116 protein-coding genes, 1 tRNA gene and 4 pseudogenes (1 of these 121 cut by a window edge) are annotated in these 111,695 nt (G+C 65.0%); 55 read left to right on the top strand and 66 right to left on the bottom strand.

Annotated features, from left to right (window positions below):
- Positions 1–56: the final stretch of a hypothetical protein gene (locus tag MYCSM_RS35705; RefSeq protein ID WP_015304814.1), read on the top strand. The gene continues 355 nt to the left of window position 1, outside the view; only the last 56 of its 411 coding nucleotides appear in the window; its start codon lies beyond the left edge, outside the window; it ends in the stop codon at positions 54–56.
- 122 nt (positions 57–178) lie between these two features.
- Here the strand turns inward: MYCSM_RS35705 and MYCSM_RS03775 are convergent, their stop codons facing one another.
- From MYCSM_RS03775 to MYCSM_RS03755, 5 genes are read right to left on the bottom strand one after another with little or no spacing between them, the layout of a single operon-like run.
- Positions 179–1,042, bottom strand: a complete 864-nt coding sequence (locus MYCSM_RS03775) for a polysaccharide deacetylase family protein (RefSeq protein WP_015304813.1) — start codon at positions 1,040–1,042, stop codon at positions 179–181.
- A complete protein-coding gene (speB, locus tag MYCSM_RS03770) occupies positions 1,039–1,989 on the bottom strand; it encodes an agmatinase (protein WP_041311267.1) in 951 nt (316 codons plus the stop codon). The genes MYCSM_RS03775 and speB overlap by 4 nt, the downstream gene beginning before the upstream one ends.
- On the bottom strand, positions 1,986–2,741 hold the full coding sequence (locus tag MYCSM_RS03765; protein ID WP_015304811.1) for an SDR family NAD(P)-dependent oxidoreductase: 756 nt from the start codon (positions 2,739–2,741) through the stop codon (positions 1,986–1,988). Before MYCSM_RS03765 ends, speB begins: the two co-directional genes overlap by 4 nt.
- Before the next feature lies 1 nt (position 2,742).
- A complete protein-coding gene (locus tag MYCSM_RS03760) occupies positions 2,743–3,405 on the bottom strand; it encodes an SDR family NAD(P)-dependent oxidoreductase (protein WP_015304810.1) in 663 nt (220 codons plus the stop codon).
- A complete protein-coding gene (locus tag MYCSM_RS03755; protein ID WP_015304809.1) occupies positions 3,402–4,862 on the bottom strand; it encodes an APC family permease in 1,461 nt (486 codons plus the stop codon). The genes MYCSM_RS03760 and MYCSM_RS03755 overlap by 4 nt, the downstream gene beginning before the upstream one ends.
- Before the next feature lie 198 nt (positions 4,863–5,060).
- Here MYCSM_RS03755 and MYCSM_RS03750 point away from each other — a divergent pair, with 198 nt between their 5' ends.
- Positions 5,061–6,548: a PucR family transcriptional regulator gene (locus MYCSM_RS03750; protein WP_015304808.1), complete on the top strand. Its 1,488-nt coding sequence runs from the start codon at positions 5,061–5,063 to the stop codon at positions 6,546–6,548.
- Positions 6,549–6,564: 16 nt separating this feature from the next.
- On the opposite strand, the gene MYCSM_RS03745 is transcribed toward MYCSM_RS03750, so the two are convergent.
- The gene (locus MYCSM_RS03745) at positions 6,565–6,894 is read right to left on the bottom strand and encodes a hypothetical protein (RefSeq protein WP_015304807.1); all 330 of its coding nucleotides are present in this window, start codon (positions 6,892–6,894) and stop codon (positions 6,565–6,567) included.
- A 200-nt stretch (positions 6,895–7,094) separates the two neighbouring features.
- Positions 7,095–8,678: a PucR family transcriptional regulator gene (locus tag MYCSM_RS03740; protein ID WP_041311266.1), complete on the bottom strand. Its 1,584-nt coding sequence runs from the start codon at positions 8,676–8,678 to the stop codon at positions 7,095–7,097.
- An 80-nt stretch (positions 8,679–8,758) separates the two neighbouring features.
- On the opposite strand from MYCSM_RS03740, the pseudogene MYCSM_RS36850 reads away from it, so the two are divergent.
- Positions 8,759–8,923, top strand: a pseudogene (locus MYCSM_RS36850) (methylmalonate-semialdehyde dehydrogenase (CoA acylating)); the annotation flags it as partial.
- 91 nt (positions 8,924–9,014) lie between these two features.
- A complete protein-coding gene (locus MYCSM_RS03730) occupies positions 9,015–10,391 on the top strand; it encodes an aspartate aminotransferase family protein (protein WP_015304804.1) in 1,377 nt (458 codons plus the stop codon).
- Positions 10,392–10,457: 66 nt separating this feature from the next.
- Here the strand turns inward: MYCSM_RS03730 and MYCSM_RS03725 are convergent, their stop codons facing one another.
- The 3 genes from MYCSM_RS03725 to MYCSM_RS36985 all read right to left on the bottom strand — a co-directional run bounded on the left by MYCSM_RS03725 (position 10,458) and on the right by MYCSM_RS36985 (position 12,289).
- Entirely contained in the window at positions 10,458–10,976 is a 519-nt protein-coding gene (locus tag MYCSM_RS03725; protein WP_015304803.1) for a DUF5994 family protein, read from the bottom strand.
- Between the two features lie 102 nt (positions 10,977–11,078).
- Positions 11,079–11,837 (bottom strand): TetR/AcrR family transcriptional regulator, encoded by a 759-nt coding sequence (locus MYCSM_RS03720; RefSeq protein WP_041311264.1) that lies wholly within the window; start codon positions 11,835–11,837, stop codon positions 11,079–11,081.
- A gap of 302 nt (positions 11,838–12,139) precedes the next feature.
- Positions 12,140–12,289, bottom strand: a complete 150-nt coding sequence (locus MYCSM_RS36985; RefSeq protein ID WP_157681269.1) for a hypothetical protein — start codon at positions 12,287–12,289, stop codon at positions 12,140–12,142.
- Positions 12,290–12,378: 89 nt separating this feature from the next.
- Here MYCSM_RS36985 and MYCSM_RS03715 point away from each other — a divergent pair, with 89 nt between their 5' ends.
- A complete protein-coding gene (locus MYCSM_RS03715; RefSeq protein ID WP_015304801.1) occupies positions 12,379–12,684 on the top strand; it encodes a hypothetical protein in 306 nt (101 codons plus the stop codon).
- Between the two features lie 13 nt (positions 12,685–12,697).
- Here MYCSM_RS03715 and MYCSM_RS03710 read toward each other — a convergent pair whose 3' ends face one another.
- The gene (locus tag MYCSM_RS03710) at positions 12,698–13,912 is read right to left on the bottom strand and encodes a fatty acid desaturase family protein (RefSeq protein ID WP_015304800.1); all 1,215 of its coding nucleotides are present in this window, start codon (positions 13,910–13,912) and stop codon (positions 12,698–12,700) included.
- Between the two features lie 217 nt (positions 13,913–14,129).
- Between MYCSM_RS03710 and MYCSM_RS37710 the strand changes: the two genes are divergently transcribed.
- Both MYCSM_RS37710 and MYCSM_RS03705 read left to right on the top strand, forming a co-directional pair.
- On the top strand, positions 14,130–14,267 hold the full coding sequence (locus tag MYCSM_RS37710) for a hypothetical protein (protein WP_198344991.1): 138 nt from the start codon (positions 14,130–14,132) through the stop codon (positions 14,265–14,267).
- Positions 14,251–15,438, top strand: coding sequence for a N(5)-(carboxyethyl)ornithine synthase (locus MYCSM_RS03705; RefSeq protein ID WP_015304798.1), 1,188 nt, complete (start codon positions 14,251–14,253; stop codon positions 15,436–15,438). The genes MYCSM_RS37710 and MYCSM_RS03705 overlap by 17 nt, the downstream gene beginning before the upstream one ends.
- Before the next feature lie 24 nt (positions 15,439–15,462).
- On the opposite strand, the gene MYCSM_RS38015 is transcribed toward MYCSM_RS03705, so the two are convergent.
- From MYCSM_RS38015 to MYCSM_RS03680, 4 genes are all read right to left on the bottom strand, one after another.
- Positions 15,463–15,939, bottom strand: coding sequence for a hypothetical protein (locus MYCSM_RS38015; protein ID WP_232425717.1), 477 nt, complete (start codon positions 15,937–15,939; stop codon positions 15,463–15,465).
- 274 nt (positions 15,940–16,213) lie between these two features.
- Entirely contained in the window at positions 16,214–16,408 is a 195-nt protein-coding gene (locus MYCSM_RS03690; RefSeq protein ID WP_015304795.1) for a hypothetical protein, read from the bottom strand.
- Positions 16,405–16,926: a DUF5994 family protein gene (locus MYCSM_RS03685; RefSeq protein WP_015304794.1), complete on the bottom strand. Its 522-nt coding sequence runs from the start codon at positions 16,924–16,926 to the stop codon at positions 16,405–16,407. Before MYCSM_RS03685 ends, MYCSM_RS03690 begins: the two co-directional genes overlap by 4 nt.
- Before the next feature lie 423 nt (positions 16,927–17,349).
- Complete coding sequence (locus MYCSM_RS03680; protein WP_015304792.1) at positions 17,350–17,553, bottom strand: cold-shock protein; 204 nt, start codon at positions 17,551–17,553, stop codon at positions 17,350–17,352.
- A 337-nt stretch (positions 17,554–17,890) separates the two neighbouring features.
- Between MYCSM_RS03680 and MYCSM_RS03675 the strand changes: the two genes are divergently transcribed.
- Together MYCSM_RS03675 and MYCSM_RS03670 are read left to right on the top strand one after the other, a co-directional pair.
- Positions 17,891–18,394: a DUF5994 family protein gene (locus tag MYCSM_RS03675; RefSeq protein WP_015304791.1), complete on the top strand. Its 504-nt coding sequence runs from the start codon at positions 17,891–17,893 to the stop codon at positions 18,392–18,394.
- A 163-nt stretch (positions 18,395–18,557) separates the two neighbouring features.
- Complete coding sequence (locus MYCSM_RS03670) at positions 18,558–19,274, top strand: M15 family metallopeptidase (protein WP_015304790.1); 717 nt, start codon at positions 18,558–18,560, stop codon at positions 19,272–19,274.
- 106 nt (positions 19,275–19,380) lie between these two features.
- Here the strand turns inward: MYCSM_RS03670 and MYCSM_RS03665 are convergent, their stop codons facing one another.
- From MYCSM_RS03665 to MYCSM_RS03650, 4 genes are all read right to left on the bottom strand, one after another.
- The gene (locus MYCSM_RS03665) at positions 19,381–20,922 is read right to left on the bottom strand and encodes a serine hydrolase domain-containing protein (RefSeq protein WP_015304789.1); all 1,542 of its coding nucleotides are present in this window, start codon (positions 20,920–20,922) and stop codon (positions 19,381–19,383) included.
- Between the two features lie 226 nt (positions 20,923–21,148).
- Positions 21,149–22,369, bottom strand: a complete 1,221-nt coding sequence (locus MYCSM_RS03660; RefSeq protein WP_015304788.1) for a cytochrome P450 — start codon at positions 22,367–22,369, stop codon at positions 21,149–21,151.
- On the bottom strand, positions 22,366–24,087 hold the full coding sequence (locus MYCSM_RS03655; RefSeq protein ID WP_015304787.1) for an N-acyl-D-amino-acid deacylase family protein: 1,722 nt from the start codon (positions 24,085–24,087) through the stop codon (positions 22,366–22,368). Before MYCSM_RS03655 ends, MYCSM_RS03660 begins: the two co-directional genes overlap by 4 nt.
- Positions 24,072–25,268: an amidohydrolase family protein gene (locus MYCSM_RS03650; protein ID WP_015304786.1), complete on the bottom strand. Its 1,197-nt coding sequence runs from the start codon at positions 25,266–25,268 to the stop codon at positions 24,072–24,074. Before MYCSM_RS03650 ends, MYCSM_RS03655 begins: the two co-directional genes overlap by 16 nt.
- Before the next feature lie 223 nt (positions 25,269–25,491).
- Between MYCSM_RS03650 and MYCSM_RS03645 the strand changes: the two genes are divergently transcribed.
- On the top strand, positions 25,492–25,986 hold the full coding sequence (locus MYCSM_RS03645; RefSeq protein WP_015304785.1) for a hypothetical protein: 495 nt from the start codon (positions 25,492–25,494) through the stop codon (positions 25,984–25,986).
- Between the two features lie 321 nt (positions 25,987–26,307).
- Positions 26,308–26,484: a hypothetical protein gene (locus MYCSM_RS36975; protein ID WP_157681267.1), complete on the top strand. Its 177-nt coding sequence runs from the start codon at positions 26,308–26,310 to the stop codon at positions 26,482–26,484.
- An 80-nt stretch (positions 26,485–26,564) separates the two neighbouring features.
- Here the strand turns inward: MYCSM_RS36975 and MYCSM_RS35150 are convergent, their stop codons facing one another.
- Positions 26,565–27,788 carry a septum formation family protein gene (locus MYCSM_RS35150; RefSeq protein WP_015304783.1) on the bottom strand — a complete coding sequence of 408 codons (1,224 nt, stop codon included), beginning with the start codon at positions 27,786–27,788 and terminating at the stop codon, positions 26,565–26,567.
- A 270-nt stretch (positions 27,789–28,058) separates the two neighbouring features.
- Here MYCSM_RS35150 and MYCSM_RS03635 point away from each other — a divergent pair, with 270 nt between their 5' ends.
- Positions 28,059–29,471, top strand: coding sequence for a DUF4185 domain-containing protein (locus tag MYCSM_RS03635; protein ID WP_015304782.1), 1,413 nt, complete (start codon positions 28,059–28,061; stop codon positions 29,469–29,471).
- Between the two features lie 4 nt (positions 29,472–29,475).
- On the opposite strand, the gene MYCSM_RS03630 is transcribed toward MYCSM_RS03635, so the two are convergent.
- A complete protein-coding gene (locus MYCSM_RS03630) occupies positions 29,476–29,706 on the bottom strand; it encodes a hypothetical protein (protein WP_015304781.1) in 231 nt (76 codons plus the stop codon).
- 102 nt (positions 29,707–29,808) lie between these two features.
- Entirely contained in the window at positions 29,809–30,432 is a 624-nt protein-coding gene (locus tag MYCSM_RS03625; protein ID WP_015304780.1) for a rhomboid-like protein, read from the bottom strand.
- 241 nt (positions 30,433–30,673) lie between these two features.
- On the opposite strand from MYCSM_RS03625, the gene MYCSM_RS03620 reads away from it, so the two are divergent.
- The gene (locus tag MYCSM_RS03620) at positions 30,674–31,960 is read left to right on the top strand and encodes a DEAD/DEAH box helicase (protein WP_015304779.1); all 1,287 of its coding nucleotides are present in this window, start codon (positions 30,674–30,676) and stop codon (positions 31,958–31,960) included.
- Between the two features lie 74 nt (positions 31,961–32,034).
- Complete coding sequence (gene cspE / locus MYCSM_RS03615) at positions 32,035–32,238, top strand: transcription antiterminator/RNA stability regulator CspE (protein WP_015304778.1); 204 nt, start codon at positions 32,035–32,037, stop codon at positions 32,236–32,238.
- 70 nt (positions 32,239–32,308) lie between these two features.
- Here the strand turns inward: cspE and MYCSM_RS03610 are convergent, their stop codons facing one another.
- Positions 32,309–32,815, bottom strand: a complete 507-nt coding sequence (locus MYCSM_RS03610; RefSeq protein ID WP_232425716.1) for a DUF5994 family protein — start codon at positions 32,813–32,815, stop codon at positions 32,309–32,311.
- A gap of 679 nt (positions 32,816–33,494) precedes the next feature.
- The gene (locus MYCSM_RS03605; RefSeq protein ID WP_015304775.1) at positions 33,495–35,288 is read right to left on the bottom strand and encodes a bifunctional serine/threonine-protein kinase/transporter substrate-binding domain-containing protein; all 1,794 of its coding nucleotides are present in this window, start codon (positions 35,286–35,288) and stop codon (positions 33,495–33,497) included.
- 216 nt (positions 35,289–35,504) lie between these two features.
- Between MYCSM_RS03605 and MYCSM_RS35145 the strand changes: the two genes are divergently transcribed.
- Genes MYCSM_RS35145 through MYCSM_RS03590 form a run of 3 tightly spaced genes read left to right on the top strand, consistent with a single transcriptional unit; the run spans position 35,505 to position 37,031 of the window.
- Positions 35,505–36,119 carry an Rv1733c family protein gene (locus MYCSM_RS35145; protein WP_015304774.1) on the top strand — a complete coding sequence of 205 codons (615 nt, stop codon included), beginning with the start codon at positions 35,505–35,507 and terminating at the stop codon, positions 36,117–36,119.
- Between the two features lie 40 nt (positions 36,120–36,159).
- Positions 36,160–36,645 (top strand): hypothetical protein, encoded by a 486-nt coding sequence (locus tag MYCSM_RS03595; protein ID WP_015304773.1) that lies wholly within the window; start codon positions 36,160–36,162, stop codon positions 36,643–36,645.
- Positions 36,645–37,031 (top strand): DUF2237 family protein, encoded by a 387-nt coding sequence (locus tag MYCSM_RS03590; RefSeq protein ID WP_015304772.1) that lies wholly within the window; start codon positions 36,645–36,647, stop codon positions 37,029–37,031. The genes MYCSM_RS03595 and MYCSM_RS03590 overlap by 1 nt, the downstream gene beginning before the upstream one ends.
- On the opposite strand, the gene MYCSM_RS03585 is transcribed toward MYCSM_RS03590, so the two are convergent.
- On the bottom strand, positions 37,032–38,051 hold the full coding sequence (locus MYCSM_RS03585; RefSeq protein ID WP_232425715.1) for an LLM class flavin-dependent oxidoreductase: 1,020 nt from the start codon (positions 38,049–38,051) through the stop codon (positions 37,032–37,034).
- 37 nt (positions 38,052–38,088) lie between these two features.
- Between MYCSM_RS03585 and MYCSM_RS03580 the strand changes: the two genes are divergently transcribed.
- On the top strand, positions 38,089–38,580 hold the full coding sequence (locus tag MYCSM_RS03580; protein ID WP_015304770.1) for an SRPBCC family protein: 492 nt from the start codon (positions 38,089–38,091) through the stop codon (positions 38,578–38,580).
- On the opposite strand, the gene MYCSM_RS03575 is transcribed toward MYCSM_RS03580, so the two are convergent.
- On the bottom strand, positions 38,577–39,035 hold the full coding sequence (locus MYCSM_RS03575) for a cyclic nucleotide-binding domain-containing protein (protein WP_015304769.1): 459 nt from the start codon (positions 39,033–39,035) through the stop codon (positions 38,577–38,579). The two genes, MYCSM_RS03580 and MYCSM_RS03575, sit on opposite strands and share 4 nt — an antisense overlap.
- 108 nt (positions 39,036–39,143) lie before the next feature.
- On the opposite strand from MYCSM_RS03575, the gene MYCSM_RS03570 reads away from it, so the two are divergent.
- The 3 genes from MYCSM_RS03570 to MYCSM_RS03560 all read left to right on the top strand — a co-directional run bounded on the left by MYCSM_RS03570 (position 39,144) and on the right by MYCSM_RS03560 (position 41,907).
- Positions 39,144–39,944 carry an aminoglycoside phosphotransferase family protein gene (locus MYCSM_RS03570; RefSeq protein ID WP_015304768.1) on the top strand — a complete coding sequence of 267 codons (801 nt, stop codon included), beginning with the start codon at positions 39,144–39,146 and terminating at the stop codon, positions 39,942–39,944.
- Between the two features lie 3 nt (positions 39,945–39,947).
- Positions 39,948–40,931, top strand: coding sequence for a cyclopropane mycolic acid synthase family methyltransferase (locus MYCSM_RS03565; protein ID WP_015304767.1), 984 nt, complete (start codon positions 39,948–39,950; stop codon positions 40,929–40,931).
- Between the two features lie 121 nt (positions 40,932–41,052).
- On the top strand, positions 41,053–41,907 hold the full coding sequence (locus MYCSM_RS03560; protein WP_041311260.1) for a cyclopropane mycolic acid synthase family methyltransferase: 855 nt from the start codon (positions 41,053–41,055) through the stop codon (positions 41,905–41,907).
- Positions 41,908–41,981: 74 nt separating this feature from the next.
- Here MYCSM_RS03560 and MYCSM_RS03555 read toward each other — a convergent pair whose 3' ends face one another.
- Positions 41,982–43,232, bottom strand: a complete 1,251-nt coding sequence (locus MYCSM_RS03555) for a KasA/KasB family beta-ketoacyl-ACP synthase (protein ID WP_015304765.1) — start codon at positions 43,230–43,232, stop codon at positions 41,982–41,984.
- Between the two features lie 346 nt (positions 43,233–43,578).
- On the opposite strand from MYCSM_RS03555, the pseudogene MYCSM_RS03550 reads away from it, so the two are divergent.
- Positions 43,579–43,812 (top strand): annotated as a pseudogene (locus MYCSM_RS03550) (LysR substrate-binding domain-containing protein); the annotation flags it as partial.
- Positions 43,813–43,912: 100 nt separating this feature from the next.
- Positions 43,913–44,245, top strand: a complete 333-nt coding sequence (locus MYCSM_RS03545) for a hemophore-related protein (protein WP_041311256.1) — start codon at positions 43,913–43,915, stop codon at positions 44,243–44,245.
- Positions 44,246–44,256: 11 nt separating this feature from the next.
- Here the strand turns inward: MYCSM_RS03545 and MYCSM_RS03540 are convergent, their stop codons facing one another.
- The gene (locus MYCSM_RS03540) at positions 44,257–45,237 is read right to left on the bottom strand and encodes a 2-hydroxyacid dehydrogenase (protein ID WP_015304762.1); all 981 of its coding nucleotides are present in this window, start codon (positions 45,235–45,237) and stop codon (positions 44,257–44,259) included.
- 186 nt (positions 45,238–45,423) lie between these two features.
- Positions 45,424–47,019 (bottom strand): serine/threonine-protein kinase, encoded by a 1,596-nt coding sequence (locus tag MYCSM_RS03535; RefSeq protein ID WP_015304761.1) that lies wholly within the window; start codon positions 47,017–47,019, stop codon positions 45,424–45,426.
- A gap of 247 nt (positions 47,020–47,266) precedes the next feature.
- Here MYCSM_RS03535 and MYCSM_RS03530 point away from each other — a divergent pair, with 247 nt between their 5' ends.
- The 4 genes from MYCSM_RS03530 to MYCSM_RS03515 are packed head-to-tail and all read left to right on the top strand — an operon-like array spanning position 47,267 to position 52,154.
- Complete coding sequence (locus MYCSM_RS03530) at positions 47,267–49,573, top strand: MMPL family transporter (RefSeq protein ID WP_041311254.1); 2,307 nt, start codon at positions 47,267–47,269, stop codon at positions 49,571–49,573.
- A 3-nt stretch (positions 49,574–49,576) separates the two neighbouring features.
- On the top strand, positions 49,577–50,638 hold the full coding sequence (locus MYCSM_RS03525) for a type III polyketide synthase (RefSeq protein ID WP_015304759.1): 1,062 nt from the start codon (positions 49,577–49,579) through the stop codon (positions 50,636–50,638).
- A gap of 2 nt (positions 50,639–50,640) precedes the next feature.
- A complete protein-coding gene (locus MYCSM_RS03520) occupies positions 50,641–51,144 on the top strand; it encodes an isoprenylcysteine carboxyl methyltransferase family protein (protein ID WP_015304758.1) in 504 nt (167 codons plus the stop codon).
- Entirely contained in the window at positions 51,141–52,154 is a 1,014-nt protein-coding gene (locus MYCSM_RS03515) for an NAD(P)/FAD-dependent oxidoreductase (RefSeq protein WP_015304757.1), read from the top strand. Before MYCSM_RS03520 ends, MYCSM_RS03515 begins: the two co-directional genes overlap by 4 nt.
- Before the next feature lie 66 nt (positions 52,155–52,220).
- Here MYCSM_RS03515 and MYCSM_RS03510 read toward each other — a convergent pair whose 3' ends face one another.
- A complete protein-coding gene (locus MYCSM_RS03510) occupies positions 52,221–53,576 on the bottom strand; it encodes a cytochrome P450 (RefSeq protein ID WP_015304756.1) in 1,356 nt (451 codons plus the stop codon).
- Between the two features lie 105 nt (positions 53,577–53,681).
- Positions 53,682–55,109, bottom strand: a complete 1,428-nt coding sequence (locus tag MYCSM_RS03505) for a DUF4407 domain-containing protein (protein WP_232425714.1) — start codon at positions 55,107–55,109, stop codon at positions 53,682–53,684.
- 351 nt (positions 55,110–55,460) lie between these two features.
- Between MYCSM_RS03505 and MYCSM_RS38845 the strand changes: the two genes are divergently transcribed.
- Together MYCSM_RS38845 and MYCSM_RS36970 are read left to right on the top strand one after the other, a co-directional pair.
- A complete protein-coding gene (locus MYCSM_RS38845; protein ID WP_269465205.1) occupies positions 55,461–56,345 on the top strand; it encodes a cutinase family protein in 885 nt (294 codons plus the stop codon).
- 85 nt (positions 56,346–56,430) lie between these two features.
- The gene (locus tag MYCSM_RS36970; protein WP_015304753.1) at positions 56,431–56,604 is read left to right on the top strand and encodes a hypothetical protein; all 174 of its coding nucleotides are present in this window, start codon (positions 56,431–56,433) and stop codon (positions 56,602–56,604) included.
- A gap of 104 nt (positions 56,605–56,708) precedes the next feature.
- On the opposite strand, the gene MYCSM_RS03495 is transcribed toward MYCSM_RS36970, so the two are convergent.
- The 7 genes from MYCSM_RS03495 to MYCSM_RS03465 all read right to left on the bottom strand — a co-directional run bounded on the left by MYCSM_RS03495 (position 56,709) and on the right by MYCSM_RS03465 (position 63,708).
- Positions 56,709–58,298: an AMP-binding protein gene (locus MYCSM_RS03495; RefSeq protein WP_015304752.1), complete on the bottom strand. Its 1,590-nt coding sequence runs from the start codon at positions 58,296–58,298 to the stop codon at positions 56,709–56,711.
- The gene (locus MYCSM_RS03490) at positions 58,295–59,155 is read right to left on the bottom strand and encodes an SDR family NAD(P)-dependent oxidoreductase (RefSeq protein WP_015304751.1); all 861 of its coding nucleotides are present in this window, start codon (positions 59,153–59,155) and stop codon (positions 58,295–58,297) included. Before MYCSM_RS03490 ends, MYCSM_RS03495 begins: the two co-directional genes overlap by 4 nt.
- 49 nt (positions 59,156–59,204) lie before the next feature.
- The gene (locus MYCSM_RS03485; protein ID WP_015304750.1) at positions 59,205–60,599 is read right to left on the bottom strand and encodes an FAD-binding oxidoreductase; all 1,395 of its coding nucleotides are present in this window, start codon (positions 60,597–60,599) and stop codon (positions 59,205–59,207) included.
- Positions 60,583–62,049, bottom strand: coding sequence for an APC family permease (locus tag MYCSM_RS03480; protein WP_015304749.1), 1,467 nt, complete (start codon positions 62,047–62,049; stop codon positions 60,583–60,585). The genes MYCSM_RS03485 and MYCSM_RS03480 overlap by 17 nt, the downstream gene beginning before the upstream one ends.
- Positions 62,050–62,135: 86 nt before the next feature.
- Positions 62,136–62,540 (bottom strand): arsenate reductase ArsC, encoded by a 405-nt coding sequence (locus MYCSM_RS03475; RefSeq protein ID WP_015304748.1) that lies wholly within the window; start codon positions 62,538–62,540, stop codon positions 62,136–62,138.
- Positions 62,537–63,307, bottom strand: a complete 771-nt coding sequence (locus tag MYCSM_RS03470) for an MIP/aquaporin family protein (RefSeq protein WP_015304747.1) — start codon at positions 63,305–63,307, stop codon at positions 62,537–62,539. The genes MYCSM_RS03475 and MYCSM_RS03470 overlap by 4 nt, the downstream gene beginning before the upstream one ends.
- A gap of 5 nt (positions 63,308–63,312) precedes the next feature.
- Positions 63,313–63,708, bottom strand: coding sequence for an ArsI/CadI family heavy metal resistance metalloenzyme (locus tag MYCSM_RS03465; protein ID WP_051073699.1), 396 nt, complete (start codon positions 63,706–63,708; stop codon positions 63,313–63,315).
- Positions 63,709–63,810: 102 nt separating this feature from the next.
- Between MYCSM_RS03465 and MYCSM_RS03460 the strand changes: the two genes are divergently transcribed.
- The 3 genes from MYCSM_RS03460 to MYCSM_RS36965 all read left to right on the top strand — a co-directional run bounded on the left by MYCSM_RS03460 (position 63,811) and on the right by MYCSM_RS36965 (position 65,275).
- Positions 63,811–64,170 (top strand): Rv2640c family ArsR-like transcriptional regulator, encoded by a 360-nt coding sequence (locus tag MYCSM_RS03460; RefSeq protein ID WP_015304745.1) that lies wholly within the window; start codon positions 63,811–63,813, stop codon positions 64,168–64,170.
- 254 nt (positions 64,171–64,424) lie between these two features.
- Entirely contained in the window at positions 64,425–64,922 is a 498-nt protein-coding gene (locus tag MYCSM_RS03455) for a hypothetical protein (RefSeq protein WP_015304744.1), read from the top strand.
- 206 nt (positions 64,923–65,128) lie between these two features.
- Entirely contained in the window at positions 65,129–65,275 is a 147-nt protein-coding gene (locus MYCSM_RS36965) for a hypothetical protein (RefSeq protein WP_015304743.1), read from the top strand.
- 117 nt (positions 65,276–65,392) lie between these two features.
- Here the strand turns inward: MYCSM_RS36965 and MYCSM_RS03450 are convergent, their stop codons facing one another.
- From MYCSM_RS03450 to MYCSM_RS37705, 3 genes are all read right to left on the bottom strand, one after another.
- Positions 65,393–66,052 (bottom strand): class I SAM-dependent methyltransferase, encoded by a 660-nt coding sequence (locus tag MYCSM_RS03450; protein ID WP_051073864.1) that lies wholly within the window; start codon positions 66,050–66,052, stop codon positions 65,393–65,395.
- Positions 66,053–66,132: 80 nt separating this feature from the next.
- Entirely contained in the window at positions 66,133–67,176 is a 1,044-nt protein-coding gene (locus MYCSM_RS03445) for an alpha/beta fold hydrolase (RefSeq protein ID WP_015304741.1), read from the bottom strand.
- Positions 67,177–67,288: 112 nt separating this feature from the next.
- A complete protein-coding gene (locus MYCSM_RS37705; protein WP_041311252.1) occupies positions 67,289–67,507 on the bottom strand; it encodes a hypothetical protein in 219 nt (72 codons plus the stop codon).
- 429 nt (positions 67,508–67,936) lie between these two features.
- Between MYCSM_RS37705 and MYCSM_RS36960 the strand changes: the two genes are divergently transcribed.
- Positions 67,937–68,176: a hypothetical protein gene (locus tag MYCSM_RS36960; RefSeq protein ID WP_015304740.1), complete on the top strand. Its 240-nt coding sequence runs from the start codon at positions 67,937–67,939 to the stop codon at positions 68,174–68,176.
- A 538-nt stretch (positions 68,177–68,714) separates the two neighbouring features.
- Positions 68,715–69,389: a PAS and ANTAR domain-containing protein gene (locus tag MYCSM_RS03435; RefSeq protein ID WP_015304739.1), complete on the top strand. Its 675-nt coding sequence runs from the start codon at positions 68,715–68,717 to the stop codon at positions 69,387–69,389.
- 418 nt (positions 69,390–69,807) lie between these two features.
- On the opposite strand, the gene MYCSM_RS03430 is transcribed toward MYCSM_RS03435, so the two are convergent.
- The 3 genes from MYCSM_RS03430 to MYCSM_RS03420 all read right to left on the bottom strand — a co-directional run bounded on the left by MYCSM_RS03430 (position 69,808) and on the right by MYCSM_RS03420 (position 72,161).
- Complete coding sequence (locus MYCSM_RS03430) at positions 69,808–71,118, bottom strand: adenylate/guanylate cyclase domain-containing protein (RefSeq protein WP_015304738.1); 1,311 nt, start codon at positions 71,116–71,118, stop codon at positions 69,808–69,810.
- Between the two features lie 463 nt (positions 71,119–71,581).
- Positions 71,582–71,869 carry a HigA family addiction module antitoxin gene (locus MYCSM_RS03425; RefSeq protein ID WP_015304737.1) on the bottom strand — a complete coding sequence of 96 codons (288 nt, stop codon included), beginning with the start codon at positions 71,867–71,869 and terminating at the stop codon, positions 71,582–71,584.
- A 13-nt stretch (positions 71,870–71,882) separates the two neighbouring features.
- Positions 71,883–72,161 (bottom strand): type II toxin-antitoxin system RelE/ParE family toxin, encoded by a 279-nt coding sequence (locus MYCSM_RS03420; protein ID WP_015304736.1) that lies wholly within the window; start codon positions 72,159–72,161, stop codon positions 71,883–71,885.
- Between the two features lie 307 nt (positions 72,162–72,468).
- Here MYCSM_RS03420 and MYCSM_RS03415 point away from each other — a divergent pair, with 307 nt between their 5' ends.
- Both MYCSM_RS03415 and MYCSM_RS35695 read left to right on the top strand, forming a co-directional pair.
- On the top strand, positions 72,469–73,578 hold the full coding sequence (locus MYCSM_RS03415; RefSeq protein ID WP_015304735.1) for an IS110 family transposase: 1,110 nt from the start codon (positions 72,469–72,471) through the stop codon (positions 73,576–73,578).
- Complete coding sequence (locus tag MYCSM_RS35695) at positions 73,514–74,044, top strand: integrase core domain-containing protein (protein ID WP_083906235.1); 531 nt, start codon at positions 73,514–73,516, stop codon at positions 74,042–74,044. The genes MYCSM_RS03415 and MYCSM_RS35695 overlap by 65 nt, the downstream gene beginning before the upstream one ends.
- Positions 74,045–74,093: 49 nt before the next feature.
- On the opposite strand, the gene MYCSM_RS03405 is transcribed toward MYCSM_RS35695, so the two are convergent.
- Positions 74,094–74,176, bottom strand: a tRNA-Tyr gene (locus tag MYCSM_RS03405).
- A gap of 105 nt (positions 74,177–74,281) precedes the next feature.
- On the opposite strand from MYCSM_RS03405, the gene MYCSM_RS03400 reads away from it, so the two are divergent.
- Positions 74,282–74,773 (top strand): YajQ family cyclic di-GMP-binding protein, encoded by a 492-nt coding sequence (locus MYCSM_RS03400; protein WP_015304734.1) that lies wholly within the window; start codon positions 74,282–74,284, stop codon positions 74,771–74,773.
- 31 nt (positions 74,774–74,804) lie between these two features.
- Positions 74,805–75,830 carry an NAD(P)H-dependent glycerol-3-phosphate dehydrogenase gene (locus tag MYCSM_RS03395; protein ID WP_015304733.1) on the top strand — a complete coding sequence of 342 codons (1,026 nt, stop codon included), beginning with the start codon at positions 74,805–74,807 and terminating at the stop codon, positions 75,828–75,830.
- A gap of 7 nt (positions 75,831–75,837) precedes the next feature.
- On the opposite strand, the gene MYCSM_RS37700 is transcribed toward MYCSM_RS03395, so the two are convergent.
- The 4 genes from MYCSM_RS37700 to grcC1 all read right to left on the bottom strand — a co-directional run bounded on the left by MYCSM_RS37700 (position 75,838) and on the right by grcC1 (position 78,599).
- Complete coding sequence (locus MYCSM_RS37700) at positions 75,838–75,990, bottom strand: DUF7218 family protein (RefSeq protein ID WP_015304732.1); 153 nt, start codon at positions 75,988–75,990, stop codon at positions 75,838–75,840.
- Between the two features lie 55 nt (positions 75,991–76,045).
- A complete protein-coding gene (locus tag MYCSM_RS03390) occupies positions 76,046–76,591 on the bottom strand; it encodes a hypothetical protein (RefSeq protein ID WP_015304731.1) in 546 nt (181 codons plus the stop codon).
- A 46-nt stretch (positions 76,592–76,637) separates the two neighbouring features.
- Complete coding sequence (gene htpX, locus MYCSM_RS03385; RefSeq protein ID WP_015304730.1) at positions 76,638–77,516, bottom strand: zinc metalloprotease HtpX; 879 nt, start codon at positions 77,514–77,516, stop codon at positions 76,638–76,640.
- A 75-nt stretch (positions 77,517–77,591) separates the two neighbouring features.
- On the bottom strand, positions 77,592–78,599 hold the full coding sequence (grcC1, locus tag MYCSM_RS03380; RefSeq protein WP_198344990.1) for a nonaprenyl/(2E,6E)-farnesyl/geranylgeranyl diphosphat synthase: 1,008 nt from the start codon (positions 78,597–78,599) through the stop codon (positions 77,592–77,594).
- A gap of 21 nt (positions 78,600–78,620) precedes the next feature.
- Between grcC1 and menJ the strand changes: the two genes are divergently transcribed.
- From menJ to MYCSM_RS38985, 5 genes and pseudogenes are all read left to right on the top strand, one after another.
- Positions 78,621–79,841, top strand: coding sequence for a menaquinone reductase (menJ, locus tag MYCSM_RS03375; RefSeq protein ID WP_041311248.1), 1,221 nt, complete (start codon positions 78,621–78,623; stop codon positions 79,839–79,841).
- A gap of 19 nt (positions 79,842–79,860) precedes the next feature.
- The gene (locus MYCSM_RS03370) at positions 79,861–80,766 is read left to right on the top strand and encodes an alpha/beta hydrolase (protein ID WP_015304727.1); all 906 of its coding nucleotides are present in this window, start codon (positions 79,861–79,863) and stop codon (positions 80,764–80,766) included.
- Between the two features lie 149 nt (positions 80,767–80,915).
- On the top strand, positions 80,916–81,362 hold the full coding sequence (locus MYCSM_RS03365) for a hypothetical protein (RefSeq protein ID WP_015304726.1): 447 nt from the start codon (positions 80,916–80,918) through the stop codon (positions 81,360–81,362).
- Positions 81,359–81,790 (top strand): DUF488 domain-containing protein, encoded by a 432-nt coding sequence (locus MYCSM_RS03360; protein WP_015304725.1) that lies wholly within the window; start codon positions 81,359–81,361, stop codon positions 81,788–81,790. Before MYCSM_RS03365 ends, MYCSM_RS03360 begins: the two co-directional genes overlap by 4 nt.
- Positions 81,791–81,919: 129 nt before the next feature.
- Positions 81,920–82,021: pseudogene (locus tag MYCSM_RS38985) on the top strand (hypothetical protein); the annotation flags it as partial.
- 10 nt (positions 82,022–82,031) lie between these two features.
- Here the strand turns inward: MYCSM_RS38985 and MYCSM_RS03355 are convergent.
- Positions 82,032–82,301 (bottom strand): hypothetical protein, encoded by a 270-nt coding sequence (locus MYCSM_RS03355; RefSeq protein WP_015304724.1) that lies wholly within the window; start codon positions 82,299–82,301, stop codon positions 82,032–82,034.
- A gap of 36 nt (positions 82,302–82,337) precedes the next feature.
- Between MYCSM_RS03355 and MYCSM_RS38980 the strand changes: the two genes are divergently transcribed.
- Complete coding sequence (locus MYCSM_RS38980; protein ID WP_442928521.1) at positions 82,338–82,493, top strand: Rv1535 domain-containing protein; 156 nt, start codon at positions 82,338–82,340, stop codon at positions 82,491–82,493.
- On the opposite strand, the pseudogene MYCSM_RS03350 reads toward MYCSM_RS38980, so the two are convergent.
- The 3 genes and pseudogenes from MYCSM_RS03350 to MYCSM_RS03340 all read right to left on the bottom strand — a co-directional run.
- Positions 82,490–86,773, bottom strand: a pseudogene (locus tag MYCSM_RS03350) (HAD-IC family P-type ATPase); the annotation flags it as partial. The gene MYCSM_RS38980 and the pseudogene MYCSM_RS03350 overlap by 4 nt on opposite strands.
- A gap of 21 nt (positions 86,774–86,794) precedes the next feature.
- Positions 86,795–87,235, bottom strand: coding sequence for a hypothetical protein (locus MYCSM_RS03345; protein WP_015304722.1), 441 nt, complete (start codon positions 87,233–87,235; stop codon positions 86,795–86,797).
- Positions 87,236–87,408: 173 nt separating this feature from the next.
- Entirely contained in the window at positions 87,409–88,095 is a 687-nt protein-coding gene (locus MYCSM_RS03340; RefSeq protein ID WP_041313094.1) for a demethylmenaquinone methyltransferase, read from the bottom strand.
- Positions 88,096–88,165: 70 nt separating this feature from the next.
- Here MYCSM_RS03340 and MYCSM_RS03335 point away from each other — a divergent pair, with 70 nt between their 5' ends.
- Positions 88,166–88,990 (top strand): SDR family oxidoreductase, encoded by an 825-nt coding sequence (locus MYCSM_RS03335; RefSeq protein ID WP_041311243.1) that lies wholly within the window; start codon positions 88,166–88,168, stop codon positions 88,988–88,990.
- A 76-nt stretch (positions 88,991–89,066) separates the two neighbouring features.
- Here the strand turns inward: MYCSM_RS03335 and MYCSM_RS03330 are convergent, their stop codons facing one another.
- Positions 89,067–90,194, bottom strand: coding sequence for a glycosyltransferase family 4 protein (locus MYCSM_RS03330; RefSeq protein ID WP_015304719.1), 1,128 nt, complete (start codon positions 90,192–90,194; stop codon positions 89,067–89,069).
- A gap of 133 nt (positions 90,195–90,327) precedes the next feature.
- On the opposite strand from MYCSM_RS03330, the gene MYCSM_RS03325 reads away from it, so the two are divergent.
- Positions 90,328–91,017 (top strand): DsbA family protein, encoded by a 690-nt coding sequence (locus tag MYCSM_RS03325; protein WP_015304718.1) that lies wholly within the window; start codon positions 90,328–90,330, stop codon positions 91,015–91,017.
- Here MYCSM_RS03325 and MYCSM_RS03320 read toward each other — a convergent pair.
- The 4 genes from MYCSM_RS03320 to MYCSM_RS03305 are packed head-to-tail and all read right to left on the bottom strand — an operon-like array spanning position 91,008 to position 95,515.
- Positions 91,008–91,499 (bottom strand): DUF3592 domain-containing protein, encoded by a 492-nt coding sequence (locus tag MYCSM_RS03320; protein ID WP_442928520.1) that lies wholly within the window; start codon positions 91,497–91,499, stop codon positions 91,008–91,010. The genes MYCSM_RS03325 and MYCSM_RS03320 overlap by 10 nt on opposite strands.
- Positions 91,500–91,537: 38 nt before the next feature.
- The gene (menD, locus tag MYCSM_RS03315; protein ID WP_015304716.1) at positions 91,538–93,190 is read right to left on the bottom strand and encodes a 2-succinyl-5-enolpyruvyl-6-hydroxy-3-cyclohexene-1-carboxylic-acid synthase; all 1,653 of its coding nucleotides are present in this window, start codon (positions 93,188–93,190) and stop codon (positions 91,538–91,540) included.
- A 12-nt stretch (positions 93,191–93,202) separates the two neighbouring features.
- On the bottom strand, positions 93,203–94,681 hold the full coding sequence (locus tag MYCSM_RS03310; protein ID WP_015304715.1) for a purine-cytosine permease family protein: 1,479 nt from the start codon (positions 94,679–94,681) through the stop codon (positions 93,203–93,205).
- Between the two features lie 54 nt (positions 94,682–94,735).
- The gene (locus MYCSM_RS03305; protein WP_015304714.1) at positions 94,736–95,515 is read right to left on the bottom strand and encodes an alpha/beta fold hydrolase; all 780 of its coding nucleotides are present in this window, start codon (positions 95,513–95,515) and stop codon (positions 94,736–94,738) included.
- A 115-nt stretch (positions 95,516–95,630) separates the two neighbouring features.
- On the opposite strand from MYCSM_RS03305, the gene MYCSM_RS38975 reads away from it, so the two are divergent.
- Positions 95,631–96,512, top strand: coding sequence for a DUF559 domain-containing protein (locus MYCSM_RS38975; RefSeq protein WP_015304713.1), 882 nt, complete (start codon positions 95,631–95,633; stop codon positions 96,510–96,512).
- On the opposite strand, the gene MYCSM_RS03295 is transcribed toward MYCSM_RS38975, so the two are convergent.
- The 6 genes from MYCSM_RS03295 to MYCSM_RS03270 are packed head-to-tail and all read right to left on the bottom strand — an operon-like array spanning position 96,509 to position 103,661.
- Positions 96,509–97,246 (bottom strand): DJ-1/PfpI family protein, encoded by a 738-nt coding sequence (locus MYCSM_RS03295; protein ID WP_015304712.1) that lies wholly within the window; start codon positions 97,244–97,246, stop codon positions 96,509–96,511. The two genes, MYCSM_RS38975 and MYCSM_RS03295, sit on opposite strands and share 4 nt — an antisense overlap.
- A gap of 15 nt (positions 97,247–97,261) precedes the next feature.
- Entirely contained in the window at positions 97,262–98,281 is a 1,020-nt protein-coding gene (locus MYCSM_RS03290; RefSeq protein WP_015304711.1) for a GlxA family transcriptional regulator, read from the bottom strand.
- A gap of 42 nt (positions 98,282–98,323) precedes the next feature.
- Positions 98,324–99,469 carry an LLM class flavin-dependent oxidoreductase gene (locus MYCSM_RS03285; protein WP_015304710.1) on the bottom strand — a complete coding sequence of 382 codons (1,146 nt, stop codon included), beginning with the start codon at positions 99,467–99,469 and terminating at the stop codon, positions 98,324–98,326.
- Between the two features lie 44 nt (positions 99,470–99,513).
- Positions 99,514–100,476, bottom strand: coding sequence for an o-succinylbenzoate synthase (locus MYCSM_RS03280; protein WP_015304709.1), 963 nt, complete (start codon positions 100,474–100,476; stop codon positions 99,514–99,516).
- Between the two features lie 9 nt (positions 100,477–100,485).
- On the bottom strand, positions 100,486–102,054 hold the full coding sequence (locus tag MYCSM_RS03275) for a long-chain-fatty-acid--CoA ligase (protein WP_015304708.1): 1,569 nt from the start codon (positions 102,052–102,054) through the stop codon (positions 100,486–100,488).
- A gap of 2 nt (positions 102,055–102,056) precedes the next feature.
- Positions 102,057–103,661 (bottom strand): amidohydrolase, encoded by a 1,605-nt coding sequence (locus MYCSM_RS03270; RefSeq protein WP_015304707.1) that lies wholly within the window; start codon positions 103,659–103,661, stop codon positions 102,057–102,059.
- 135 nt (positions 103,662–103,796) lie between these two features.
- Between MYCSM_RS03270 and MYCSM_RS03265 the strand changes: the two genes are divergently transcribed.
- Both MYCSM_RS03265 and fadD8 read left to right on the top strand, forming a co-directional pair.
- Entirely contained in the window at positions 103,797–104,267 is a 471-nt protein-coding gene (locus tag MYCSM_RS03265) for a YciI family protein (RefSeq protein ID WP_015304706.1), read from the top strand.
- Between the two features lie 115 nt (positions 104,268–104,382).
- Positions 104,383–105,984 carry a fatty-acid--CoA ligase FadD8 gene (gene fadD8 / locus MYCSM_RS03260; RefSeq protein ID WP_015304705.1) on the top strand — a complete coding sequence of 534 codons (1,602 nt, stop codon included), beginning with the start codon at positions 104,383–104,385 and terminating at the stop codon, positions 105,982–105,984.
- A 140-nt stretch (positions 105,985–106,124) separates the two neighbouring features.
- Here the strand turns inward: fadD8 and MYCSM_RS03255 are convergent, their stop codons facing one another.
- Positions 106,125–106,334, bottom strand: a complete 210-nt coding sequence (locus MYCSM_RS03255; protein WP_015304704.1) for a ribosome modulation factor — start codon at positions 106,332–106,334, stop codon at positions 106,125–106,127.
- 101 nt (positions 106,335–106,435) lie between these two features.
- Between MYCSM_RS03255 and MYCSM_RS03250 the strand changes: the two genes are divergently transcribed.
- The 6 genes from MYCSM_RS03250 to MYCSM_RS03225 all read left to right on the top strand — a co-directional run bounded on the left by MYCSM_RS03250 (position 106,436) and on the right by MYCSM_RS03225 (position 111,097).
- The gene (locus tag MYCSM_RS03250; RefSeq protein WP_015304703.1) at positions 106,436–107,056 is read left to right on the top strand and encodes a TetR/AcrR family transcriptional regulator; all 621 of its coding nucleotides are present in this window, start codon (positions 106,436–106,438) and stop codon (positions 107,054–107,056) included.
- Positions 107,028–107,687 carry an enoyl-CoA hydratase/isomerase family protein gene (locus MYCSM_RS03245; RefSeq protein WP_015304702.1) on the top strand — a complete coding sequence of 220 codons (660 nt, stop codon included), beginning with the start codon at positions 107,028–107,030 and terminating at the stop codon, positions 107,685–107,687. The genes MYCSM_RS03250 and MYCSM_RS03245 overlap by 29 nt, the downstream gene beginning before the upstream one ends.
- A 60-nt stretch (positions 107,688–107,747) precedes the next feature.
- The gene (locus MYCSM_RS03240; RefSeq protein ID WP_051073697.1) at positions 107,748–108,968 is read left to right on the top strand and encodes an RNA polymerase sigma factor; all 1,221 of its coding nucleotides are present in this window, start codon (positions 107,748–107,750) and stop codon (positions 108,966–108,968) included.
- Between the two features lies 1 nt (position 108,969).
- On the top strand, positions 108,970–109,662 hold the full coding sequence (locus MYCSM_RS03235; protein ID WP_015304700.1) for an HAD family hydrolase: 693 nt from the start codon (positions 108,970–108,972) through the stop codon (positions 109,660–109,662).
- A 74-nt stretch (positions 109,663–109,736) separates the two neighbouring features.
- Positions 109,737–110,189 (top strand): nitroreductase family deazaflavin-dependent oxidoreductase, encoded by a 453-nt coding sequence (locus MYCSM_RS03230; protein ID WP_015304699.1) that lies wholly within the window; start codon positions 109,737–109,739, stop codon positions 110,187–110,189.
- Positions 110,186–111,097 (top strand): 1,4-dihydroxy-2-naphthoyl-CoA synthase, encoded by a 912-nt coding sequence (locus MYCSM_RS03225; RefSeq protein ID WP_015304698.1) that lies wholly within the window; start codon positions 110,186–110,188, stop codon positions 111,095–111,097. The genes MYCSM_RS03230 and MYCSM_RS03225 overlap by 4 nt, the downstream gene beginning before the upstream one ends.
- A 73-nt stretch (positions 111,098–111,170) precedes the next feature.
- Here the strand turns inward: MYCSM_RS03225 and MYCSM_RS03220 are convergent, their stop codons facing one another.
- Positions 111,171–111,665: a pyridoxamine 5'-phosphate oxidase family protein gene (locus MYCSM_RS03220; RefSeq protein WP_015304697.1), complete on the bottom strand. Its 495-nt coding sequence runs from the start codon at positions 111,663–111,665 to the stop codon at positions 111,171–111,173.
- Positions 111,666–111,695: the final 30 nt, after the last annotated feature.

Raw genomic sequence — 111,695 nt, 5'->3', positions numbered from 1 at the left:
GTGGGGCCAGTGGCTGCATCCCCGGAGTCGGCTGCGGAAGCGTTCCCGGGCAATAGCGGGCAGTAACCGAACAGACCCTCCACGCCGTCGAGCGTCCCGATTGGGGCGCTCGACGGTGTTTAACCTGCGGCTCGATCGTCGCAAGCGGGCTGGATGCCCATCGCACATGGTTCGGAACCTAGAAATCCGCAGGGTTCGGCCGCTCGACCGACCGTGGCGTCAGACCCAACCCACGCACGTGCTCCGCGATCTCCCCCAGGCTGGCCACCCACACATCGGCCTGCCCGCACACGTACTCGATCAACCCGTTCAGCGCCTGCGCCCGCGACGGCCGCCCCGACAGGAACGGGTGATTGGTCAGCACGAAACAGCCACCTTCGGCACGGATCGCGTCGAACTCCAACCGCCACATCTCGATCGCCTTGGTCGGGCTCTCGATCAGCCCCGAGCCGCTGAACTCCGGGATGTAGCAGTACTGCTCCCAGTCGTCGAGTGCCCACTGGATCGGGATCTCCACCAGCGACCCGTCGCCGTCGACCGCCAGCTCATACGGGTGGTCGGTGTCCATCAGGCTGCTGTCGTACAGAAAGCCTCTGTCTCGCAGCAGCTTTGGTGAATGCCAGTTCAATTCCCACATCGGGGCCCGATAACCCGTGGGCCGCGTGCCTAGCGACTCCAAGGCTTCCAGGCCACGATCGAGAATCGCGGCCTCCTGCTCCTCGGTGAGGCCACGCATCGGCTCGTGCAGATAGCCGTGGTGCGCGACCTCATGGCCAGCATCGATGATCGAGCGGATCACGTCCGGATAGCGCACCGCCGTGTAGCCCGGCACGAAGAACGTCGACGTAATGCCCCGCTTGGCAAGGACATTGAGCAGCCTCGGTACCCCCGTCAGCGGACCGTAAGCCTGATGGCTGATCGCCGACATCCGGTCGGCGTGTGAGGGATCCACCCCCAGCATCGCCGACTCAGCGTCGACGTCGAAGGAGAAAGACGCCGCGCACCGCGCACCGTTGGGCCACGGAACGGCCGGGACCGTCATCCTCGACACCGCGCCTTGGCCAGCAGCGACACGAATTCGTATGCCAAGCACGCGGCCGCGATGCCGGTGAGCTCGGCGTGGTCATACGCGGGTGCCGTTTCGACGATGTCCGCACCGACCACGTTGAGGCCGTCGAATCCCCGCACCAGCTCAAGCAATTCCCGGCTCGTCAGCCCACCGATCTCCGGTGTACCCGTCCCCGGCGCATGCGCAGGGTCGAGCACGTCAATGTCTATCGACACGTACAGCGGATGCTCGCCGACGGTCTCCCGCAGCTGCGCAACCACGTCGTCGACGCTGCGCCTTTGGAATTCCCTGCAGTGCACCACCGTGAATCCGAGGTCTGCATCCGATGTCAGATCGTCGGGAGAATAGTGCGATCCTCGGATCCCGACGTGTGCGCTATGCCCCGATACGAAGAGGCCCTCTTCGGCGGCGCGCCGAAACGGCGTGCCGTGCGTCAAGGGTGCGTCGAAGTACGTGTCCCACGTGTCCAGGTGCGCGTCGAAGTGCACCAACGCCACCGGTCCGTAGCGTTCGCGATGCACGCGCAGCAACGGGTAGGCGATCGTGTGGTCTCCGCCGATCGTGATCAGCCGCGCCCCGTTGGCCGTCAGCGCCGTAGCATGCTCTTCGATCTGGCGCGCTGCGGCCGCGATGTCGTATGGGGTACAAGGGATATCGCCGGCATCGACCACTTGCTGATTGGCGAACGGCGACACCTGCATCTGTGGATTGTATGGCCGCAACACTCGCGAACACTGCCGCACATGGCCAGGCCCGAAGCGCGCGCCCGGTCGGTAGCTCACGCCCGCATCGAACGGAATTCCCACGACTGCAACATCGTAGGAAGGGACGTCGTCGATGCGGGGCAGCCGCGCAAACGTCGTGAAGCCCGCATAGCGCGGCACCACCGTGCCGTCGACAGGCTGAACAGGTTCGGTCATGTCCGGCACCGTGTGGTTCCTCCATTGAGCTGGATCGTCTGCCCTACCAAGGCGCCCATGTCCGAGCGCGCCAGCAACGACACCGCTGCCGCGATATCTGACGGTGAACCTATGCGCCCCAACGGAATTCCGCGTTCGTACTGCTCGTGCATCTGCTCAAGGCTGATGCCCGCGTGGTCGGCGTCGACCTGCAACTGTGGAGTGTCGATGACGCCAGGAGCGATCGCGTTGACCATGATGCCCTCGGGCGCCAGCTCCCGGCCCAAGCACTTCGTCAACGCGATCAAGCCCGCCTTGGACGCCGAATATGCAGTGGCATTCGGCCATCCGATGACGCCCCACTCGGAGGCGATGATCACGATGTTGCCGCCACCCCGCGTGCGCATACCGGTAAGCACCGCCTGCACCAGATACACCGTCCCCGCCAGGTTCGTGTCGATGATCTTCCACCAGTCGTCATCGGCGTGGTCGACAAAGGGCGCCATCGTCATGTACGCCGCGTTGCACACCAGAATGTCCACGGGCCCACGCGTGCACTCGATTTCGGCGACCATCGCGCCGACGGCCTCCGGGTCCGATACGTCGCCTTCCGCCGGGAATCCGCCCGTCGCGGCGACGACCGAATCCATGCGCGCGTCGCACATGGGGCCGTTCACGCCGACCATCGCACCCTCGCCTGCCAACCGCTCGGCGATGGCCGCGCCGATGCCTTGTGTCGCGCCGGTGACCAGAGCGATGCGACCCGAATGCATCTCAGATCACCGCCCCGCTGTTCGGGGAGATCACTTCACCTGTGCAGAACTCGGCGTCGACAAGATACCTGACCACCTCGGCAACTTCCACAGGTGTCGCCAGCCGTCCGGCAGGTAGCGTCGCCAGATACTCCGGTGCGCGCCACGGAGAGTCGGCGGCCAGCAGCGGGGTGTCGGTGGGGCCGGGCGCCACCGCATTGACCCGAACCCCGTAGCCGGCGACTTCCGCAGCCAGGCTGCGTACCAGCCCGATGATCGCGCCCTTGGCGGCCCCGTAATGCGCGTCGGCGTCGCCACCACCGATAGCCAATTCCGAGGTGACCGCGACGATCGCTCCCGTTCGCCGCGAGATCATCTGCGGCAGAACCACGTTCGTCACGTTGCGCAGACCGCCGAGGTGGACGCGAAGCATGCGGTGCAGCTGTTCACGGGTGATGTCGGCGATCGGAAGCGACTCGTAGTGGCCCGCGGCGCTCACCACCACGTCGATGGGAGCCCTCACGTGACGCAGCGCGTCGGCGACGGCGCCCGCATCCGAGACGTCGACGTTGAACGGTGACGACGCATTGATATCAAGCCCCACAACGTCATAGCCCGCGAGCGCGGCCACGACCGCCGCACCGATCCCCGACGACGCACCCGTGACGACGGCGACGGGACTCACTTCGGCGCCGGGGCGGCGCCGAGGCGTTCGGCGATCGGCGCCTGAATGCCGCGGCGCACCGACAGGTAGATCGCCACGCCGATGACTGCCAGCACCGCCGTCGTCAGCACGCTCGCCCAGTTGATGTACCAGGGCTGGTCCGGCTGGGTGCGCGGCCACGCCACGTTCACGGTCTCGAAGATGATCCACAGCGATGCCAGGTAGGTGACCGGCGCTCCCCATCGGCCCAGGGTGAACGGTCCGGGCTTCCACTTGCCGGTCAGCCGCGCGAGGGCAGCGCCTATGACGGGCACACCGAACGCGATGTAGAAGCCGATGATGTTGAAGTTCACCAGGATGTTGTAGAACTGCGTGCCGGCGAGCAAGACGAAGACAATCGCGATGACGGCGGTGAGCCCGATAGCGTTGACCGGCAAGCGTTCTGGTCCCGCCAGCCCGCCGAGCACCTTGGATCCGGGCAGGCTGTGATCGCGCGCCGCACCCCAGATGCACCGTGACACCGCAGCCTGCACCGCCAGAAAGCTCGACACGAATCCGATGACGAACATCGCCAGTAGCGGTTTCGTCACCCCCTGGCCCAGATGCGCGGCGAGAGTGTCGGCGACCACGTCGCCGGACTGTGCGGCGACGACACCGGGCAGGTTCGGGATCGAAAGGATGAGGGCCGCAGCGGAGAACATCACCACCAAGCCGACGAGCAGCAGGGCCAGGATGATCGCTTTGGGCACGTTGCGCTCCGGCTCGTCGACCTCTTCGGCGACGGATCCGGCGGCCTCGAATCCGAGGAACGACCAACCGACGTAGGCGATGGCGAGCAGCATCGGACCCGACGCCCACGACGCGGCGTCAGGTATGCCGGCGCTGGAAAACAGTACGGAGAACGGGTTTTCGCGGTAGAAGAGCAACAACACCAGGCCCAGGCCGAGCGAACCGACGACCTCGCAGGTGATGCTGATGGCGACCATCACCTTCAGCACCTGCCGGCCGACCATGTTTACCGCCGTTCCGACGAGAATGATGCCGATCGCAATGGACGCGATCTGCCAGCGATTCGCTTCCGCAACGCCGAAGATGTTGAGCAGGAAGCCGCCTGCGGCATAGGACAGCGTGCCCAGCGCGATCGTCAGTCCCCACATGTAGGCCCACGCGGCCACCCAGCCCCAGGTGGTGCCCTGCACGTGCCGCGACCACTGGTAGACGCTGCCGGCGTACGGCCACCGCGACGCGAGCTCGCCGAATACAGCGGCGACAAGCAGCTGGCCGATCAACACGATGGGGAAGGCCCAGAAGAACTTTGGGCCCGCGGCGAACAACCCGAGCGTGAAGATCGCGTAGACCGCCGCGATCGGCGACACGTCGGCGAATGCCAGCGACAGCGCCGAGCGGAAGCTGAAGCCGCGCTGCAATCGTTCGGGAGCCCCCGCTGTGACAGCGGTCGTGTCAATGGATTCGGCCATGTCGGCAACTGTGGGCCGCACCAAACCGGAACGGAATACGTCGGGAATCTAAAGATGGGCCAACAGTTCATACGATCGTCTAGGCTGAAGCGTGTCTCAGCCCGTCCCTCGGCTCTGCCCAATGGCTCTGAGCTGGCACTTCACCCAGGCGCAAGCCGCATGTCGGCGCGGTAACCGCCCGTATCGAGTCGGTGACTGATGGCCTACCGCGTTCGTGATCTGCTCGATACGCCCCATCTCCGGCTGACGCTGAGGGGCGGCAGCGACGGCTTGGACAAGCCGGTGACGTGGGCGCAGACGTCCGACCTCGAGGAGCCGTGGCTGTATCTGGCCGGCGGCGAACTGCTGATGAAGAACGGGCAGACGCTGACGGAGTCTGCCCGCGGCCAGACGGCGTTGATCCGCGGTGTGGCCGAGAACGGGATGTGCGGCATGGTGATCGGATTGGATGCCGCGACGCCCGCACTGACCCCGGCGGCGGTCGCGCTGGCCGACAGTCTGGGCTTTCCCATCATGACCGTGCCGTATTCGGTTGGCTTCGCATCGATCGGCCGGGCCGTCGCCGATGCGGCGGGCAGCGGACGCGTCGCGGTCACCGAGCGGGTCTACAACGTGATCCGGCAATCGGTGTCCAATCCGGCGCCGGCCAACGTGCTGTCGCAACTGGAGCGTGACATGTCGTGCCGCATCGCGGTGCTGGATGCGTCCACGGGCGCTGTGGCGTTGGAGGCGTCCGACCCACCACCGGAGGATCTGCGCGCGGCGATCACCGACGAGATCGCCGGTCGGCGCGGAGCGATCCCCGGGGTGCTGCACGTGTCGAATGAATCGCACCGGGCCCTCGTCGTGGAGGTTCCCGACGAAGAGCCGACGGCCTTGGTGACCTATGCGTTTCGCGGTCCGACGACGGACATGGTCCACCTGCAGCATTTGGCGTCGGCGGTCGCGGTGCTGCTGGCCCAGCAGAATGCGCGTCGCGAACACGAACGGCGAATCGGCGCCGAGGTGATGGGCCAGCTGTGCGACGGCCGCATGAGCCACCGCGACGGCGACCGGGAGCTCGCCGAGCGCGGCCTCGACGTGGCGAGCTGTTGTGTCGTTGCGGCCGAGGGCGTTTCGGCTGCCAGTGAGCGCCGGCTGCATCTCGGCCTCGGCAGGCGTTGCATCCCGCATCTGCTGCTGCGCCGCGCCGCGCTGTTGTACGCGCTGATGCCTGTCACCGACCACACGCTTGACGTGCTGACTCAACGACTCGGCGGTGAGGCGATTCTCGGCGTCAGTGACCCGCTGACGCTGCCGTCGCGTGCGCCGGCCGCAGTGCGCGAGGCGACGTGGGCGGTGCGCGTGGCCGTCACGACGTCGAGCCAAGTCGCGCGGTTCGCCGACACGACGATCTTCCCCGTGCTGCGCGACCCGGAGGAGGCACGTGTCGTTGTCGACCGGGTACTGGGTCGCCTGCTGGCATACGACGTCGCGCATTCCAGCGACATGGTTCAGACGCTCGACACCTACCTGCGACGTGAGCGGTCGCTGGTGCAGACGGCGAAAGAGCTTGGCATCCATCGCCAAACCGTGGTCTATCGGATGCAGCGGATCGAGGAGATCACCGGGCGGCGGATCGGTGATACCGCCGCCATCGCCGAGTTCTGGCTGGCGCTGCGTGCCAGAGATTTGTTGGCTAGTTGAGCCGCGGTCCCAGGGCCTATCCTTCGCCGCCGAGTTCGGCCTGGTCCCGGTCATTCTCAGTGGTGTCCTGGGCGACCGGCGCCTCATCGAGCCACGTCCGCACGTCGACGCCGAGGCGGTCGGCGGCCAGTTTGGCGAAGTCGAGGGCCAGTACCGCCATTGCTGCCAAGACGTTCAAAGCCCTTCCGCTGCTGTGGATCTCGGACATCACTGCGCTCAGCGCATGATTGTCTTCGGCAGATAGCGCCATCAGATACCGGCGAGCGTCAGAAAATTCGCGGTCGACGTGGGCCGCTTTCCTGCGGAAGTCGTCCGGTGACGGCAGATCCTCGGACGTATCGGTCATGGTTTTGAAACTACCGCGCGGAACTAGATCGGGCGGGGTTCCGGTTGATCTGCCCGGCCATCAGGTCACGCGCTCTCGGGCAACCGCCTGCGCTCCGGCTGCCCGACGACGATGCCGACGAGCAGGCCGAGGAACGGCACCACGGCCAGCGTCGTGCTGCGCGCGACACTGCCGCCAGTGACGAGCGTGAAATTGGCTTCCTACGACGGTGTGACCCCGCGACGTACCTCCATCACCAGCATGGCCACATGTAGCGACGCTGTGGACTCCGCATCGTCGAGGTCGACGCCTAGTTTCGCCTCGATGGCCGCCAGCCGTTTGTAGAGCGCCGGCCTGCTGATGCGCAGCTGACCCGCCAGTGCGACCTTGTTCCCGCCCAACCGGAGGTACTCCCGCAGTATCGCGAAGTCCGTTGGCCTACTTGCACTCTCGGCTGTCAACAGAGCTTTGAGTTCGGTTTCGGCGAACGCCTGGATCCGCGGGTCGTCCTGCAGCAGTGAGATGAGCCCGCGTAGCCGCACATCCGACGTGCGGTAGAACGGCCGCGGCTCACCGCCCATCGCCAACGCGGCCTCGGCAACGTGCGCCGCGTCGGCGATCCCGATGATGGCCTCGGCGACAAGCCCCGACGATTCACCTAATGCAAGGACCGACCGCGGACCTCCATCTATTCGCGCTACCTCCCGCGCCACCGCTGAGCCCAGCGCGCTCCACGCCCTTTCCGCCCGGCTTGCGTTCAACGCCACCACGGCGGCGATCTCACCGTCGCGGCGGATCGTGAAGAGTCCGGTGTGCCCTGAGGCGTTCACGGTGTGGGCCACCGCGTCCAGGAGTCTGACGTTGCGGCGCTGTCCGGCCACCGGGTCGGATGCAGTCGATGCATCATCGGTGCGCACCACCACGGGGTGGTATCGGGACGTCTTTCGGAGGCCCAAAGCGTATGCCCGGGCGGTGATCTCACGCTCGTCGGTGACGCGGTTGCGCATGACGTCGTCGATCAGCCCGCTCTGGGCCTGCTGGTGTAGCCCGGACCGGTCACGCTCGATCATCCGGTTCAGCGCGAGTGCCGCCGCGGCGCGCTCGAGCACCATCTTGGCGCGCGACGCGTCGGCCGGAAGCCGCGGGACGACCAACCTTCCCCATTCTTCGCCGCGGGGGCCGACCGGTGTCATCGCCCAGCCGTCTCGCGCCCGCCGGGAGCGGTGTTCCCAGGCGTCGAGCAGTGTAGCGGTGATTTCAGGACCCGGTGCTACCGCAAGTGCTTGGTGCGCAAGGTCTTCCAGCACGACCGGCTCGTCGAGCATACGGGCGGCGGCGGTGACGATTCCTGGCGCCGAAACCCGTTTCATGCTCAGGTCGGTGAACGTCGCGTGCACGCGACGGTCGAACGCGACCGCGTCGAACTGCTCGGAGACGATCCGTCGATGCACTGCCTCGGTCACTTCGACGAACTTGATCTCGTGGTGCAGCACGATCAACGCAACATTTGAACTTTCCGCTGCTGTCGGCGCCGTCTTCGGCAGAGATGCGCCTTCGGGCAGTTCCGCGATGACCCCGAGCGCACCGGCCTCGGCAATGGCGCGCAAGTATCGGGCCGGGGATCGGCGCAGTGCGGTGCCGGTTGTCAGTACCAGCTCGCCGCCCTGCAACAGGGTCGACAAATCCGCGACGTCGCTGACGTGCACCCAGCGGATCTGTTCGTCCCATCGGCGGGCGCTCAGCACCTCGGGCCGGCCGGCCTGGATGACCGGCAGGTTAACGACGTCCGCCACGGTCATAGGCATTTACACACTGTAAATCAGCACACGTTTTCGTTGACAACCTGGCACGACCGTCAGGCGACGTCCGATGGCAGGCTGGAGCTGTGCAGAATGGCATCACCCACTGGTTGAACAACGACGCTTTTGCTGGCAGCGGCGGATCGCTGCCGGTGACGAATCCGGCGACCGGTGCGGTGACCGGTCAGGTGGCGTTGGCCACCGTCGAGGATATGCACACCGTGATCGATGCGGCCGCCGAGGCATCCCCCCGCGGCAAAGCCATCACCAGCCGCTGGCTCGACCCCAGCCACGGCGGCATCGAACTGAGCTTCCGCCAAAACAAATAGATTGGGTTGCACAATGACGCAAACCATTGACCAAGTAACAACGGATCTCGCCGCGAAGGCCAACCGCCATCTGTGGGGTCACTTCGCGAAGCATGGCGAAGGGATCACGCCGCCGATCATCACCCGCGGCGAAGGCGTGACGATCTGGGACGACAAGGGCAAGAGCTACATCGACGGCCTCGCAGGGCTTTTCGTTGTTCAGGTCGGCCACGGTCGCAAGGAACTCGCTGAGGCCGCGGCCAAACAGGCCGAGACACTGGCGTTCTTCCCGCTGTGGTCCTACGCCACACCGAGTGCGATCGAACTGTCGGAACGAGTCGCCGGGTTTGCGCCAGGTGATCTGAACCGGGTGTTCTTCACCACCGGCGGCGGCGAGGCCGTCGAGTCGGCATGGAAACTGGCCAAGAACTACTTCAAGCTCACCGGCAAACCCGGTAAGCACAAGGTGATTTCGCGCAAGACCGCCTACCACGGCACGCCGCAGGGTGCGCTGGCGATCACCGGGCTTCCGATCTTCAAGCAGCAGTTCGAACCGCTGACCCCCGGGGGCTTCCGCGTACCCAACACCAACTTCTACCGGGCACCCGAGCCATATGCCCACGACATCAAGGCATTCGGGCAGTACTGCGCCGACCGCATCGCCGAAGCCATCGAATTCGAGGGCCCGGACACCGTCGCGGCCGTCTTCCTCGAACCGGTGCAGAATGCCGGTGGGTCCATCCCGCCGCCACCCGGATACTTCGAGCGCGTCCGCGAGATCTGCGACGAGTACGACGTGCTGCTGGTCTCCGATGAAGTCATTTGTGCCTACGGCCGGATCGGCTCGATGTTCGCCTGCGACGACTTCGGCTACGTACCGGACATCATTACCAGCGCAAAGGGTTTGACGTCGGGCTACTCGCCGCTGGGCGCGATGGTTGCCAGCGACCGGCTCTTCGAACCGTTCAACGACGGCAAGACCACATTCGCCCACGGCTACACGTTCGGCGGCCATCCCGTGTCGTCAGCCGTGGCCCTGGCCAACCTCGACATCTTCGAGCGCGAGGGCATCAACGACCACGTCAAGGAAACCGCGCCCGCGTTCCGCACGACGCTCGAGAAGCTGCTTAGCCTGCCGATCGTCGGCGACGTCCGCGGCGAAGGTTTCTTCTACGCCATCGAACTCGTCAAGGACAAAGCCACCAAGGAAACCTTCACCAACGACGAGTGCGGTCGTCTGCTCCCCCAGCTCACCACCGCACTGCTCGAGGCTGGCTTGTATTGCCGCGCGGACAACCGCGGCGATCCCGTCGTCCAGGTGGCCCCGCCACTGATCAGCGGGCAGAACGAGTTCGACGCAATCTACGAAGCCCTGGACGGCGTGCTGAGCGAAGCGGGTCGCCGGCTCTAACCCGCTGCGGCGCTAAGACCCCTAATTTGGTCTAGCTGCAACAATTTCCGTTGTGCACCGTAACCGTCAGCTTGCAAATCGCCGGACGCGCCGCCGAAATGTCGGGTGGTAACAGGTACTGGGCCCCTGTTGTTCGCGCGCGCCGATCGCGAGCAGATTGCCGACCATCGAAGTGTCGTTGGGCGCCGCCGCAGTCATCATCGCTTCGTGAGCAAGATCGGAGTCGGTGTACGGGGGCACCACCAGCAAGACGATCCTGGTGCCGGTGAGGCCGAGCACTTCGACGGTGTTAGTCGGCTGCCGACGGTAGCCGTCGAGCCGTACCAGTCGTCCGCCAGTCTCTAGTTTCGGGGGGGATTTCGCCCACTCATCGAGGTTGTACAGCACGCGGTCAATGCGTCCGAGCCGAACCGACAGCACCGCCAGCAGGTCTGGCAGCTCCGCGGCGAGGTCGTCACTGCGCGGCCACCATGCCCCGTCGACATGCCCACTCTGGGACGCCTTGGGCTTCAAGCGCAATCGTGGCGTGTGTTCCGGTGGTGCGGAGCGTTGCCCGGCGTCGGTGCGAACTTGTCTCAGCGTCATTGCGACGCTCCTGTCTTGACCGAGAACCGGCCAGATCTACCAATCGACGACGACACAACCTTGAACGGTCATATAACGAAGTACCGCCGATGTATCTCCAGTCTACTCGGGTTGTCCAGCTCTGACCCGCGCCCGTCTAGATCGTTGGGAGACAGGCGATTTCATTGACCGACCCAGCGCGGCCGCAAGACCCGAGAGCAGGAGATCGAGACCGCGGTCGAGCTCCGCGGCGCCGTCGAAGTTAGCCAGATCCGACGCCAGCGCGCGGACCAAGGGGAACTCGGTCAGAGGGAGCCGGTGCAGGCCCAGGCGCAACACATCGTCTGTCTCCTCGGGCCGCTCGACGACTTCCTGGATCTCGGTGAGTATGTGGCCGTGGAGGTATCCGAAGAGCACCCGGTAGATGTGCAGGGCATCTGGCCCGCTGAAGCCGGCGGCGGTGAGCAGCGTGAGCACATCCTCGAGCGGCCGCAGCATCCCCCGCGGTCGTCGGCCCAGGGGCGTGGATAGCGGTCGAGTCACCAACAGCGGCACCACCTTTGGGTGTACGAGGGCCAACTGGCGGAAGTGGTGGGCCACCGCACGAAGCTGGCCCATCCAATCCGGATCTGCGGTGTTCACCCGTAGTTGGCCAAGCACGATCTCGGCGACACCGTCTAGCAGTGCCGCCTTGTTCGGTATGTGGCGGTAGATCACCGTGGGATCGCGGCGCACCTCGTCACTCAGGCGCCGCATTGACAGGCCATCGACACCGTCACGGTCGACGATCAGCAATGCGGATTGCAGAATCCCAGACCTGCTCACCTGATTGTCGTCGCCTCCGGTGTTATCGGCACTGCGCGCAGAGCGCTGTTTCGTCATAGCGGGCAGCATTCCCTTCGGTTTTTCCAACACTTGCCAGTTCCTGGGCCCACGATGTGGGTCCACGCTGTTGACAAACAGGTTAATGGAGCGTCTACTTGGGGTCTACTAGCAGATGAGAGATCTTGAATGCTTGTCACCCAACTCGATTGGCGCGTACCGATGGTGGGCGTCCTGAGCGAGGCGGGGGAGACGCACCCGCCGACCGACTCAGCGTGTTCGGCCGTCAGCCCGCAGGGGCAGGCCGCACGTCGTTCCTCTTTAGGATCGCGGTCGGCGCGGTGACGTCGCTCGGGCTCCGGCTACTGCGAACCGACCTGTGGCCCGCCGCGAGTCGCGCCGCCGACGCTCGCCGGGCAGTCGCCCGCCATCTCCGAAAAATTGCGTTCGTCGATAACGATCACGACACCAAGCTCGAACATCAAACCCGAGCCGACACGGCCACTGGCCACCCGTCGCACCGGATCAGGAACGCCCTGCCGAAGCAATAGTCACCCGGAGCACCAGGCCTCATCTCGTTGCATCAACCCTAGGGATCGGCATGCCCACGAACACAACCGTTTTGGTACTCGTCGCCGCATTGGCGGTATTCGCCCTCGCCGGCGTAGTCGTCTGGGTCACGTACAAGACACGCGCGCCACAGCGCCACCCCACCGACACGACAATCCGCGACAAAGCCGACCAGAACGCGCGACGAGTTCGTCGACAACACGCGCTCGCCGACGAGTACGCCGCGAGAATTCAGGCGGCCGAGATCGAAATCGAGGTCAGAACGCTGCGCGCCTGCGGGCGCGACACCAATCGAATGTCGATCGCAGCCAGGCGGGCACCACCGGCGCTCCACTGACGGCGTCTGGTCGTCAGCGGCGACCTACGCGTGCGCGACTACGCAACGCCGATCGCAGGCCAATTGTCGATCCACCCGGTCGACTAGCCGGTTCGGCACCGGTGGTGAACTTGCGTTCCGACGCGGTTTCGGGCGCGTCGTCAGATGTGGCCCGCAGGAACTTGTCGGGCAGCGCGAGTTTGTGGATCGTTCGCAGCGTCAACAGATACTGGTGCACAAGCGAACCACTGGTGTAAGGCAGGTCGTACTTGTCGCATAGCGCCCGCACCCGAGCCGCGATCTCGGCGTAGCGGTTACTCGGCAGGTCGGGGTACAAGTGGTGCTCGATCTGGTAACACAAATTGCCGCTCGAGAACGCCAGCAGCGGGCCAGCCTTGAAGTTCGCGGCACCGAGCATCTGCCGCAGGTACCACTCGGCCCGGCTTTCCCGTTCGAGTACGTCGGAAGTGAATTTCTCTGCGCCATCCGGGAAATGTCCACAGAAGATCACCACATACGCCCAGAGGTTCCGCAGAAGGTTGGCTGACACGTTTGCGGCCAAGGTTCTGCGCCAGCGAGAAAGGCTCAGCGCCGGGATGAGTACGTAGTCCTTGACCGCTTGGCGGGTGATCTTTCCGATCAGCGTAGCCCTTGCCTTGGCCACCTGTTCGACATCTGCCGCCGCCCGATCGCGCTCCGAATGGACACCGTGAAGCGCTATGCCCCACTCGAAAACTATTGCCAACAACAGATTTCGAAGCGGCTGCAACAGGTAAGAGGCTCGCCATGGTTCATCGCGGGTTACCCGCATGACGCCGAAGCCGAGATCGTCGTCGACGCCCACCACATTGCTGAACACGTGGTGGCGGTAGTTGTGCGAATACCTCCATTGCGACGAGACCGCGACCATGTCCCACTCCCACGTGCTCGAGTGGATCTCCGGATCGTTCATCCAATCCCACTGGCCGTGGCCGACATTGTGGCCGATCTCCATGTTCTCGACACTTTTTGCGAACGCCAGCGACGCGGTCCCCAGCACCCAGCCGGCGCGCGACTTGGTGCAGCCGATGAGCAGGCGGGCCGCGACGTCGAGCGTCCTTTGGAACCTGATGGTTCGTCGGATATAGGCCGCGTCCCTTTCGCCGAGCGACTCTTCGATGTCGCGGCGGATGGCATCAAGTTCGTACCCGAGGGCCGTAACATCCGCCTCGCTCAGATGCGCGTACGCGGCGATGTCCGCAATTGCCAAGAGTGGTCCGTCCGATGATGGTGAGGGTGGGCTCGTGCGAGAACCCGCGGGTTGCGGACCACCGGCCGAGATCGAGAGACGACGGCAGCGCGTCGGCGTACCACCAGTGTACGTGCTGCCAACGCCGCAAACCATCGTTGTGCGCCAACATCAAATGCCAACCGGGTAACGTCAGGGTTATCGGGACCAACCAGGCCCCATGATCAAGGGGTCAGCGATGTCTGATAAATCTCCCCGACATGCCGAGACCAAGAAGTCCGGAAAATCCCTGAAAGAGAAGAGAGCCGCCAAGCACGCCAAGCTGCTGGCCCGCACCTCGACAACTGAGGCATTGCTTCATGGCAAGAAGCGCTGAGGCGCAATCGCTTTCGTTGGCGGTACTGGCTCGTTCGCGCAAGCCGGACGAGCGTAGATTGCCGATTCACCCGGCGCATTTCGTCAGGATCGAGCAGCGGGTCCGGCAGCAGATCTTTCTCGAGCATGGCTACGGCGCGGAGTTCGGCGCTACGGATGACGCGCTGGCCGGACTGGTCGGGGGCATCAGGACTCGGGAACAACTCATCGCCGACTGCGATGTCATTTTGTTGCCCAAGGTCCAGGCCGGGGATCTGGCAGAACTCAATGTGGGACAAGTCGTCTGGGGCTGGCCGCACTGCGTGCAAGACACCGCCCTGACGCAGATCGCGATCGACCGACGGCTGACGCTGATTGCGTTCGAGGCGATGAATCACTGGCAGGCCGACGGCGGATTCGGACTGCACGTCTTTCACAAGAACAACGAGCTCGCCGGTTACTGCTCCGTGCTGCACGCCATGCAACTAGCAGGGATCACCGGCAGCTACGGCCGGCGTCTGCGAGCTTCGGTCATCGGGTTCGGGGCCACGGCCCGCGGCGCAGTCACCGCGTTGAACGCCCACGGCGTGGACGATGTGCGCGTGCTGACCAACCGCGAGGTGGCCGCCGTCGGTTCGCCGATTCACTCCACCCAGATTGTCCAGATGGGGCAAGACGACGAGACGCCCGGCCGGACGTGGGCGGATACCCCGGACGACGGCGTGGTGCCGGTGGCCCGATTTCTTGCCGACAACGACATCATCGTCAATTGCGTACTGCAGGATCCCGCGGCTCCCCTGATCTTTGTGACCGAGAATGAGTTGGACGCTTTCGCTCCAGGGAGTCTGATCGTCGACGTCTCCTGCGACGTGGGCATGGGCTTCAGCTGGGCGCACCCGACCTCGTTCACCCGCCCGGTCATCGAGGTGGCCAATGGCGTGCATTACTACGCCGTCGACCACAGCCCGTCATACCTGTGGAACTCGGCCACGTGGGAGATCAGCGAGGCGTTGTTGCCTCACCTCGAAACGATCCTTGCGGGTCCGGCGATGTGGAACTCCACCTCGACGATTTCCCGGGCCATCGAGATCAGCGACGGTGTCGTTCTCAATCCCAGCATTTTGAAGTTTCAGCACCGCGGCGATGCCTACCCGCACGCTCTCGTCGCTCAGGGAACCAAGCACGCGCAATAACGTCGTGGCAACGACTCACGCCCTCTACTGTGCGCCGCCCTCGGAATCCCAAGTGGACTGTGCTGTAACTATTTCCCGCCGCCGGCCCCTCCGGCGCAAGCTCGAGCGCGCTTGGGCGAACGCCGTGGCACGCCGAATCGTCGCACGCCTGAGCCGGCGATTGTTCATCGGTTCGCGCGCCGACTTCTGGTGCTCGAGTTGACGAATCAGCTCGCGCTTGGCCCCATTGAGGGCACGTGTGATGTCGGGGCTCTCGGCAACAGCTATCAGCTGTGGAAGGCCCGGCAGCGTGGTACGCAGTGTGACGCGTTGCTCCTTGCCTCCGCGGTCCTGCAGGGTGACTTCGACGTCCACATTGCGCGAATCCCACCTTCCCAGATGGGGCGCGAGCGTAGACAACGCCTCCACCACGTGCGGACGTTCCTTTGCCGCGAACCCAGCACCGACGTGGATCACGTTCTCGCGAAAGGTGATTCGCTCTCTGTCGTCAGACCTGCTCATCATGCCTCATTCCGAGCGCCCTGATAGGGACGCATAGATTGGCTAGTACGCGTTATCGGACGCGCCTTCCGTCAACTCATCTACGACCCCGACCTGACAGCGGTTCGCTTCTTTTCGGCGTCACTGTCGGAGAAAACGGGAGCCTGAACCGGTGCCGAATCGTGCTCAGCCTTGGTCGCAGCCTCGGACACATAGGGATGCGAAAACAGATCATTGGATTTCATCTGGTTGGTCCTCAAATTGGTGGTGTCCAAAGGTTTCTCAACAGCGTTGATCATCCCCATAAGCGTTTCGTGGACCTCTTCTGGTCGCCTTCGACGTCGGTCCAATCTCCGGACGCATAACTGTAGGGATGCTTAGCACCGGTGCGGATGACGTCGAGCGTGCCGTTAGGACGCTTGACGTATGCGTCACCGAACCGCATGTATCGGTCGGTTCCGCCGTCGGGCAGTGTCACTTTGACTGTCACGGTCGAAACCGCCGTATCCGCCGACGAAATGTCGGGCGGTGATAGTCGTCAGAACCTTCGCCTCCGTTAAGCGCACCAATGGCGAGCAAGTCGCCCACGGTGGTCACGTCGTTCGGCGCTGCCGCGGTCATCATCGCCTCGTGCGCGATATCGGGATCCGTGTGCGGAGGCACCACCAGCAACAGGATCTTCTCGCGGGCAAGCCCCAGCACCTGCAGGGTATTGGCTGGTTGCAACCGGTAGCCGTCCAATCGGACCGCTCTGCCCCCGGTCGTCAGTCGCTTGGGCATCCGCGCCCATTCGGCCAGGTTGTACAGAACCCGATCGATAACCCCCAGTCGTACCGACAGCACCGCCAGCAGATCCGGCAGTTCAGCGGTGAGGTCATCAGTTCGTGGCCACCACGCCCCGTCGACATGCCCGGATACCGGCGCCTTGGGCTTCAATCGCAGCCGCGGGGTGTGCTCTGGTCCGTTGGGTCGCGCGCCGGGATCGGTGCCATTGTCGTGTCGCGTCATGACGACGCTCCCGTCTTGACCGCGAATCGGTCAATTCACTCGAATCGGCGACGGCGCAATCTCAAACGGTCACGCGCGACATGCCACCGACTCTGCGCACCGCGCCTCGACGGGCGCCGATGCCGGCCCTACTCAATGAGAGCCGTTGTGTCTCAATGCTTCTGAATGTGCAGTACGTCTGTTGTAGACGATGAATGCTCGCCCTTGGCGCGCTTGTCCGCTCGCTTTTCTTTCAGCGATTTACCGGATTTTTTACTCATCGCTTGTCGGGGAGATTTGTCAGCCATATTGACCCCTAAATGTGGGGGCCTGGATGGTCCCGATAGTCCCAGCGTACGCCCACCCAGCAGGCACGGCGCGAGAAGTCCCTAAACGCATTGTGGGCCGGCGGAAAATCCACCAGCCCACAATGGTTAGAGGTCGTTAGACGGCAGTTACTCCGACTGCCTGCGGGCCCTTGGCGCCCTGCGTGATGTTGAACTCAACTCGCTGGTTCTCCTCGAGCGACTTGAATCCGCTGCCCTGGATCTCCGAGTAGTGAACGAACACATCTTCTGCGCCGCCGTCGGGTGCGATGAAGCCGAAGCCCTTATCGCCGTTAAACCATTTCACAGTTCCCTGTGCCATACTCTTCAACTTCTCTCATTCTGAACGAATGCCGACAGGCATTCGCCATCAGCTTACCATGATTAGGTCAAAAAACGTCTTCGGTTGTGCTAGAACGCTTCCCGCACTCTCGGCGGCATTGACCGGATGGCAAGTGTGCGGCCGCAAACCCCGGGTGTAGCCTGAGTCGAACCGTTTCGTAGTCAACGGAGGTCCTCGACCGACACCCGGCCGAACCCGATCAACGTGCGATCCGATTCGTAAGCCGGCGCCCGCAGTCGGCCTCGAAATGAAGGAAGCCGTCCTTGGATCACATGGGCTCGTACATCAAAATTCCTGCGTATCAAGGTGTCTCGGCGTGACTGGCGGCGTCGATGGTCGGAATCTTCGGAGTCCGGTTCGGTTTACGCTGACGTCCACACTTGGCAGCGGACTGGACGGGGCGTGGTGGCCTCACACGGTCTCGATCGCCCGCGAACTCTCCGACCTGGCCGACGCTGTACGCAAACCACTGGGCAAAGTCATCGATATCGCCCTCAACTGGTCGTCATTGCAAGGAATCCCCAACCTCGACTTGCTCAACCGGCGCGGTGGAGCGCACGGCGGGGACAGTCGTCACCTGCGCATCATGACCATCACCGGCAGGCGTGCGAAGGCCCAGCTACTCGTCGTGCCGTGCGGGACGAGTATGGCTCTGGCGGTGATGGTGCTGCGGCAAGCCGCTGATCTGCCGGTCATGTATGCGCACCAGCACACCGCGGCCTTCCACACCGCGGGCGCCATAGTGCAGACCGCACGTGCCCAACACTCTCCCGCTCGCAGCCAGGCCGAGGCCGCGGCGGCCGGCGCTACACAGGTGTAAACACGCCAATATCGTTGTGCTGAACGCATTTCAGCTCTATACCGCGGCCAGCATTGAGCAACACTGTCGCCGCGAGCTGGGCAATTTGCATATCTAGTCAGGACCGGCGTTCTACCCGGTAACGTGGGCCATCTCCGAAGCCACTTCGAGCAGCAGTGTTCAGATGAAGACAACCGGCCGACGCCTCTTACCGGCCGCAGCATGGCGGATCGCCCCGCTGGTAGCTTGCGCCGTCCTTGTGCAATGCAGCTCCCCGCCACCTCCTCCTGCGGCGCCGTCTAGCCACGAGACGTCGCCGACTAAAGGCGAGACGTCATCGTCTGCAACACCCATCCCAACTATTCAGCCGGTCACCGCCGCCGACCTCGGTCCGAGCTGGCACTCCAACTGTCCCGTCGGTCCGGAGCAGCTGCGCCGGGTCGACGTCGACTACATCGGCTTCGACGGACAAGTCCACCGTGGCGCGCTGATCGTGAACCAAGACGTCGCAACCGAAGTCGTCGATATCTTCAGGCAACTGCTCCAGTTGCGTTATCCGATCGAGAAGATCCGCACCGTCGACGTCTACCCGGGTGCCGACGACGAGCTGTCGATGGAGGACAACAACACGTCGGCGTTCAACTGCCGAGACATCCCCGGCACCGGCCACTGGTCACTTCACGCCTTCGGTCGAGCGATCGACGTCAACCCTTTGCTCAACCCCGAGATCGATCGGGGTGTTGTCCAACCCAAGACCGCCGCGCCGTACGTCGACCGCAGCCGCACCGACCCAGGGATCCTGCACGCGGGCGATGCGGCCGTGCGCACATTCACCGATCGCGGTTGGCGCTGGGGCGGCGACTGGAGGGCTCCCATCGACTACCAGCACTTCGAGCGCTGATCGCCGCCAGCAAACAAGCGGTAGGGAACACCCGATACGTCTGGAGCACCACTCACCCCGCCGAGGGCAGCACCGCCTACGGAAGGGTCGCGGCTTTGCCGGAACGTCACGTGCCGTAGAGCCGCAGCGCCTTGGCCGTCGCTGTCGCCACTTCGCCCCGCAGCTCCTGAATGGGTGGACTGCCGCGCACATGGATTGAATTCGATAACAGAACTACGTAGGTATCCGAGCCTGGATCCATCCACACCGTGGTTCCGGTAAAGCCGGTGTGGCCGAAGCTGCCGATCGGAAAGACGATGCCTCGGGGCGCGGAATTGGGCGAATCGATATCCCAGCCAAACCCGCGCAGGTTTTGGCCCCTGATCGCCGGATAGCGCGGCGCCAGTAGCGGATTCGTCATGTTCGACTTCGTTGCGACGGCTTCGCGCGTGGCCTGGTTCGCGGCGTCGAGTTGTTGTGCCGTGTGTCCTGGCTGCTGCGGAGTCGTCATCAGTTCCAAAGTTGCTTGCTGTAACGGGAATTCGCTCGGTCTGCCGGCAAGCCGGTCAAGCAGGGCCTGCGCGTAGATGCTGACGTCGTGCGCCGTCGAGAACAGACCGGCATGCCCGGCGACTCCACCCATTCGCCGCGCCGTCGTGTCGTGCACGGTACCGCGCAGCAGGTAATCAAGATCGGGATTTTTGCCGGCATCGGCTCTGCCCTCTTCGTCCCGTGCTGTCGGCGCGATGCGCGACAACAGGCTGGTATTCCAAGCGGATGCGGGGCATACGGCTCCTCGCATGGTGTGTGAACCACATACTTCGGAAGCGGGAAGGTACCGGGTGTCGGTCATACCCAGCGGCGCGAACACGTTCTGCTGGACGTAGTCGTCTTCGGCTTCGCCAGTGACGTTTTCGACCAAGGCGCCCAGCAGTATGAAGTTGATGTCGGAGTAGCGAAAACTCTCACCGGGAGCCGATTCCAGCGGCGTGGTGAGTGCGCGATGAATGCCTTCTGCTTTGTTGACTCCGTCGAGTCCCCACGGATCTTTGAGGTCGACGTCGCCCGTTTCACCGGAGGTGTGCGTCAGCAGCATGCGAACGGTGACCTTCGCGCGCTGTGGGTTGTTCGCCGGATTGAAGTCGGGAAGATACTGCTGCACAGGGTCATCGAACCGAACCTTGCCCTGTTCGTAGAGCTGCATGACGGCGGTCGCGGTGGCGAGTGGTTTGGTCAACGACGCCATGTCGAAGATCGTGTCCTCGGTCATCGGCTCTGCAGGCGCGGGCGACCCGTCGAGCCCCGGCTCGCCTGCCAGTTTGCGCTCTCCATACGCCTGCTCGAAGACGACCCTGCCGCCATGGCCGATCAGAACCACAGCACCGGGCAGCTTATGCGCCGCAATCGCATCGTCGATCAGCCTGGAGACCGTTACGAAGTCTGGTGTCGGGCCCGCGTCAGGCGGCAAGGCAGGCGACGGGACCGGAGGCGGCGCAGGGGGCGGAATCTGCGCCGGGGGCGGAATCTGCGCCGGGGGCGCCGTCTGCGTTGCCTGCGCGCCGTCGCCTATGGGTGTGTTCGCTGCGTCGCCGCGTGAGCAACCCGCGGTCAGCGCGAGCAAGACAGCGACGATGGTCAGGCAACGCCGCCCGTACTGCTTACCGAACATAAGGCTGGCCGCTCGTCACAGAAGTTTGGAGATCAGTGACCATCGTATGACGTCGTCGATGCCCGAATCGGCTCGACGAGGATGTCGGCGTGGCCGGCATGCCGGGCGACCTCAGCGATCATGCACGGCGAAGCGTGTCGGCCTAATGGGACGCGATCAGAGCGAATGACGTGATCAGATGAGAGGACGGGGCATTGCACGAGTGGCGCCCGCCTGATGCTCGAGACTATACCGGCGTGAATTCGACCGGCAGTGCCGCCGGCGAGCGGAATGCCACGCCCTTGATCACCGGTGCCGGCGCGGTCGGATCCAAATGCAGGTCTGGCAGCCGGTCGAGCAGTGCATTGATCGCCACCGTCGTCTCCATCCGCGCCAGCGGCATGCCAAGGCAGACATGCGGGCCCGCGCCAAACGTCAAATGCGCGAAGATCTTTCGCGTCGGGTCGAACCGGTCCGGATCCGGGTAATGCGCGGGGTCTCTGTTCGCTGCCGCGACGCTGACACTGACGTTGGTGCCCTTGGGGATCTTGATCCCGCCCAGCTCACAGTCCTTCTTCGCCACCCGGACCACCGTGCTGATCGGCGGCTCCCACCGCAGCGCCTCCTCGATCGCACCGCGCAGCAGGCTTCGGTCTTGTCGCACGGCCTCCAGGACCGGCGGCTCCGTCAGCATCGCCACTAAGAGATTGCCCGACGCCCGGTACGTCGTCTCCACCCCGGCCGGCAAGATCAACAACAGGAAGGCGAAGATCTCCTCGTCGGTCAGCCGCTCCCCGTCGATCTCCGACTCCGCCAGCGTGCTGATCAAGTCGTCCTGCGGATCCTTTCGCCGTTCGGCCAGAATTTCACCGAAGTACTCCTTCAGCGTCGCCGACGCCGCCATCCCGACGTCCCAGTTGTAGACCACGCTCAACAGCTCGATCGACAACTGCTGGAACCGCACATAATCCTCGCGCGGCAGCCCCATCAGTCGTGCGATCACCTGAACCGGGAACGCAAACGTGAACTCCCGCACCAGATCTGCCGAGCCCCGCGGTGCGAACTGGTCGATCAGCTCATGTACCACCACCTCGACCAGTTCCGTGCGCCACCGCTCCAGCAGCTTCGCCCGGAACAACGGCGACACCAGCGCCCGGCTCGCCCGGTGCTCATCACCCTCCTGCTCCAGCAGCGTCTTGCCCATCACCGGGCCCATGATGTTCTCGTAGATCGACGACGAGAATCTTTCGGAATCCGTGAGTACCGCCTGGCACTCGTCGTACCCGAGTACCGTGACGCCCGCCATGTCGAGGTTCTGCGCCGGCGTCTCGACAATCGGATTGCCGACCATCACGCGATGCTTTTCCCTTGCCACGCGCAACTTCTCGTGCACATCCTCGACTGCCATCAGCAGCCCGTCCTGCAGCTTGGCCGGATCAAACTCGTCCAGCGGAGCCCGGTTGGTCACGACGCTGTCACCGTCTCGGTGTCGCGGCCTGACCGCAGCACCGTGCCGGGCACCGCGCCCGTGGCGACGCCGTCGTGGCAGACCTCGACGCCGCTCACCCACACCGACGTGATCCCCTTCGCGTCGGCCACCAAACGCGGTGCGCCAGCAGGCAAGTCGTAGCGGGTCTGCTCCGGTCCGTGGTCGACGGTCGCGGGGTCGAACATCACCAAATCCGCATGCCAGCCTTCGGCAATGCGGCCGCGCGCCTTCAGCCCGTACAGCCGCGCAGGAACGTCGGTGATCAGCCTTATGGCTTCCTCCAACGTCACCACCTGGTGCTCCCGTACGCCGTGGCCGAGCAGCGACGTCGTATAGATCGCGCCGCACATCATGTCGAGATGCGCGCCGGCATCCGAGCCGCCGATCACCGCATCCCGGTTACGCCACACCTGCGCGCGCGCCTTCCAGTCCGCTTCGTCGTCGCCGAACGGCCGCGGCGACAGGCCCGTGCGCAGCTCGTCGGCGATCACGATGTCCAGCAGCACGTCGAATGCTTCCCCGCACCGCGCCGCCGCGACGTCACCGACCGCGCGACCTGTTGCGTCGTCATTCTGGGGTGCGAAGGTCTCGACGATGATCAGCCGTTCCCAATTGGCAAGGCCGCGAAGGATTCCGGCCTCTTCGGAGTGAGCACCGTCGTTGAGCCTCCTGCGCACCTCGGGGTCGGCCAATGCCTTCAGCCGTTCGGGGATTGGCAGGTGCATCGTCTCGCGCCAGCCGGGCAGCCCGTCGAGTACGAAACCAGACAGGAACGACAGCCGGATCTTCGTCGAGTGCGGCAATGTCAGCGCGACGATTCGCCCGCCACGCTGCGCGGCGACTTTCGATGCGCGCAACTGCTTTTCATGACCTTCGGGATTGCCGGCCGAGACGCCGAGCACATTCCAGTTCAGGGGGCGGTCGGCGGCTTTCGACATGTCGGTGAGCAGCGCGATGTCGTCGTCGGTGAAGCCGGACAAGCAGCCGGGGATGATCGCCTCCAGCTGCGTGCCCGAATGCTGACGCAGGACGGCCGCCAATGCCACCAGCTCGTCGCGCGACGCGCTGCGCGACGGCACCGGCTGCCCGGACCCGTCGTTGTGGGTGTGCGACTGCGACGTCGACAAACCCAGCGCGCCGTCGGCCAGCGCAGCGCCAAGCAGGATGGCCATCTTCTCGATCTGCGCCGCAGACGCCTCGCCACCGACGGCGTCGTCGCCCATCGCTGCCAAGCGAATTGCCGTGTGGCCCACCAGGAAACCGGCATTGACAGCGGTGCGCCCGTCGAGCCGTGCCAGCCAGTCGCCGAAGGACGACCACTGCCAATCCAGCCCGGCGCGCAGCGCCTCCAACGGCATGCCTTCGACGCGGGCCAGCATCCGCGTCAGGTAATCCTGTTGCTCGGGGCCTGCCGGCGCCAGCGTGAAGCCGCAGTTGCCACCGAAGACCGTCGTCACGCCGTGCTGCACCGAGGGGCTCGCCGTCGGGTCCCAGAACAGCTGGGCGTCGTAGTGCGTGTGCAGGTCGACGAAGCCAGGTGCGAGCGTCTGCCCTTCCGCGTCAACGGTTTTCGATGCCTGCTCGTCGACGCCGCCGACCGCGACGATAAGTCCGTCGCGCACCCCCACATCGCCGTGTCGGGCGGACGCGCCGGTGCCGTCGACAATCGACGCGTCTTTGATCAGGAGGTCGAGCATGCCAGCCATCCTTCGTCGGGGAGAGCGTGGCGGAACAGCTCGGCGGCGTTGCGGTGGGTGATGCGGGCCGCGTCGTCGGCGGAGAGGTTCTTGACGTTGCGTGCGACCACATGCTGCGTGTCGGGCCACGTCGAGTCGGCGTGCGGGTAGTCACTCTCGATGAGGATGCGGTCGGCGCCGATCGCGCCGAGGGTGCCGAACGCCGTCGGGTCGTCGATCGAACAGAACCAGAAGTTGCGTCGCAGCACCTCGCTGGGCAGCAAGTCGCTCTTCCACGCGCCGCCCTCGGCTCCCGATGCCGAGTGGGCGAGGACGAAATCGGCCCGGTCGGCCAGCATCGCCACCCAGCCGAGGCCGCCCTCGTCGAGCGTGATGTTCAGCTTCGGGAAACGGACCGGAATCCCCGACCACAACCAATCTGCCGTCGCGACAAGGGCATTCACGGGAAACAGCGTCGTGATGGTTTCGAACGGGGTGTCGGGTGCGGGGATCGGCGCCCACTGCGCGGAGCCGGTGTGCAAGCAGATGACGGTGTCGGTCTCCTCGCATGCGGCGAGGAACGGATCCCAGACGCCGGTGTGCAGGCTGGGCAGTCCGCATTGTGCTGGCAGCTCGGGGAAGCTCACGGCCTTGAAGCCACGTTCGGCATTGCGGCGCAGCTCGTCGGCGGCCAGTTGCGGGTCGGCCAGCCAGGGCAGCTGCAGCGGGATGATGCGATCGGGGTAGGAGCCTGCCCACACCTCGTGGTGCCAGTCGTTCCACGCTCGCAGTACTGCGAGGCCGAGTTCTGGGTCGTCGCTCTTCCAAAACACCGTGCCCGCAAATCCGGCGATCAGCGACGGGAAGTTCAGCGATGCCCAGATGCCGGCAAGGTCCATGTCGGCGATACGAGCGTCGATATCCCAACAGCCGCGGCGCATTTCGTCGAACCGGGCGGCTTCCATGCTCCACTCTTCTTTGGGCCGCCCGATGACCGCGTTCAGCCCGATGTTCGGATACGTGCGGCCTTCGTAGCTCCACACCTGGGTGCCGTCGTCGGACTCCACGATCTTCGGCGCCCGGTCGGCCAGCGCGTTGGGGAGGCGGCCCTCGAACATGTCGGGTGGCTCGATGACGTGGTCGTCAACCGAGATGAGGATGTGCTGTCGCTCCCGCGGCGTCGGGTCGGGCAGCAGCGCCATATGACGACTATGGTCGCTTGACGGCAGCTGTCAATGCTATTTGTGCAAAAACAGCGTAATTCGGGGTCCGCAGCAGCCCACTGGGACTTGGCTGTGAGGACGCCAAACGTCTCGTGCCAATTTCGTTACCGAGGTTTATCTCATTCGTCACTTTGGCAACACTGGTATCAGTGCGGCACAGCCGGCACAACCCGTCAACGAAAGAGTGGAATGGATTATCTGCATGAACACCGTCCTGTACTTCAGCCCCAGCGGCGTCGCTTATGAGACCCAGGCCTACAGCACCGCCGATATCGCCGAGCTTGTCAGCGACTATGGCCTGGAAAGCCTGACGAGCACCGACCGGCAATTCGACTTCTGGTTCACGAGGTCAACCCAGCGGTGCCAACGACGACCTAACTGTGCTGCCGTCCGACTTCTGTTGGCCACCACCAACTTCACCGCGAAGACGGTCCCGCTGCTGCGCGGCTGCGTCGTTGTCGCCACGCACGATTCAGATGGTGACCTGGACGGCCTCAGCTGGGAACAGCTAGACCTCTTAGCGCAGCGAAGCCGCGGGCTGACGAAGCGCGACGAACGCGTGCTTGACCGCCGGATCGCCCAGGACGAGCGCCGTCAGCGGCGCCAAGCCCGCCGGCTACGCAGCGGGGTTGACGTCGGAAACGTTGACCACAACATCGATCTTGTCCACGGCCACGGAAACACACGACGCACATAGCTGCGGGCTCAGCGTGGGGTATCCGCACGCCGGACAGATCGCCAAGGGTCCGCCCCCAAGAGAGATATTGCTCGCCACCCGAGTTCCTTCCGCCCAGTGGCAGGTACATACCCCGTCTGGCGGAGTTCAACCGGCAAAGGCGCATCCCAGTCGACGACGAATCGGCGCGACGGGTCGGCCGGGTCGACGGCGCACGTCAGCGGCAGGCCGATACCAAGCGTAGGCACATGGGCCATAGGCACCGGCTGCACGTCACGGCCTGTGACCGGAGCCAGGTTCGGGAAGTGCAGCTCGACTTCGAGCATGTAATGCGGGGCGTCGATGAGCTCCGGCCGGCTCGGCGTTCTGCTGGAAGGCACCTCTGAGGGACCCCAATTCCTGCTCATCTCACGGTTGGCCCCAGTGGCCAACCAACCCACCGCAAAGCCGACGACCACGATGGCGGTCCACGACCATGCCGAAGACGCGGCCGAGTTCGACGACGAATACGCCAGGTAGAGGTCCATCGGCGCACGCTAACAACGACGTCGGCATTGCCAGCGCGTCGCAAAACGTTCAGCGCGCTCCCAGCCACAGCGCTAGCCCGAGGGCGATCCGGAGTCCGGAAGTGGTTGTGCTGACGGCGATTCCGGTGCCGGCCTCGGCGCTGGAGGGCCGACCGTGTACGGCACCGGCCCCGCCAGTCCTGGGCCCTGGATATGCTGCACCGGGCCTAGCCCCTCGGAACCGTCCATGTGCGGGACGGAACCGGCGGCGTCGACGGATCCGACCGTGGATTCATCGGTGGATTCGTCGGGTGCGATGTCCACGCGCACTGGCACCTCTTCGGGTGGCGACGGCTCGGATTCGGTTGTCGGGGCGGCGACTTCGACGGGCAGCGGCTGCACCGGGCTGGGCGGCGGCGAAATGGGTTGCCCGGCGATGCGCACCCCGTTTCTGGCGCTGCGAACCAATGTCGCCCAACCCCCGTCAGGTCTGGGTGAGCCGATGCGGCACGCGACCCGATGGCTTCCCGCCGCCCAACCCGCCGCATCAATCGGCTGATAGCGCACCGACAGGCCAGTTGCATCCAGCGTCAGAGGTGATAGGTATGCCGACGTCGCCACCCCACAGACATCCCGCACGACGGCGTCCTGAGCCGCGGTTGATGGCGCCGCTTGACCGAATACGGTGGAAAGGTCTGCGGTGCCTGTGATTTCGAGCGCGTGCGGCAAGCCGCAATCCACGGCAATGTCCGTCGTCTTGCCGTCCCGGATACCCAGGCACGTGCCCGTCGCCCAGACTCGAGACTGATCCTGGCTGTCAACCTTGCCCTTGAATCCGAACGAAGCGATCCCGTCGCTTGGCAACTGCAGGCCGCACAGCAGCCATCCGGCCGTCTGCACTGCACCAGCGACGAATCGCCCGCCCGGGTCATAGTGGGGCCCAAGGTAATAACCGACTGCCCGCGCGCAGGTCTGTTGGTCGTCGGCCCCGGCTGCGGGAATCGGTTCGGAGTCGGCGACCTCGAACAGATGCTCGTCGGCGCAGTCGACTTTCGTCGCGTGCTCGGGTTGGCCCGGCGGCCAGGTGAGGCAGTCGCCGCGACGCACCTCGGCCGTGGGCGCGTTGGCGTTCGACCGGTTCGTCATCTGCCAGACGACCACGGCCGATGCGGCGACGACAGCAACCGCGACCGTGATGAAGAGAACCCTCATCGACCACAGCGGCAGGGGCGTCCGGCGCGGACGGGCGCACGCACGCGAATGGTGCACCGGCAGCTTGTCGGTGGAAACCTCGTCGGACCCGCGCTTCACCGACACGCAATGATGGGAACACGGCTAATGTTCTGCTGCAATGCCAGGCAAAACAGTTTCACCAAATAGTTAGTGAAAAGCGCGCAGATAGCAACCCCGGATCAGGTTGCTGATAGACAACAGACGGGCGCACGAATTACATCGATGTATAGCGACACGGTTACGGATGCATACCTATCGGTGCATCACTGAGCACACGAGCATCAGGGATCACTATCGTCACAACCGTCGACTTCTGACGTCAAACCGACGTCATGTCCCCTTGAAAGGTGTGTCATGTCGTCGCGTCTGCGAATCGCCTCAGCATCGGTGGCGTCGGCGGCTGCAATCAGCTTGTGCGCCGCGATCGGCGTCGCGCCATCCGCCGGCGCCGAGCCCTGCACCGACGCGGCCGCCGCAGCCCAGCCCGACGTTCCCGCGGCCCCGGCCATGCCAGTGACCGGCGGCCTGCCACGCGGACACCGGCCGCCCAACGCGAATACGAGCGCGCCGCTTCCCCGTCTCGGCCAGATTTCGCGGGCCCTCCTCAACGCGTTCACTCCGCCATCCGCGCAGGTGCAGAAGCAGGCGGGTGTTGCGCCACAGCCCACACCGCCCGCCGCCGCCACCCAGCAGGCACCGGCCGCTGCCCAGCCGGTTCCCGAGGCCGCCCCAGCACCGCCGCCGGCACCGGTGACGGCAGATCCGCCTGGCACCTCGCTCGTCGGGTGGGTGACCGGACCGAACAGCCCGAACAACACGCTGTCACGTTTCGCTGTCTCCGGGACGGACCTTGGAATCATGTGGGACAACGGTTCTCGCGAAGTGCTGATGGCGTTCGGCGACACGTCCGGCTACTGCAGCGCGCCCGGCCATCAATGGCGATACAACGTGTTGATGCGCAGTCAGGACGGCGCACTGTCCAACACCGTGAGCGTCGCGAATTCACCGATGTGGGCCCGCGGCATCTCCAAACAAATCATCAACACCACCAAGTGGGCGCCCGACGAGACCGGGATCATCCCGACCGCAGGTATCTCGGTCGGCGGAAAGCAGTACCTGAACTACATGTCCATCAAGAGTTGGGATGCCAACGGCGCGTGGACAACCAACTACTCGGCGATCGCGGTGTCACCCGACAACGGCGAGCGCTGGGGCGTCTACCCGGGGTCTGTCCGTACGCCGCGGCCCGACGCCATCCCGGGAGCCCGACACGTTGGCGGCAATGAGAACTTCCAGCAGGGTGCGTTCCTCAAACCTGGGCCCGGCGATCCGTACATCTACTCGTTCGGAACCCCGGCCGGCCGCGGCGGCTCGGCATATCTAGCGCGCGTTGCGCCTGAAGCTATTCCTGACGTCACCAGGTACGAGTACTGGAATGCTGACCAAAATGCTTGGATCCCTGGCAATCCCGGTGCAGCGACGGTCGTCATCCCCGGCCCGGTGGGTGAGATGTCGGCCCAATTCAACACCTATCTCCATCAGTACCTGGCGATGTACTGCAACGGCGCGAACGACGTCGTATTCAGGACCGCACCCGCGCCACAGGGACCGTGGAGTCCGGAGCAGATGGTCGTGCCGTCAATGCAGTTCCCCGGCGGGATCTACGCCCCATTCCTGCACCCCTGGTCGACGGGCAAAACGCTCTACTACAACCTGTCTGAGTGGAACGACTACAACGTCATGCTGATGAAAACGGTTCTGCCATAGGGTGTTAGAGCGACTCGATCATCTTGGTCGCAGTGGCCAGGTCGACGCCGGACTCCTCCTTGTACGCCTTGATTGCGGCGATCTTGTTGCCCGAGGCCAGCAGCTGCCGCACGTTGTCCGACACCTGGGCGAGCGTCTCGATATCAGGTATCGGGATCCCTGTCTTCTCGTAGAGGTGCCGGACGAGCCGCTCGAGCACGCCCAGCCGTTCGTAAACGTCACGTGAGGATGTCATCGCGTCAGTCTGTCAGCTGGACGTCCCTGTGCTCGCCGAATTCACTTCAGCAGGACGTGGTTCACGTGGGGGCGTCCCGGTTGGGATGTTCGCGCGGCATAGTCACCCCGACAGAGTGGGATACGTCACGTCGTCGCGGTCCGGTGCGAGCGGGATGGCCGCCAGTCCGACGAGGAATGCCGTCAGATGCCCCACCTCAGAGAAGGTAGGCCGCACCGCCACGTTGACGACAAGGGCCGTCACGGTCCCCACCTGACATCCAGTTCGCCAAGGAGGCGGCACATAACCGGAAAGCGTGCCTGCCGTACCGAATACGAAATAGCTGATTCCGACGTCGCGCGCAGCGACCAGCCGCCAGGGCGCCCTGCCCATCCGGATCATCAGCCGCAGATAGCCCTGAGAGACGTAGGTACCGACGACATGCGCTGCGATGCCGACGAAAAGCCAACGCCACCAACGTAAGCGGCGTTCAGCCGGACCCAAGATGCCAACGAAGACCGGGACATAGGGCCACCACTTGTGATCGTCGAGCCAAAACAGGCTGGTCGCGAGGACGCGTGACGGCCCGGTGCGCAGGCGACGAAGGTTGGTCGAATTCGTGCGTCGGATTCGACGCGATCCCCACCGCCCGGCCGACCGCTGAATCCGAGTCGTGATGAACAACACCAGCAGCCACGCGGAGGTGAGCGGGGCCGTGACCACGCCGCGCACAAGCACGTGCCTCATAGCGCCAACCTAGCCAACAACGGCCAGAATTCGGCCAACATCAGGCCATACGCTACGCTGTAAGCAACGTCGGCCTCTCAACCAGATGGCCAACACGTCGTGAAACGCTTCTTCATCCCCAGATGATCCGCGCACCAGCGCACCTCGTATCGCGGCGATCGATATTGCCCACCGGCAATCTCGCCACCTTGTGCTGATCGACCGCGCGTCTCGGCACACAAGATGCTGAAAGACACCAATCATTAATACTGACAAGACCTTTGCTGATCTCGGCGTAGGTGCACCACTGGTCGCTGCGCTCGCTGCCCGCGACCTCACCAACCCGTTCCCCATCCAAATCCAAACCCTCCCCGACACTCTCGCCGGCCGAGATGTGCTGGGCCGCGGCAAAACGGGCAGCGGGAAGACGCTTGCCTTCTCAATTCCGTTGGTCAGCAGGCTCGCCGGTCAAAAGCGACGCCCGTCACAGCCGACCGGTCTCGTGTTGGCGCCCACACGTGAGCTCGCCACCCAGATCACCGCGGCTCTCGAACCGCTGGCGGCCGCCCACAATCTGCGCGTCACCACGATCTTCGGCGGCGTACCGCAAGCTAGGCAGGAAAAGGCGCTGAAGGCGGGCGTCGACATCGTGGTGGCCTGCCCGGGCCGGCTCGAGGACCTGATGAAACAGCGTCTGATCAGCCTGGACTCGGTGCAGATCACGGTCATCGACGAGGCCGACCACATGGCCGATCTCGGCTTCCTTCCCGGCGTGACCCGGATCTTGGCGGCGACGCCGGCCGGTGGCCAGCGGTTGCTCTTCTCCGCGACGCTGGACAACGGCGTCGACAAGCTCGTCAAGCGATTTCTTCGCAACGAGGTGCTGCACTCTGTCGATAGTGCCAACTCCCCCGTCGCCGCGATGACCCACCACGTGTTCCACGTCTCCGGCGTGCAAGCCAAGAAGGAACTAGTGCACCGGCTCGCCTCCGGCACCGGACGTCGAATCATGTTCATGCGTACCAAACATCAAGCGCGCAAGCTTGCCAAGCAGCTCACCGAATCAGGTGTGCCGGCAGTTGACTTGCACGGCAACCTTTCTCAGCCCGCACGTGACCGGAATCTCGCCGCGTTCACTGCCGGCGACGCGCGGGTGTTGGTGGCAACCGACATCGCCGCGCGAGGCGTGCACGTGGACGGAATCGAGTTGGTGGTGCACATCGATCCGCCGGCCGAGCACAAGGCCTACCTTCACCGGTCCGGACGGACCGCGCGCGCCGGAAACGCCGGCGACGTCGTGACCGTCGTCCTGCCCGAACAACGCAGAGACACTCAGGCCTTGATGCGCCGCGCGGGCATCAGCGTCACCCCCCAAGAGGTGACCGCCGACTCCGCCGCCGTGCATGCCGTGGCCGGCGAGCGCGCCCCTCACCGGGCTCCCGCACCGAAAGCCACCACGGCGCCCCGTCCGACGCAGCCCGGCCGGTCTGGCGCCCCGCGTCGCCGTCGCGGCCGCGGCGCCCGCGGTACACAACGAAACGCGGTCTGACACGTCACCTGGCACTGCTACGGTGATGCGCGGATGTTTTTGGTACATCCGAACTGAATGAGAGAAGTAAGTAAATGGCACAGGGAACTGTGAAATGGTTCAACGGCGACAAAGGCTTCGGCTTCATCACCCCTGACGACGGGGCGAAGGATGTCTTCGTGCACTTTTCCGAGATCCAGGGCAGCGGCTTCCGCACCCTCGAGGAGAACCAGCGCGTCCAATTCGAGGTCGAGCAGGGAGCCAAGGGCCCCCAGGCGGTGCGAGTCTCCGCCATCTAGGCGACCCAGACCTGACGATGGGCTGGTGCGGATAGCTCCGTACCAGCCCATTGGCATTTCTAGACCAGCTCTAGACCAGCGGGGCAGGGTCCGGGGTTGTTGCTATGTCACGCATCCGTTGTGTCCACGATGCGCTCTCGAGTTGCGCAGCCCGCAAAACGCACTCGGCGATCTCGAACATTTGGGTGTCACGTTCTGCGCCCGAGAACGACTTGGCCGACGCGCACCGCATCACCATCACGCCAAGCGCTTGCGACGTCATATGTGGCACAACGAGGAGATTTGCAGTGCCGTTGCGGCCCTCGACCACCATCAGACGTTGGCGCCCGGGATGCCCGTCGTGTGCGGTCCGGCTCCCCGAAACCGTCTCGTACAGCTCGCGCGGACCTTGCGTGGCAGACCAGTTGATGCAGATATCGACGATTTCGCCGAGTGGTTTGTGTAGCGCGCCGATGAGCTGCGGAAGTTCATCTGCCACGGAGGCGGTGTAGGGCCACCATGCTCCGTCGATGTCAGCGCCTAATTGCCGCGCCAGCGCGAGCCTGACGGGACGGGCCAAGCGCCGCGTCCCGGTCATGCCGTTCATGAGGAGTGCGGCGTATCAGCAGGCGAGTCTTTTCGGGGGCGGTCAGAGAAGACCGGAGCTTGCACCGGTTCGCTGAAAGCTTCTCGGTCCGGCACGGCTTCGGGTTCATAGGGATGTGAGAACAAGTCGGACGATTCCATGGCGAGGTCCTTAACCATGTCGGTTCAGCCCGGGGGATGAATGGTCGGGCGAAATGCGGTCGATTCGCAGGCTGATCGTCTTAGAGTCCACTGTTGGCATGGCAAATACGAAACGGCCTGACAACCAATCTACACCTGGGGATCACAGATTCCGCGTCGCATCCAGAATCGACGCGTCCATCACGCCGATTTTTAACGCCGAGCTGTTGCCGCTGCGCGGCCACACCCGTAACGAGCCGGAGAGGCGCGCAGCGGGTTTTCGGCGCGGCTCTCGGGACTGCCCAGACGACGCAGTTGTTCGAAATACGTGCTGCGCTGGACGATTTCGAGTCCGAGGGGAACCAGCACGGGACGCTTTGGCGAAGGCAGCGAGCCGGATGGGCGCCGATGGTGAGGTGCTCGAAGTGGCGCGCGCTCGGGAGTTGTTGCAGGAGAATTGATTTTGCCCGGCACTTTTCATCGGGGGTAGGAAAGGTGCCGGGGCGGTGCGGCAGGCCGGCAGCGGGCGGCGGGGGCGGCAGGCCGTCGAGCTATCGAACCGCCCCGTTGATCGACGGCGAGGTGATCATGCCCTTCTCGACACCCCACATCGTCGCGATCGTCTTGTACTCACCGGTCTGCATCAGGTGCTCCAGCGCACGACGCAGCGGCTCCGCGAGACCCGAGCCCTTGGCCACCGGCCACCCATACGGCGCGGTGTTGAAAATCTCGCCCGCAGGCTCCAACACGCCGCCCGACATCTTGATCGCAAATCCCGTCGCGGGCGAATCCGTGGTCATTGCATCGACTTTCCCGGCGATCAACGCGGCATTCAGGTCATCCTGGCTGACGTACACATCCTTTTCGATCGCTGCCTTGCCCGCGTCCGTACATGCTTGGCTCTTCGCCGGGAGTTCTACGGTCTCCTGGATCGTCGCGTACTGCACGCCGACCCGCAGGCCGCACGCATTGTTCGGATCCACGCCGGCGCCCACCTTTTGCGCCCACAACGTGCCCGCCTGGAAGTACGTCACGAAGTCGACGGACCCTTCGCGATCCTTCGTGTCAGTGAACGACGACATCCCGACGTTGAAATCTCGGGCACGGATCGAGGGAATGATCGCCTCAAAACCCGTCTCCCGGTAATCCGGCGTCAGCCCCAGCGTCTTGGCCACCGCATTCATCAGATCCACATCGAAGCCGACGATCTCGCCCGACGCGTTCTTGAATTCGTTTGGCGCATAAGGAACATTGACACCGATCACCAATCGGCCCGTCTTCCTTATCTCCTCGGGCACGCTCGCCGCGATCTCCGGCACCGCACCGGCCACCGGCGCAGGAGTCGCCGAAATCTCCGCCACGCCCGCCGGTCGCGTATCCCCCGATCGCCCACCCAGCCACTTCCACGCCCCGAATGTGCCGACTCCGGCCACCAACACCACCGCGGCCGCAATCGCCAACGCCCGCCGCGACACTCCGCCGGACCGCTGCCGCGAATGCTTGCCCGACCGACCCGTCGCGCGCACCGGCGTCTCCAAAGCGCGCCGCGCCGCTGCCGCCAACTCCCCCGCGGTTTGATACCGCTTCTCCGGCTTCTTCGCCATGCCCCTTGCGATGACCTTGTCGAACGCCGACAGTTTCTGGTCGATGGCCGACGGGCGCGGAGGCGGCGACACCATGTGTCCCTTGATCTGCTGCTCGTAGCTCTCCGCCGGGTAGGGCCGCTGCCCGGTGATGCACTCGTAGAGCACACACGTCAACGCGTAGATGTCCGCGCGCGGATCGATCTGCGCGCCCTCGAACCGCTCCGGCGCCATGTATGCCAACGTGCCCAGCGTGTTGCCCGCCGTCGTCAGGCCCTTCTCCCCCGCCGTGCGCGCCAGACCGAAGTCGATCAAATACACGAAGTCGCGGTCGGTGATGAGGATGTTCGACGGCTTGACGTCGCGATGGATCAGTCCCGCTTCGTGAGCGGCGTCCAGCGCCGTCGCTACCTGCTCGACCACATTGACCGCGAACGACGCCCCCAGCGGCTCGCCCTCGGCGTCCTCCAGCATCGTGCCGAGGTTGCGGCCCTCGATCAGCCGCATATCCAAATAGAGCCGGCCATCGATTTCGCCGAAGCCGTGGATGGGCACCACATGCGGGTCGTTCAGCCCCGCGGCCGCCTGCGATTCCCGTCGGAACCGCTGCTGGAACGTGGCGTCCTCGGCCAAATGATGCGGCAGCACCTTGAGCGCGACGATGCGGTCGGTCTTGGTGTCATACGCCCGGTAGACCTCTCCCATACCGCCCCGGCCGATCAGCTTTTGCAGCTGATAGTGCCCGAATGGTGTCGAATCCACCGCTTACTCCTCGGCAGCGGGCTGTCCCCGCTGTGCCGTATGAAGCTACATCACGTTTGCCACAATGTCGTGGCGCTCGTCATATACCGGGCATTTCGAAGTTAGTCAACGCTAAGATTGACAAAATCCACGCCTCACAGCGGCGGCGCGGTCGGGTTTGAGTTTCCCAGACTGGTCTATCCACACCTCGGTGCGCGACTGACCGAGGAGGACATCATGCAGTGGTTCACGGTGGCCTGGTGGCGTTGGCGTCTGGCCCAAGCCCGTGGTCGCAATCCGCTGGTGCGGACCAGCGACCGCGTCGAGGTCGCTGTGATGGCCCTCGCCGTGCTGGTCTCCCTGATCGTCATGCCCTTCGCGGGCGCTATCGGCACCGCGATCCACGACGAACACGCCAAGACCTACGCCACGCAACAGCACGATCGTCATCAGGTCGCCGCACCCGCTGACAAAACCGCCGCCGACAAAACCGCCACCGACAAAGCCGCCGCCCCGACGGGCCCCGCCGCTGTCCTTCAGGCTCGCTGGCGGGCAGGCGACGTCGAGAACGCCGGCGCCCTTGACTGGGCCAACCCGACGAAAGACGCTGCGGGCGCTGATATTTGGGTCGATAACAACGGTCGCCAGGTCGGACCGCCCGCCGCGTCATGGCAGGCAGCAGCCGACGCGACTGTTGCTGCGGCCGGAGTCTGGCTTGCGGCCACCACCATCGCCGCGTTGGCCGTCGCGCTTGTTCGACGCGGCCTGCGCCACGCCCGCTCCAACGCGTGGAACCGCGAGATCGCCACCCTGGTCCATGACGACGGAGGCCGCGCCGGTCGCCACCGGTGAATTTGGCCCAGCGGCGCCTCGGTAGTCCTACGGTGAGCACATGGCAGAACAGTCACCCGCTGTTTTCATATCGCATCCGCCGGAGCGGCTTCTCCACTTGGTCAACCCGGCTCTAAAATTTCTGCTCGGCACTCCGTTGGCAGGCTCTGCAGGCAAGCAATTGATGGTGCTGAACTTCAAGGGCCGCAAGAGCGGGAAGCAGTACTCAATCCCGGTGAGCGCGCACCACATTGGCGATCAGCTCTATGCGCTGGCCGGGGCGGGCTGGACCAAGAACTTCCGCGGCGGCGCCGACGCCGAGGTCCTGCACGACCGCAAGAAGACGGCGATGCGCGGCGAGGTCATCGCAGACCCCGCCGTTGTCGCGGAACTTCAGCACCGGGTCGCCGAGACCTACGGCGTCAAGGGCGCACAGCGCATGATGGGGCTGGGCTTCCGCGAGCAGCGCATCCCCACCGTCGACGAGTTCAGGGAGGCGTGCGAACGAGAGGGCATCGTCGCCATCAAGTTCACGCCTCGGACCTGATGCCCGAAACCAACGTGCTCGGTGCACCGCTGGAGCCATGCGGCACCGAACCGATGACCGGCTTCTACCGCGACGGCTGCTGCTCGACGGGGCCCGAGGACATCGGCAGGCACACCATCTGCGCCGTCGTGACCGCGGAGTTCCTCGAGCATCAGGCCTCGATCGGCAACGACCTGTCGACGCCGCGGCCAGAGTTCCGGTTCCCCGGCCTGACGCCCGGCGACAAATGGTGCGTCACCGCCGCCAACTGGTTCCGGGCGTATCAGGACGGCTGCGCAGCGCCGGTCGTGTTGGCGTCGACGCACGAGCGGACATTGGACGTGGTCCCGTTGGACGCGCTCAAGGAACACGCGGTCGACGTGCCCGACGACTTGGGCAGCCTGTAGCTATCCGACGATGTCGAGCAACCGCTCCAGCGTCGCCAACTGATCGGCGTGATCGCCCTCCAGCTTGGCCAGCAGTGTGGTGATCCCCGTGGCTTCGTACTTGCTCACACGCTCAGCGATAACCTCTTGTGTACCAACGAGATTCGTCAGGCGGCCGAGGTCGAGCGGCACGGCTCGGCGCGCTTCGTCCCGGTTGCCGCGCTGCCATAGCTCGGCGACCCTGACGATGTCATCGCCATAGCCCAACCGGGTGAACGCGTCGTTGTAGAAGTTGCGCCCGCCCGCTCCCATCGCCCCGATCGTGAACGCGTATCCGTCGGCGTGCCTGCGCGCCGCGGCGCTGGCGGACGCGTCGTCGTCATGGAACTCAACCGCGACCGGCGCGACGAGGTCGAGATCCGCCAGCGTGCGTTCGGCGCGTTCGGCGCCTTCGCGCAGCGGACCCAGAAACACCTCTGCTGCTTCGGGAATGAACGCGTTGCCCAGCCACCCGTCGGCCGTTTCGCCGGTGAGCCGCAGGTTGCGCGGTCCCATCGCCGCGACATAGACCGGCACCGGACGTGGCCGCACCATGGGTTTCAGCGCGGCACCGCTGCTATCCGGCAGCGGCAGCGGGTAGATCTCGCCGGGATGTTCGAGCCGGTCGCCGCGGCTGACGATCCGGACGATCTCAATCGTTTCGCGGGTGGTCTCGACCGGCTTGCGGAACCGGACACCATGCCAGCCCTCCATCACGCGTGGGCCGGAGGTTCCGATCCCCAGCAGGAAGCGGCCGTCCGACAGCTCCTGCAGGCTCAGCGCGGACGTCGCCAGCATCGCCGGACTGCGCGAACCCAGTTGCACCACAAAGGTTCCCAGCTTGATCGTCGACGTCTTGGCGGCAACGAACGCCAGTCCGGTCAGCGCGTCGTAACCCCAGACCTCTGGCGTCCACAACGAATCGACACCGAGCCGCTCGGCGGCCGCCGCGAACTCCACGGCGCCCGGCAACCGGGGCTCGATCATCGTGCCGACCTTCACGCGTGACCCCCTTTTTCGCTCGTGACATGCTGCAAAAATGCGTTACCGCGATCAGCCCACCATAGAAGTGACACAACGCGTGCACTGCGACCTCGCCACCGCGTGGACATACGTCACCGACATCAACCTGCCCGCGCGGTGCTCGAACGAGCTGCAGTCCGTCGAATGGCTCGACGGCGCCGACAGCGTCAAGGTCGGCGCCCGATTCCGTGGCCGCAGCCAACACGACGCGTTCGGCAACTGGGAGACGGTGTGCGAAGTCGTCGAGGTCGAGGATCAACGCCGCTGGGTGTGGACCGTCAGCGGTCCCGACGGAGTTGGCGCGACCTGGGGGTTCGAGGTGGAGCCCGCCAGCGACGGCGTGCTGATCCGGCAATGGGGGCGGATGGGGCCGGCGTCGTCGGGGTTGACGCCGGGGATCGCCGCGCAGCCGGACAAAGAAGCCAGAATCATCTCGCGGAGGCTGTCCGAATGGCAGCAGAATATGCAGGCCAACCTCGACTGGATCCGGTCGCAGGTCGAGGGTTAACTCAGATCGGCGGCTTCCGGGACGTGGCGGGCCACCGTCTCATCCATCATTTTGCGTAGTGCAGGCACCTCATCGAGCAGGCGGCTGAGGTCGTTGCGCGCGATGTGCAGCACTTCGGCCTTCCCGGTTGTCGTCACCGTCGCATTGCGCAGTTTCCCGTGGCGAAGAGCGGACTCCCCGAGCACCTCGCCGGGCCCCACCACCGCGATGCGCTGCTGGCCGACATATACGCCGGCCTCGCCGCTGAGCAGGATGTAGCAGGCGTCGGAGGGGGTCTGCTCACGAATCAGCGGCCACGGGCCGGAGGTCGACGTTCGATGTGTCGCTTTAGCGATCCGCGCCAGGTCGCCGTCGGAGAACTTCGCGAATGAGGGAAATTCCTTGAGTCGGCGGGCGTCCTCGGCATATTGCTGCTCGCGTGCTTGCTTCGCCTCAGTGGTCTCACGCCTGTTCATGCTGACTCCCCCGATTGGTGACAACGCTGTCTCCAGGGAGCCTAGCGAGCGGTCTCGGCGCGGTAGGCAAATTGCCCGGCGTTTTTGGCGAGATGACACCATCCGTGGGTGGCCAACCTCGCCAGCGTCATGCAGAACCATCTGGACCACTGGCGGCTTCGTCCTGAGGGCGAACCGGTGCGGGGGCCGGGCTCGGTGGTGCTGCCAGTGCTGACATCAGACGGCGTGCCCGCAGTCCTGAAGGTCACCTCCGGTGACCCCGAGACCGAACACGAGCACCTCGTGCTGCGGCGCTGGGGCGGCGACGGCGCGGTCCGCCTGCTCAGTGCCGACCCGCCGCGCCACGCCGTACTTCTGGAGCGGCTTCGCGGGGAGAGCCTGGACACGCTGCGAGACGTCGACGCCTGCGAGCTGGTGGCCGGACTCTACCGTCGGCTCCATGTCCCCGCTCTGCCCCAATTGCGCACGCTGACTTCCTATCTCGAGCGATGGACAGTCGAGTTTGAGGAGCTCCCGCGCAGCGCGCCGATCCCGCACCGGCTCGTCGAGCAGGCTGCGACGCTGAGCCGCGAACTCGCAGAACAGCCGGGCGACAGCGTGGTTCACGGCAACTTGCATTACGGAAACGTCCTCGCCGCCGACCGTCAACCGTGGCTCGCGATCGCACCCCGGCCAGCGAACGGCGATCCACATTACGAAGTCGCGCCGATGTTGTGGCACCGCTGGAACGAATTGTCAGGAGACGTCCGCGACGGTGTGCGGCAACGTTTTTACGCGCTCGTAGACGCTGCGGGCTTCGACGAACACCGTGCCCGCGCCTGGGTTATCGTCCGGGTAGTGCAGCAAGCGATTCGCGATCGAGCGAATTTGACCAAGTACATCGCGTTGGCAAAGGCGGTGCAGGACTGAGCAATGCATTGGGCCCCAGCGCCCACAGGCGTATTGTCTGAATCGGTGCAAGGGGAATCAAACGTGACAGGTAGGGCAGTGAAGGCTCCAGTCGCCCAATCCAAATGGTTGTCGGAGTCAGCGACAAAGATCGCTGGATCGGACGCGGACGAAGTCCGGTCGCATTACGACATTTCCAACGAGTTCTTCCGGCTGTGGCAGGACCGCAACCAGGTCTACAGCTGCGCGTACTTCGAGCGCGACGACATGTCTCTCGAAGAGGCGCAGATGGCCAAAATCGACCTGTCGCTCGGCAAGCTCGGCCTGCAGCCCGGGATGACGCTGCTCGACATCGGCTGCGGATGGGGCGCCGCCATGATGCGAGCTATCGAGAAGTACGACGTCAACGTGATCGGCTTGACGCTGTCGCACAACCAGAAAGAGCACATCGAGCGACTATTTGCCGAATCCGACAGTCCGCGTACAAAAGAGGTTCGCCTGCAGCCGTGGGAGGAGTTCGACGAGCCGGTCGATCGAATCGTGTCGATCGGGGCATTCGAGCACTTCGGCTTCGGCAAATACGACGACTACTTCAAGCGGACCTACAACCTGATGCCTGCCGACGGCGTGATGCTGCTGCACACGATCATCATTCCGAGCGATGCGGAGGTCAAAGAACGCAAGCTGCCGCTGTTGATGTCGACCGTGCGTTTCATCAAGTTCATCCTCGATGAGATCTATCCGGGCGGTCGGCTGCCGTTGGCGGCCCAGGTCGAGGAGCACGCCGTCAAGGCCGGGTACACCGTGACCCGCAGGCAGTCCCTGCGACCGCACTACGCCCGCACCCTGGACACGTGGGCGGCAAATCTCGAATCCAAGAAGGACGAGGCCATCGCGGTCACTTCCACAGAGGTCTACGAGCGGTTTATGAAGTACCTCACGGGGTGTGCCGACCTGTTTCGCAACGGATACACAGATGTTTGCCAGTTCACTTGCGAGAAGCGCTGATTCGTCCAACTAACCAAATATGAGGTAAAACCAGAGGGGGTCAGGTCCGTCAGGATCGCATCAGCGATCTGTCCGGAGGAGGTCGATACACGTGGCTGAAGGCAGCGCAGGTGCAGTGAAAATGAGGCCATTTTTCGAGGAGATACAGGCCCACTACGACCTGTCCGACGACTTCTTTGGGACGTTTCAAGACGCGTCCCGCACCTACAGTTGTGCCTACTTCGAGCGCGACGACACGACACTCGAAGACGCTCAGATGGCCAAGATCGATCTCGCGCTCGGGAAGCTCGAGTTGCGGCCCGGCATGACGCTTCTCGACGTCGGTTGCGGGTGGGGTTCGGTGATGAAGCGCGCCGTCGAGAAATACGACGTCAACGTCGTTGGCCTGACGCTGAGCAAAAACCAGGCGGTTTACTGCCAGCACCTGCTCGAGGAGATCGATTCCGACCGGTCGCGGCGGGTTTTCCTGCGCGGCTGGGAGCAGTTCGACGAGCCCGTCGACCGCATCGTCAGCATCGAAGCCTTCGAAGCCTTCCCGAAAGACCGCTACGCGGCCTTCTTCGAAACCTGCTATCGAAGCCTGCCGTCGGGTGGCCGAATGGTGCTGCAGACGATCCTTGGCCATCCGCTGAAGCGCTGGCCCGACATGGGCATTCCGATCACCATGTCGGATCTGAAGTTCATGCGGTTCATCGCCAAGGAGATCTTCCCCGGCGGCGCAATCCCCTGCGACGAGGACATCGCCGAATACTCGGCTGCCGCAGGGCTTTCGCTGGAACACACGCAGTACTTGAACGAGCACTACGTACGGACGCTTGATGCGTGGGCCGCGAATCTGGAAGCCGCTCACGACGAAGCGGTGGCCGCCACATCCCAAGAGGTCTATGACCGCTACATGCGCTACCTCACGGGATGCTCCGACTTTTTCAACCGGGGCATCAGCGAGCTCGGGCAGTTCACGCTGACGAAGGCCTAGGCTGGGCGCTCGGCGGCATCACTGCAGGTCGGAGTGTTGTCGCTGCGGGGCGGGCAAAACAGGACGTGCTTCGGTCACGAAGCGCCGAAGACCACCGCGACGTTGGTGCCGCCAATGCCAAACGAATTGGTGACCGCGTAGCGGTAGTCGCCAGTGCGCGGACTTCCACTGACGACGTCCAGCTCGATCTCGGGGTCGAGGTCCTTCAGGTTCAGGGTCGGCGGCACTACTCCGTCGCGCAACGCCTGCACCGTCAGCACCGCCTCCACTGCGCCGGCCGCTCCGAGCGAATGGCCAAGCGCCGCTTTGGGCGCGAACACCGCTGGTCTGTGGTTGCCGAACACCGCCGCGATCGCTTTCGCCTCGGCCAGATCGCCCAGCTTGGTGCCGGTAGCGTGCGCGTTGACATGGTCGATGTCGGTCGGTGTCAGGCCGGCCAACTCGACGGCACGCACGATCGCCGTGGCTGCCTCCTCGCCGCTGGGGTCCGGCTCCACCACGTCATAGCCGTCCGAGGTCATCGCCGCCCCCATCACCCGCGCCAGAATCGGGGCCCCGCGCGCTTTGGCGTGGTCCTCGGTCTCGATGAGCAGCAGCGCACCGCCTTCACCGAGCACCATGCCGTCGCGGTCCTTGTCGAACGGGCGGCAGGCGCCTTGGGGGTCGTCGTTGTTGGTCGACAACAGTCCGGCCTGCCAGAACGACGCGACGGGCACCGCCTCGACGTGTGTCTCCACGCCGCCGCAGATCGCGATGTCAGCCTCGCCGAGCACGATCTGCCGCCACGCTTCCGCGACGGCTGCCGCCCCGGAGGCGTCGGCCATGATGGGCGACATGATCCCGGCCTTGGCCTGGCGGTCCAGTCCGAGCGCCGCGGCAGGCGAATTGGGCATGTACATCTGCACGGCCAGTGGCGAGACCGCGCGCAGCCCCTTCTCCTTCCACGAGTCGTATTGCACCGGAATCTCCTCTGTGCTGCCCAGCGCGAGGCCCATCGAGATCATCAGCCGCCGAGTGTCGACATCCGGCGTGCCCGCGTTCTCCCACAACCGCCGCCCCAACACGAGCGACATCTTCTGCATGTATGCCAGCCGGCGCAGTTCGACGCGGCTCAGATGTGCGTCGAAATTTTCCTGCAACGGTGCACCGATGCGCACCGGTGAGTCGAAGTCAGTTATGAAAGGTTTGTCTAATTCGCGTACGCCGCTTTGTCCCTCGAGCAGCGCCTGCCACGTCTTCTCCGCGTCGGGCGCAAGCGAAGTCGTCGAGGCGACTGCGGTGACCACGACGTCTGGGAAACCGTCGCCCGTTCTCAACGATGCCATGCCTGCCGAATTCCTTCACTCGCGAGCCGACCCTGTTGAGGTGCCTGACACCAGATTACGAGCCTCTGCGAGCTGCCGCGACGGTGTTTTCGGCTACCGTTCGTTCGGTGGCCTCCCGATTCGTTTACGCACGCATTAATCCAAGTACTGCATCATTCGGGCCTACATCGGTCTTGGACAAGCATCGATATGCCTCCTAGCGGTGCTGATAGACCAGCGACGACCAGACGGCCGAGGACACCATGACACCGACGATGCCCGACACCTCACGCCTGACCGGACAGACGCTCATTGCGGCTCGACCGTCCGCGGCTCAGGCACGCCGATCCGCGGGTTCAACCCGACGTTGGTGTTGGTGCGCTCGGGCATCGGCATTGCACTGGTGCCGGCGTCGGCGGCGACGCTGCATCCCGATGGCGTGGTGTTCCGGTCGATCGGGGCGTTCAGGGAGCCGCCGGTGGAGCTGGACGCGGTGTGGCGCGGCGACAGCTCCAATCCGGCGCTGCTGCGACTGTTGAGAGATGTTCTGCCCCAGCGGGAATGGACCACAGACGATCTGGTCGAGGGCGTGGTGGGCTAGCGTCGACGACGCCACATGGTCTAAGAAGTCTCTGAGAGACGTTTTCTCCCAGCGAAATCGACCACCGCCGCGCAGGTCTGTGTCGTGCTAGCGTGACTGAATGATCTTGAGGACGAAAGTGATTGTTGCCGCGACCGGCATGGCACTATCGCTCGGCCTCACCAGCGGGATCGCCTCCGCGCAACCCGATGTAGGCACGGTCGTCAACACGACATGCAGTTACGACCAAGTGATCGCGGCGCTGAATGCCCAGTCGCCCGAGAGCGCCGCCGAATTCACCGGGAGTCCGGTTGCGGTGGGATGGCTGCACCAATTCCTCGGCGCGCCCGTATCTCAGCGCCAGCAGATGATCCAGCAAGTGCAAAGCATTCCCGCGGCCGCGCCATACACTGGGCTTGTCGTCCAGGTCGCCAATAACTGCAACAACTACTAGGCATCCGCGGCCTATCTCGGTGTCGCAACCGGCATCGACACCGGCGTGACGAGTTGCCCAGTCCTCAAGAAGCTCTCGAGGTTTCGCAGCGTCAACTCCTCCATGGCTGCACGGGTTTCCACCGTCCCACTGGCGACGTGTGGCAGCACGACGACGTTGTCCATCGTCAACAGCGCCTCGGGCACGTTGGGCTCGTCTTCGAACACGTCGAGCCCCGCGCCCGCCAACTGACCGCCGACTAACGCCTCGACCAATGCCTGCTCGTCGACCACGCTGCCCCGCGCGATGTTCACCAGATAACCGTCGGCGCCCAACGCCTCGATCACGTCGCGGCTCACCAGCCCCTGCGTACCCGCACCGCCAGCCGCCGCGACGATCAGCACGTCCACGCCCCGCGCCAACTCCACCGGCGTCGCCACATACGCGTATGGCGATCCCTCCACCGCATGCCGGTTGTGATACGAGATCACACATCCAAAAGCACTGAGCCGCTTCGCGATTGCACTGCCGATCCGACCGAGTCCGATGATGCCGATCCGCTTGTGGCTCACCTGACGGGTCAGCGGGTAATTGCCATCGACCGGCCACCGGCGCGCGCGCACATAGCGGTCCGCCGCCGAGAACTGCCGCATCACGTCGATCACCAATCCGAGCGCCGTGTCGGCCACACAATCGGTCAGCACATCCGGCGTGTTGCTGACCACAACGCCGCGCGCTGCGGCCGCATCCACGTCGATGGTGTCGTAGCCGACCCCGAAGTTCACGACCGCCCCCAGGTTCGGCAGCGACGCCATCAACTCGGCATCGACGCCGGTCCGCCCTGACGTCACCACCGCCCTGATCTCGTCGCCGTGCGCCGCCAGGAACTCGGCGGCCTCGTCGGGCAGCACGTAGGCCGCGTAGTCGTCCTGAAGCTTTTGCGCCAAGGACGGCTTCAGCGATCCGACCTGCAACACGGAACGACTCAGCGGGGTGGGGGCATTCGCGCTCATGATGGTTCCACCGTACGGCGACCTGCGAATCGGGTCGGCAGGCGGCTGCCGGCCGGCCGCCTGCGTTCGCCCCTGCGCCGCAGACCGGCTGCGCCCATCCTTTAGTCCGGCTCCGCGACATCGCAGTTATTGCGAAGAAGTGCGAGTGACGTACGCGCTAACTGCGATCTCGCGAACCCCCAACCTCTAGCCGGAGGCCGACCCGTACTCCAACGCCGGCTCGTCAGAATCCACATGACCGTTACTGCGGATGGTCAGGTGATCGGGCCGCACCTCGTAGCTCGCGCCGTCGGCCGGGTTGCTCACATCAAACCCTCCGCCGTTGGGCACGGCGTTGCTGAGCCGGACATTGGCTCCGTCGCGCAGTCGTTCGCCGTGGTAGTAGTAGCTGCCCGCACTCGACTGGCATATCACTGCCAGTGACTGCGCCGTCCTGATCGCCGTGACCGCGGTGTTCCCCCCGTCGCAGCGCGCCGCATGCCCGACGAAGCCCTGCGCATCCGTGCCCGACACTCCAGGCAACGGCGCGCCGCTCGTTGTCGGCGTGGTCGACGGCGTGGTCGTGGTCGACGGCGTGGTCGTGGTCGACGGCGACACGGTCTTTGTCGTCGTGCTCGCCGACGGTGGCGGCGGCGCAGCGACCGTCGTCGACGGCGGCGCCGCCGTCTCGTCACCGCCCGAGAACAGCTGCATCGCCAACACCACCGCGACACCGAACAGCACGATCGTCGCCACGACCAGCGCCACCTGGCCGGCTCCAAGCCGCGACTTTCGCGGTAATGGCTGCGGCCCCGGGATCGCAGGCGGCGGATACGGCGTGTACCCCGTGCCCGCCGGGTTCGCGTACACCGCCGAGAACTGCCTGGTGTCCGGTCGTGGACTCTGCGTCGCAATCGGCACCGTCGGCGGCGGGCTCGGCTCCGCCGGCGCAGGTGGCACAGGTCCGCCCGACACGGCGGCCGTCGCTGCTTTGGCCAGCTCGCCCGCCGATGCGAACCGCTCCCCGGGCTTCTTCGCCATCCCCTTCGCGATCACCTCGTCGAACGCCCGCGGGATGCCTCGCCGCATGATGCTGGGCCGCGGTGGCGGCCAGAACATATGCGCCGTCATCAGCTGCCGCAGATCCCCCGTCTCAAACGGCGGACGCCCGGTCAGGCTTTCGTAGAGCAGGCAGGTCAGCGAGTACACATCCGCGGCCGGGCCCACCTGCCCGCCGCTGAACCGCTCCGCCGACATATACGCGCACGATCCGATGATCAATCCCGTCGACGTCACGCTCGCGTCGCCGCCGCCGTGCGCGATCCCGAAGTCCACGAGGTACGCGAAGTCGTCGGCCGTGAGCAGGACGTTTTCCGGTTTGATGTCGCGGTGCACCAGGCCGTCGGCGTGCGCGGCGTCCAGCGCCGCGGCCACCTGCGCGATGATCGACGCGGCCCGGTTCGGCGCGAGCGGCCCGTTCGCCCGCAGTTCGTCCTTCAGGCTGCCGCCCTCGACCAGGCGCATGTCGATGTACAGCACCCCATCGATGTCCCCGAAGTCGTGCACCGGAATGACGTGCGGCTCCTGCAACCGCGCGGCCACCCGCGACTCCCGCCTGAAGCGCTCCTGATAGGTCGGGTCCGCGGCCATCTCTGCCCGCAGCACCTTGACCGCCACTGTCCGGTCCTTCACGGTGTCGTAGGCGCGATACACCTCACCCATCCCGCCGACCCCGATCAGTGAGTTCAGCTCGTAGGGTCCGAATCGGGTGCCAAGGCGCGAACCACCTTGAGGGAGGGTCATGCCAATCCTTTCCAGTACTAACCGACCTAACCGTCAGCACCCCGACGCGCAGCGATAAATCGTGTTCCCACATTGGACGCGTGCGTAACACGCTCCGAAGTTGATGCGCAGCAAAGCAAATGGCTTCGACGACGACACGCACATACCACCGTACTTACTGCCGGCCGTCACTGCATGCGCCGAAAGATTGAACAACTAACCGATTAGTTTCGTCTAAGGGACAAGAGAACCGATCGGAGGACAACCGCTGCTTCGTCGGATGGCTGAGCTTGCCATCACCGCACCGCGACGTGTCATCGCTTTCGCGGTGCTGTTGACTGTCGCGTTGGGGATATTCGGCGTGCCCGTCGCGAAAAGCCTCTCTGCCAGTGGATTCCAAGACCCGACATCCGAATCCACCACAGCCACCAAAATCCTGACCGACAAGTTTCATCAAGGCGATGTGCAGTTGCTGATCATCGTCTCCACCCCCGACGGCGCCGACAGCGCTGCTGCTCGTTCGGCAGGCAATGAAATCGTCGACCAACTGCGCAGTTCGCCACATGTCGCACAAGTCACGTCGCCATGGACCGTGCCGCCGCCCGCCGCCGCCGATCTCATCAGCCGCGACGGCGCCTCAGGGCTCGTCGTGGCAGGGATCACCGGCGACGAGGACCAGCAGCAGCGCTATGCCAAGGAGTTGTCCGACCAGGTGGCCGCCGACCACGAGGGCGTCACCATCCGGTCGGGCGGGACCGCGATGGTCAACGTCCAAATCACCGAGCAGTCACAGCGTGACCTGCTGGTGATGGAGTCGCTGGCCATCCCGCTCAGCTTTCTGGTGCTGGTCTGGGCGTTCGGCGGCCTGGTAGCCGCCGCACTGCCGGTAGCCGTCGGCGTGATGGCGATCCTCGGCGCACTCGCGGTGCTGCGGTGGATTTCGTTTGCCACAGACGTATCCATCTTTGCGCTCAACCTCACCACTGCGATGGGCCTGGCACTCGCGATCGACTACACCCTGCTGATGATCAGCCGGTTCCGCGATGAGCTTGCCGGCGGCGCCAACCGCGAGGAAGCGCTCCTGCGCACGATGACGACGGCGGGCCGCACCGTTGCGTATTCCGCGACGACGGTCGCGCTGTCCATGGCAGTCCTGGTGCTCTTTCCGATGCACTTCCTGAAGTCGTTCGCATACGCCGGTGTCGCGACGGTGGCTTTCGCGGCGGCCGCGGCGATCGTGGTGACGCCCGCCGCCCTGGTCCTGGTCGGCGATCGGCTGGACTCACTCGACGTGCGCCGACTGGCCCGCCGCGTCTTCAGTCGCGCCGAACCGCAACCAGTGCCCGTCGAGCGGCGGTTCTGGTATCGGTCCGCGAGATGCGTTATGCACAAAGCGATTCCGCTCGGTTTGGCCGGGGTTGCGGTGCTGTTGTTGCTCGGTGCGCCATTCCTGAGCGTGCGCTGGGGCTTCCCCGACGATCGCGTGCTGCCCGGCTCCGCGTCGTCGCATCAGGTCGGCAACCAGTTACGCCACGACTTCGTACACAACTCCGACGCCGCGGTGACCGTCGTCATCCCAGACGCCACCGGTGCAGCCGTATCCGACCTCGGCAGGTATGCAGCGGAGCTGTCCCGCGTGCCCGACGTGTCCGCAGTTTCAGCCCCGACCGGAACATTCGTCGACGGTCGCTGGATTGGCGCGGCGTCTTCGCCGGCCGGCCTCAATGCCGACGGCGTGTTCCTCACCGTCGACAGCACAGCTCCGCTGTTCTCCGACCAATCTGAAATTCAGCTCGACCGCCTGCACGCGGTACCCGGCCCTGCAGGCAAGCACGTCGACATGACCGGCGCCGCGCAGACCAACCGCGACAGCGTCGGCGCGATCACCTCGCGGCTGCCACTGGTGCTCGGGCTGATCGCCGTCATCATGTTCGTTCTGCTGTTCTTGCTGACCGGCAGCATAGTGATGCCGCTGAAAGCGTTGGTACTCAACATACTTTCGCTGACGGCGGCGTTCGGGGCGATGGTGTGGATCTTCCAGGACGGCCATCTTGGTGCACTGGGCACCACACCGACCGGGACATTGGTAGCCAACATTCCCGTCCTGTTGTTCTGCATCGCGTTCGGCCTTTCGATGGACTACGAGGTGTTCCTGGTTTCAAGGATTCGGGAATTCTGGCTGGCTGCCGGCGTCGCTCGGCCGACGCCGGAAGGCCGAGTCAGGACCCGAGCCGACAGCGACGAGAGCGTCGCCCGCGGCATCGCCTACACGGGGCGGATCATCACCGCCGCCGCGCTGATCATGTCGATTTCGTTCGCGGCGTTGATGGCCTCCGAGGTGGCGGTCATGAAATTGTTCGGCCTAGGGCTGACGCTCGCGATCATGGTCGACGCGACGCTGGTGCGGATGGTGCTGGTGCCTGCGTTCATGCACGTTATGGGCCAATGGAATTGGTGGGCACCGCGGTGGATGGTCGCTTTGCACCGACGACTCGGCCTCAGCGAAGGTCAAGCACCTGCGCAGGAACCGCACAGTGGCGAGATCGAACCCACCGGCTCCGGGCCACGTGTCTAGTGAGTGAGTGTTATTGCAGGCGTACACGGAGTTGTGCCTCCGCATCGGTACAGCCAGGACGAGATCACCGACGCGTTCGTCGCGGCCCCGGCCTTCGCCGGATACGAGCAGGCGGTGCGCAGCCTGCACGCCAGCGCGAAGGTCGACGGCAGGAATCTCATCCTTCCGATCGACGAGTACCCGATGCTCGGCGACTTCGGTCAAACCAACGACCTCTTCATCGAGCACGCCGTCGAGCTGGGCTGCAAGGCCTTGTCAGGTGCACTCGAGGACGCCGGCCTGCAGCCCGCCGACGTCGACCTCATCGCCACGACCACGGTCACCGGAATTGCGGTGCCGTCGCTGGATGCCCGGATCGCCGGCCGGCTGGGTCTGCGGCCCGATGTGCGTCGCATTCCGATCTTCGGCCTCGGCTGCGTGGCAGGCGCCGCGGGCATCGCTCGACTGCACGACTATCTGCGCGGGGCACCCGACGACGTCGCCGTGTTGGTATCCGTCGAGTTGTGCTCGCTGATGTATGCGGCCGCTGAGCCGACGATGGCCACGCTCGTCGGCAGCGCGCTGTTCGCAGACGGCGCTGCCGCCGTCGTCGCCGTCGGCGACCGTCGCGGCCTTCAGGACGGGGTGGCCGGACCCGACGTGCTCGCCACACGCAGTCGGATGTACCCCGACTCCCTGGACATAATGGGTTGGGACGTCGGCGCTTCCGGCTTCCAGCTGGTTCTGTCGCCCGATCTGCCTGACCTCATCGACAAGTATTTCGCCGACGACGTCACCGGCTTCCTCGCCGAGCACGATCTGATGGTCGACGACATCGGCTCGTGGGTGTCGCACCCAGGCGGGCCAAGGGTTTTGGAGGCAATCCACGGCGCGCTTGGCCTCGACGACGCGGCATTGGAGTTGTCGTGGCGATCGCTGGCCGAGATCGGCAACGTCTCGTCGGCGTCGGTGCTGCATATTCTGCGCGATGCCCGCGCCAAGCCGCCGCCAAGCGGTACGCCGGGCATGCTGATGGCGATGGGGCCCGGGTTCTGCGCCGAACTGGTGTTGTTGCGCTGGCACTGAGCATGGTCGCCTATGCGCTGTTGATCGCCGCTGTGGCGGTCGAACGGATTGCGGAACTTGTTGTCTCGCAACGCAATCTGTCGTGGAGTCGGGCTCGCGGCGGCGTTGAGCTCGGTGCGCGTCACTATCCGGCGATGGTGACGTTGCACACCGCCCTGCTGGCGGGCTGCCTTGTCGAAGCCAAGTATCGCCCATTCCTGCCCGCCCTGGGCTGGCCGATGTTGGCGGTCGTGCTAGCCGCGCAGGGATTGCGCTGGTGGTGCATCACGACGCTTGGCCACCAATGGAACACTCGCGTCGTCGTCATTCCCGACGCGGTGCGAGTGACCGGTGGGCCGTACCGGTTTTTCTCACATCCGAACTATGTCGCGGTCGTCGCCGAAGGGATCGCATTGCCGTTGGTGCACACGGCGTGGGTGACGGCGGTGGTGTTCACAGTCCTGAATGCGGTTGTGCTGCGGACTCGCATCGGTGTAGAGAACGCTGCACTGGCGAGGCTGCGATGATCGACTTGCTCGTGGCGGGCGGCGGACCTGCCGGGCTGGCCGCCGCGATCTTCGGTGCGCGCGCAGGGCTGGAAGTCGTCGTCGTTGAGCGGCGCCACGGCCCGGTGGACAAAGCATGCGGCGAGGGTCTGATGCCGCACGCGCTGGCGTTGTTGGACAGTCTTGGCGTGCATCCACCGGGTAAGCCGTTTCACGGCATCACGTACCTCGACGACAACCACAGCGTGACAGGGCGGTTCCGCGGCGGCGCCGGGCGTGGCGTGCGCAGAACGGCGCTGCACGCAGGGTTGTTGGAGACGGCCGCCGCGGCTGGGGTGCGCATCGAGCACGGCGAGATCGGACCGGTGAGCCAGAGCGCAACGTCGGTGTACTGCAGCGGTTTTCGCTCCAGGTACTTGGCCGCGGCCGACGGATTGCACTCGCCGATCCGCATGGCGCTGGGCCTGGCCCAGCCGTCTCGAGGTCCGCGGCGGTGGGGTATTCGCCGTCATCATGTGATGACGCCGTGGAGCGATTGCGTCGAGGTGTACTGGTCCGACGGTGCCGAGGCCTACGTCACGCCGGTGGCCGAGGACTGCGTGGGCGTTGCGATCCTCACGTCGCGCAAGGGTGGTTTCGATCAGCACCTGGCTGCGTTTCCCGGGTTGCAGCAGCGGGTGCAGGGTTGTGCGCATGGTCCGGACAGGGCGGCTGGGCCGTTGCAGCAGAAGGTAATTGGCAGGACTGCGGGCCGGGTACTGTTGGTCGGCGACGCCGCCGGCTATGTCGATGCGTTGACCGGAGAGGGGCTTGGCATCGCGTTCGGGGCGGCGAAGCTCGCGGTCGAGTGTGTGGTAGCCGACCGCCCGCAGGACTATGACCGCCGCTGGCGGCGAATGTCACGGCGGTACCGGTTGCTGACAGCGGGGGTGCTACGGGGAAGCGCGTCGCCTCTGAGGCCGCTGATTGTGCCTGCGGCAGCGCAGTTTCCGCGCGTTTTCGGCCGTGCCGTCAACCTGCTGGCTGAGTAACGGAATTCGCCGAGTACCGCGCGTGCGATCGGAGTTGCCGGGCGTGGGCGACCCGGCAGATGGGCCTCAACCGCCGGCGGTCACCTGCGTTACGGACGATTCACGCGTCACCGGTCGCCGCGCGCGCACGCGAATCCGTCCGCCGTGGCGCGGCACGAAGATCACGTGCTTGACCTTCTGCGTCTCGTCAGGCGCCGTCGTCGTCGCCAACTCGACCCGACGCAGAATCTCACGCAGCACGATCCGCATCTCGACCATCGCGAACGTCGCGCCGAGGCAGCGACGGTTGCCGCCACCGAACGGGAACCATGTCGTCGGGCTCAACGTCGCACCGAGCATCCGGTCCGGATCGAATCGCTCCGCATCGGGATACAACTCGGAGTCGCTGTGCACCAATCCAATTGCAGGCACCACCATCACCCCGGCAGGCAATTGGTAGCCAGCCAGCTCCACCGGCGCCTTCAGCACGCGTCCCACGTCCGGCACTACCGGGCGGATCCGCAGTGTCTCCTTGGCCACCGCATCCAAATACTCGTCGTCGCCGGTGTCGGCCGCCTGGATCGCCTTTTGGAGAATCGCGGGGTGGCGCGTCAACCTTTCGAGCGCCCACGACAGTGCGGTAGCAGTCGTATCATGGCCCGCGACAAGCAAAGTCATCAACTGGTCGCGCAGTTCGCGGTCGCTGAGTGTGCGCCCGTCTTCGTCGGTGGAGCGCACCAGCATGGCCAACGCGTCGGTGCGCTCGTCAAGATGAGGATCGGCGCGACGCTCGGCGATCTCGGCGTAAAGCAATCGGTCGGCTTCTTGGATGCGTTCCCCCAGCCTCCGCCAGGGGCGGCGGCGTTGCAGGTGCGGCCACGCGATCGCGAACGACGCCCATTGGTTGACGTTCAACAGCTTTGGCATGACCGCGCGCAACGCCGCAAGTCGCGCCGGATCGCTCGCGCCGATGACAGTCCGCAGGATCACCTCGAGCGTGATCTCCGACGCCTTCGGCGCGACTGCGAACGGCTGGCCCACCGGCCATCCGTCGATGTTCGCGCCGGCGATCTGCGTCATCTCCTCGACTTGCCTCGCGACCGCGTCGCGGTGAAACGGCGGCAACATCAGGCGTCGCCGTTCGCGATGCACGTCATCGTCGACCACCAGCACCGAGGTGTCACCGAGCAGACCGCCAAGGATCGCGTTGGCCTCGCCGGCGTGAAAGACGCTCGGGTCGCCTGCGAACACCTTCTTGATCTCGGCTGGATCGGTCAGATACACCATCGTCGGCGTCATCGCGGCGCGAATCGTGAACACCTTGCCGTAGCGACGCCTACATGCGGCAACGAACCGCGGCCAATACCGCAGGAACACGATCATCTGGAGCCACTTTGGAAGCGGAGGGCCCGGCGGCAACGCTGACGCCGCTATTTGACTCATGCCTAACAGGCTACTCGTGCGATGCGCGGTTGAAAACCTTGCGTGAAGGCCGAGAAGCAGCATCCCGACTGGGGTCAGATCCCGGTTGCCACCCCGAGGGCTGACCTACTTCGCTGATGGCAGCTGGCGAGGGCCGTCGATTTCGCGCAGTTCTGGGTGTGCGTCGGGCGCTGTCATCGTTTGTTGACTCTCCGTTGACGACACCACCGACCCGTGTTCCTCCGACTGGACGCTCACCTTGTGCGTTCGTCGCAGCGAGAAGTGGATTTCCTCTGTTTCCTCGAACACCTGGCGTGCACTGCGCAATGGCTTGGTGGTGGTGTCGATCGCTGTCGCGATGATCGGCGGCACGAAAGGACGCAGCCATCGTGCCGCAGCCTTCGTGACGTCCGGGATCGTCGGGATCGTTGGGATCAACGACGTGCCCGGTTTCGCCTCATCCTCCACCAGCGCGGGCAGGTTGTCCGACGCTTCCGCCGCGGGCAACTCGGGGGTCGGCTCAGCGACCCGTTCGGAGTGCGCATGCAGTGGCACCTCTTCGAGCGCTTCCATGACGCGGCGGCGCTGCTGCTCGCGGTCGATCTCCGCCTGCGCCTCGACCGCCAGCCTGGCACTGGCCAATTGCTGTTCGGCCCAAAGAGTTTCGACCGCTGCGCGCACTTCGGCACGCTTGACTGCGATCGCGGTGTCGGCGTCCAGTTCGGCGCGCTCGACCTCGGCGCGCGCGGCGATACCCCGATCGTGGCTCGTCTGACCGCGCCATAGCCTCAGGATCAGGGGCAAGAGCAACAGCAGCGCAAAGAACGCGATCGTCACCAGCCGCAGCAGCAAGGCACCGGGGTTGGCGAGTGTGTGCTCGTTCATCGCGACCCAGCGCGCGCCCAGACCGCGGTCGACGTCTTTCATCGCCGACGCGCGGGCCTGCTGCAGCGCCTGCTCGCCGGTCACGATTTCGGAGTCGAGCCTGGGCGTCAATCGATCACGGTTGGCCACGGCCGTGTCAAGCTGTCGCTGGGTGTCTGCGAGAAAGTCTGTTGCCGTGCGTGTTTCGGGCCCGGTGCCGGGCACGCCGGTGATGTGCGTCTGGGGGCAGGCGGGTGACGGGTGGAACTCACACCGCGCGACGACGAGCGCCGCGTCGCGCTGGTGTCCGGCGTCGTCCACCGCGGCGTCGAGCGCGGAGCGGGCGGCGCGGGTGCGATCGAGCGCGGTGGCAGCCTGTGCGACGGCGGGCGTGGTGTCTGCGCTGCGGGCGGCGCGCTCGTCGAGAACCCGGTCGATGGGCCCGGAGAAGACCACGACGGCGGCGAGTTCACCGACGACGGCGCCGACCGCGACCGCGACAGCGCCGCGCCCGACGGTGTTCGACCAGCCGGGCATCGGGCCGCTGGCGACCGCCCAGCTCACAGCGCCGACCAGGAGGCCGAAAACCAGGGTCAGCGGCACGACGACGGCCATCGATACGTGCGTCGCTTCCGTCATGGCGAGAACCGCAACGAGCCAGGCCAACGTTGCGGCGATCAGCGTCAGCAAGTGACCAATTCTGTTGTTAGACAAGATTTCACTCCCCCATGTCCCTGAAAGTCTCTCACAGCGTCGATCGACTCGCTCCGCGCGGTGACGGCATCACTAGGCAGCGTGCAGCAGTGGCCTCAGCCACAGTGCAGCTGACCCCCCGGCTGCCGGTGTGATCACCGCACCGCCGTATCCGGGTTCGAGTAGCACGCTCACGTGAAACGCCAACGGCGGTAAGCCGTTCATTCATGCGGCGTTCATCGCTTGTTTGATCTGCGAATCGCCGACGTCGTCGAGGTGTGTCAACATTGCGCGGTGAGGGCACGCCGTATCGCTGTTTTGGTTGGTACCGCGGCGATAGCGGCGTCAGTGCCGGTAACTGCAATCGTCCCGTCCGCGTTCGCTCAACCTTGCCCCGATATCGAGGTCGTGTTCGCCCGCGGAACCACAGAGGATCCCGGTGTTGGTCCTACTGGACAGGCATTCGTGGATGCCCTGCGCGCACGAGTCGGAACCAGATCGATGACGGTGTATCCGGTCGACTATCCGGCCACCATCGACTTCCCAACGGCACTCGACGGCGTCAGGGACGCGAGCGCACATGTCGAGTCGACCGCGGCCAACTGTCCCAACACCAAGATGGTGCTTGGCGGGTTCTCCCAAGGTGCGGCTGTGATGGGCTTTGTCACGTCGAACGTGATACCCGACGGTGCGCCCGACGGAGTGCCCAACCCGATGCCACTCGACGTGGCCAACCATGTCGCGGCCGTCGCCCTGTTCGGAAAGCCGAATGCCCGGTTCATGGGAGCCATCAAGCAGCCGCAGGTCAACGTCGGCCCGGCGTACGCGGGCAAGACGATCGAGCTCTGTGTCCCCGACGACTTCGTTTGTTCAAGCGGTCGGGACTTCAACGCCCACACCCTGTACGCCGAAACCGGGATGACCGACGAGGCAGCGACTTTCACCGCGAATCGAGCCTTGGCCGCGTTGGGCCCCGCGGCGCCCCCGCAGGCACCCGCTGCTGCCGCGTCCCCACAATCGCCGGCCGTTCGTGCCGCAGCGCCGCTGGCGCCCGCAACTGCCGCGCCACCGCAGGCGCCTCCTCCCACAGCACCTCCGCAAGCACCTGCGCCCGCTCCCCCACCCGCCGACCCGGACGCGCCAGCCCCACCGCCCTTCAACGCGCTTCGACCACTGACGCCAGGGACGTTGATGCGGTGCGACACCGTATGCCACGTCATCGGGCCCACCTGACAGACGCGGCCGTCAGCGATGGCGCCGGTCTCGGATCGGGCGGATAATTCTCTGCAGCCAATGACTCCATCGATGGAGGTGGTGGATGACAGAGAACTGCAGCGGCCCAGGCCATGACTACGAGTACGACGAGGCACACGACGCGCTGGCGCAACCGACAGCGACAACGCCGGTGGCCCATCGCGTCGACGCCCCCCGGGTGAATCCCGACCCCGGCGGCGACTACGGATACGACGAGGCTCACGATTTCGGAGGCTGACGACATCGAAGCGATGCTCGTCAGCGAGGGCGAGGAGTCAGTCCGGCAGTGCATTGAGGATCGGGTCGCGCCACCGCGGCAATCCGTCGTCGACCGCGATCAGGTCATCGACGACCCGTAGCGCCGCCTGTGTCCCGCTCCTCTGTCAGCTCGTTTCGCAGAACCTTGCCCGCCGGGTTACGAGGGATGCGCTCGACGATCTGAATGTCGCGTGGTTGTTCGAAGCGAGAAACTTTGTTTTTCAAGTACTCTCGCAACTCGGCTTCGTCGATGGTGGTCTGTGGCACCACGTATGCGGCCAGCCGTTCCCCGTAGTCCGGATCGGCAACGCCGATCACCGCATTGTCGGCGACGTCCGGATGTTCGGCGAGCGCGTTCTCGACTGCGCGAGGGTAGACGTTCTCGCCGCCGGAAACGATCATGTCGTCTTCGCGGCCGACGATGAACAACCGGCCGGCTTCATCGAAGTAACCCATGTCTCCGGTGTCCATCATGTCGCCGACGGTATCTTTCGTCACGCCGCCTGTGTAGGAGTCGAAGGTCAGATCGCCGCCGACGAAGATGCGCCCGGTGACACCGACTTTGACGTGTCTGCCGCCGTCGTCGAGGATGGCGACGGGGCAGCCGGCAACTGGCCTGCCAACGGTCTCGGGCGCCTCACGCAAGTCGGCCGGCGTTGCGAGCGCGCCGATCCCGACCTCGGACGAACCGTAGCCGTTGTAGATGACATCGCCGTAGGTCTCCGTAAAGCGTTGAGCCAGCGTAGGATCCAGGCGCGCACCGCTTGAAATCACCACCCGCAGCGACGGCAATGGGTTTCGCAACCGCACCTCGTCGGGCAGATCAAGGATGCGGGCGAGCATGACGGGCACGGCAGTGAAGGCGTCAGCACGCCATTGCGATGCCTGCGCCAGCGTCTGTTCGGCGTCGAATCGGCGCAACGTCAAAGCGGTGCCGCCCAACCCGATCGTCAGGATCAGCATGCCGAAGCCCAAGCCGTGAAACATCGGTACTGCCACTGATATTCGCGAGCGGATCCGCAAGCCCGTGCGGTCCAGAATCGTGGCACCGACGCCGAGTGCCGAACCGATCTTCGGCTTGCGGGGCACGCCCTTCGGTGTGCCTGTCGTGCCGGATGTCAAGAGCACGATGCGGCCGCCGCGCGCCACCTTCGGGCGTGAGCCGCCGTGGCACGGTTGGGCCGTCGCGGGATCGATGACTGTAACGTTCCCTGCCGCGCTGGCGGTCTCCCCGAACTCGTCGTCACACACGACCGCAGTGACCTCATGCGTGCTTAGAGCCGCTGCGAGGGCTTGAGCGCGAAAGTCGGTGTTGAGAAGCACGACGTCGGCGCCCACCATGGCGGTCGCGAAGACCGCTGTCACGAACCCGCGCCCATTGCGGCACAGAATGCCAACCGCATGGCCCGCTTCGACACCCCGTGCACGCAGCTCAACGGCGAGTGTTTCAGTCCGCGACTGTAATTCGCGATAACTGATCGGGCCGTCCTCGTCGACCAAAGCGGGCCGATCAGGCCATCGCGCCGCTGAGACCGCCAACAAAGTGAACGGATTAGTACCACCTCGAACGGCGGCGTGAACGACACCGAGTAACCCACGCGGACTCGGCGGCGACATCAATCGAGAACGCAGCAGCGCCCGAGCGGCCGTCGACAAAATGTGGTCGGTCATCATTTGTCGGATTCCCGGGTGCGGCGGTACCAGACCTGTGCCGCGCGCTCCACGGGTGCGCGGAGGAAGACCGTGGTGAGCTCGGCCGGCCACACCCACCACGGTGCGATGGTCCTCGGCCGCTTGATGATTGCGCGTGCGACGATGTCGGCGGCTTGATCGGGATACAGGCCGGGCACGTTTCGCAGGCTTTCGGTCGGCTCGGTCATCCGGGTGTGGATCAACGCCATATAGATCGACGTGACGTCCACTCCGTCGGCGTGCAGCTCCGGTGCAACGCTGCGCAGCCACATGTCGAATGCCCCCTTGGAGGCTTGGTATGCGCCCCAACGTGGACCGGGGGGCACCCGAACACCGACGCTCGAGATGTTCACGATGTGCCCGCTACCGCGCTGCCGCATCGCCGGAAGTAGCCCAAGCAACAGATGGATTGGGCCGAGGTAATTGATCCCGATCGTGCGATCGAAGTCGTGAAGCCGGCCATACTGCTGGTCCAGCGGTCGCCGAATCGATTTGCCTGCGTTACTCACTAAGATGTCCGGCGGACCGTGCGCCTCGAGAATGCGCTCCGCCAACGAGGCGACGGCGGCTTCATCGGTGAGATCTGCGGGTAATGCGACGGCGTGCTCGCCCTGCCCGGTGATCGATGCGGCCAATTTGTTGAGCTCGTCCGCCGACCGCGCGACCGCCAACACCGTTGCCCCGGCGGCGGCAAGCTTGATTGCCGTGGCATGACCCAGCCCGTATGAGGCGCCGGTGACTAGCACCGTCTTGCCCGACACCGCGGCCCGGAGTCGTCCCGGATCCGATATTCGCGGTGGGTTGACCAACCAGTCGACGGCTTTGGTCGTCACGTTCATCGGTCCATGAATACCGCGAAGCAGGGCGTATTAAACGGGCCAGTATCGCTCAGCCGGTGAAGAGCGGAACGCCTTGTTCGTAGTCAAATACCTTTTCAGCGTCGTACTTCGCCTTGACGGCGCGCAGACGGTCAACGTTGGGGCCCCAATACGCTGCCTCCCAGCCCGACATGCCGGCGTTCGGCACGTTGATGTAGGCGCCGTCCACATAGGGCTGCAACGCTTCTCCGAACTCTGCGATCCAGCTGTGACACTTCGCCGTCAGCGGGTCGGCCGATGCAGGGATCCCACCGCGAGTACCCCAACCTGCGCCGGGCTCGGCGTAGAAGAGCGCATTGCGATGCGCGAAGGCCGAGCCCCCGGCGGGTTCGCTCGTCTTGACGGCTCCGCCGAACGCGTTGGTGAAGTAGTTGCAGTCGGACGTGGGCGCGTTCGACATGAGCGCTCCAATGACCTCAACGGCGGCTGGCGGAAACGGGTCATAAATGAATTGAGACAAGAACTTCCAGTTCGCCGCTTCGTCGGCGGCGGGGATCTGGAATCCCGCATATATCTCGGCCCAGCTCCCGTTCGTCGCGACGACATCAGGCTTACCGACGGACAAGATCGGTGCCAACATCTTCAGTGCTTCGGCCTCCGACCCGCCGACGAGCACACCGATCAGCTGGGTCTCGTCGCGGTGTATTTCGAGTTGGCTGGTGAGCCTATTCGCCGAGTACGGAGCGCAACGCTGCCAGACGTCGAAGACCCCCTGAAGGTCTTCCAGCCCAGGCCAGCTCGCCACGACATAGATGGCCTGCGTCAGCGGATAGATCCTGTACGTGAGTGACGTGACAATGCCAAAATTGCCGTTGCCGGCGCCACGTAACGCCCAGAGCAGTTCTTGGTTTTTCTGTTCATCGGCGATGAACGCCGTTGCTCCACCGTCGGCGCACGCCACGACGACCTCTGCCGAGACGAGATTGTCCGATGCCATGCCGAAATTGCGGGTGAGCAGCCCGAACCCACCGCCGAGCGTCGCACCGACAAGCCCCACCGTCCCTTCGGTCCCGGTCGGCGCGGCATAGCCCGCCTTGCCGAGTGCTGTCACCGCTTCCAACTGGTTGACACCAGCGCCAACGTTGACAGTCCTTGCAGCTGAGTCGATTTCGACCGACTTCATCTCGCTCACGTCGATGACGAGCCCGTCGTCCACGGCGGACCAACCCTCGAGACAGTGCCGGCCGCTGCGCACCCGGACGGGCACACCGTTCAGTCGCGCCCAGGCCAGGGCGTTGACCGCATCTTGCGTGTCGGCGCAGAACACGATTGCCTCGGGATGGTGAGAGAACAATTGGTTGTAGCCGGTCCGTGCCGCGTCGTAGCCCGAATCTCCCTGCCGCACAACCCTGCCCGTTAGCTGGGAGGTCGCAGCGGCAACGGCCCGGTCAGTGCTTGAAGACATCAGCTTCGCCCGGCTCGGTCTCCAGCACTTCGCGGTTGGTGACAAATAGATAGGCGAGGTACACCCCGCCCAGGAGCAAGATGCCGACCGAGATCATGACATCAACCAAGGCCTCTGGCGGCGACACGAGCACGAACACCACGACCCCCGACCACACCAGCGCGGCGACCGCGACGGGCATTTCGAAGCGCCCGAGATCGAACGCGTCCTGCTGGTGTCCCAGCCCTTTCCGTACCGCGAGATACAGCACGATGATCGCGCCGTAGAGTACCGCCCCGATGAGCCCACCCACCGTGAGCATTTCCAGCAGTGCGTCACCGGGCAGCGCGGCCATCAAAACGACCGCCACGCCGACAGGCAAAATGGTCGCCGGAATCGGTGTCTTCGTACGCGGGCTGACCCGACGCATCAGCTGGTGTGCAGGGAATCGTTCGTCGCGCGCCATCGCGAACACCATCCGGGAGCAAGTGGCCACGGTCACCAACCCGGCACCGAAGAATGCGAACACGATCGCAACCAAAAGCGATCGCTCCACCACTGGACCGAGCTGATCGCGCAAGATCAACGCAACCGGCGAATCTGTGGCGGTCGCCCGGGGGATGTCGTCCATCGCGATGGTCAGCGCGACCGCGAATACCAGACCCAGCACGCCGGCCGCCACGACGGATCCCACGATCGCGCGCGGGACACTGCGGAAGGGACTCTTGGCCTCCTCGGCCATGTTCGCTGCGGCGTCAAAGCCGACGAGGGTTGCGATGCCCATGATCATCGCGGCCATCAATCCGCCGCCGATTGCGAAATAGTTGGGGGCGCCCTCTGTCATACCGCGCGAGGTGAGGTTGCTGACCGTGCCGTGGCCGGTGACCGCTACGGCGATGAAGAGCCCGACCGTCAACACGACGACGATGACCAATTCGAGCCCCACCGCGGCTGAGGTGATCAGGCCGACGAGGCGCGTCGAGGCGACGACGAGCACGGCCTCGATGAGCGCCAAGACGACCGTGATCACACGCGTGGTGTGATCGTCCGGCGGCATGCCGAGCAGTGGCATCAGTGCCGTGCTAGCCAGCGCGTTGTTGACTGTCGCCACGCCGATCGCCAGATAGCAGAAGCTCAGCCAGCCGAACAACCAGCCGATCTTCGGGTTGGCCAGCCGCGACGCCCACTGATAGGAGGAGCCACTGAGTGGGATGCGCGCCGCGAACTGAGCGATCACGAGCGCGATCAAAGTCTGGCCCACCGCTACGATCGGCCATAACCAGATCCCCACTGGGCCAGAGCTTTTCAGCACATCGTCATAAGTCCCGAAGATGCCGACCGCGACGGAGATGAATGCGAACGAGATCGCGAAGACCTGGAAGGAGCCAAGGGTTCGTTTCAGCTCCGGCTCGTAGCCACATTCTTCGCAGACCTCGTCGGCTACTTGTTTGCTCGGCGAAACTTCCGTCATGTCGGTCCCCCATGTTCGCTGAGCTTGGTGCCGTGAATCTAGCAGGTAAGACAGGCCATTTTGGGCGAATTTGACGCTTTCGCAGATTATTGATCAGCAAACAGTTCAGTCAAAAGGTGGCGGACGTGCTTCTCAATCTCGTCTCGGATGGGTCGAACTTCGTCAATCGACTTACCGGCCGGGTCGGGCAATACCCAATCCTCGTACCGCCGTCCGGGAACGAATGGGCACTTGTCACCGCACCCCATCGTCACGACGACATCGGCCGCTTCAACCATCTCCTGCGTCCACCGCTTGGGCCCGTGGCTGGTGATGTCGATGCCCACCTCAGCCATGGCTTGAACTGCCGCGGGATTGATCTGTTCCGCGGGCTCGGATCCACCGGAGTAGGCGATCGCCGTATCGCCTGCAAGTCGTTCGAAGTAACCCAACGCCATCTGCGAACGACCCGCGTTGTGGGTGCAGAGGAACAACACCGTTGGTTTCGTCATCGTCCATTTTCCGAATCACTGTTGGGCGCTGAAAGCTGATGGGGCACAACGACTTCGTCGGCGCTCCGCTCTGCATCGGGATAGAGCGCGACCACTAATGCAAGGCCGACTAACGCGCCCACGATTTGGGCCGTGATGAAGCCAGGCGCTGACGTGGGCGCGATCCCGGCGAAAGTGTCAGAGAAGACACGGCCGACAGTGACCGCCGGGTTGGCAAATGACGTGGAGCTGGTAAACCAATATGCGGCACCGATATACGCGCCGACGGAGGCCGCCGACAGACCTGCACGACCCGTGCGTGCGAGAGCAAAGATCAGCGCGATGAGGCCGGCGGTGGCGACGACTTCGCCCACCAGATGTCCAGTCGTGACACGGTCTTTCGTCGAGATCTCCCATACTTGACGGTCGAACATCAGGTTGGCCAACAGCGCGCCGACAACGCCTCCGAATGACTGAGCAATGGTGTACGCCAACACATGTCCGCCGCGCATGCCCGTCCCGGCACGCCGACCCAACAGCCAGTCGGCAGCCGAGACGACGGGGTTGAAGTGCGCGCCTGAGACCGGTCCGAACAACAGGATCAGCACGGCTAGCCCGAACGCGGTCGCGATCGAATTCTCGAGCAACTGCAGGCCTACATCGTCAGGCGAGAGTTGTGCCGCGGCGATACCGGAGCCGACCACTACCGTGACGAGTAGCCCGGTCCCGACAAACTCAGCCAGCAGCCGTCGCGCGATACGGCGGTCCGCACTGATCCTGTTGTTCACCGGCGTCAGCAGCAGGATGCCGTCGAACCGAAGGTTTCCGAATCCGCCAGAACGGTGTAGATCTCCCACTTCTCACCCGCGGGTCCGGTGACCCAGACCTTGTCTTGGGTGGCAAAGCAACACGTGGTGCCCATCTCCTCCTCGGTGAACAGTCCCTCATCTGTCAGGCGCGCAATCTCTGTGTGCACCTTGTCGCTGGACTCCACCTCCACACCGAGGTGGTTGATTGTGCCGCCCTGACCTGGATTCTGAAGCAGCACCAGCTTCAGCGGTGGCTCGGCGATTGCGAAGTTCGCGTAGCCGTCCTTTCGCTTCGCCGGTTCGGTGTTGAACAGCTTCGAGTAGAACGCAATCGCTTCGTCGAGATCCTCAACATTGAGCGCGAGTTGGACGCGTGACATGACGACACCCTTCCTTGGCTGTGAGACATATATCGAAATGGCGCCGACCCTCATGATGCAGACCTTTTTGATATATGTCAATAAACCTGGCACCATGGGCTCATGCCCAAGACGTTGCCGACGGTCGACATGTCCGCGCCGGTCTGCTGCGCGCCTGTCGCCGCCGGGCCCATGAGCGACGACGCCGCCCTAGAGGTTGCGTTACGTCTCAAGGCGCTTGCCGACCCGATGCGGGTGAAGATCATGTCGTGCCTTTTCAGCTCGTCGGCCGGCGAGGAGACGAGTGGGGACCTGGCGGCGGTACTCGTCTTGAGCGAATCGACCGTCAGTCACCACCTCGGTCAGCTGCGCCGCGCCGGCTTAGTCGAATCCGAGCGGCGAGGCATGAACGTTTTTCACCGTGCTCGTCCAGACGCCGTCAGTGCGTTGTGCACAGTGCTCGATCCAAACTGCTGCACCTAGCGACTATGAGTTCATGATCCCCAAGCTGGTCGATCAGCCGCTGTTGCGCGTTCTGGAGCGTCTCGCGGGGCTGACCTCGTCGAGAGGGAGCAGACCTGGTTCCCCAGTCCGATCAGGGCCACCGTGAGCGTCGGCGCAAGTTTCATCATCTGCCTCCCCGAAGCGTCTCCCCCCGACGACGCCGAACCAGTTTTCCTCCGGCTTATTTGCTCAGGGGGAGCTTCGGCAAAGCTTTCGGATGCGACACTCAGGCGATGACCCGAGACCATCTGAAGCGTCTCATCGGCGTGTGTACGGGGTCGCTCGTGTTCGTGTCGCTATCCCCAATCGCCGCCGCCGACACTGCGTCCTGGAACGGCGAGTACGCGATCACGTTCATTGTTGGCCCGAAAGCGGGGACGAGCGTCGCGGCCGGTCAGCCGGAGAGCCAGTACACCGATACCTACGGGTTCAGCTCCAGCTGCACGAGCGGTACGTGCACCGCCACGATCATCAGCGGCCCACCGCCAAGGAATCCGACCGTTCCGCAGCCGGTGCAATTCACCTGGGATGGATCGTCGTGGACGCAATCCAGTGAGTTCCAATGGGATTGCATGATGCCCGACACCACGATCGAGTGGGATCCGGCCCGAGCCGTTGTGCGGTACACGCCCCAGGCCGACGGAACTCTTGCCGGCACCATGCACACCGACATCGTGAGTGGCGCGTGCCAGGGCACACTCGAGATGAACATGACGGCCGAGCGCGTTTAGGGCGCCGCCGCACTATCCCGACGAAGCGCTGCCGCACTATCCCGACGAACGCGCTGCCGCACTATCCCGACGGATAGGAAATCCTTCCCTCTATAGCGCGGAATCTGGCTTCGCGGCGATTACGCGGGCTCGGCTCGGCGGTCACGATTGGTCCTATGGCCACAACAGCCTTCGAGCCCGCGGCTCTCGCTCAAAGGAGTTCGACAATGTCTGAGATTGCGCTGTACACGCCGGAGACAGATGCAGTCGATTGGCGCGAGCTAGCCGACCAGGTCTTCCCAGCGGAGGCATTGCGAACGGCGCCTGCGATCAATCGCTCGGTGTTCATGAAGGTTCACATCGCGCATCGCTAACCCCGGCGATCTCCTACAGTCGAAATCCGTTGATTAGGAGCGTTTTCCTTGAGCGGATGGCTGGTGAACGACTTGGAGGTTCTGACTTCGAATCCTACGTAGTCGCAAGTATTTCGATCATCGAGTCGCCCGTCCGACCATGAGCGGGCGAACGATCGGGGGCATGCCGCGCCACTCGGCGTCGTCGGCGGCGACCTCGAATCCGCAGGCGCGCATCAGTTCCACGGTCGGGCGGTTGCAGCGACAGCCGGCTGCGAAGCGCAGCCATGGTTGGAGCATGAAGTCCTGGCACGCCGCGAGGAACCGCGAGCGCGCGCGCACGTGTTCGACGAACAGTAGCTGCCCATCCGGGCGGAGCACCCGTGCGATCTCACGCAGCGCCTGTTCAGGGTCGTTGACGGTGCAGAGGACAAGCGTCGAGACGACGGTGTCTACGGACGCATCGGCCAACGGTATGCGCTCAGCAGGCGCATCGACGATCCGTGCGACATGCCTGTACCGGTGCAGCCGACGCGCGAGTTTGTGGCGCATCGACGGATCGGGCTCCATGAGCACCAGCTCATCGACGCCCGCGGGATAGCGCGCGATGTTCAGCCCGGTCCCCGCGCCGATCTCGACCACGCGCCCGTAGGCGCTGCTCAAGACCGTGTTCCGCAGGCGTCGCATACCAGCGATCTCGCCAAGCCAACAAAACGGGTCGTACGCCAAGGCGAAAAACCGTAGCCACGCCGACGACGGCGGGCTCTTCTCGAGTTCGGTGTGTGCGGTGTCTGTCATCCCGAGAACATACGAGCGACCGACCCGCGCGCGCATCACCCGAAGCAGCCATCTTCGACAGATGGCCGGTTCCGGCTACCTCATAGGTATCCGAGTCGCGAGGCCTCCGCGACGGCCGCCGCCCGCGAGCTGCGACCCAGCTTCCTGCGAATGTTCGCGACGTGGCGGTGGACGGTATGCGCGCTCAGCACGAGCTGCTCTGCAATCTCGCCATCGCTGAGACCTCTTGCGACGCAAGCGAGGATCTCACGTTCGCGCTCGGACAGCAGGCCCGGTTCCGACTCCCTCTGATGGCCCGGCGACGCCTGCGCAGGCGCAAGAGCTTCGCGGCACGCGCGGATGACGGAATCGACGTCACCGTGCCAAGGGAAGTGCGCGGTTCCTTGCAGCGGGATGAAGGTCGCCCCAGGAATCTCTGCCGCGACCTCGCGCCCGAGCAAAAACGGCACGGCCCGGTCGCCGCGACGATGCACGACCAGAGCGGGAGCGCGGACGAGCGGAAGATGCACCCGCACGTCGAGGCGGTAGACGAGGCCCAACAAAGCGGCAGCTGTCTCGGCGGTCGCCGCCTCCCGCTGAAACCGTGCGAAGCGTTCGTGCTCAGCCGACCCGGCACCACCTAGGAACATGTCGCTGAGCAGACGCGAGCCGAGTCCCCAATGTGCGCGCACCGTCGCGAGAATCGCATCGGCCACGCCTGCAGTGGTAATCGCTGCGCCGTCGGCGTATGACCCGTACAGCAGCAGGCGCTCGACGCGCTCCGGATACGTTGCGGCAAAAGCAATTGCGGCACAGCTTCCACTCGAGCCGCCGATCAGCGACACGCGCTCCAGCTCGAGTTCGTCGAGAAGCGCGCGCAGCGTCGCAACTTCCACGTCGATGGTGAGATCCGAGTCTCGCAGCGTGCGGTCCGACATGCCCACACCGAGCCGGTCGTAGCGAATGAGCGCGTAACCGTCCGCGACACCTTCCCAGAATCGCTGAACGCCTTCAGTCTGCCAGTCGAGTTCGAGGTGGCTCACCCACCACGCCGGAGCGACGAGCGGTGGACCCTCCCCGCGAATCTCGTATGCCACGCGGCGGTCGCCGACCCGAAGGAATCGGATCTCGGACTTCTCCAGCATCGCCATGAGCCTACGGCGTCGACGAAGAGCGCGGGAAGAAGTTTGGGCGCGGACGCGGGGCGCGCCGATGGCGCACCCCGCGTTGGGTTTCGACTGGTCCTCAGGTCATCGATTACGCATTCTGCTGAGCCTCGTGCGCGGCCGCCGGGTCCGGCAGGCTTTGCACGTCGCCGTCGACGATGGTCGCCTCGTCACTGTGCGGGCTGAACAGGTAAAAGAGGTTGAACTTGCCATCGGCGACAGAGACCGTGAACGAATCTGCTTGTGCGGCAGTGTAATTGATGTCGTCCGGTGCGTAGGTGAAGTTGCCCGTCGCCTGATCGATCGTCAAAGTTGCCGTGTTGGGGGGCTTGAGTGACCTTGTAGGTCAACGCATCGCCTTCGGGATCGGTTGCACCAATGCTGCCGGTGACGGTCTGACCGGTCTGCACGGTGGTGGTCGGGTTGTAGTTGATGGTCGGCGACTGATTGAACAAATTGCGTCGCACCCAACCCAACACGGCCCAGATCACCGGTAATGGGCGATGCGAGTTGAGCCACAGGCGTGACGGCCGCGGTGACCGCCGAAATGCTGAGCGTTGTGGTTGCGGCTGCTGGCTGAAGCGTCTTCGCGGCCCGTGCGCGCCGGAGGTCGATTCCGCGCGTCATGATTCATAGCGGATTGCCAGAATCGATTCAGCGATCGTCCAGTTCAGCGGGGAACTCTCAACATATCCGCACGTAATACAAAGGCGCGCCACAGGGACCAGGAGGGACATTCATGCGACAGTCGACAAAGTTGCGAGCAACACTGGTCGCCGGAGCGGCGCTCGTAGCCACGGGCGCTTTCGCAACGGCACTAGGCGAGGAGACGGTCAACGGCGGCACCGCGCCGATTGTGTCCAGCGGCCAAATGACACTCGGTGTCACCGCTACCACGACCACCCCTCCCACCGCGGTTCCCCTTGCTTCTCCCACCGCGAAGGCGACTGTGCCTTGCGGATTCACCAAGGGCTGCTGATCAGGAGCATCTGAGGCGTCGATCCGGAGTGTTACGAACCTCTCGCTACACTCACAGACCCTGCGCGCCACCACGCTTGTTCGTGGCACCACGCAGCACGTTGTCGGCGCGTAGAAGCGGGATGCCCGCCTGCGGCGGCGTCGGGTAACGCGTAGCGATGCAGCGTGACCGCTTCGCCAGCGGCCCGGACGCTATGTGCCACTGGCCCGATGCCAACTCGCGTTGGTCGCGTGTTCATGCGTTAGGGGCGACGCTGAAAATGACTGGCGCCGTCCCGGGGTCATCGTCACCGTTGCCGTACCTACCCAGCTCGGTACTTCTGACTCGAACGTACGGTCATCGGCCGATACGACGTCTGCCGTTGGTGGCAGGTGCAGGATTGGACCGTGCGTAGGCGCCGCCGACGCGTCCTTACTCAAGTGTCCGGCCCGCCATCTGCTCTCCCTGATGGGGGCCGAACCCGCCAGTTGCCCATCTTGCTTTTGGCCGGATCTGCGCAGCAGCGTCAATTAACAGTCAGTGGTGTGATACTCGTTATATGGAGGAGCTCCTGCCGGAATCTGAGACCGGCACCGATGGGGTCGCGCCTGGCGACCTTGATAGGGCGCTTCTCGGCGGGGCACCGCAGCGGGTGGGTCGATTCGAGTACCGCTACGGCACCGACACCTGGACATGGTCGGATGCGGTGGCCCGCATGCACGGCTACGAACCCGGCGAGGTCGAGCCCACCACCGACCTCGTTTTAAGTCATAAGCATCCCGAGGACCTCGCCGGGGTGAAAGCGTTGCTGAAACACTCCTCAGCGCCATTTAGCAGTCGCCACCGCATCCGCACCACGACCGGCGACATACGGCGCGTCGTGGTCGTCGGCGAAGTCGTTACCGACGATGACGGTGAGGTGGTGGCCACCCGCGGGTTCTATGTCGACGTCACAACATCGGTCAACAACCAAGTGCAGTCCGGAATCAGCGACGCAATGCCTGGCATCGTCGCCGGCCGGGCCGTCATTGAGCAAGCCAAAGGCATGCTGATGGCCGCCTACAACGTGGATGCCGACGCCGCGTTCAACCTGCTTCGCTGGCGCTCCCAAGAGCTCAACATCAAGCTGCACGACATTGCCAAGGAAGTCGTCGCTAAGGTCCCGTCGCTTCTCGACAGCGAATCCACACGTGGGCCGGTCGATCACTTCTTGATGACGTTGGTCACCGAGTGACGGTTTTGGGTCTAGCTCGCGCGGGAACGAGCCCCTTTAGCGTCGACGCTGGGGTTGGTCACGTCTCAACTTCGACATGAGGCGTCCGACGGGGTGACCCTGGAAGTTCAGCAGCGAGCCTGGCCCGTCGACGCCGCCTAACGCCGCGCCCCCGGGCGTGCTCTTCGCGGTCAACACCCCTGTGGCGGCCCGTCCTGGTAACCGGCGAGGTGTCACAGTTGAGTTGCAGATCTGCTGCACCGACGTGGTTGATGTTTGGTGCAACCAATCGCGGGCACCCACTGTGCAGCGGCAAGCTAAGGCGAGGTTGCGTCTCAGGGCTGCCGCAAGGTGAGCTGGGGTCCAGTCCCCTGCGTTCAGCAAACAGCGCCTGCCCAGCCCTACCGCCCGGCAAAGCGTCCTCCGAAGCGCCCTGCGGCTACGGGGCGACGGCGAAGAGTCGCCATTCGCCAGGCACTCCTTTGAGCGTGTGATCGCCTCGGTCTTCGAACTCGAGTCCTGATCCGATCACCAGATCGCGCAGCGTGCTCGATACGAGCACGTCGTTCGGTCCGGCCAGAGCGCTCACCCGTGCGCCAATGTGTACCGCGATGCCGCCGATGTCATCACCGCGAACTTCGCACTCGCCGGTGTGCAACCCGGCCCGCACCTGGATGCCGAGCGACTGCACCGCGTCGCGGATCGCCATGGCGCAACGGATCGCTCGTTGGGGGCCGTCGAACATCGCGAGGAAGCTGTCTCCCGAAGTGCTTACCTCGCGACCTCGAAAGCGGGCGAGTTGAGATCGGACGACGGCGTCGTGCGCATCGAGCAACGCACGCCAGTCACGGTCACCCACCTCGGCAGCCCTGCGCGTCGAGTCCACAATGTCGGTGAAAAGCACCGTGGCAAGAACCCGATCATCGGCCACGTCGGCCTGGTGACCGGTGAGAAACTCGGCGATCTCCCGGAAGGAATCCCGCCACGGTTCGACGACGTGGAAAATGTTGCGCCCAGGCAGCTCAACGTATTTCGCGGCCGGTATGTGATCGGCGACATCCTTGCCCATTGCGGGTGTGATGAGTGGGTCGTCGGCGTGCTGGAGGACAAGGGTGGGCACGGAGACGGCGGGAAGGATCGCGCGCACGTTCAATTCAGCCACAAGAGGCAGCATGAGAGCAACGGTTCCTGGGCTTGCCGCGAGGCGATTATGTCGTGCCCACGCTGCCCGGATCTCCTGGTTCCACGGCATGTCCGGGTTGAATAGATGCTGGAACTCTGCTGTACGCCACATGTCGACAAACGCAGGGAGAACTTCCTCTCTAAGCGACGGGGGGCTGTCTCCCGCATCTGCGTAGCCTTCGATCACGACGAGTGCGGTGGTGCGGGACGGATGTGTTGCTGCGAACAAGGCCGCTGTCGCGACTGCCCCGTCGATCGCGACGAGGACTGTTTCACGACTCCCGAGATCGTCAAGCACGGCGGTGATGCTGTCAGCCCATTGCTCCAAGGTTGGCAGTGCGGCCGATGTCGTGGGATCGGACGCTCCGGTGCCGGGCTGGTCGAAGAAGATTAGCCGACCGAGCGATGTCATCGCCTCGACCCATCCTTGAAGCGATGGCAGCTCCGGAAAGACCTCACAGTTTGTATACCAGTTAGAGACGAACACAATGTCGCGAGGACCCTCGGGCGAGGTGCGATAGGCGACGCACAAGTCCCCGTTCATCGCATAGCGCGTTTCCGAGAACACGGCGGAAGTTTAAGACGGGGAGCCGGGTCGAGTTTTTGGTGTCAGGCAAACCCGCCTGCACGAACCGGGATCAAAGTGGTGACCCACGCGACCCCCAACGCTTTTGCCGCGATCTTTGAGAAGCCCGTAACGTTAGTTCTGAGACCGTGGCGGGACCGCACGCCCCTGAGGATGATGGCCCCAGACACGGAGCGAAAGCCTGGCCGAGTTCGAGCGAACTGCGCTTCAAATGGAAAAAATCCCGGCAATGGCGAACGGGGCAGTATTTCTGAGAGCTTGGCTGTAAGAGGTGGAGATGAGATGCGTTGTGTGGCTGCGGGTTTAGATGCTACAGGAGGAATTGTGAAGGACGTTTATGGACAACGTTTGAGGGCGACTGCGGAAAGGGGCCGTGAGGGCTGTTGAGGACAGAGCAGCGTCGGCCCGCGGCTGCGGATCGGCGCTGTGGAAGGTCGTGCGACTCTTAGGCGATGCGTTCGATACTGGCGAGTTCCGAGGCGAGGTGCTCCCGAGTGACCTCGGCGTCATAGTGCGCCTGCATGTTTATGAAGAACATGTCGCTTAGTCCCAGCGCGCGCGAGAGCCGTAGTGCGGTATCGGCGCTGATTCCGCGCTTGCCATGAACGATTTCATTGATTCGCCGCGGCGGCACATCGATCGTCTTGGCGATCCGGTACTGCGAGATCCCCATCGGCTCAAGGAACTCGGTCAACAGGATCTCGCCGGGGTGAGTAGGGGCGAAGTCAGCCATCAGATTCTCCTTCCTAGTGGTAGTCGACCAGTTCGACATTGCTGGCGCCGCCGGCACTCCACATGAAGCAGATGCGCCACTGGTCGTTGACGCGGATGCTGTACTGGCCGGAGCGGCTGCTCAGCTTCTCCAGTCGGTTGCCGGGTGGCACCCGCAGGTCGTTGATGCTCTCAGCAGCGTTGATGAGAACAAGTTTGTTGTAGGTGAGTCTGCTGAGCTCCGGGCTGAGCTTCTTGACGTAGCGACGCTGCCAGATCGCCTCGGTGTCCTTATCCCGGAACGAGCGGATCACTCCTCGATGATAACGTATTGCGTTAATAACGCCAAGCGTTATTAGCCCGAGCGGCCACCAAAAATGGCGGCAAGGTCTGTGAAGACTTGGACGCGACGCTGTACCGGCTCGGTCTGACCCCGGCCAAGGTATGACCATGGTGTCCTGCGTTCGATTTGTCGACCGGGCTGGTGCAGCGTCTCGGTGCGCACCGACCAGACGGATCTGACCTGATAGGAGCTTGGACAAGAAGCCCCGTCACAGACCTGTCGCTCCGCCCGGCCGGTTCGCCCACCGTCAGATTGGCCCTAACGGAGGAGCGACTTCCATGATCTCAACACAAACCGAAACCGTCATCGGTGGTGTCGACACCCACAAACACACCCATTACGCCGCGGTCATCGACCAACACGGCCGGCTGCTCGGTCACCAGCAGTTCCCGGCCACTGACGCCGGCTATCAGGCACTGCTGGCGTGGATGCGCACACATGGATCGCTCGAGGCCATCGGTGTGGAAAGCACCGGATCGTTCGGTGCGACGTTGACTCGCGCCCTGACGGCCGCAGGTGAGCACGTTATCGAGGTAAACCGGCCCAACCGCATCGCACGTCGAATGGATGGCAAGTCCGATCGTCTCGATGCCGAACAGATCGCCCGCGCCGTGCTTGGCCAGACCTCGACCGCCACCCCAAAGTCCAAGTCCGGCATGGTCGAAGTGATCCGCACCCTGCGAGTCACCCGAAGCAGCGCGGTCAAAGCGCGAACCCAAACCTTCAACACCCTGTTCGGGATCATGATTGGCGCCCCGTCGCCGTTGCGCGACGAACTTGTTGGATTGACCAAGCGGACACTGATCAACCGCTGCCTTGGCCTTCGGCCCGAGACCACCGACTTCACGCAGCTGCACGCGCACCCCGAGCGCCTCCTGATGGCCAGCGTCAAGACCGCCCTTCGTGACCTGGCCCGCAGATGGAAGGCGCTAGATATCGAGATCAAGACCCTCAACAAACACATCGAAACCGTCGTTCGTGCCACCGCGCCCGATCTCGTCGAGCTGTTTGGCGTGGGTGTCGAACTCGCCGGCCAATTCCTCGTCACCGCCGGAGACAACCCCGAACGCATCCGCAACGAGAAAGCCTTCGCCAAACTCTGCGGTGTGGCCCCACAGCCCGCCAGCAGCGGACGAACCACCGGTCGTCACCGCCTATCTCGCAGCGGAGACCGCCAAGCCAACAGCGCGATCTACATCGTCAGCATCGTGCGACTACGCCACCACGAACCGACCCGTGCTTACGTCGAACGACGGACCAACGAAGGACTCAGTAAGAGAGAAATCATCCGTTGCCTCAAGCGCTACATCGCACGGGAAATCTATGCCAACCTCCCACGACCACAAGACGACTCACTTACCAAGAGCGCTCAACGCGCCGCGGCTTGACAAACATAGGAGCATCGAACGCTTCCACCAAACCCTCAAAAAACACCTCAGCACGCTGCCGCGCGCGGCCACACTAGCCGAGCTGCAAACCCAGATCGACGACTTCCTCGACGAGTACGGCCACCACCGGCCGCACTGCTCCCTACCGCACCGAGCCACCCCAGCGACCGCCTACAGCGCCCGCCCCAAAGCCACCCCTGGCGAACGCTTCGATAGCCACCACCGGGTGCGCACCGACCGCGTCGATGACACCGGCAGCATCACCCTGCGCCTGGCCGGGCGCCTACACCACATCGGCGTCGGGCGAAGCCACGCCCGAACCCACGTTTTGATGCTCGTGCGCGACCTCGACATCCGCATCATCAACGCCGCCACCGGTGACCTCATCCGCGAACTAACCCTCGACCCGACCAGGGATTACCAACCACGCGGCGTACCTTGCGGCCGCCCAAAGAAAAAGCTGTGAACCCAAACGCAGGTTCACAGCTATGCGGATGTCCTGAGACATCACAGGGTGGCAGGTGCAGGATTCGAACCTGCGTAGGCGTTAGCCGACGGATTTACAGTCCGCTCCCATTGGCCGCTCGGGCAACCTGCCTGGGTGCTGCACCGCGGTGTGACCCGGTTTGGTGCGAATAGCAGGGTACAACGAGGATGGGCTCAAGACGAAAACGCACCCGACCACCGAGGAGGACAGGGTCCAATGGCGGATTCATCGTTCGACGTCGTCAGCAAGGTCGACCGCCAGGAGGTCGACAACGCGCTGAACCAGGCCGCCAAGGAGCTGGCCACCCGCTTCGACTTCCGCGGCACCGACACCACTATCGCCTGGAAGGGCGAGGAGGCAATCGAGATCGTCAGCTCTACCGAGGAGCGGGTAAAGGCCGCCGTCGACGTGTTCAAGGAGAAGCTGATCCGCCGCGACATCTCCATGAAGGCGTTCGACGCCGGCGATCCGCAGGCCAGCGGCAAGACCTACAAAGTCAGCGGCACCATCAAGCAGGGCATCAGCAGCGAGAACGCCAAGAAGATCACCAAGCTGATCCGTGACGACGGCCCGAAGGGCGTCAAGGCCCAGATCCAGGGCGAGGAGATCCGCGTCTCGTCGAAGAAGCGCGACGACCTTCAGGCCGTGATCGCAATGTTGAAGGGTGCCGACCTCGACGTCGCGCTGCAGTTCGTCAACTACCGATGAAACAGCAGGTGTCGGTCCTACGCTGATCGGCATGGCACCTGCGCAGCGCGATCCCAATGTCGTCGTCCTCGGGGGAGGATCCTGGGGCACCACTGTGGCGTCCATCTGCGCCAGACGCGGACCGACCTTGCAGTGGGTGCGCTCGGAGGAAACCGCTGAGGACATCAACAAGAATCACCGCAACACGAAGTACCTCGGGGACGAAGTCGCGCTGGCGCCAACGCTTGAAGCCACCACCGACTTCTCCGAGGCCGCGCACGCGGCCGACGTGATCGTGATGGGAGTGCCGTCGCACGGCTTCCGCGGAGTGCTGACCGAGCTCGCCAAGGAACTGCGGCCGTGGGTGCCGGTGGTATCCCTGGTGAAGGGTCTCGAGCAGGGCACCAATTACCGGATGAGCCAAATCGTCGACGAGGTGCTGCCGGGTCATCCGGCGGGCATCCTCGCCGGCCCGAACATCGCGCGCGAGGTGGCCGACGGGTACGCCGCTGCGGCCGTATTGGCAATGCCGGACCAGCACCTCGCGGCCCGGCTGGCAGAGTTGTTCCGCACCAAGCGTTTTCGGACGTACACGACCGACGACGTGATCGGTGTCGAGATGGCGGGCGCGTTGAAGAACGTGTACGCGATCGCGGTCGGCATGGGTTATTCGCTTGGCATCGGCGAGAATACGCGCGCGATGGTGATCACCCGGGCCGTGCGGGAAATGTCGAAACTCGGCGAGGCGGTCGGTGGGCACCGCGACACGTTTGCAGGTCTGGCTGGCACCGGCGATCTGATCGTCACCTGCACCAGCCAGCGCAGCCGCAACCGTCACGTCGGTGAACAACTGGGTGCGGGTAAGCCGATCGACGAGATCATCTCGTCGATGAATCAGGTCGCCGAGGGCGTCAAAGCCTCAAGCGTCATCATGGAATTCGCCGACAAGTACGGGATCAACATGCCGATCGCGCGTGAGGTCGACGGCGTCATCAACCACGGCAGCACCGTCGAAGACGCCTACCGCGGACTGGTCGCCGAGAAGCCGGGCCACGAGGTGCATGGCTCCGGGTTCTAGCCCTGTACTAGCTCGACTTCTTGCCGCTCTTTTTCCCGCCCTTCTTTGAAGCGTTGGGCGTATTGGCGATCTTGGCGGCCCGCGCCTTGCTCATGCCCTTCTTGCGAAGGCCCTCGTACTGCTTGTCGTTCTTGACGCTCGGGCCATGATCCTTCGCCATCGTGCCTCCTTGTACTCGTTGCATTCGAGTACCCGGATCGCGGTGTGAAGAACGCTCAGTTGGAGAACGGACCCTTGTTATCGGGGCGATACAGCAGTGGGGATTCCGGATTGAGAATGAAGCTGCCCGCCTGGCTGAGCACGAAGCCCGACTGACTGCGGCTGTCGACGCACGTCGTCGCCGTGCCGTCGTTGCCGCAGCTGACGGTCTGGTAGCTGATCCGCGATCCTGCCGGCAGCGGCTTGGCCGCACCTGCCGCCGCGAAGACGTTGGCCGGCGCGATAGAGAACCCCGCCACTCCGCCGTATGCACTGCTGACCAGATTTGCGCCCTCAGGGGCGGCGGGGATCGGACCGCTGCAGCCGTAGCCGTTGCCCTTCTGCAGCGCGCAGATCACCCCGTCCGGGGTGGTGAATGCGAACCAGTTGCCGTCCATCACCGCGTAGTCGGAGAGCTTGACCGGCGCCAGCGCATTGACGTTGGGCGGTGGGGGTGGCTGCGGTGGAGGATCCGGCGGTGGCTCAGCCGACGCGAAACTTGGCGCGCCTACAACGGCCGCCGCAGCCAGAACACCTGTCAGGACTCTGCTCAGCACTGCCATAGCTTATGTGTCGCCGCGACGACCAGCAGTGTTTCATTTCGAACCGCTAGTACTGGCCGGGTCCACGGCCCGCCATTGTCTCCAGCCTGCGGATCCGGTCCTCGATCGGCGGGTGCGTCGAGAACAGCTTGCCGATGCGCTCGCCTGCCCGGAACGGGTTGGCGATCATCAGGTGAGCCTGGTCAGCCAGCTGCGGCTCCGGCGGCAACGGTGCCTGCTGCACGCCCGCGCTGATCTTGCGCAGCGCGCTCGCCAACGACAGCGGATCACCCGTCAGTTCGGCACCCGACTGGTCGGCCTGATACTCACGCGACCGGGACACCGCCAGCCGGATCACCGTCGCAGCGATCGGACCCAGCAGCGAAACCAGAAGGAGCGCAAAGGGATTCGAGCCACCCTCGCGATTGCCGCCGAACATGCTCGCGAAGAACGCGAGATTCGCCAGCGCCGTGATGACCGCGGCCATCGCGCCGGCCACACACGAGATCAAAATGTCGCGGTTGTAGACGTGGGACAGCTCGTGGCCCAACACGGCGCGCAGCTCGCGCTCGTTGAGGATCTGCAAGATCCCCGTCGTGCAGCACACCGCGGCATTGCGCGGGTTGCGGCCCGTGGCGAACGCATTGGGGGCCGTGGTGTCGCTGATGTACAGCCGCGGCATCGGCTGCCGCGCGGTGGTGGCCAGCTCCCGCACGATCTTGTACATGACCGGCGCTTGCATCTCGTTCACCGGCTGGGCGTGCATCGCCCGCAGCGCCAGCTTGTCGCTGTTGAAGTAGACGTAGACGTTCATGCCGACGGCGAACAGCACCGCCAGGAACATGATGTTGCGGCCGAACAGGGCTCCGACGAACACGATCAATGCCGAGAATCCCGCCAGCAACAGAAAAGTCTTGGCGGTGTTGGCGTGGGGGTGCCAGGTCATCGGAGCGTCCTCCCTACAAAACGGCAGAGTCTTCGCTGATTCAACGCCTAGCCGGCCTCCGCGGGTTCCGCTTCGTCAGCCGTGCCGGTTCACGGTGTAGTCCACCAGCGTCGCCAACGCCTGGCGGCCAGGGCCGTCTGGCAGGTAGGCCAACTCGTCGCGGGCGTCCTTGGCATAGCGCGCGACGGTCGCTTTGGCCTGCGCCATGCCTGACGACGTGCGCAGCAGCCGCAGCGCCTCGGCCAAGTCGTCGTCGTTCTCCACGGGGCCCGCCAGCAGCTCGCGCAACCGGTCCCCGTCTGGGCCGGTCTCGCGCAGCGCGTACAGCACCGGCAGCGTGTGCACGCCCTCACGCAGGTCGGTGCCAGGCACCTTGCCGGATTCGTCGGGGTCGCTGTCGATGTCGATGATGTCGTCGGAGATCTGAAAGGCGGTGCCAACGATGCCGCCAAGCCGGCTCAGCCGCTCGATCTGCTCCTCGTCGGCGCCGGAGAACGTCGCCCCGAAGCGACCCGATGCCGCGATCAGGCAGGCCGTCTTCTCGTACACCACCTTCAGGTAGTGCTCGACCTCGTCGACACCCTCGGCGACGCCGCGGGTCTCGCGCATCTGGCCGGTCACCAGCTGGGCGAAGGTATCGGCGATGACACGCACCGCCTCGGGACCCAGCCTGCTGACGAGGCGAGAGGCCGTCGCGAACAGGTAGTCGCCGGCCAGGATCGCGATGTTGTTGCTCCAGCGGGCGTTGGCGCTCGGGGCGCCGCGGCGCACCTGCGCCTCGTCCATCACGTCGTCGTGGTACAGCGTCGCCAGGTGGACCAGCTCGATGACCGCCCCCGCGACGGTGACCTGCCACGCGTCGGGCTCGGGTCCCAGTCGAGCCGACAGCACGGTGAACAGCGGGCGGAACCGTTTGCCGCCCGCCTGGAACAGATGCTGCACCGCCTCGGACATCAGCTCATCGGCTTTGCCCAGCTCAGTGGCCATCAGATCCTCGATGCGGGCCACGCCGTCGCGCACTTCCTGCGCAAAGACGGGGTCTCCGAAATCCACCCCCGCCACCACACTCGCTGGTGTCCTCACCCTGCCAACATACTGGGAGGCGTGGATACACGGGCGGACGTGGTCGTCGTCGGGGCTGGGCCTGCGGGCTCGGCGGCTGCGGCGTGGGCCTGTCGCGCCGGTCGCGACGTACTCGTCATCGACTCGGCGCAGTTTCCCCGCGACAAAGCATGCGGCGACGGCCTGACCCCTCGCGCGGTTCTCGAGCTGCAGCGACTCGGGCTCGGATCGTGGCTCGAGGGTCGCGTGCAACACCGCGGGCTACGGCTGATCGGCTTCGGCGGCGACGTCGAAGTCGAGTGGCCGGGCCCGTCATTCCCCGCGGTCAGCAGTGCGGTGCCGCGCGTCGAGCTCGACGATCGTATTCGGATGGTCGCCGCCGACGACGGTGCCAAGATGCTGTTGGGCGTGAAAGCCGTTGATGTGCGCCATGATTCGAATGGACGCGTGTCGTCGCTGGTGTTGGACTCCGGCGCCGAGATCGGGTGCTCGTCGCTGATCGTGGCCGACGGAGCCCGGTCACCGTTGGGCCGTGTGCTGGGCAGGCAATGGCATCAGGAGACGGTGTATGGCGTGGCGGTGCGCGGCTACCTCGCAACGCCACGGGCCGACGAGCCGTGGATCACGTCGCACCTCGAATTGCGGTCACCGGAAGGCCGCGTGCTGCCCGGCTACGGGTGGATCTTCCCGCTCGGCAACGGTGAAGTGAACATCGGTGTCGGCGCGCTGGCGACGTCGAAACGGCCTGCCGACGCGGCATTGCGTCCGTTGATGTCGTATTACACGTCGCTGCGCCGCTCCGAATGGGGGTTCGTCGGCGAACCGCGCCTGGCGTTGTCGGCGTTGTTGCCGATGGGCGGCGCGGTGTCCGGGGTGGCTGGCCCCAACTGGATGCTGATCGGCGACGCCGCGGCCTGCGTCAATCCTTTAAACGGCGAGGGTATCGACTACGGGATGGAGACGGGTCGGCTGGCCGCGGAAATGCTCGGCACGGGCGACCTGTCGTCGGCGTGGCCTGCTGTGCTTTCGGCGCATTACGCGCGGTCGTTTTCGGTCGCGCGGCGACTCGGGCTACTGCTGACGATCCCGCGGTTCCTGCCGTTGACCGGTCCGCTGGCGATGCGCTCGACGTTCCTGATGAACCTCGCGGTGCGCGTGATGGGAAATCTGGTGACCGATGAGGACGCCGACTGGATCGCGCGGGTGTGGCGCTCGGCGGGGTTTGCGTCACGGCGCATCGATCGGCGGGCGCCATTCAGCTGACGCGTTAGAGTGCCACGCTGTGTCGATACTGACCCGACAACCAGTGGCTGATGCCGCGGCGCGGTTGTTCGCTGCGGTTGTCAACCCCACCCCCAAACCAGGCGTCCGGTTTCCTGAGATCGCCGGACACACGACCGAGACAAGCATCGAGACGCGCCACGGTCCGGTCGCCGCGACGATCTATCACCCGCCGTCGCAGGCTGCCCGCCCGGCTGTCTACGTCAACGTTCACGGCGGCGGGTTTGTGGTGGGCCATCGCGAGCAAGACGATCCGTGGTGCCGCTACCTCGCCGCCCACGCCAATGTTGTTGTAATCAATAGTGATTACGTGTTGGCACCGCGCAAGCGATTCCCGGTTCCCGTTCAACAGGTCTACGACGTACTCCGTTGGGCGTCTGCGCCCGAACGTGACTGGGATGGCCAACGGCTCTGCGTTGGAGGCCAAAGCGCTGGAGGCAATCTGTCTGCCGCGGTATCTCGGATGGCGCTGGAGGAAGGCGGTCCTCCCACCATCGCGTTACAGATGCTTCATTACCCGCCACTGGATTTGGTGACGCCAGCCGCCGACAAATTCTCACCGCTTGGATCGAAGGCTGTTCTGCAGCCGTGGATGAGTGCGGTCTTCGATACCGCCTACATTCCCGACCGCACGCAGCGCCGCGACCGGCTGGCCTCGCCGGCGTGGGGATCAAACGCCGACGACATCACCGGTATCGCAACCGCATTGATCGTCACCGCGGAATTCGACCGCCTCTGTGGCGAAGGCAAGCGGTATGCGGAGAAACTGGACGCTGCCGGCTCGCTTGCCGAATACGTGGAAGTGCGCGGCGTGGATCACGGCTACAACATCATGAGCAACGCGACCGAGATCACGCGACAGATGTACGACTTGATCGTCGATCATGTCCGGCGGGCGACCAGTTGAGCGGCCGGACTTGCAAGTCCATTCCGTTTTCTCGACGCTGTCGTCCGTGATCACACGACGCGATTGCCGCAGACGAACATCGCCGCCTGGATCTTGACGTAGCGCCGGAACGTGGCCACGGCGGCAGCATATCGCGCAGGATGGTCGCTATGCCCGAGGTCTACCGCGCGCCCATGCGGTCTCGCAGCGACGATGTCGATCTGCGGACAACGACCGAGCGCGCCCGCCGGTTGGGGCTGTGCGGCTTCGGCAAGCGTGTCCGGGATCGGGATGAGGCGCAGCGGCTCGCTCGCCGGGTGGCCCGGTTCGCCGACATTGACGACGGATCGTTCGTGTGGACACGCGACGCCGACGGCTATTACTGGCTGGGCCGTATCGAGGGGCCGTACTTCTGCGACGACGATGCGGCCGCAACTGCCGTCGATCTTGTGCATGTGCGTCCGTGCCGTTGGCTGCCCGAGCCCGTGCTCGAATCCGACGCTCCGGCGGCCGTTATCGCCACCTTCGGCCGCGGCGGGCGCAACTTTCAGCAAACGCACGACTCCGCCGTCGGCGCACAGACCGCTCGGCTGTGGGAGGAGCGGCTGGGCCGATGACCGCGGTGATGACGATCGGATATCAGGGTCGGACGGTCGATGACGTCGTCGCCATGCTCCGCTCCGCAGAGGTGAAAGTCCTTGTGGATGTGCGGCTTACACCGCTGTCGCGTAAGGCGGGCCTTTCGAAGAAGGGCCTGTCCGCGCGCTTGAACGAGGCCGGGATCGATTACGTGCACCTGCCCCAACTTGGCAATCCGCGGGACAACCGAGACGCTTTTCGGCGCCATGAGGACGCCGCCGTAGCGAGGTACCGAGCCACCCTAAGAACGCCGGAAAGCCAAGCGGCGCTTGAACAATTGCATGGGCTGGCTACCCAACATCGGGTGGCGCTGATGTGTTTCGAGCGCGACGCCGCCGAGTGCCATCGATCGATGATCGCCGATGCGCTGGGCGAGATAGGGCGGGTGCGAACTGTCCACCTCTGATCGACAACGGCGTACGCTGAAATGCAAGATCGTCAACTAGGACAGTGGCGCCAGATCTGACCGAACCAGATCCAAAGCGGCGGCGGTGATTTCACCGAGGTTGCCCGTGCAGCCGTTGCGGCCCCAATGCTCGACGGACTATATCTGGGCGGCGCGGGATGCCATGGGGGCGCGGGAATTACGTTCATTCCTGGCTACAACGCGGCGTACGCGACGCTCGACGATCAGACGACGGCCTTGCTTAGGCGTCTTGTAGCGCCTCGCCGACCTCCGCGGCGAGACGGTTGTGGTGCTGCTCTGCCAACACGTGACCCGCGGCGACCACTAGCGCAATAGGCCAGTCGATGAGTTCGACCGCTGCCATCAAACCGAGCGCACCGTAGTAGGCGAGATGTTCGGGCGGCGGAATCTTGACTCGGCCGACGACGGGCAGGTTCAACGCGAAACCTTGCCCCTGTTGGACCCGCTTTACGGCGTCGCGGTGGCTGGTTGTGCGTGATTTTTCGGCCATTCGTTGCCCTCCCGTCATGGCGTGTTCGACGTTTGTATGCCTGACTTCCCCACCGTGACAGGCGTGGCTGGTTTCTCTGTGTCCAACGGGCCCGACCCGCTAACCGATGCTGTCACCCGACTACTGACTGTGCCGTTTCGCGAGCTGTACGCGGTGCTGTGGCGGGCGGGTGTTGTCGAAATCGACGACTGACCCCCGCGGCCAGCCAACCTGAGCACCTTTGGGGCAACCGCGGCTACCGTCGTGGCAGCTGAGGCAGTTCCCAGCGCTTGCATCCACCCCAGCGGACCCAGCGGCGTGCTGCCGAGCAGCTGGCTCACCACCGGTGTACTGATCAGGCCACCGAGGGCCATCAAAGAACCGGCCGCTGTCGCAACAACCAGTGGGTCACGGGAATCGATCAACGTCTGCCCCAGCTGAGTGGCCACCAACGCCACCAACGCAACCGTGGACGCACGCCGTGGCCTGCCGGTGACACTGGCCAGTGCCCACGCCGCAGTCGCCGCGCCCGCGGTCGTCGTACCTCGAACGGCCACAGTTCGCCAGAGGGCGGCCTCGTCGGGTCCGCGTCGCCCATTCGTCGGCTCGGCTGTCGGCTGGCTCACCGCCAGCGCCGCTGCGGGAAGGGCATCGGTCAGCATGTTCATCAGCAGCAGTTGCCGTGTGTTCAGCGGCGATCGGCCAGTCAACGCGGTGCCCAGCAGGGCGAACGCCACCTCACCCGCGTTGCCGCCGAGCAGGATGGCGACCGCCGCCTGCACTCGCCGCCACAACTGGTTGCCCTCTTCGAGCGCATCCAGTAGCGAGCCGATCTTCCCGTCGAGCAGCATCACGTCAGCCGCAGTGCGCGCCGGGTCGCTGCCGTGGGCGGCCACGCCGATCCCTACCGTCGCCGCGCGTATCGCGGCGGCGTCGTTGGCCCCGTCACCGACCATCGCGCAGACCCGGCCTACTCGCTCCAGTGTCTCGACGACCTGCACCTTGTGTTCAGGTGACATCCGCGCGAACACGACCCGGCTCTGCACCGCGCGTTCCTGCTCCCGACGCGGCAACGCTTCCCACTCGGCGCCGCTGATCACCTCGTTCGTGGTCACCGGCATACCCAGTTCGGCCGCGATGGCGGCCGCAGTCACCGGGTGGTCGCCGGTGATCAGGCGCACGCCGATGCCGGCATCCGTCAAGCCCTCGAGGACCACGGTGGCGTCTGGCCGCGGCGTGTCCGAAAGACCGAGCAGACCGACGAATTGCAGTCCGCGCGTGCATAATTCAGTGAATACGTCGGGATCGGCTGCGGCCGAATGTGCTTCGCGTTCGGATAGCTGACGCCGCGCCACCGTCAACACACGTAATCCGTCCTCTGCCATTTTCGGTACCAACCGCTGTACCTGCGCGTCGGCAACGGAACAGGCGTGCAGCACGACCTCGGGTGCGCCTTTGATCGACAACTCGCGACCATGGATCGACGCGGAGAACAGTCGTCCGGATCTGAATGGTAGGTGTGCATCCGCGGTGGCTGCCGAATCACCAATCTCCGCAGCCGCTTTCGCGACCGCGCCGTCGGTCGCGTGTTCGTGGCGATCGCCGTTGGGCCGAGGGGTGGCGCGGCCTGCACACGCGAGCACCTCGGTATCGCTCCTGCCCTCAGCGGCCTCGACCCGGGCGACACGCAGGCGGTTCTCACTGAGAGTTCCCGTCTTGTCGAAGCAGACCACGTCAACGCGACCCAGCGCCTCGACCGAGCGAGGAGTGCGCACCAACGCGCCCGATCGCGTCAGTCGTCGCGCCGACGCCTGCTGCGCAAGCGTGGCAACTAGCGGCAGGCCCTCGGGCACAGCCGCGACGGTGACGGCAACGCCGCTGCTGATCGCCCGTCGTAATCCGGTGCGATGAAGTAGACCGAACATCGTGACCAGACCGCCACCGGCGATGCTGACTGGCCAGGCCCGATCAGTGAGCTCACGCAGTTGTGCTTGCAGGCCGACCGAGGAACCACGAGAGTCGGGGCCCTGCATCGCACGTCGGGCCTGCGTCTGCTCGCCAACCGCGGTGACGATACCGACAGCGGTGCCCGCCACCACCGTGGTGGTGGCATGCAGTACACACGCGCGCTCGGCCACTGGCACGGCCGGCGTCGCGTCGACTTGCTTTGATACAGGCAGGGATTCACCGGTCAGTGACGACTCGTCGACCTCGACATCGATGGCGCGTACCAGTCGCGCATCCGCGGGTACTACCTCACCCGGCCGCACCTCGATCACATCACCCGGGCTCAGCTGTGCGGCGTCGACGGTGACGTACCCTTGCCCGTCACGCAGACAGCGCGCCGGCGGATCTTGTACCGCAAGCAACCGTCGCAACAGGCGTTCGGCACGAAGCTTTTGGGTGGCGGCCAGCGCGGCGTTTCCCGTCAACACAGAGCCGACAAGCACGGCATCCGCCGGCGAACCGAGCACCGCGCTAGCCGCCGAACCCACAGCGAGCACAGGCGTGAGCGGATCGGATAATTCGTCGCGCATCGTGTCGATGAATTCGACAACGTTGCGGCGCAAAGGGTTTCCTATCGACTTGACCAATGAGGTCGCGGTCGTCGCGGACGCTCGGAGCCGGGTCTTGGGCTGAGGTTCGACAGGAGGCGGGGGAGGTGGGAGCAGACTTCGAACCTGCTCGATCGACAGGGCGTGCCACTCATGGGTGACGTCGGCGGTCGGCGGTGCGGCGTTCAGCACACCTCGAGCGAGCCGGTATCCCGTCAAGGCGCCAGCACCCGCCCCAGCCGTCACAGGTCCCGGTCCGCGGCCACGTATACCGGGGATCATCAATAAAGCGCCGAGAAGCGATGCACCCGTAGCGATTTCGACACCACGTTGACTCGCGCGACGCGCCGCAGGCAACGCCCGCATGAGACGCCAGACGGTGGCGACGCCATCGACGAGCAGGTCGGCATGCCAAACGGCGGGTCCGTCACCGACACAAATGCCGACATCGGCATCGACGACCGCCTGCGCAGCGGTGCATGACACCGCGGCAACCGTGCGTCCATTCTCCTGTAAGTGGTTGACCAGCTGCGCCATTCCCTGATCGAGCGAGCCGTCGTACGGATGCAGGTCGTCAAAACCAGACCGCAGTTCGTCGAGTGACTCGATGTCCAGCGACACCACCTCGGCCCCACCGCTGCGGGCTTCGCGTAGCACCGCCGATGCCAGGGGATGGTTGGCGTTTCGCACCAGTACCTCGGCCGCGGGCCGCTTACCGTTGGCGCCTGGAACCCGATGCCAGCCGCCCGCAATAGCGCCGCGTTCGATCTCCTGGTGCGCCCACTGCCAGATCGCCGCGCGTTCGTGGTCGGCGGCGTTACGAATACGCCCGACCCGTAGTTCGTCGGTCCACAAAGCACGGGGGTCGATGACGACCGTGTCGATCCGGTCCAGCCTGCGGTAGGCATCGGACCTCAGTGGCAGAACGCCGTGGTGGTCCGCGAGTCCACGGCCGAGGGTCGCCGCGAATGCCTCCCGGCTGGTGCGGGTCGCCTTCGGCGCAGCGACGAGTGCGGCGATGGCGGCGGCATTGAGGCTGCCCGTCGCTAAGCCGACCGTCGCGGCGCCAACGCCCTGCACGACCCCGCAGCGGTCAGCGTGCCGCTCGATCGGGCCCGGCGGCATCGGCAGCGGCCGTTGCGACGGGCGAATTCCATCAATGCAGTCGGCATATCGGGCCAGCGCCGGCTCACGCCGTTGCCACGCGCGTGCCGCCGACTGCACCTCTGCGGCGCGGGCGAGGTGCATGGTCAAGTCGACCGCGAGCGAGGCAGGCGCCTGAGTAACCGTGTACGTGACGCTCGTCGCGAATGAGAGCGCGGCATCGGCGGCGTCGGCTCCAATGCGCTCTTCCAGTAGCCGCCGCAACCGTGGCTGATAGTCGACGAGCGTGACGACTGCCGCCAAACCCGCGGGCAGACGCGGCCATAGCAGCGCCCGCCCCACCAGCGTGACCGACAGGCCTACGGCGCTGGTGGCGACCGCGGCCGCGCCGGCTGCAAGCGCCATGGTGTCGAAGGACAGGTCAACCGGGCGCAACGTATCGGGCGATGCCGCGGTGTCGGCTTCTTGTTCGGCTTCCTTTTCCGCGACTTCGACGAGGCTGCATAGGTCCGACAGGGTCGGGGCGTCCTCGTCGAGCTGCACGACCACTCGCGACAGCGGCTGGTTCACCTTCACCCATCGCACGCCCGGACGTGCCCGCAGTTTAGCCGCGACGAGCTGACCGACGCGCCCTCCATCGGTGAGGCCACGTACTTCGATCCAGCAGCGGCCCTCTCCCTCCCAACAGCGGCGCGAACGCTTACCGCCGGCTAATTCCGAAGCAACGTCGGTGATCGCGCTCAGTACCTGCCCGACGCCCGCGGCGGTCACTGCCGAAGCAGTCTTCACACCGGTATCGACGACGCGATAAGGCAGCGATGCGGAGGCCCGCATCAGTTTGACGAAATCCACTGGTTACCGCTTGGCGGCAGGACGGCGGGTCCGGCCGGATGACGAGCGTGCGGTCGACTTGGCTTTCGTAGCCTTGCGGCCAGGACTCCGCTTCGTGGGCGACGCAGCCCGCTGTCGCGACGGTGGATCGGGCACCGCCGCCAGCGTGGGCGACGACCGCTCGCCTGAGCGCTGATTGAGTTGATGCACCACAAGTGCCGTGCCGCCAACGCCGAGCAGGACGGGCCACTCAACCAGGCCGGCCGCCCCAATGGCCGCAAGGGTGAGGGCGGCGGCGGGAGTCGAATGGCTGCCGCTACTGATGCCGTTCTTGACGCCGACGAGAGTGCCCTGCATGCCGCCGATCACTCCGTTGACGGCGGCGCCACCCACGGCGCCCGCTGCGGCGGTTGTGGCCTCTGCTGCCCGGGTGATAGCGCCGACCGCGCCGTTGATGATGTTCATTTCAATCGCTCCATACTTCGCGTTAACGCTTTGGAGGTCTCCAATTAACGGCGAATACCCGTGGACGCAATGGTTCAACCTGAAGGCTGCCTGTGACTGGGAAGCGGGAAGATCGCGTCGAGTTTGCGAGGCTGTCTAGCTCCCTAATTCACTTGGGCCACAACGCTTGTAAGCTACGGCTTGGTTGCCGCGTGCAACGCGACGATGCCGCCGGTGAGGTTGCGCCACCGCACCGCTGACCATCCGGCGTCGGCGATCCGGTGCGCCAGCTCGGCCTGGTCCGGCCAGGCGCGAATCGACTCGGCCAGATAGACATACGCGTCCGGATTCGACGACACAGCGGTCGCGATTCGCGGCAGCGCACGCATCAAGTACTCCTTGTAAGCGGTCGCGAACACGCGGTTCGTCGGCGTTGAGAACTCGCACACCACCAGTCGGCCCCCCGGCCGCGTCACCCGCGCCATCTCCCGCAGCCCCGCACTGTGGTCGACGACGTTGCGCAGCCCGAAGCTGATCGTCACTGCGTCGAACACGCCGTCGGCGAACGGCAACCGTGTCGCGTCGGCCCCAACCTTCGGCACGTCGCGGTGCGACCCGGCCGCGAGCATGCCGACCGAGAAGTCCGCGGCCACACACCACGCCCCCGACGCCTCGAGTTCGACCGTTGAGACCGCCGTGCCTGCCGCGAGGTCGAGCACCTTGTCCCCCGGCCCGATGCCCAGCGCCGAGCGCGTGGCCCGCCGCCAGAATCGGTCCTGCCCGAGCGACAGCACGGTGTTGGTCAGGTCATAGCGGCGCGCGACGCCGTCGAACATCGACGCCACTTCATGCGGGTCTTTTGCCAGCGTCGCGCGGTTCACGCCGCCGACGCTACCTGTGAACATGCTTGATCCGGGAATGAGGGCGGCGCCAATGGGCATTACCCCGTGCATGGGTAACAAGGTTTGGTTCATCACCGGAACATCACGCGGCTTCGGCAGGGAGTGGGCGATCGCGGCGCTGGAGCGCGGCGACAAGGTCGCGGCCACCGCGCGCGACACCGCGTCGCTGGACGACCTCGCGCAGAAGTACGGCGACGCGCTGCTGCCCCTGCAGCTCGACGTCACCGACCGCGACGCCGACTTCGCCGCGGTCAAGCAGGCGCACGACCACTTCGGTCGCCTCGACATCGTCGTCAACAACGCCGGCTATGGCCACTTCGGCTTCATCGAGGAGCTGACCGAAGCCGAGGCGCGCGCGCAGATCGAGACCAACGTGTTCGGCGCGCTGTGGGTGACACAGGCCGCGCTGCCGTACCTGCGGGCACAGCGCAGCGGCCACATCATCCAGGTGTCGTCGATCGGCGGCATCACCGCTTTCCAGAACGTCGGCATCTACCACGCGTCGAAGTGGGCGCTGGAGGGATTCTCGCAGGCGCTGGCGCAGGAGGTCGCACCGTTCGGGATCCACGTGACGCTGATCGAGCCCGGCGGGTTCGCCACCGATTGGGCCGGGTCGTCGTCGAAACGCTCCGCGCAGCTGCCCGACTACAAAGAGGTGCACGAGGCGGCCGACCGGGCGCGTAGCCAGCGCGTGTCCAAGCCCGGCGATCCGCAGGCGTCGGCCCGGGCAGTGCTCAAGATCGTCGACGCTGCCGAGCCGCCGCTGCGGGTGTTCTTCGGTGAGCTGCCGCTGCAATTGGCCAAGGCCGACTACGAAAGTCGGCTCAAGACATGGGAAGAGTGGCAGCCGGTCGCGGTCGAAGCGCAGGGCTAGGCGGCGCGAGCGACCGCAAAATGCCACTCTTCAACGGCGTGTCGCCGTACAAACACGGTCGCTCGGCGGAGAAAGGTTAGGCGGCGCGAAGCTGGCGCTGGCCGATGACGTCCTCGTAGTGGCCGAGCAGCTCATCGCAGATCGCCGGCCAGGTGCGGCCCAGCACGCTGCGGCGGGCGGCCACGGAGTAGCGCTGACGTTCGGCGATGAGGTGGTCGACGGATTCGGTCAGCTTGGATTCGAATTCACCGACATCTAGCAAGAGCCCTGTGCGATAAGGGCTCACCAGATCGCGCGGACCCCCTGCGTTCGGGGCGATGACCGGAAGTCCCGACGCCATCGCCTCCTGCACCGCCTGGCAGAACGTCTCGTGCTCACCGGGGTGAACGAAAACGTCCATGCTGGCGTAGGCTGCGGCCAGTTCGGCGCCGCGCAGTTCGCCGGTGAAAACGGCTGACGGCAGGGCGATTTGGAGCTTCTGACGGTCGATCCCATCGCCGACGATCACCAGCTGCAGGTCGCCACGCCGGCTCAGCGACGCGAGCCGCTCGACGTGCTTCTCCGGCGCAAGCCGACCCACGAAGCCGACGATGGGCTTGCCCTCCGGTGACCACGTCCGCCGCAGCGCTTCGTCGCGTGCCGACGGTGCGAAGCCGGTGATGTCGACGCCGCGCGCCCACTTGTGCACGCGCGGAACGCGGTGTGCCGTTAGGTTTTCCATCGCGGCTGTCGACGGCGCCAAGGTGCGATCGGCGCGGCTGTGCAGGTGCCGGGTCCACGCCCATGCGGCGCGGGCGGTGAAGCCGATACCGTAACTCTCCGCGAAACCCGCTACGTCGGTCTGGAATACGGCCACAGTCGGCACACCGAGATAGCGCGCCGCGTGCAGCCCGCCGTAGCCCAGCAGCGCGGGTGACGCCAAATGCACCACATCCGGGTCGAATCCGCGCAACACCTTGACCATCCGGGGCCGCGGCACACCGAGCGGCAGCGAGGTGACCTTCGGGAACATCCGCGACGGCACCCGATGCACGCGGATGCCGTCATGAATCCTTTCGGCAGGCGGTTCACCACGCGGGGTGTCGGGCGCGATGATCAGAGCCTCGTGACCGGTGCGGCGGAGATGCTCGATCACCCGAAGCACCGAGTTGGTGACGCCGTTGACATTCGGGAGGAACGACTCTGCGACGATTGCAACGCGCACACCAGGAGCGTCCCATCAGTGCCTGTCGCCAAGGTTTCAACCGGGCATACGACACGCAAATTGCTCGTGCCGATGATCGGCCTGTCCGCCGAGCCGATTTCGAGTAGGGTGCGCACAATGAAGGGCGGTTGACATGCGCATTTCCCGGGCAATGGTGGTGTTGACGGCGGCCCTGGTGGTCCTGGTCGCCGGCTGCACAAAACAAGTCGCGGGCGCCGCGGAGTCCGATCCGAACAAGGCGCCGCTGTCGGTCAGCAAGGACGGCTACGGCATCGTCGCCGGGTTCGCCAATGCGCCGAAGAAGATCGAGATCTACACCGAGCCGCAGTGCAATCACTGTGCAGATCTTCAGCACGACTTCGGCGATCAGCTCGCCTACTACATCGCTGTCGGGGAACTCGAGGTCACCTACCGCCCAATGACGTTCCTGGACGACAAGTCCGGTGGCTACTCGGGCCAGGTCAGCAATGCGCTGTTCCTGGCCACCGAGAAGGCCGGTACTCCTGAGGTCACGGCGACTGGCACCGAGTTCCAACGCTTCGTCGAAAACGTATGGGCGCACCAACGTCCCGGTGGAACCCCGCCCACCGGCGATGAACTGCAGAGCTATGCCAAGAAGGCCGGCATCCCCGACGCCGTCGCGCAGAACATCAAGGGCGGCGGATCTGCGGTCAATACCAAGGACATGGACGACGCGAACTTCGAGTTTCTCTACCAGATCGACTCGACCGAAATGGGTACGCCCACGGTCTACGACTTGGACAAGGGCGAGAAGCTCGACATCTACGACAACGACTGGCTGAGCAAGCTCATTCAATCCTGAACTGCCGCAGTAGGTTTGGCGCTTCTTCTTTCAAGCAACGTGACGCCGGTCAGCGCGGCGCCCGCGATCAGCCAGCCGACTACCGCGATCGAGCCCGCCGGGATGATCGCCAGTGACGCGTTACGGTGTTGCACGCGAACAAGATCCGGGTTGTTCTTGTCGTACTCGACGTAGATCCGCATCCCGGTGTCGAGTTCGGACGGATACAGCACGCCGAGTTCCGGGCGATAGGTGACGCGGTCGGGCGTGACGAATTCGATTGTGGAACGCCGCGGTCCTGCGCTGAGCACGTTGGCTTCGGCCACGCCCATGTGCCGCTCGATCTGCCGGTCGTTGCGCCACGCCCCGAACACGAGCAGCACCGACTGCAGTGTCACCAGGGACGCGGCAATGATGATGCCGATGCGGATGCGACGAAAGATCCGCTGCGATCTGGTTTCGTCGGGATCACGCGTGAGCCGCGGAACCAGCCAGCGCCACAACGCCGTTAGCCTCCACCGCGCCGGGTTGATCGCTGCGCTCACAGCGCAGCCTTGATCGACGCATGCAACACCCGCAGCGACGACCGGTCGGCCTTCACCTCCAGCACCCGCATCCCGTCGAACGGTTCATTGAGTGCGGCGACGAGCTGGTCGGCCTCGATCTGTCTGCTCTCGACGTGGTACGCGCGGCACAGCGCGCCGACGTCGACATCGTGTGGCGTGCCGAAGATTCGCGATGACACATCGGAGAACCGCGGGTCGCCCTGCTCGAGCAGTTCGAAGATGCCGCCGCCGTTGTCATTGGACACGACGATCGTCAGGTTGCGCGGCGTCGGCTCCGTCGGCCCGATCAGCAGGCCCGAGCTGTCGTGCACGAACGTCAGGTCACCGATCAACGCGATGGTGCGGCCCGGGCTGTCCCCGTCCGACTCCCGCTCGTGAGCCAGCGCGGCGCCGATCGCCGTCGACACCGTGCCGTCGATGCCGGCCACCCCGCGGTTGGACCGCACCTTGATGCCCTTCGCGTTCAGCCCGACCAGTGCCGCGTCGCGCACCGGGTTCGACGCGCCCAGCACCAATTGGTCGCCCGGCCTGACAGCGTCGGCGACGGCCGCCGCGACGTGCAGCCCGGTGGTCAGCGGATGGGCCTTGAGCTGGCTGCGCACCGCCTCGACCGCGTGTCGGTTCACCTCGGCGCAGCGATGCAGCCACGCGGGGTTGGGCTCGCCTGTCGTCACCGCCCGCGTCCCCGTGGCTTGCGAGTTCCCGGAGACGTCGGGCCACCGTGGCCCCGTGGTCAGCGCGTAGACCGGCACCGACGGATCGGCCAGCAGCGACGACACCGGCCGATGCAGCGTCGGGCGGCCCAACATGATGACCTGTTGCGGGTGCACCAGCCGCAGCGCGAAGGGGTGCAGCGGGTTCTCGGCGGGCGGCGCGGTCGGCTCGGCGACCGTCGGGAGCTTGGCGAGGTTGGGGTGCACGCCTGCGCCGTGCCCGGCGATCACGACGGTGTCCGGGGTGAGGTCGATGTCGAGCGGCTGGTCGAACGTCACCGGCGGTGTGTACGTCCACGGCTTGCCGTCGGGCCGACCCACCGGCACGTACCGGTCCGCGGGATCGTCGGCATCTGGCACCAGTGGTTCGCGCAGCGGAATGTCGAATTGCACCGGCCCGGCGTTCGCGGTGCGAGATCCGGTGGCCGCCACCAGAACTCGGCACGTCGCCGAACGCCACTGCGCGTTGAGCGAGTCCATTCGCTCCGGTGCGTCTTCGGCAAGACCGAGGCTGATGTTCGCGCGCACCTGGGTACCGAAGTAGCCCATCTGCTCGAAGGTCTGGTTGGCGCCGGTGCCCAGTAATTCGTAGGGCCGGTTGGCGCTCAGCACGATCAGCGGAACCCGCGCGTAGTTGGCCTCGACCACCGCGGGCCCGAGGTTGGCAACCGCGGTGCCTGACGTCATCGCCACGCACACCGGTGCGCGCTCGGCGACAGCGAGCCCGATCGCCAGGTAGCCGGCGGTGCGCTCGTCGATGCGGACGTGCAGCCGGAGGCGGCCGGCGCGGTCGGCGTCATGCAGCGCGAACGCCAGCGGGGCGTTGCGCGAACCGGGGCACAGCACCACGTCGCGCACGCCGCCGCGAATCAATTCGTCGACGACCACGCGGGCCTGCGCAGTCGATGGGTTCACCACTACAGCGTGTCACATGCTGGTTTGGTGCCCCTCGGGACGCTGATGCTCCCGGGCCAGCCGCTCCAGCTCGGCGGCCTCTGCCTGCGCGACCCGCGTCTCGCCCTCGACGTCGACCGACTTGGCCAGGATCCAGTACAGGATTCCGGCGACCGGCAGACCGATGAACATCGAGATGTCGGCCCCGCCCAGCGCTGACGCGACGAAGCCGGTGTACTTGCTCGTACTCAGGAAGGGCAGCATCGCCGCGAAGCCCACGAGGTATGCCGTGATGCCCCGCCAGCCCCAGCGCCCGTACATGCCGCGGGGGTTGAAGATCTCGGCGATCGCATAGTGCCCGCGCCGCACCACGTAGTAGTCGACGAGGTTGACCGCCGTCCACGGCACAAACAGGTAGAGCACCAGCAGCAGGAAATCCTCGAAGTTGGTCAGGAAGTTCTCGCCGATGAGCAGCGCCGGGATGAGCGAGAGCACCGCGGTGAACGTGATGGTGGCGATGCGCAGCGCGCTCGTCGGCCGGACCTTCTTGAAGGAGTCGATCGCACTGATCAACGTCAGCGATCCGCCGTACATGTTCAACGCGGTCACCGATATCAGACCGAGCGTGGAGAACACGAGCGCGATCGCGCCGAACCCCGAGAACACCTCATTGCCCGCGTCTTCGATCGAGGAGATCGTGTCGAATTTCTCGCCTGCCCAAGCGGCCAGCGCGGCGCCAAGGCACATCAGCCAGATCGCACCAAGCGCCGAGCCCCAGTACGTCCACAGGAATGTCTTGCGCACGGTGACAGACGGGGGAAGGTAGCGCGAGTAGTCGGAAACGTAGATGGCCCAGCTGATCTGGTAGCCGGCGACGGCGCCGAATTGGATCAGGAACGGAGTCCATTTGAAGTCGCCGAGGTCGAAGGAACCCGCCGGATAGTTCAGCGTGCAGATCCCGATGGTGAGCAGTCCGAAGATGACGAGGAACCCCGCCGTCAGCCAACGCTCGACGCCGTGGATGAGGTCGTAGCCCACCAACGCGACGACCGCAGCGACCACTGTGGCGACGACGATCCACATCTTGCTTGGGCCGTGGATCGTCGAGTGCAGGGCATCGCCGGCCAGGATGGTGTTGAAGATGTTGAAGCCCGCGTACTGCAGATACGCGAAGGCCCAGACAAGCAACGCTCCGACATATCCGAATTGCGGGCGCGACTGGATCATCTGGGGCAGCCCGAGTTGCGGGCCCTGTGCCGAGTGGAACGCCATGAAGAAGGTGCCGAAAAGAACTCCGCCGATGATCGCGAGGAACGACCAGATCAGGTTGCCGCCGCCGGTCACCGAGAACGTGCCGACCGCAAGCGTCGCGATCTGCGCGTTGCTCATGAACCAGAGCGGGCCCTGACTCCATACCTCGCCGTGCCGTTCGTTTAGTGGCACGTAATCGATCGAGCGCACCTCGACCCCGGCGATGCGTTTCGAAGCGGCGGCGGACGTTTCAGCGGACATGCGGACAGCTATACCCTTGTAGCCTCGCGATCATCGGCGAACCGCCGAAAGTCGTCAGGTGTCGGCGAAGAATTTCAGCGCCGCGGCGTTGACGACCTGCGGCCGTTCGATGAATCCGAGGTGGCCGGCGTCCGGTATCTCCAGATAGCGGCCGTTGGGAATCGCGTCGGCGACCTCCTCGGCGAGGTGCGGGGGCAGCACGACGTCGTCCGAGAAGCCGATGACGAGTACCGGTGCCGCAATAGCTCGGTAGGCGGCCAGCCGGTTGCCCTCCGGCGCGATGCTCAGCTGCGTCTTGAGGCCTGGCGTCGGCTTGGACGGCCACATGGTGAACATGTCGATCCAGTCGCGCACCGCCACGTCGTCGTTGAGGGTCTTTGGTGAAAAGCTCTCCAGCAGGCGGACTTTCGCGTCATACGTCGCGGGCAGCTCGATGCCGGAGCTCATGAGGTCCAGTTCCGCTCCGCGGAAGAAGTCGCGGGTGCGGTCGTGGCGGCCGCGGGTGGCCATCAGCACCGCGGACCTGACCAGCTCGGGCCTGGCCACCATCAGCTCCTGTGCGATGAACGCGCCCATCGACACCGCGACGATGCGCACAGGCGCGGTGTCGAGCTTCTCGATCAGCGCGGCCGTGTCCGCGACCATGGTGTCGATAGTGAAGCCGTCGGCGTTCTCGGTCGCGCCGATGCCGCGGTTGTCGAACGTGATGCAGCGATGGCCGGCCCGCTGAAACTCCGGCACCTGGTTCAGGTGCCAGGTGCGACCGGCTCCGCCGCGCCCGGCGATGAAGAGCACTGGGTCGCCTCTGCCGCGGTCGTCGTAGGCCAGATTCACGCCGACGACGCTACTTGAGCGCGATTTCGGCGCGGCCACGGACGCTGGGCGGGCGTCACCGCGCCGAAATCAGGGTGAGGCGGAACCAGACGGCGCGTTAGAGCGTCCATTCGCTGTGCTTGATGATTACTTACGCCGCCATGACGGTGTGATTACCCTCGCCCAAGCTCAACGCATCGGGCTGAGCCAAAAGGCCGTCCAACGCCGCGTTGCCTCGGGTCACTGGATTCGCTGCAGCCGCGGCGTCTACTTCGTGGATGACCGACCGTTTACGGACGCGGCGCGTATTCGAGCCGCCGTATGGGGCTACGGCGAGCGCGCCGTGGGTAGCGGTCTCACTGCGGCATGGTGGCACGACCTGACGAAATTTGCGCCTAACATCGTCGAGGTCACGGTGCCGCGGAACAGTCACGGCCGCAGCCGCGAAGGATGCCGAATACGGCGTCGAGACTTGGACCCATCGGATGTTGTCGTCCTAGGCGGACTCGGAGTGACCGCGCTCGCACTGACGGTGGTCGAAGCAGCAGTCAAGGAACGTGGCGGCGTCAAACTGATGGATGCGGCGTTGCAACGGCGGATCGGTCTACCGGAACTGTGGCGAGCGCATATGCGCAACAAGGGCAGATACGGGTCACCAGGAGCCCGGCGGCTGCTGCAAGCGGCGTCGAGTGGTGCACGCTCGGAAGCCGAACGCCTAATCGTGAAACTCCTTCGCGAAGCGGGCATTACAGGTTGGCAGACAAATTATCCGATCGGTCCGTACAAGGTCGACATCGCATTCCCAGAATCAAGGATCGTCATCGAGGTTGACGGCTGGGCGTTCCACAACGATCGGGAGGTCTTTCAGACCGACCGAAAGCGACAGAACTATCTGACGCTGATGGGTTGGCTCGTATTGCGGTTCACCTGGCTGGACCTGGTCGAATACCCGCGACGAGTCATCGCCGAAATCCGCTCGGCGATTTCGGCGCGCCGAAGGACGCTCAGCGGGCGTTAGCGCGCCGAAATCGCTTCACGCTGCTTGCCGCCGCGTGCCCGCTGGATTGCGGCGTCCCACAGCAGCCGCACCGACTGGCTCAACTGATGCTGCTTGAAGGTTTCCTTGCTGAGCTGCGCGGTAGCCGTGGCCTTGGTGGCGGCCGACGCCTTCGACACGTGACCGGAGTCGAACGGCGGCTGCGGGTCGTACTCGATGGCCAGCTGCACCGCCTTGGCCTTCGCCTCGCCGCAGATCTGGCCGAACAGCCACATCGCAAGATCGATACCGGCCGACACGCCTGCGGCCGTGACGAGCTTGCCCTCGTGCACGATCCGCTCGTCGCCGACCGTCTCTACGCCGAATGGCTTCAGCATGGGCAGCACTAGCCAGTGCGACGTCGCGCGGTGACCCTTCAACAAACCGGCCGCGGCCAAAATCACCGATCCGGAGCACACCGACGTCGTCCAGGTCGACGTCTGATCGGCCCGACGCACCCAGTCGAGCAGCTTCTCGTCGCGGGCATGTTCGAAGGTGGTCATGCCACCGGGCACCAAAATGATGTCGGGCGACGGCGTCTCGTCGAAGGAATGCGTGGCCCCGACCAACAGTGCACCGGAGTCGGCGGCGATTGGTCCGGGCTCGCGCCAGACGAACCGCACCTCCGCGTCGGGCAGGTTGCGCAACACCTCATACGGACCGATGAAGTCCAGAGCCGTGAAACCGGGGTACACCACGATCGCGATCTGCGTCATTGCCATCTCCTTTGGTTATGCGGTGCCGAATCCGCTCCTCGCGTGTGCGGAAGTCTTGCGATACTGATCCGGCGAAATGCCAAGCCGTCGAACGAAATTGCGCCGCAAGGTTTCTGCCGAACCGAAGCCGCAGCGGGCCGCGATCACCGTGACGGTGTCGTCGGTCTCCTCGAGCTGGCGGCGCGCGGCCTCGGTGCGGATGCGCTCGACGTAGGCGCCCGGCGCCTCGCCGACCTCGTCGGTGAACAACCGGGTGAAGTGCCGGGGGCTCATCGCGGCGCGACGGGCCAACTCTGGAATACTGTGCGCGCCACCGGGTTCAGACTCGATGGCCTCCTGCACCTCGCGGATGGGCGCCCGCTTGGCTCTAGGCATCCACACCGGCGCGGCGAACTGCGTCTGCCCGCCTGGCCGCCGCAGGTACAACACCAGCCAGCGCGCGACGGTCTGTGCGGCTTCCGTGCCATAGTCGTCTTCCACCAGCGACAGAGCCAGATCGATGCCAGCGGTGACGCCCGCTGCGGTCCAGATCTTCTCCGCGCTGCGGACGAAAATTGGCTCGGGATCGACTGTGACAGAGGGAAACTCGTTGGCCATCTGTGCGGCGAACGCCCAATGCGTGGTCGCGATGCAGCCGTCGATCAATCCCGCTTGCGCGGCAAGAAACGCTCCCGTGCATACGCTGACGACGCGACGGCTGTGTTCGGCGGCGATCTTTATCCAGCCGAGGGTGTCTGGGTTTTGCCGCGCATCGTCGACACCGATGCCGCCGGGCAGGACCAGGGTGTCGATTGGTTCGCGTGGGTCCGGAAGCGGTTCAGCGAACAGAGCCAGTCCGGTGAGCGTGGTGACCGGTTCGCCACCGCGGGAGACCACACTGACTTTGTAGCCCTCATCGACGCGGCCCAGGCTGGCCAGATAGACGGTGGCGCCGGTGAACACCTCGAACGGACCGACCAGGTCGAGTGCCTGAACGCCCGGGTAGCCGACTACCACCACCGCTCGCATGAACCCAGTGTTGGCGAGTGCAGCCATGGCGTCTATGCCCTGGACCCCACAAATTAGGACACGCGCTGGTCAGAGCTTCTTTATCCGGCTGACAGCCTGGTTGAACGCCACTGCCGACGCTAAGCCCTTTCGGAGATGTCTGTGCATCGGGCCGATATTCGCCAACACGAGGTAGCGCACGCCGTGGTCGCGCCATTCAGCCACCCGGTCGGCGATCTCGTCGGGTGTCCCGGTGAGCAGTCCGTTGCGGACCACTTCGGTGGGAATCTTCTTTATGTACGACAGGGCCTCTTCCTCATCGAAGCCGTGCGGCAATAGATCCTGCGCGCCGGAGAACCCGACGCCGAGCGGATGCTGTGCACCGTACTTGGCGAAGAACTCGTCGGACATATTTAGCCCGAACGACTTGATGACTTCGCATTCGATCGCTTCATCGACGGCGTCTCGAGTGCGGCCCGCGACGGTCATCATCCAGATCGCGGGCACGATCTTCATCGGGTCGCGTCCCGCATCGGACGCCGCAATGCGGACTGCTTCCAGGCGTTGCGCGTACTCCTGCGGCGAGTGTGGGAAGGCGGGGAAGAACCCGTCGCCGTACCGTCCGACCGCACGCAGCATGCGCGGACCGTGGCCTGCGATCCAGATCTGAGGCCACGTGCCCTGGTACTGCGGAAGGTCGAAGACCGCGTTGCGGAGCGGAAAGAACGGTGAATCACGGTTGACGAGTTCACCTTTGGAGTCCCACAGCGCCCGGATGGTTGCCATTGCCTCCTCGAACCGGCCGACCGGCTTCGACCAGTCGACGCCGTACGGTTCGTTGCCTTCACGCTCGCCGGGACCGATACCGAGGATGGTGCGGCCGCGGGTGAGCAGGTGCAGGGTTGCCGCCGCTTGCGCGGTTACGGCGGGGTTGCGGCGGCCGGCATCCGTCACGCCGATACCGAGGCTCATCCGACGGAACCGGTTGCGTGCGGCGATGTGGCCGAGCATGGTCCACGGCTCGAGTACTGCGTCCGGCGCCGGCACGATCCTGGCCGCGTCGGAGTACTTCGGGCTCCACAGGGACCGCGGGAATAACGCGTTGAGGTGGTCGGGCACCCAAAACGAATCGGCACGAGCGGCGAGGGCGCCTAAATAACTGACGCGAGTGAAGGTTTCGGCGGCAGGCCGGGCGGCGATGAGCGGATCCATGATGCCAATGCGAAGCGAACTCATATGCTCAGCCTCCCCCCGTTCGCTGGCATCCTTAGAGTACGCGGCTACTCGACTAAATGCCGACGGCAAGCGGCGACGCGGTCGAGCCACCACTGCCTGCGATCCGGCTCAGCGGCAAGGGCATCGATTCTCGCGGGGTCCGGTGTCGACCGTTTGACCGACAGATACCCGTCGACGGGCGGCATCGGCTCGACGACGTCCTCGACGAACAGCCCGCCGGTACCCAATCCGCATGCGTGCTGCAACTCAGGCAATGCCGCCGCGGCCAGCAGGCCCTGTCCGATGCCGACGGCCGAATCGAGCGCGCTGGACACCACTATCGGAATATCGATCTGCGCAGCGATATGCAGCAGCTTGCGCACCCCACCCAGCGGAGCGACCTTGAGCACCGCGACATCCGCGGCGCCGGCACGCACCACGTGCAGCGGGTCGTCGGCCTTGCGGATGCTCTCATCGGCGGCGATCGGCACGTCGACGCGGCGCCGCAGCTCGGCGAGTTCGGGCACCGTCTTGCACGGCTGCTCGATGTATTCCAGCGGGCCGTCAGCCGTCAAAGCCGTTGCGGCCGCTATCGCTTCGTCGACGCTCCAGCCTCCGTTGGCGTCGACCCGCACCGTCGGCACCAGTGCGCGAACGGCATTGACCCGCGCGACATCATCAGCCAACGACTGCCCCGGCTCAGCGACCTTCACCTTGGCCGTGCGCGCACCGGGGAAGCGCGCCAACACAGCGGGCACATCGTCGGCGGCGACGGCAGGCACGGTCGCGTTGATCGGTATCCGGTCGCGCAGCGTCGGCACCGGCCGCTGGTATGCGGCTTCGATGGCAGCCGCGAGCCAGTGCGCGGCCTCCGGCGGCTGGTATTCGAGGAATGCGCCGAACTCACCCCAGCCCGCCGGCCCGTCTATCAGCGCGACCTCGCGAACCATGATGCCGCGGAAGCGAACTCGCATCGGCAGCGCGACAACATGCAAGCGGTCGAGCAGGTCGTCCAGCGGCGGGGGCACAGAGCCAGGCTAGACCGTTGCGCGATCCCGCCCCTCCCAGTACGGCTTACGCAGATCCTTTTTCAGGATCTTGCCGGTCGGGTTGCGCGGCAATTCGTCCTTGATGTCGACGGTCTTCGGGCACTTGTAGGCGGCCAGATGCTCGCGGCAGTACGCGATCAGATCCTGCTCCGACGCCTCACCCTCAAGTTGGACAACGGCTTTCACCACCTCGCCCCACTTATCGTCCGGCACGCCGATGACCGCGACGTCGGCCACCGCGGGGTGCTCGGCGAGCACTCGCTCCACTTCGATCGAGTAGATGTTCTCGCCACCGGAGATGATCATGTCCTTGAGCCGGTCCTCGACGAAGATGTAACCGCCGTCGTCCACGCGGCCGATGTCGCCGGTGCGGAACCAGCCATCCTCGGTGATCGCCTCCGCCGTCGCCTCGGGCTTGTTGTGGTAACCCTTCATCAATTGCGGTGAGCGGAACCACAATTCACCCTGCTCGCCCTCCGGCACGTCCTCCAACGTATCCGGGTTGACGACGCGCACCTCGGCATTCGGCACCAACGTGCCCGCGCTGCTGAGCCGCTCCTCCTTGCCCGGGTCGCGATGCGCCTCCGGCAGCAGATGGCTGATCACGCCACCCAATTCGGTCAGGCCATACGCCTGAATGAAGTCGGTGTTCGGCCACGCCTTCAGCGCCGCGCGCAGCAGCGGCAATGGCATCGGCGACGCTCCGTACGCATAGGTCTTCAACGCGCCGAACAGCTTGACGGCGTCCTCACCGGACTCCAGCACCTTCGCCAGCACGGCCGGTACCAGGAATGTTCTGTTGGCGCCCTTGAGAATTGCGCCGGCGAGTGTCATGCCGTCAACGTCGCGCGTCATCACACTCGGGACACCGTCGTGAATGCCGAACTGCACATAGGACGAGCCACCGACATGGAACAGCGGCATCGACACCATGTTCTTGTCACCCTCGTCGAACTCGAAGCCCTCATGCGCGTTGACGGTGTGCGCGATGATGTTGGCCTGCGTCAGCTCAACGCCTTTCGGGCGGCCGGTGGTGCCCGACGAGTACATGATGATGGACACGTCGTCGGGTTCCACGTCGTCGCCGCGACCCACCGGCGTCGCACCAGCGAGCAACGCCTCGTACTCGTCGCCGTCACCACCCTCGGGCGTCGCCGTGATGATGTGCTCGACGTTGGTCAGCTGATCGCGAATCTTGTCGACCCCGGCCTTGAGCTCGTCGCCGACGAACAGGATCTTGGCGCCCGAATCGTTGAGCACATAGTCGAGTTCCTCGGCGGCCAGCCGGAAGTTGATGATCGCGTTGGCCGCGCCCAGCGATGCGGCGGCGATCGTCAGCTCGACGCACGCCGGGTGGTTCTTGTCGAGGAACGCGACGACGTCGCCGCGCTTGACACCGCGTTCCTGCAGCGCGCCCGCCAGGCGGCGCACGCGATCGTTCCACTCCGACCAGGTCCACGTCCTATCTAGAAAGGTGAACGCCTCGTCGTCGGGTTTGGCCTCGGCCCAATGGGCGGTTCGTTCGTCGAGAAAGCGCGGCTCAGGCAGGTCGGACATGATCAGAGCGTGCCATAAACCGGCCTGCCTGCCAGGAAAGTTCCGCGAACCTCTAGATCGGCGATCTGTTCGGGCGGCACAGAACGCGGATCGGCCGATAACACCACCATGTCCGCGTACTTGCCGACCTCCAGCGATCCGACCACGTCGTCGGCGAACAGCTGCCACGCCGCGTCGATGGTCTGCGCGCGAATCGCCTGTTCGACGGTCAGCCGTTCCTCCGGCGCCAACACCCGGCCGCTCGGCGCGATCCGCGTGGTCGCGACGCTGATGTTGCGCAGCGGTTCCTCAGGAGTCACCGGCGGATCGTTGTGCAGTGAGATCCGCATGCCGGTCTTGACCGCACTGCCGCATGGCATCCATCGCTCGCCGTGCTCGGGCCCGAAGAGACCGTCGACGATCACGTCGCCCCAGTAATGGATCTGGTCGACGAACAAGCTGCACGTGACGCCCAGATCATAGGCACGCTGCAGCTGTTCTGGCCTTATGGCGCCGACATGTTCGAGGCGCAGCCGGTGATCATCACGTGGCCAGCGGCGCAGAGCGTCTTGGTAGACGTCCAGAATGGTGTCGACGCCGGCGTCGCCTTGGACGTGGCAGGCCATCGGCCAGCCCTTCGGGAAGTACGCGCCGACGATCTCGGTGAGCTGCTCGCGGGTGTAGTTCGCATGGCCGCACGACCCGGGCGCGACGCCGATGGTGCGGGTGGCATCGGTGTCCAGGTACGGGAACGTCAGGTCGATGTTGCCGATCCACGGTGACCCGTCCACCCATATCTTGATGCCGACCTGACGGAACATGTCGTCGCCGTTGGCCGGCGTCATGTCGGTGGCCATTGTGGCGGTGGAGATCTCGTACACGCGGAACCGGACCGTCAGTTCGTCGCGCATCTTCTCGACTGCAGGCCGCAGCGACGGATCGAACGCCATCTCCGAGCATGTCGTGAGCCCCGCACGGTTCAGCCTTGCGCATTCGGCGCGCAGCTCCGCCGGATAGTCGCTCGGATTGACGGCACCTCCCATCACCGCGAACAGCGCTGCGGTCTCCTCGGCGGTGCCGTCGAGGTCGCCGTTGGCGTCGCGGCCGAACTTGGCGCCCTTGGGGTCCGGGGTGTCGCGGGCCAGGCCGGCCTGCGCGGCGGCCGCGGAGTTGAAGTACGCCTTGTGCCCGGAGTTGTGCACGATCACCAGCGGCGCATCGGGCGCAGTCGCGTTCAGCCAGTCGAGCGTCGGATCAGGAAGCCCCTTCTGCAGCAAGGGATCCCAGCCGATCAGGTAGGCGCCCTCGGCGCCGCGGGTGGCCACCTCGCCACGGATGGCGCCGACGACGTCGTCGGCATTGCGCATGGTGACCGGCCGGATGTCGAGCATCCGGTCGGACAAGACGATGGCCTCCATCAGTGGATGGCCGTGTGCCTCGACGAAGCCGGGCATCACGCAGCCGTCGATGTCGAGGGTCTTCGTGGTGGCGCCGATCCAGCTCTCGACGTCGTTGCGCCTGCCGACGGCGACAATGCGCCCGTCCGACACGGCGAGCGCCTCAGCCGTGGGTTGCGATTCGTCGACGGTGAGGACGGTTCCGAAAATGACCAGGTCAGCGGCCGGCATGCGGCCATCCTTCCAGCGGTCGAAAAATTCTTTGAAGAAATCTTTGGGGGCGTGTCGATTTGGGCCGGTTGCCGTTCGACGTGTCAGCGAGGGCACGATGGACGCGCCCCTTCCACAACTAGAAGGAGACACACAATGTCGCGCTACATGATGATCATGCGGGTGACCCCGGAGGGCGCTGCTGCCTTCGCGGACGCCAACATCGATTTCAACGAGGTCATCGAGTCGATGGGTCGTTACAACGAGGAGCTCATCAAGGCCGGCGTGATGCTGGCCGGCGAGGGCCTGACCGGACCCGACGAGGGTTTCGTCGTCGACTTCGACGCCGACCCGCCGGTGGTCACCGACGGGCCGTACACCGAGGCCAAGGAGCTGTTCAACGGGTTTTGGATCCTCGACGTGTCGTCGAAGGAAGAGGCCAAGCAGTGGGCGCAGAAATGCCCCCTTGGACCGGGCGTTCGGCTCGAGGTGCGCCGGGTGGCCGAGACCGAGGAGTTTCCTCAGGACAACGAGTGGGTCCAAAAGGAGATCCAGTGGCGGGCCGAGCTGGCCGAGAAGATCGCGGCTGGATATCGGGCCGAGGCCGACAAGGCCGCGGGCCGCTGATTTAGTGAGCGCCGAAACGGCATTCCGGCACGCAAAGTCCGAGTAAACGCGTGCTGGAATGCCGTTTCGGCGGCTGCTGGCTACACAATCTGTAACACGTTCTAGTCTGGACGTCATGACGGACGAGCTGCTGCGCCATCCCCTCCACTCCGGACACCTCACAGTCGGCGCACTCAAGCGCAACAAAGACAAGCCCGTGCTCTTTCTCGGCGACACCACGCTGACAGGCGGCCAGCTCGCCGACCGCATCAGCCAGTACATTCAGGCGTTTGAAGCGCTCGGAGCTGGCACCGGCGCGGCCGTCGGGCTGTTGTCGCTGAACCGGCCCGAGGTCCTGATGATCATCGGCGCCGGGCAGACGCAGGGCTACCGGCGCACCGCACTACACCCTCTCGGTTCGCTGGACGATCACGCATACGTGCTGTCCGACGCCGGGGTCACGTCGCTGATCATCGATCCGAACCCGATGTTCATCGAGCGGGCGCTCGGGCTGCTGGAGAAAGTGCCGTCGCTCAAGCAGGTGCTGACCATCGGACCGGTCCCCGAGGCCCTAGCGGTCGTCGCCGTGGACTTGAACGCCGAGGCGGCCAAGTACGCGCCGCAGCCGCTGGTGGCCGCGGACCTGGCGCCGGACCACATCGGCGGGCTGACCTACACCGGCGGCACCACCGGCAAGCCCAAGGGCGTCATCGGCACGACGCAGTCCATCACGACGATGACCACGGTGCAGCTCGCCGAGTGGGAGTGGCCCGAGCATCCGAAATTCTTGATGTGCACGCCGCTGTCGCACGCGGGCGCGGCGTTCTTCACGCCGACGATCGTCAAGGGCGGCGAGCTCGTGGTGTTGACCAAGTTCGACCCGGCCGAGGTGTTGCGGGTGATCGAGGAACAACGCATCACGGCCACCATGCTGGTGCCGTCGATGATCTACGCGCTGATGGATCATCCGGATTCGCACACCCGCGACCTGTCGTCGCTGGAGACCGTCTACTACGGCGCCTCCGCGATGAACCCGGTGCGGCTGGCCGAAGCCATTCGGCGGTTCGGCCCGATATTCGCCCAGTATTACGGGCAGTCCGAGGCGCCGATGGTGATCACGTATTTGGCCAAGGCCGATCATGACGAGAAGCGGTTGACGTCGTGCGGGCGGCCGACGTTGTTCTGTCGCGTGGCCCTACTCGGCGACGACGGAAAGCCGGTGCCGCAGGGCGAGGTTGGCGAGATCTGCGTGTCTGGCCCGCTGTTGTCTGGCGGTTACTGGAATCTGCCGGAGGCAACGGCTGACACGTTCCGCGACGGCTGGATGCACACCGGTGACTTGGCCCGCGAGGACGAGGACGGCTTCTACTACATCGTTGACCGGACCAAGGACATGATCGTCACCGGCGGCTTCAACGTGTTCCCCCGTGAGGTGGAAGACGTTGTGGCAGAGCATCCTTCGGTCGCGCAGGTATGCGTGATCGGCACCCCGGACGAGAAGTGGGGTGAGGCCGTGACGGCTGTGGTGGTGCTGCGGCCCGACGCGCCGTCCGACGAGGATGCGGTGGCTCGGATGACTGCGGAGATCCAGGCCGCGGTCAAGGACCGCAAGGGGTCGGTGCAGGCGCCGAAGCAGGTGATCGTCGTCGACTCGGTGCCGGTGACCGCGTTGGGCAAGCCGGATAAGAAGTCGGTGCGCGCGCAGTTCTGGGAGGGCGCTTCGCGCGCGGTCGGCTAGGCAGCACTGACCGTCGCAGGTACACATGCCACAGTGCCCAACTCTTGGCGACAGATCGCTGGGCGGCGATATTGTCGCAAAGGGCGGGCACTTTGAGTCGGCGGGCTGGGTAGGGCTCGGGCGTGCTCGGTCCGGTGTCGCTAATCCAGGAGCGCGTCGATCTCTGCGCGCAGTCGCTCGATGCGTTCGGCTTCGGGCGGGATGCCGCGACTCTCCTCTGCGGCCCGTTGCCAACCCAGCCGCCACATCCGGGCGACGGCACGGTCGCCCATCCCCGCGTAGGGGTTGAGAAGCGTATGCCCGAACGCCTTTCGCCCTTCGCGGTAGGCGGTGACCAGCCGATGTGCCATAGCACTACTTTCCGCCAGCGATGGTTGCTACAGCCCGCATTCCTTCGGCGTGTCACGCACCCATTTGATAACAGAGCAACTGCTCTGTTACTTTGGCCGTCATGCCCCGGCCGCAGATGTATGACCGCGACGCAATGCTCGACGCGGCCGAGCAACTCGCTGTCGAGGGCGGCGTCACGGCGGTCACAATTCGCGCGGTTTCGGAGCGGGCCGGCATCTCCAACGGCGCCATCTACCACGCCTTTGGATCGCGCGGCGGGCTCGTCGGCCGCGCCTGGGTGCGCGCGGCGCGACGCTTCCTGACACTGCAGAAGCAGGCCGTCGACGCCGAAGACGACCCCGTCCGTGCCGTCATCGTCGCGGCCGACACCCCCGCCGTGTTCAGCGAGCAGTACCCGACGTCGGCGCAGCTGTGGCTGGCCATTCCGCGCGACGAGTTGATCGGCGACGCACCCGCCGACATACAGACCGAACTGCGCGCGCTCGAATCCGATCTGCGCGACATGCTGATCCGGCTGTCGATCGCGATGTTCGACCGCAAGGACGCCGCCTCGGTCGCCGTGATCGAGGATTGCGTGGTCGGCCTGCCGACAGGCCTGATGCTGCGCAGGCCGATGCCCCCCACTGCTGACACCCGGCGCCGTCTCGCGGCCGCCGTCGAAGCCATCCTGTCCGTCAAGTTAGGAGAAAGCAATGCCCGTACATCTCGAAATCACCGATGACATAGCGATTTTGAACTTCGGCGACGACGAAAACCGGTTCTCACCCGAGTGGCTCGAGACAGTCAACGGCTTCCTCGACCGCATCGAGGCCGGCGAGGCCAAGGCCTTGGTCACCACCGGCGACGGCAAGTTCTATTCGAATGGTCTCGACCTGGATTGGCTTGGCGCCCACAGCGATCGGGGTGACTGGTACGTCGACCAGGTTCAGCAGCTGCTCGCCCGCGTGCTCATCGCCCCAGTCCCGACGGTCGCCGCCGTCAATGGCCACGCGTTCGGCGCCGGGTCAATGTTGGGGATGGCTCACGACTTTCGGGTGATGCGCGTCGACCGCGGCTTCTACTGCTTCCCTGAAGTCGACATCCACATCCCCTTCACCCCTGGCATGGCCGCGTTGATCCAGGCGAAGCTGACCCCAGCCGCCGCAGTCGAGGCGATGACCACCGGGCGTCGTTACGGCGGCGCAGACGCCGAGGCTATCGGCCTGGTGACGGTCACCGCGCCCGAAGACAAGGTGACGTCGGCAGCCATCGATCTCGTCGCGCCGTTGAAGGGCAAGGACCCCGGCACGCTGCAAGCGATCAAGTCGACGATGTTCGCGGGCGCAGCCGCCGCACTGCGGGGTAACGCATAGCCCGCTCGGCACAATGGACACGTGCCGGAGCTACAGCAGACCGTCGATGCGGTGTGGCGGATGGAGGCCGCCAAGATCGTCGCGACGCTGACCCGCGCGGTCGGCGACGTCGGCCTCGCCGAGGACCTGGCGCAGGAAGCCCTCGTCGATGCGCTGACGCAGTGGCCATCCTCGGGTGTGCCGCGCAACGCCGCCGCGTGGTTGACCACCGTCGCCAAACGCAAGGCCATCGACTACTGGCGCCGGCAGGAGAACCTCGACGCCAAGTACGCGGCGCTGGCGCACGACCTGGAGACCCAGGGCCCTGACTTCTCCGAGGCCTGGGACCCCGACCGCATCGACGACGACGTGCTTCGGCTGATCTTCATTTCGTCGCATCCCGTGCTGTCGCGCGAGGGCCAGATCGCGCTGACGCTGCGCGTGGTCGGCGGTCTGACCACCGATGAGATCGCCCGCGCGTTCTTGACGGCGACGGCGACGGTGGCGGCGCGCATCACCCGGGCCAAGAAGACGCTGGCCGCGGCGAACGTGCCGTTCGAGGTGCCGGACCGGTCGGAATATCCGCGGCGACTCTCAGCGGTACTCGCCGTGATCTACCTGATCTACAACGAGGGCTACTCGGCGTCGTTCGGGCAGCGCTGGATCCGCGACGAGCTGTGCAGCGAAGCCTTGAGGCTGGGTCGCGTGTTGGCGGCGCTGGTGCCCGACGAGGCCGAGGTGCATGGTCTGGTGTCGCTGATGGAGTTTCAGTCGTCCCGGTTTGCCGCCCGGACCGACGCCGACGGCAGGCCCATCCTGCTAGAGGACCAGAACCGCACCAAGTGGGACCGCGCGCAGATCCAGCGCGGTGTCGCGGCGTTGGAGCGCGCCGCTAATGCGTTGCAGCGCAAGGGCACTGGATGGGGTCCCTACGCATTGCAAGCCGCTCTCGCCGAATGTCACGCCGTCGCACCGACGGCAGCGGACACCGACTGGGCGCGCATCGTGCTGCTGTATGACGGGCTGCGACAGATAGCGCCGTCGCCGGTCGTCGAATTGAACCGTGCAGTGGCGCTGGCGATGGCTGATCCTTCGACGGGACCCGCCTCCGCGCTGAAAATCCTCGACGGCATCGACGGCCTTGCGGATTCATATCTGCTGCCAAGCGTGCGCGGTGAGTTGCTGGCGCGGCTCGGTCGCGCCGCCGAGGCCGCCGATGAGTTCGACCGCGCAGCGACCATGACTGACAACGAGCGTGAACGAGAAGTGTTAGCGGACAAGGCTGCTCGGGCCCGTGGCTAGCATGGGACGGATGACTGTCCGCGCCGTCCTGTTCGACTACTCCGGCACGCTGTTTCGGCTCGAAGAGGACGAGAGCTGGTTCGAGGGCATCACCGTGGACGAGCGCGAGGTCGACGGGCACGTGCAGGCCGAGTTGATGCGAAGGCTCACCGCGCCCGTCGGCCAGCACGTCGAGATGACCCCTGACGCCTACCACGCCTGGGTCAACCGCGACCTTGCGCCACATCTGCACCGCGAGGCGTACCTGCATGTGCTGCGCGAATCCGGGCTTGCCGACCATCACGCCGAAGCCCTCTACGACAGGGTGATCGATGCGTCCTCGTGGACGCCCTACCCCGACACCGCGGACGTGCTCACCGGCCTGCATAAACAGGGCATCAAGACCGCCGTGGTGTCGAACATCGCGTTCGACGTTCGGCCGGCGTTTGTGGACCTGGGCGTGGCCGACTACGTCGACGAGTTCGTGCTGTCCTATGAGGTCGGCGCCGTCAAACCCGATGCCGCGATCTTCGAAACCGCACTGTCGCGGGTTGGTGTCGACGCGGCCAATGCCGTGATGGTCGGCGACAGTGACGAGGCCGACGGCGGGGCCCGCGCGATCGGCTGCGGATTCAGCCTCGTCGACCCGCTGCCGACTGTCGAACGGCCCACAGGCTTGCGTACGGCACTGGCCGACCACGGCGTGACGATATGACCCGGGCACGCGGTGGCTGAAGCCGGCATCCTGCCGGCGTTCCGCGTCGACGCCGCTTGAGTAGCGTTACCCACATGTCCGACAGTGAGCGCATCCGACCGCCCTGGTGGTTGAAGTACGTCAACAAGGTGATGATCGGGATGCAACGCCTCGGCATCAGATTCGGCCCCGTCGTGCTGACGGTGCCCGGCCGCAAGAGCGGCAAGCCTCGCTCGACACCCGTGACGCCGATGACCGTCGACGGCAAGGAGTACATCGTCGGCGGCCTGCCCGGCTCGGATTGGTCGGCCAATGTGCGTGCCGCGGGCGAAGGAACGCTGCAACGCGGCCGCCACACCTCGCGGGTGCGGTTGGTCGAGATGTCCAGCGAGGAGGCCCGACCGCTGCTTCGCGAGTTTCCGATCAAGGTGCCCAGCGGCGTCGGCTTCATCAAGAACGCGGGTCTGGTCACCGGACCCAATCCCGACGAATTCAAAGCGCTGGCAGGCCGTTGCCCGGTGTTCCGCCTGGATCCGGTGAGCACATGAGCGACAACCCTTTTGACCCCTCGCTGTGGCAGCCCGTCGACGGTTTCGAGCTGACCGACATCACCTACCACCGGCATGTGCTCGACGGGAAGCCGCAGCCGACGGTGCGCGTCGCCTTCGATCGACCGGAGGTGCGCAACGCATTTCGGCCGCACACCGTCGACGAGCTGTACCGCGTGCTCGACCATGCCCGGATGTGGCCGGAGGTCGGCGTGATTCTGCTGACCGGCAACGGCCCCGCGCCCAAGGACGGCGGGTGGGCATTCTGCTCCGGCGGCGACCAACGCATCCGAGGCCGCAGCGGATATCAGTACGCATCCGGAGAGACGGCCGAGACGGTCGATCCCGCCCGCGCGGGCCGGCTGCACATCCTCGAAGTGCAACGGCTGATCCGGTTCATGCCGAAGGTCATCATCTGTCTGGTCAATGGGTGGGCCGCCGGCGGCGGGCACAGCCTGCACGTGACGTGCGACCTCACGCTGGCCAGCCGCGAACACGCCCGGTTCAAGCAAACCGACGCCGACGTCGGCAGCTTCGACGGCGGTTATGGCAGTGCATATTTGGCGAAACAGGTGGGCCAGAAGTTCGCACGCGAGATCTTCTTTCTCGGCAGGCCGTATACCGCCGAGCAGATGCACGCGATGGGCGCGGTCAACGAGGTCGTCGACCACGTCGATCTGGAGAAGGTTGGGCTGGAATGGGCGGCCGCGATCAACGGCAAATCGCCACAGGCGATCCGCATGCTCAAGTATGCCTTCAACCTGAGCGACGACGGGCTGGTCGGCCAGCAGCTATTCGCCGGTGAGGCAACGCGTTTGGCCTACATGACCGACGAGGCCGTCGAGGGGCGCGACGCGTTTCTGCAGAAGCGTGACCCGGACTGGACACCGTTCCCCCGCTACTTCTGAGCGATTTGCGCACGAAAATCCGCGGTGGGCGCGTGAAGGCGTGAAGGCGTGCAGGCGTGAAGGCGTGCACAGATTACAGCGTGAAGCGGGTTTGGCCGTGCGGCGACTTCGCGAACGCGAGTACCTTCAGCGGAGCCACCCGGAACACGTAGGCGATGTGGGGGCCGTGGCCGAAGCCGTTGTCGTTTGGCGTGAAATCCCATTCACCGTCGTACTTTTCGCGAATTCTGTCAGCCAGGGGCGTCAACGTGTCGAGCCCGGTCAACCGTTCGGCGTTGCCCTCAACGACGACGTCTAGCCCGTCGTTCCACGTGTTGACCCCGGTGGTGACCGTGACGGCGGTGCCGTGCGCCAGATTGCGTGCCTTCTGTTCCTCGGGACCCGTACAGAACACGAACCCGTCGTCGACCCACGCGCCCACCAACGGTGTGGTGTGCGGGCGGCCGTCGTGACGGACAGTAGTCAGCCAGTACAACTCGGCGCCGGCCAGGGCCTCGCTGACCTGCTGCCAGTCAACCGGCTCCGTGGCCACACTGAACCGAGTGTCGAGCTTGCCGTTGATCGTCATACCGGTACTGACTACGCCGCGGGGGGCGAT

Source organism: Mycobacterium sp. JS623, assembly GCF_000328565.1.
GTDB lineage: Bacteria > Actinomycetota > Actinomycetes > Mycobacteriales > Mycobacteriaceae > Mycobacterium.
The sequence above is the reverse complement of the archived record's forward strand: the minus strand, read 5'-3'. Positions and strand labels throughout refer to the sequence as shown.

Coding starts and splice junctions, on each gene's coding strand:
- MYCSM_RS03775 (WP_015304813.1), bottom strand. CDS start 1,042: ATGACGGTCCCGGCCGTTCCGTGGCCCAACGGTGCGCGGTGCGCGGCG.
- speB (WP_041311267.1), bottom strand. CDS start 1,989: ATGACCGAACCTGTTCAGCCTGTCGACGGCACGGTGGTGCCGCGCTAT.
- MYCSM_RS03765 (WP_015304811.1), bottom strand. CDS start 2,741: ATGCATTCGGGTCGCATCGCTCTGGTCACCGGCGCGACACAAGGCATC.
- MYCSM_RS03755 (WP_015304809.1), bottom strand. CDS start 4,862: ATGGCCGAATCCATTGACACGACCGCTGTCACAGCGGGGGCTCCCGAA.
- MYCSM_RS03750 (WP_015304808.1), top strand. CDS start 5,061: ATGGCCTACCGCGTTCGTGATCTGCTCGATACGCCCCATCTCCGGCTG.
- MYCSM_RS03745 (WP_015304807.1), bottom strand. CDS start 6,894: ATGACCGATACGTCCGAGGATCTGCCGTCACCGGACGACTTCCGCAGG.
- MYCSM_RS03740 (WP_041311266.1), bottom strand. CDS start 8,678: ATGCCTATGACCGTGGCGGACGTCGTTAACCTGCCGGTCATCCAGGCC.
- MYCSM_RS03730 (WP_015304804.1), top strand. CDS start 9,015: ATGACGCAAACCATTGACCAAGTAACAACGGATCTCGCCGCGAAGGCC.
- MYCSM_RS03725 (WP_015304803.1), bottom strand. CDS start 10,976: ATGACGCTGAGACAAGTTCGCACCGACGCCGGGCAACGCTCCGCACCA.
- MYCSM_RS03720 (WP_041311264.1), bottom strand. CDS start 11,837: ATGACGAAACAGCGCTCTGCGCGCAGTGCCGATAACACCGGAGGCGAC.
- MYCSM_RS03715 (WP_015304801.1), top strand. CDS start 12,379: ATGCCCACGAACACAACCGTTTTGGTACTCGTCGCCGCATTGGCGGTA.
- MYCSM_RS37710 (WP_198344991.1), top strand. CDS start 14,130: ATGTCTGATAAATCTCCCCGACATGCCGAGACCAAGAAGTCCGGAAAA.
- MYCSM_RS03705 (WP_015304798.1), top strand. CDS start 14,251: ATGGCAAGAAGCGCTGAGGCGCAATCGCTTTCGTTGGCGGTACTGGCT.
- MYCSM_RS38015 (WP_232425717.1), bottom strand. CDS start 15,939: ATGAGCAGGTCTGACGACAGAGAGCGAATCACCTTTCGCGAGAACGTG.
- MYCSM_RS03685 (WP_015304794.1), bottom strand. CDS start 16,926: ATGACGCGACACGACAATGGCACCGATCCCGGCGCGCGACCCAACGGA.
- MYCSM_RS03680 (WP_015304792.1), bottom strand. CDS start 17,553: ATGGCACAGGGAACTGTGAAATGGTTTAACGGCGATAAGGGCTTCGGC.
- MYCSM_RS03670 (WP_015304790.1), top strand. CDS start 18,558: ATGAAGACAACCGGCCGACGCCTCTTACCGGCCGCAGCATGGCGGATC.
- MYCSM_RS03665 (WP_015304789.1), bottom strand. CDS start 20,922: ATGTTCGGTAAGCAGTACGGGCGGCGTTGCCTGACCATCGTCGCTGTC.
- MYCSM_RS03655 (WP_015304787.1), bottom strand. CDS start 24,087: ATGCTCGACCTCCTGATCAAAGACGCGTCGATTGTCGACGGCACCGGC.
- MYCSM_RS03650 (WP_015304786.1), bottom strand. CDS start 25,268: ATGGCGCTGCTGCCCGACCCGACGCCGCGGGAGCGACAGCACATCCTC.
- MYCSM_RS03645 (WP_015304785.1), top strand. CDS start 25,492: ATGAACACCGTCCTGTACTTCAGCCCCAGCGGCGTCGCTTATGAGACC.
- MYCSM_RS36975 (WP_157681267.1), top strand. CDS start 26,308: ATGAGCTCCGGCCGGCTCGGCGTTCTGCTGGAAGGCACCTCTGAGGGA.
- MYCSM_RS03635 (WP_015304782.1), top strand. CDS start 28,059: ATGTCGTCGCGTCTGCGAATCGCCTCAGCATCGGTGGCGTCGGCGGCT.
- MYCSM_RS03630 (WP_015304781.1), bottom strand. CDS start 29,706: ATGACATCCTCACGTGACGTTTACGAACGGCTGGGCGTGCTCGAGCGG.
- MYCSM_RS03625 (WP_015304780.1), bottom strand. CDS start 30,432: ATGAGGCACGTGCTTGTGCGCGGCGTGGTCACGGCCCCGCTCACCTCC.
- cspE (WP_015304778.1), top strand. CDS start 32,035: ATGGCACAGGGAACTGTGAAATGGTTCAACGGCGACAAAGGCTTCGGC.
- MYCSM_RS03610 (WP_232425716.1), bottom strand. CDS start 32,815: ATGACCGGGACGCGGCGCTTGGCCCGTCCCGTCAGGCTCGCGCTGGCG.
- MYCSM_RS35145 (WP_015304774.1), top strand. CDS start 35,505: ATGCAGTGGTTCACGGTGGCCTGGTGGCGTTGGCGTCTGGCCCAAGCC.
- MYCSM_RS03595 (WP_015304773.1), top strand. CDS start 36,160: ATGGCAGAACAGTCACCCGCTGTTTTCATATCGCATCCGCCGGAGCGG.
- MYCSM_RS03590 (WP_015304772.1), top strand. CDS start 36,645: ATGCCCGAAACCAACGTGCTCGGTGCACCGCTGGAGCCATGCGGCACC.
- MYCSM_RS03580 (WP_015304770.1), top strand. CDS start 38,089: ATGCGTTACCGCGATCAGCCCACCATAGAAGTGACACAACGCGTGCAC.
- MYCSM_RS03575 (WP_015304769.1), bottom strand. CDS start 39,035: ATGAACAGGCGTGAGACCACTGAGGCGAAGCAAGCACGCGAGCAGCAA.
- MYCSM_RS03565 (WP_015304767.1), top strand. CDS start 39,948: ATGCATTGGGCCCCAGCGCCCACAGGCGTATTGTCTGAATCGGTGCAA.
- MYCSM_RS03560 (WP_041311260.1), top strand. CDS start 41,053: ATGAGGCCATTTTTCGAGGAGATACAGGCCCACTACGACCTGTCCGAC.
- MYCSM_RS03555 (WP_015304765.1), bottom strand. CDS start 43,232: ATGGCATCGTTGAGAACGGGCGACGGTTTCCCAGACGTCGTGGTCACC.
- MYCSM_RS03545 (WP_041311256.1), top strand. CDS start 43,913: ATGATCTTGAGGACGAAAGTGATTGTTGCCGCGACCGGCATGGCACTA.
- MYCSM_RS03540 (WP_015304762.1), bottom strand. CDS start 45,237: ATGAGCGCGAATGCCCCCACCCCGCTGAGTCGTTCCGTGTTGCAGGTC.
- MYCSM_RS03535 (WP_015304761.1), bottom strand. CDS start 47,019: ATGACCCTCCCTCAAGGTGGTTCGCGCCTTGGCACCCGATTCGGACCC.
- MYCSM_RS03520 (WP_015304758.1), top strand. CDS start 50,641: ATGGTCGCCTATGCGCTGTTGATCGCCGCTGTGGCGGTCGAACGGATT.
- MYCSM_RS03515 (WP_015304757.1), top strand. CDS start 51,141: ATGATCGACTTGCTCGTGGCGGGCGGCGGACCTGCCGGGCTGGCCGCC.
- MYCSM_RS03510 (WP_015304756.1), bottom strand. CDS start 53,576: ATGAGTCAAATAGCGGCGTCAGCGTTGCCGCCGGGCCCTCCGCTTCCA.
- MYCSM_RS36970 (WP_015304753.1), top strand. CDS start 56,431: ATGACAGAGAACTGCAGCGGCCCAGGCCATGACTACGAGTACGACGAG.
- MYCSM_RS03495 (WP_015304752.1), bottom strand. CDS start 58,298: ATGATGACCGACCACATTTTGTCGACGGCCGCTCGGGCGCTGCTGCGT.
- MYCSM_RS03490 (WP_015304751.1), bottom strand. CDS start 59,155: ATGAACGTGACGACCAAAGCCGTCGACTGGTTGGTCAACCCACCGCGA.
- MYCSM_RS03485 (WP_015304750.1), bottom strand. CDS start 60,599: ATGTCTTCAAGCACTGACCGGGCCGTTGCCGCTGCGACCTCCCAGCTA.
- MYCSM_RS03480 (WP_015304749.1), bottom strand. CDS start 62,049: ATGACGGAAGTTTCGCCGAGCAAACAAGTAGCCGACGAGGTCTGCGAA.
- MYCSM_RS03475 (WP_015304748.1), bottom strand. CDS start 62,540: ATGACGAAACCAACGGTGTTGTTCCTCTGCACCCACAACGCGGGTCGT.
- MYCSM_RS03465 (WP_051073699.1), bottom strand. CDS start 63,708: ATGTCACGCGTCCAACTCGCGCTCAATGTTGAGGATCTCGACGAAGCG.
- MYCSM_RS03460 (WP_015304745.1), top strand. CDS start 63,811: ATGCCCAAGACGTTGCCGACGGTCGACATGTCCGCGCCGGTCTGCTGC.
- MYCSM_RS03455 (WP_015304744.1), top strand. CDS start 64,425: ATGACCCGAGACCATCTGAAGCGTCTCATCGGCGTGTGTACGGGGTCG.
- MYCSM_RS36965 (WP_015304743.1), top strand. CDS start 65,129: ATGTCTGAGATTGCGCTGTACACGCCGGAGACAGATGCAGTCGATTGG.
- MYCSM_RS03450 (WP_051073864.1), bottom strand. CDS start 66,052: ATGACAGACACCGCACACACCGAACTCGAGAAGAGCCCGCCGTCGTCG.
- MYCSM_RS03445 (WP_015304741.1), bottom strand. CDS start 67,176: ATGCTGGAGAAGTCCGAGATCCGATTCCTTCGGGTCGGCGACCGCCGC.
- MYCSM_RS36960 (WP_015304740.1), top strand. CDS start 67,937: ATGCGACAGTCGACAAAGTTGCGAGCAACACTGGTCGCCGGAGCGGCG.
- MYCSM_RS03435 (WP_015304739.1), top strand. CDS start 68,715: ATGGAGGAGCTCCTGCCGGAATCTGAGACCGGCACCGATGGGGTCGCG.
- MYCSM_RS03425 (WP_015304737.1), bottom strand. CDS start 71,869: ATGGCTGACTTCGCCCCTACTCACCCCGGCGAGATCCTGTTGACCGAG.
- MYCSM_RS03415 (WP_015304735.1), top strand. CDS start 72,469: ATGATCTCAACACAAACCGAAACCGTCATCGGTGGTGTCGACACCCAC.
- MYCSM_RS35695 (WP_083906235.1), top strand. CDS start 73,514: ATGCCAACCTCCCACGACCACAAGACGACTCACTTACCAAGAGCGCTC.
- MYCSM_RS03400 (WP_015304734.1), top strand. CDS start 74,282: ATGGCGGATTCATCGTTCGACGTCGTCAGCAAGGTCGACCGCCAGGAG.
- MYCSM_RS03395 (WP_015304733.1), top strand. CDS start 74,805: ATGGCACCTGCGCAGCGCGATCCCAATGTCGTCGTCCTCGGGGGAGGA.
- MYCSM_RS37700 (WP_015304732.1), bottom strand. CDS start 75,990: ATGGCGAAGGATCATGGCCCGAGCGTCAAGAACGACAAGCAGTACGAG.
- MYCSM_RS03390 (WP_015304731.1), bottom strand. CDS start 76,591: ATGGCAGTGCTGAGCAGAGTCCTGACAGGTGTTCTGGCTGCGGCGGCC.
- htpX (WP_015304730.1), bottom strand. CDS start 77,516: ATGACCTGGCACCCCCACGCCAACACCGCCAAGACTTTTCTGTTGCTG.
- MYCSM_RS03365 (WP_015304726.1), top strand. CDS start 80,916: ATGCCCGAGGTCTACCGCGCGCCCATGCGGTCTCGCAGCGACGATGTC.
- MYCSM_RS03360 (WP_015304725.1), top strand. CDS start 81,359: ATGACCGCGGTGATGACGATCGGATATCAGGGTCGGACGGTCGATGAC.
- MYCSM_RS03355 (WP_015304724.1), bottom strand. CDS start 82,301: ATGGCCGAAAAATCACGCACAACCAGCCACCGCGACGCCGTAAAGCGG.
- MYCSM_RS38980 (WP_442928521.1), top strand. CDS start 82,338: ATGCCTGACTTCCCCACCGTGACAGGCGTGGCTGGTTTCTCTGTGTCC.
- MYCSM_RS03345 (WP_015304722.1), bottom strand. CDS start 87,235: ATGAACATCATCAACGGCGCGGTCGGCGCTATCACCCGGGCAGCAGAG.
- MYCSM_RS03335 (WP_041311243.1), top strand. CDS start 88,166: ATGGGTAACAAGGTTTGGTTCATCACCGGAACATCACGCGGCTTCGGC.
- MYCSM_RS03325 (WP_015304718.1), top strand. CDS start 90,328: ATGCGCATTTCCCGGGCAATGGTGGTGTTGACGGCGGCCCTGGTGGTC.
- MYCSM_RS03310 (WP_015304715.1), bottom strand. CDS start 94,681: ATGTCCGCTGAAACGTCCGCCGCCGCTTCGAAACGCATCGCCGGGGTC.
- MYCSM_RS03295 (WP_015304712.1), bottom strand. CDS start 97,246: ATGACGCAGATCGCGATCGTGGTGTACCCCGGTTTCACGGCTCTGGAC.
- MYCSM_RS03290 (WP_015304711.1), bottom strand. CDS start 98,281: ATGGCTGCACTCGCCAACACTGGGTTCATGCGAGCGGTGGTGGTAGTC.
- MYCSM_RS03285 (WP_015304710.1), bottom strand. CDS start 99,469: ATGAGTTCGCTTCGCATTGGCATCATGGATCCGCTCATCGCCGCCCGG.
- MYCSM_RS03275 (WP_015304708.1), bottom strand. CDS start 102,054: ATGTCCGACCTGCCTGAGCCGCGCTTTCTCGACGAACGAACCGCCCAT.
- MYCSM_RS03270 (WP_015304707.1), bottom strand. CDS start 103,661: ATGCCGGCCGCTGACCTGGTCATTTTCGGAACCGTCCTCACCGTCGAC.
- MYCSM_RS03265 (WP_015304706.1), top strand. CDS start 103,797: ATGTCGCGCTACATGATGATCATGCGGGTGACCCCGGAGGGCGCTGCT.
- fadD8 (WP_015304705.1), top strand. CDS start 104,383: ATGACGGACGAGCTGCTGCGCCATCCCCTCCACTCCGGACACCTCACA.
- MYCSM_RS03255 (WP_015304704.1), bottom strand. CDS start 106,334: ATGGCACATCGGCTGGTCACCGCCTACCGCGAAGGGCGAAAGGCGTTC.
- MYCSM_RS03250 (WP_015304703.1), top strand. CDS start 106,436: ATGCCCCGGCCGCAGATGTATGACCGCGACGCAATGCTCGACGCGGCC.
- MYCSM_RS03245 (WP_015304702.1), top strand. CDS start 107,028: ATGCCCGTACATCTCGAAATCACCGATGACATAGCGATTTTGAACTTC.
- MYCSM_RS03240 (WP_051073697.1), top strand. CDS start 107,748: ATGGAGGCCGCCAAGATCGTCGCGACGCTGACCCGCGCGGTCGGCGAC.
- MYCSM_RS03235 (WP_015304700.1), top strand. CDS start 108,970: ATGGGACGGATGACTGTCCGCGCCGTCCTGTTCGACTACTCCGGCACG.
- MYCSM_RS03230 (WP_015304699.1), top strand. CDS start 109,737: ATGTCCGACAGTGAGCGCATCCGACCGCCCTGGTGGTTGAAGTACGTC.
- MYCSM_RS03225 (WP_015304698.1), top strand. CDS start 110,186: ATGAGCGACAACCCTTTTGACCCCTCGCTGTGGCAGCCCGTCGACGGT.
- MYCSM_RS03220 (WP_015304697.1), bottom strand. CDS start 111,665: ATGACGATCAACGGCAAGCTCGACACTCGGTTCAGTGTGGCCACGGAG.